Origin of the sequence: Acetobacter cerevisiae (genome assembly GCF_001580535.1) — a bacterium.
GTDB lineage: Bacteria > Pseudomonadota > Alphaproteobacteria > Acetobacterales > Acetobacteraceae > Acetobacter > Acetobacter cerevisiae.
Window position 1 is genome coordinate 57672 of the sequence record NZ_LHZA01000157.1, and the last position, 115343, is coordinate 173014.

The window sequence follows — 115343 nt, forward strand, 5'->3', positions numbered from 1 at the left end:
TGCTACTCGGCAGCAGGCAAAAAGGACGGGGGTTACGCATGGAAATAAGTGTAACGGAGGGAAGGTGGTGCTGTCGATCAGAAGCCGTAGGGGAAGCTAAAATAGCAGGCCGGGGCCTCCGGTCTGACGTGGCGTTCCGTCTGTTGTGTATAAAGACGGTTCCCGCGGCTGGCTCGGCAAACACGCTACCAGAGTAGCCCTCCGATTCGAGCTTTGAAGCCTGCTGGCAGATCAATCAGGAAGAGGTAAGAATGCCCGCTTTACGAGAACTGATGCTGACGGACAGGTTCTGGCGGTGGGCGTGGATGGCCAGCGGTGTGGTGGCTGTGCTTGTGGTCCTGTCAGTCAGTTTCTGGTGGCAGGATATTGTGCAGGTCTGGCCCGCGGCAGCCCGGCTGCATCAACCGGGCTGAGTTACCTTTTACATATTGCGCCCGGCCAGCGTGGCCAGTGTAGCTCCGGCAGCGGCCAGACCCATCAGCAGAATGCCATCCCAGATCATGCCGCTGGCTGTCAGCGTGTGGCCTGCCATGGTGAGCTGTTCCGGAATGGCAGAGGCCACGTTGGCAATGGCGTCACGCGCCTGCGGGTCAGCTGAGGCGCTGACGTGGGAGACGGCACCAATCAGCACAGGTAGAGCTTTCCACGCCACGCCGGCAATCAGCAGTAGCGGGGCAAACAGCTCTGCGAGTTGCTGGATAAAATAGAACACAAAATAGCAGATGGACCACAGGCCGGCACGGGCCAGCTTGAGCCCCAGCGGCGTAGAAGTCTGCGCGTTGGATAAAAAGGAAAGGGGCCGCTGAGCATCAGCGCGGTTGGGGGTGTGGTCCATAGATCTGGTGTGTCCTCAGCCAGTAAAAACAGGGTGCGGCGGCGGTCAGAAACCAACAGGCACGCACAGATTGGGCGGGATTATACACAAGTGCCGCCCAAGCACACACACGCTTGCCGCAAAAGGCGGATGCTGTGGCTTTGCTGCTATAGGACTTTGTTATAACAATCATGTGGGTGTTAGCTTTTCTTGCTCAGGTAACGCATTCGCGAACAGACGGGGGTGCCGGGATCGGGTTAGATGAATTCACGCTCATGAACGCGTAGCACCTGTGGTCGTGAGGCAGGGGCATGATGTAGAAGACGGCAGCAGAAGAAAGCAGGACACCTGAAAACGTGATGGACGCTCCGGGGCAACAGGTGTGGGATGCGGAATTGAGATGACGATCCGCTCGGATAATATTTTGCTGGTGGGACTGGAGCCTGAGCGGCGTGAGGCGTTTTCTGCGCTTTTGAACCAGCGCGGCTTTCAGGTGCGGTCTGCGCTCAATGGTCGTCAGGCGTTTGAAGGGTTTGAGGACCATTTGCCGGATTTGCTGGTGGTGCCTGCCGCGCTGCCGGATATGTCCGCCGCACAACTATGCCAGCGCCTGCGGCTGAACGTGGTGACGCGAGGCATTCCTGTTCTGGTGGTGGTGGAAACGCAGAACCCGGAGCAGGAACGCCTGATTCTGGAGCAGGGCGCGGATGCCTGCCTGAGCAGCCAGACCGAACCGGCTTTTCTGATGTTTCGGATCTGCACCCTGCTGCGGGAGCAGGAGGAAGATCCGCTCTCTCGCCCCGGGGGAACATTCCGTCAGCCCTGTGTGGCGATTGTCACGGCGCCGGGCGGTTTGCTGTGGTCATGGCGAGGGGAAGGGCGGGATACGCCACCTGTTCTGTCAGACCTGCTGCGGCGTAATGGCGCCAGCGTCGTGCTGATTGATGACCCCGACGATTTCAACCTGACAAACTGGCCCGTTGGGAAAGACCAGCCGGATTGTCTGGTGGTGGATCTGGAGTGCCCGTTATTTGATGGGCTGGCTTTTGCTCACACCGTTGTCGCCATGCGCCGCAGAACCCGCCAGTGCATGCGTGTGCTGGGGATGGTGGATGGCGGCCAGCTGTCTGGGCAGATGGCCAGCATGGCCTTTACCGCCGGGGTGGATGATCTGGTGGATGTGGATATCGCGCCCGATCTGCTGGTAGCCCGGATTGGCAGCCTTGTGCGCCGCAAGATGGTGCAGGATGAAACCCGGCGGGAAGAAGCGCATATTGAAAGTGCGCGTGCCCGCATGGCGCTTGCAGACGCTTTGCGGCGGGTGAATGCGGATCTGGCAGCCGCTAACCGCAAGTTGATTGAGGCGCAGGCCAAGCTGGTGCAGTCCGCCAAAATGGCCTCGCTGGGGGAACTGGCGGCCGGGATTGCGCATGAGTTCAATAACCCGCTTGCGTTTGTTCTGGCGCATGAAAACACGGTGAACCGCAGCATTGCCCGCGCGCTGAACGCCGTGCGCGAAGGCGATAGTCTGACGGCGGAGCAGGCGCTGGCTAAAAGCAGTGAGCGTCTGGCGGCGTCTCTCGTCGGGCTGTCACGCATGCGGGATCTGGTTGTCAGCCTGCGGCGGTTCTCCCGGTTGGAAGAAGGGGAGTTCAGCCGTCTGGATGTGCCGGATGCCATCAGCATGGTGCTGACCCTGCTGGCCCCTAAACTTGGGCAGAATATTCGGGTGATATGCGCTCTGGATGCGCCGCCGGATCTGTTCTGTCAGGCGGCTTTGGTCAATCAGGTTGTCATGAATATTGTCAGCAATGCCGCCGACGCCATTATGGAAAAGCAGCGTGAGCAAGAGGAAGTCGGCCTGCCTGCGGGTGAGGAAGACCGGATTGAAATCACCTCTACTCTGGAACCGGCCACCACGCATGCCGGACAGGATTACGTGATCAGGATTAGCGATACAGGACCGGGTGTGCCTCAGGATCTTCAGGAACGCGTTTTTGAACCGTTTTTTACAACAAAACCTGTAGGCTCAGGCACTGGGCTGGGACTGGCGACCGCGTATGGCGTTGTACAGGCGCATGACGGGAGTATTGTTGTGACCGATGCGCGTGAAAATGGCGGAGCCTGCTTTACATTGCGTGTGCCCTATCGGGCCGAAGAGGAGAGGCGCACTCATGCTGCCTGAACCTGACAAGCGGTCTGTTGTCCTGATTGTGGATGACGAGCCGGAGATTCTGGTCGCCCTGACGGATCTGCTGGAAGACACGTATGAGGTTCTCCCGGCGTCTTCGGGTGAGCGCGGGCTTGCGTTGCTGAAGGAACGCCCTGACGTTGCCGTCATTGTGTCCGACCAGCGGATGCCGGGCATGACGGGGGACGTGTTTCTGGCGCGCGCCAGACTGCTCTCCTCCGCCGGGGCCATTTTGCTAACGGGATATGCCGATATCACGGCAGTGGAAGCCGCTCTGAACCAGGGGCAGATTTCCTTTTTTGCGTACAAGCCGTGGGATGATGAAACCCTGCTCTCCATGGTTGGGCAGGCGGCGTCTCGCTATCGTTTGGAAAAAGAGCTGCAATGTGAACAGCTTTTGCTGCGTGGCCTGCTGGATAATCTGCCGTTTGGTCTGGCGTTCAAAGAGCAGTCCGGGCGTTTTATCCGCCTGAATAGCCAGATGGCGCAGCAGTTCGGGCGCAGTGTGGACGCATGCGTGGGCCATACGGAAGAAGAACTGGTAGACGCCACGCGTCTGGATAGCCTGAAGGGGGCGGAGAGAGTTCTGAACTCTTCAGGTCGGGACCAGCAGATTTTGCAACTGGCCGGGCCGGATGGTCAGGCGCGCTGGCATGATCTGACGCGCGTACGGCTGGATGGTGCGCCGGACGGTACACCGCCTGCCGGGGCCTCTGCTCTGGAAAACTATTCCATCCTGATTGATCGGGATGTGACCGATTTGCTGGCGATGGAGCAGCGCCTGCGTCAGGCCGAAAAAATGCAGGCCATTGGTACGCTGGCAGGCGGTATTGCGCACGATTTTAATAACCTGCTGACGGCTATTCTCGGCTCCCTTGAACTGGTGATGGATCTGGAGCCGCCCAAAGAGCCGGGTGTCTCCCGCCTGTTCCATAACGCGCTGGAAGCAGCCCGTCGTGGCGGTGCGCTGACGCAGAAACTTCTGGACTTCAGCCGGCCACGCCATCTGGTGTGCCAGCAGGTTGATTTGCGGAACTTGATGGCGTCCCTGCAAAGTTTCATGACGCAGGGCAAAGTGCCGGATGAAATTCAGGCCGTGCTGGGGGCCGCGGCACTCTCCTCCAGTAGCCGGATCAGCACCGTGCAGTTTGATATCCCAGCCACGCCGCTACCCGTGGTGTGGACGGATGCCACACAGCTGGAACTGGCGGTGTTCAATCTGTGCGTCAACGCACTGGATGCACAGCCCGAAGGCGGGGCGACCACGGTTTCCGTCCGGCAGGCAAACCGGCCTCTGGGTCTGACGGGTAGCGCCACCCACGGGGAAGCCTGGGTGGTGGTGCAGGTGATGGATCGCGGTGTGGGCATGACGGAAGAAATGCAGGCCCGCATTTTTGATCCGTTCTTTACCACCAAGGGGATCGGGCAGGGCACAGGGCTGGGCCTGTCCATGATCTACGGCTTTATCAGCCATTGCGGAGGGGAAGTGCGGGTGGAAAGCGTGCCCGGTGGCGGCACGTCCATTGAGCTCTGGCTGCCTGCCATGGTGGAAGAGCGTGCACCGGTCACGCCGGTTCGGTCTGTTCGCAGCGGGCAGGTCACACCACAGGCCTTGCCGCCGGTTCAGCACGGGGAAACCATTCTGGTGGTGGATGATGAGCCGGGTGTTCGGGCTGTTACGGCAGGCTTCCTGCGCCGGGCCGGGTATGACGTGCTGGAATCCGCCAGTGGTGCCGAGGCGCTGAGTGTAATTGGCGATAAGCCGGGGATTGCACTGGTGGTGATGGACGTCATGATGCCGGGCATGAACGGGGATGAAGTGGCTCGCCGCCTGCATGAGGTGCGGCCAGAACTGCCCGTCCTGTTTGTAACCGGCTATGCCGACCTCGCCTTGCTGCCGGAAGGCGTGACGGTTTTGCACAAACCCTACACGCGGGATGCCTTGCTGGGGGATGTCAGGGCCATGCTGGCCGCATAACGAGCGGTTTCCTGCCTGCTGGCCTCTTGTGCTGGCGGCAGGAAGGCTTATCTCCTTATACCATGCAAAGCTTTCAGACAGCCTCCTCCTCGCATGATCCCGTCGGATGGCACGGGACAACCATCCTCTGTGTCCGGCGTGGCCCGACTGTGGCTATGGCCGGGGACGGGCAGGTGACGCTCGGTCAGACCGTCATCAAGGGCAACGCCCGCAAGGTGCGGCGTATCGGGCCTTCTGGCTCCATTCTGGCCGGGTTTGCCGGGGCAACGGCGGATGCCTTCACCCTGCTGGAGCGGCTGGAAGGCAAGCTGGAACGCTACCCCAACCAGCTTGAACGCGCCTGTGTGGAACTGGCCAAAGACTGGCGGACAGACCGCTACCTCCGGCGGCTGGAAGCTATGATGGCCGTGGCGGATGCGGAGCATTCCTTCACGCTGACAGGGAACGGCGACGTGCTGGAACCGGAAGACGGCATTATCGCCATTGGCTCAGGCGGGAATTTTGCCCTCTCAGCAGCCCGTGCGCTGCTGACGGTCGAGGATCTGGACGCTGAGGAAATTGTGCGTCGTTCCATGAAAATTGCCGGGGATATCTGCGTTTATACCAACCACTCTGTGCGGGTTGAAACGCTGACAGCTTCTCCTTCAACCGATAAGGCTTCTTCCTGATGGATGCACCGACATTTTCTCCGAGGGAAATTGTCTCGGAGCTTGATCGCTTTATTATCGGGCAGGCTGACGCCAAGCGTGCCGTTGCCATCGCGTTGCGCAACCGCTGGCGGCGCGCGCAGTTGCCGGAAGCGCTGCGTGAAGAAGTGGTGCCCAAGAATATCCTGATGATTGGCCCGACCGGGTGCGGTAAAACCGAGATTGCCCGCAGGCTGGCCAAACTGGCGCAGGCCCCGTTCCTGAAAGTGGAAGCCACCAAGTTTACGGAAGTGGGCTATGTGGGGCGCGATGTGGAAAGCATTGTGCGCGACCTCGTCGAGGCCTCCATCACCATGCTGCGGGAGGTCAAACGCAAAGACGTTGCTGCCCGCGCCGCGCAGGCCGCGGAAGATCGGCTGGTCGATGCGCTGGTCGGTGCGAGTGCGTCGGCTGAGACCAAAAACAAGTTCCGCAGTATGCTGCGGGATGGCCAGCTGGAAGATAAAGAGGTTGAGGTGGCTGTTGTGGAAGCCGCCCCCGCGGGTGGCGGTGACATGCCGGGGATGATGCCCGGTCAGGTCATCAACTTCAGCGAGATGATGAAGAATTTCATAAACAAGGCCCCTCAGCAGCGCCGCCTGAAAGTGGCTGCTGCGCGGGAGTATCTTGAGCGTGAAGAAGCTGACAAGATGCTGGATAATGAAGCCCTGACGCGGGAAGCCGTGGCGCATGCGCAGGAGAACGGCATTGTTTTTCTGGATGAGATCGACAAGGTCTGCGGGCGCGCGGCTGATGGCGGCGGGCGCAGTGGCGATGTCTCGCGTGAAGGTGTGCAGCGTGACCTGCTGCCGCTGATTGAAGGCACAACCGTTTCTACCAAATATGGTGCGGTGAAAACGGACCATATTCTGTTTATCGCGTCTGGTGCCTTTCATCTGGCCAAACCGTCTGATCTGCTGCCGGAATTGCAGGGGCGTCTGCCGATCCGTGTTGAGCTTCAGCCGCTCTCCCGTGAGGATCTGCGTCGTATTTTGACGGACCCTGAGCATTCTTTGCTCAAGCAGTATATCGCGCTGCTCAGCACGGAAGATGTGACGCTGACTTTCTCGGATGGTGCAGTAGAAGCGCTGGCCGAGCTGGCCGCCGACATCAACGAGCGCGTGGAAAATATTGGTGCCCGGCGTCTTGCCACGGTGCTGGAAAAGCTGCTGGAGGAAATCTCCTTCACAGCGTCTGACCGGAAAGGCGAAGTCATTCACGTCGAAGCCTCTCTGGTTCAGGAAAAAGTTGCTCCTCTGGCCCGCAAGGGCGATCTCAGCCGGTTTATTCTGTAATGAACGCACCCTTTTTACTGCCCGAAGAAGACACCGCCGCTGAGGCGATTGACGCGATCCGCGATGAACTCGAAGTCTTTGATGACTGGATGGAACGCTACCAGTACATCATTGAGATGGGCCGCAAGCTGCCGCCATTCCCGCCGGAATGGTGCAATGACGAGCACCGGGTTCCGGGCTGCCAGAGCCAGGTGTGGCTGGAAGCACGGGAGGAGGGCGGCAAGCTCTACTTCGCCGGGTTGTCCGACGCCGCCATTGTCTGCGGTCTGGTAGCGCTGCTTCTGCGGGTTTATTCTGGGCGCACCTGTGAGGAAATCATGGCGACAGATCCGCACTTCCTGCGCGATCTCGGGCTGGTGCAGGCGCTTTCCACCAACCGTGGTAACGGGGTGGAAGCCATGGCGCGGGCGATCCGCTCCGCTGCGGCATCTTTGAAAGTCTAAGACAGCATTTCCAGTTTTTGGATTTTTTCTGGTTGATTGTGCCAGATAAATAGAAAGCCCTTCAGTCCTTAAACGGTCTGGAGGGCTTTTTTTATGGGCGCATCGTTGTCTTTCACAGGAGTCTTTTAAAGCGTTGCGCATAAAAAAACCGGCGGCTGAAAACAGCGCGCCGGTTTTTCGTAACCGTTTTATCCGTTCAGGAAAAAGCCTGCGTTAGGCTGACTTTTTCTCAGAAAGGCCTTTCAGAACATCCGCCGGGCGGATGGGCTGGTGGCGCAGGCGGACACCCACGGCATTAAACACGCCGTTGGCAATGGCTGCACCAATGGTGGTCACACCCGGTTCACCAAGGCCCATGGGCTTTTCGGTGCTGTCCACAAACTCGATATCCATTTCCGGGATGTCGGTAATGCGGAGCGGGGTGTAGGTGTTCAGGTTGCGGTCCCGCACGTTGCCGTTTTCGATTTCGGTGTTCTCAAACAGCGCCATGCTCAGGCCCCACAGAGCACCACCTTCCGTCTGGGCCATAGCGCCATCGGGATCAACAATCGTGCCGGCATCCAGAACCAGCCAGATTTTCTGGCAGGTTACAGCGCCGGTTTTGCGGTCCACATGCACCTGCACAGCGCCTGCGGTCCAGGTCGGCATGGCGCGTTCCTGACCGAAGGTGGTGGCAATGCCAATGGCCGTGTCTTTAGGCAGCTGAACTTTGCCATAACCGCATTTTTCAACCAGACGCTTGAGCACGTTGGCCTGACGGGTGGCACCACCGACAGAGTCCGGTGCCTTACCTGCATTGCGGCCTTTGGCCGTCAGCAGGGAGAGGCGGAACTCAACCGGGTCATGCCCGAGTTCGTGGGCCAGTTCATCCAGAAACGCTTCATGCGCCCATGGCGTCCAGCCGGAACTCACGGAACGCAGCCAGCCCGGACGGAAGGTGGCGTCTGCCAGATCGTTATCCAGCGCACGCACGCGCATCGGCCCAACGTCATACCAGTGGTCAGCGCCAGCAATGGCGAACTGATCGTACGGTTTGCCGTCTGCACCTTTTTCCATGAAGGCCGCAGCCATCACGCCAGTCGGCCAGCCTGCGGAAGCATGGTGCTGCCAGCCTTTGAGGGCTTTCTGGTCATCCATAGCCACGCGCACCGTCTGGATGGACGGGGAGCGGAAGGAGTCAAACTGCATATCGTCAGAGCGGGTCAGGATCAGCTTGACCGGCTTGCCGCCGAGTTCCTTGGAGATCAGCGCGGCAGGAACAGCATAATCGCCGTTCAGGCGGCGGCCAAAGCCACCACCCAGCAGGTAGCTGCGCATAACAACGTCGGACTCTTTAACCTGCAGCGCCTTGGCGATAACCGGCAGGAACAGAGACTGCCACTGATTACCACAATGGATTTCCCATTTGCCGTCCTGCAGGCGGGCCAGAGCATTCATGGGCTCAAGCTGATAATGCAGCACGGACGCACAGGTGTAGGTGCGTTCAAACACGTGTTTGGCAGAGGCGAAGGCTTCATCCACGCCGTCATCATTGAACACGCAGGAGCCGCCGGTTTTCTCGGCAATCTGCTTGCGGCCGTGTTCGATAATGTCTTTTTCCGAGACATTGGCCGTCTTGCCCGGCGTCCAGGTGACCTTCAGCGCATCGGTTGCGCGGATGGCGGCCGGATAGCTGGAGGCCAGAACGGCAACCCAACCGGGCACCGTGTCGGACGGGTCGTTCAGAACGATGTAGCGGATATAGCCTTTGATCTTTTTGGCTTCGCTATCATCAACCGAGACAACCCTGGAGCCGTAGCGCGTGGGCGGCAGTTTGGGCCGCGCATACACCATGCCTTCCAGCTTGGCGTCGATGCCGTAAATGGCGGTGCCGTCGGTTTTGGACGGAATGTCCAGCGCCTTGACTTCTTTCCCAATCAGGCGGCGTTCAGCTGCGGGCTTGAGCGGCAGCTTGGCCATCTCATCCGGGCTGAAGGAGCGCGTGGGGCGGGCATGGCTGACAATGTCCCCAAAGGAGACAGAGCGGTTGCCGGCAATCACGCGGCCATTGCGCGCAACGCAGTTAGCGGGGGAGGTGCCGAGCAGTTTGGCGCCTTCTTCCACCAGCACGGTGCGGGCTGCGGCACCGGCCTGACGGAAGACATCCCATGTCATCCACACAGACCATGACCCACCGGTGACCATCAGGCCCCATTTGGGGTCTGTATCCACATAGGTAATGCGGACCTTGTCCCAGTCGGCTTCCATTTCGTCCGCAATGATACGGGCGAGGGCGGTGCCGATATGCTGGCCCATTTCTGCGCGGATGATGTTGACGTTCACCACGCCATCCGTGCCGACAGAGCACCAGACAGTCGGTTCAAACGCGCCGTTGCCGGGCAGGCTGGCATTCTGCGGGTAGGTCTGCGCGGCAGAAGCCTCCCGCGCGAACCCGAACATGAACGCCGAGCCAAGGCCTGTCAGCAGCACACCACGGCGGGTCGGGCCACGCCCGGCCGCACGGTCCTGCCGGGCTGCAATGCGTTCCAGTTTACCCATTAGATTTCTCCTCACGCATGGCGGCCGCGGCTTTCTTGATAGCCTTGCGGATGCGGACATAGGTCATGCAGCGGCACAGGCTGCCGCCCATCACGCCGTCAATTTCCTCATCCGTCGGGTCCGGGTAGTCCTTCAGCAGGCTGACAGCCTGCATGATCTGACCGGACTGACAGTAACCGCACTGCGGAACCTGAATGTCCCGCCATGCCTGCTGCACAGGGTGTTCACCCTCAGGGTGCAGCCCTTCAATTGTGGTGATCTCAGCGCCTTCTACAGAGCTGATCGGCGTGATGCAGGAGCGGGTGGCGCGGCCACCCACATGCACGGTGCAGGCACCGCACTGGCCAACACCACAGCCAAATTTTGTGCCTGTCTGGTCCAGCTCGTCACGCAGGGCCCAGAGCAGGGGGGTATCTTCTGGCACATCGACGGAAACGTCACGGCCATTGAGTTTGAACTTAATCATGAGTGGCTCCGTGTGCCGCCTTAGTGAGAAGAGTTAACGGGAGGGGTTTTAACGGTCTTGCGAATTTCCGCGGCTTTCTTCTCAAGGTCTGTCCAGGGCGGCAGCGTGGTGCGTGTGCGGCGCAGATAGGCAGCAATGCGGGCCATGTCTGCATCGGACAGAGCGTTATAGAAGCTGGGCATGGCGACGCCGGACTGGCCTTCTTCAGCCGTCAGGCCGTGCAGCATGACCTGATAGAGGTTGGTCGGTTCATCCAGCCACAGCGCGTTGTTCAGAGCCAGATCCGGGCGGCCGAGGACGGGCATGGGGGCTGCATTGTAATGGCAGGCTCCACAGGCGCCCTGATACAGGCGTGCATCCGGGTCCAGCGTGTTCGGGCCGATCAGATCCTTCTTGGACTGTTCCATGGCGCGGGCAAGAGCGGCTTTGTCATGACCCTGACGTTCCGCAGCGTGGTCCACGTCCGCATAGTAATGCGCAATGGCATGCACATCATATTCCGGCACCTGAGAGAGGAAGCGGTGCGGAACGGGGGACATCGGGCCGCCAGCCGGGCCGTGCAGCGGGGCTACGCCAAAGCGCAGATACTGGTACAGCTCGTCTTCCGTCCACGTGGTCGGGGTCGGGTTCTTGTCGTTCAGCGGCGGTGCAATCCACGCATCCACAACAGCGCCGTCATACATGGAGCCCTTCTTTTCAGCGCCCATCAGGTTACGCGGCGTATGGCATGCGCCACAGTGAGCGTTGCCTTCGGCCAGATACGCGCCACGGTTCCACAGCGCATCATGGCTGGGATCGGGCTTGTAGACGCCGGGGGTGAAGAACAGCAGCTTCCATGCAGCCTGACCAATGCGGAGGCTGAGGGGGAAGGGGAGTTCATTCGGGCGGCGGGACATATGCACGGCAGGCCGTGTCATCAGATAGGCATAAAGATCAGAAATGTCCTGATCCGTCATTTTGGTGAAGTGATCGTACGGGAAAGCCGGGATCAGATGCATGCCCTTGCGGGACACGCCATAGTGCAGGGAGCGGCGCAGGGCCTCTTCCGACCATGCGCCAATGCCCATTTCCACATCGGGGGTAATGTTGGAGGAATAGATGGCCCCGAACGGGGTTTCCATCTTGTAGTCACCGGCAAGCTCAGGGCCGCCGCCGTTATCTGTGCGGGTATGGCACTCCGCGCAATAGCCTTCAGCCGCAACAATGCGCCCGCGCTCAATCTGCTCGGCAGAGAAGCTGCTGGCCGCAGGCCGCTCTATCGGGGCAATTGGCGGATACCATGCATAATACAGAAACCCGAGCCCACCCAGGACACCAGCCCCGACAGCTCCTGCTAAGAGACGTTTGATCACTCTACCCCCAATCCTGTGCATACGACAGCCAGCCGAAGCTGAAAGACTGAAAACATCCAGTCCCTCCTCTTCGGGAGGTCCGGGAACCTGCCGTCTGAAGGTCTGTTATTTAATAGTGGACAAAACTTATCTGGATTTGGCTTGCAAATAAACGCATAGGTTTCTGCGTGAAGCAGTGAAATCTGAATAAGATTTATTTGAAACACGAGAATGTTATGGAAATCAGCCAGTTTCTCTCTTGACTATATTTTCATGTATATGGACAGAGGCTCTTTTGCATGCAAGGCATGCGTCTGTCGCGTAATAAAAAGCCTGATTTCGTGGGTGTTCTTGCAGGTTTGCGCTGTGTCTTAAGTTACCAAAAGGGTTCCGCTCCCAAAAAAGCGAGCAGAACCCAGATGTTATAACAGATTTACAGGCCGAGTTGTTTAAGTGTCTGGCGTGCACCCTGTGTGCGGATGCTGCTACGCAGTTTGGTGACATCCTCAACAAACGCCGGATACTGATCCAGACCCCAGCCGGAGAAGACCGGCATGGTCAGGCCAGCAGCCAGATCGTCTTTCAGCGCCAGTTCTCTGGCTGCATCAGGCAGGCCGGGTTCAGAAATTTTGTAGGTTTTGTGGCTTTCTGTCTCGCCGCGTAGATATTCCAGGAAGCAGGCGACACCAAAGGCAACGCGCCGATGGTCCTTGCCGCCTTTCAGAACGCCCTTGACGGTGTCGGTCCAGAAAACCGGCAGCTTGGAGGCGCTGTCTGAGGCGATGCGCAGAAGCTGGTCACCCACAGCGGGATTGCGGAAACGGTGCAGAACCTGACGCGCATACTCGCTCAGGGACACACCTTTCGGCGGGGTGATGAGCGGACTGGCATCATTGGCCAGAAACTGCTCAAGCAGAGTGACAAGCCCGTCGTCAGCCATGGCGTGCGGCACGGTGTCGTAATTCATCAGCACGCCGGGCAGGGCGAGCATGGAGTGGGAGGCGTTGAGCATGCGCAGTTTGACCTGCTCATACGGGCCGACGTCATCCGTAAATTCCACGCCAACCGCTTCCAGTTCCGGGCGGCCTGCGCAGAATTTGTCCTCAATGACCCACTGGGTGAAGTCTTCCGCAAACAGCGGCATCTGGTCCGCGATGCCGCTCATGTCGTCCAGCCGGGTAATGTCGGCTTCGGAAACGGACGGGGTGATGCGGTCCACCATGGTGGAGGGGAAGGTCACGTTTTCTTTGATCCACGCGCCCAGAGCCGGGTCCCGCGCTTCTGCAAAGGAGCAGAAGGCCGTGCGGGCGACGGTGCCGTTGTCGCGCAGATTGTCGCACGTCATGACGGTGAAGGGGCCGACGCCACTATCACGCCGCAGGCGCAGGGCTTCCGTCACCAGCCCGAAAGCGGTTTCCGGCACGTCGCGCTTGAGGTCTGCTGCGATGGCGGGATCATCCAGCATGAATTTGCCACTGGCATCCACATAATAGCCGCCTTCTGTAATGGTCAGGCTGACAATTTTAATGGCAGGGTCGGCCAGCCGTTTGATGGCGGCGGCGCGATCCTTCGCGGCCTGCACATATTCGGTAATGGCGCCCAGAACGCGGATGGTGTGCGTGTTGTCCGGGGCAAATTCCGTCAGTGTATACAGGCCGTCCTGTTCCGCCATGATTGCGGCGCGGCGTGTTTCCCGCGCATTGTCACGCAGCCCGACGCCCACAATGGCCCAGTCCTGCTGGCCGGGGCGCGCCAATACCCGATCAACATACATCGCCTGATGCGCCCGGTGGAAGTTGCCGACGGCCAGATGGGCAATGCCCGGTGTGGTCTTCTGGCGGTCATAGGCGGGGGTGAGAACCTGCGGCGGAAGCTGTTTGAGGGTGGTATTGGAAAGGGCAATCATGAAATCGGCGTACCTCGTTCTGTTTTCAGACAGATCTGGCGCAGGCTAAAAATCTTTCAATCACAGCGCACTGGATGGCTGTGCTGCACAGGGTGCGGTGCCCGGTTTGCGGGCGGGAAAGGCCAGACCATGGGAGACTATACCATGGTTGCGCAGAAAAATCCCGGTGAGATGCCGCTTGAAACTCTCCGCACTTTCCGTTATGTCAGCGCCTTCGTTACACGCGTCCGGGCTTGTGGGGCATGCCCGGCCGTGTTTTGCCGCTCTGGCAACAGAGAGGCGCGGTTCGAGCTTTCAGGAGTAAAGAAATGCCCAAGATGAAGACCAAGTCGTCGGTCAAAAAGCGGTTCAAAATCACCGCAACCGGCAAGGTGCTCTCAGGTCCGTGCGGTAAACGTCACGGCATGATCAAGCGTCCGCAGAAAATGAAGCGCACCAACCGTGGCGCACAGGTGATGACACCGCAGGACGGTCGTACCGTCAAGCAGTGGGCACCCTACGGGCTGGTTTGAGGAGCATCTGAGATATGGCACGTGTAAAACGCGGTGTAACAACCCACGCTCGTCACAAAAAAGTCCTGGACATGTCCAAGGGCTTTCGTGGCCGGTCTTCTACAAACTATCGCATTGCTCTGGAACGGCTTGAAAAGTCTCTCCAGTATGCATACCGCGATCGCCGGAACAAGAAGCGCGAATTCCGCGCTCTGTGGATCCAGCGTATCAATGCTGCTGTGCGTGAGCACGGCCTGACCTACAGCCGTTTCATCAACGGTCTGGACAAGGCTGGCATTGAAATCGACCGTAAAGTTCTGGCCGCCATCGCTTTTGATGACGCCGCAACGTTTGCGGAAATCGTGAAGAAAGCTCAGGCCGCTCTGGCTGCCTGAGGCTTCTGGCCGATTTGTCCTGAAAAAGGCCGTCCGCAAGGGCGGCCTTTTTTGTTCCGGCGGCTGTTTTTCTGGCTAAGGGGTTTTCTCTGCGCGGCTGAGCGGCTATCCGCCTCCTAGCATTTTCCCCTCTCGTGTGAGGTTTCATGAGCGACGATCTTGAGATTCTCCGGCAGGACGTCCTGTCGGAACTGGCCGGTGCGGCCGATATGCGGGCATGGGATGCCGTGCGTGTTGGTACACTGGGTAAATCAGGCCGCCTGACGGCGTTGCTCAAGGCACTGGGGAAAATGGCCCCGGACGAGCGCAAGGCGCGTGGCGTGGCGCTGAACCGCCTGCGCGATGACCTGACGCGGGCCATTGAGGACCGTGGGCGTGAGCTGGAAGCCGCTGCGCTGGAAGCCCGTCTGGTTGCCGAGCGTGTGGATGTCAGCCTGCCGCCACCAGCAACGGCACAGGGGTCTATTCACCCCATCAGCCGCGCTGTGGAAGAAATGACCGCCATTTTCGGGGCCATGGGCTTCAGCGTGGCGGAAGGGCCGGATATCGAGACGGACTGGCATAACTTCTCCGCCCTGAACACGCCGGACCACCACCCAGCCCGGACTGACCATGATACGTTCTATCTGCCGCCCGTGCCGGGGTTGGATGTTGCGCGCGTGCTGCGCACCCAGACCTCTGGCGTGCAGATCCGCACCATGCTCAGCCAGAAGCCGCCGATCCGCGTGATCTGCCCCGGCCGGACCTATCGTGCTGACCATGACGCGACCCATTCCCCCATGTTCCACCAGTGCGAAGGTCTGGTGGTCGGGCAGGGCATTACGCTGGGGCACCTCAAGGGCTGCCTGATTGAGTTTCTGCGGGTGTTTTTTGACAAGCCGGATCTGCCGGTGCGTTTCCGCTCCTCCTACTTCCCGTTTACCGAACCCTCCATGGAGGTCGATATCGGCTGGTCTCGCCGCACGGGTGAGATTGGTGGCGGGGAAGACTGGCTGGAAGTGCTGGGCTCCGGCATGATTCATGCCCGCGTGCTGGCCAACTGTGGTCTGGACCCGCGTGAATGGCAGGGCTTTGCCTTCGGGATGGGCGTTGAACGCCTGACCATGCTGAAGAACGGTATTCCCGATCTGCGTTCGTTCTATGAGAGTGATATTCGCTGGCTGCGTCATTACGGGTCTGACCCGCTTGCGCCCGCAATGCTGCACGAAGGGGTGTAAGACATGAAATTTACGCTTTCATGGCTGTATGACCATCTTGAAACCTCAGCCACGGTTGAGGAAATCTGCGTCAAGCTGAACCAGATTGGCCTTGAGGTTGAAGGGGTGGAAAACCCCGGTGCGGCGCTGGAACCGTTCCTGACCGCCCGTATTCTTGAAGCCACCCAGCACCCGAATGCCGACCGTCTGCAGGTCTGCCGTGTGGATGCCGGGCCGGGCATGAATGATGTGCAGGTTGTGTGCGGTGCGCCGAACGCGCGCGCCGGTCTGGCGGTCATTTTTGCAAAGCCGGGTACGTATGTGCCGGGGCTGGATATCACCATTAAGGCGGGCAAGATCCGTGGTGAAGCCAGCGGCGGTATGCTGTGCTCCCTGCGTGAGCTGGGTATGGGTGAAGATACTGGCGGCATTGCGGAACTGCCTGAGGATACGCTCCCCGGTCAGTCCTATGCCGATTTTGCCGGTCTGGACGATGTGGTGATTGAAATTGCCATTACCCCCAACCGGGGTGATGCGCTGAGCGTGCGCGGGATTGCGCGTGATCTTGCTGCTGCTGGTCTGGGCACGCTGCGTCCGTGGATGGCCGAGGCTGTTGAAGGGACGTTTGAGTCCCCCATCACGTGGGAAAATTCCTATCCGGAAGCCTGCCCGTGGGTGCTGGGGCGCACCATTCGTGGTGTGAAGAATGGTCCCAGCCCGGAATGGCTGCGTCGCAAGCTGGAAACCATTGGTCTGCGGTCCATTTCCACGCTGGTGGATATTACCAATTACTTCTGTTTTGATCTTGGTCGCCCGCTGCATGTCTTTGATGTTAAAAAACTTTCAGGCAGCCGTCTGACACTGTGTCATGGTGCCGGAGAGACCTTCAAAGCGCTGGACGGGCAGGACTATACGGTCACGCCGGATGACTGCGTGATTACCGATGCCAACGGTGTGCAGTCCGTTGCAGGCATTATGGGCGGGGACGCCTCCGGTGCGGATGAAGGCACGACAGACGTGTTCGTGGAATGTGCACTGTTTGACCCCGTGCATATTGCGCTGAGCTGCCGCCGTCTGGGTCTGTCTTCTGATTCCAGCTATCGCTTTGAGCGCGGTGTAGACCCGGCTCTGCCTGTGGCGGCTATGGAAGCCGCAACCCGCATGATTATTGAGCTGTGCGGCGGTGAGGCCAGTGAGGTTGTCTCTGCTGGTGAGCAGCCCAAATGGCAACGGGACGCCACGCTGCGGTTTAATCGCGTGCGGGATCTGGGTGGGCTGGATGTGCCTGCCGAGGAAAGTGTCGCCCTGCTCGAAAAGCTGGGCTTTGAGGTTCAGGAAAAGACCGACACCCACGTTCGGGCCAGCGTGCCGTCCTGGCGCAATGATATTGCCCAGAAGCCGGTTCTGGCTCAGGGCCGTGATCTGCCGGCTGATCAGGCCGCGCGCGCTGCCGAAGGTGTGGAACTGATTGAAGCCGAGAGCGATCTGGTGGAAGAAGTGCTGCGCCTGAAAGGGCTGGACGCTGTGCCGCCGGTGCCGCTGCCGTCTGTCAGCGTGGTGCCGGCTGTTGCTCTCACACCTCGTCAGGTGCGGGCTGCGCGGGCTCGTCGGGTTCTGGCAGCTCGCGGGCTGGTGGAAACTGTCGGTTTCTCCTTTGTCTCGCATGAGGATGCGCTGCGCTTTGGTGGCGCGCCGGACACCCTGCGTCTGCTGAACCCCATTGCGTCTGATCTGGACCAGATGCGCCCCACGCCCATGGTCAACCTGGTTGCGGCCAGCCAGCGCAATGCCGCGCGGGGCTGGGCGGATATCGGCCTGTTTGAAATCGGGGCCGGGTTCTCGGAAGACGGGCAGCAGCAGATTGCCGCGGGCCTCCGCGCGGGCCATACGCCGCGCTATCCGGGGCAGGTCAGCACGGCTGTGTCTCTGTGGACCGCCAAGGCGGATGCGCTGGAACTGCTCACGCAGCTTGGTGTCTCGGTTGAAGGCTTGAGTGCGACGCCGGATGCGCCGTCCTGGTATCATCCGGGCCGGTCTGGCGTGCTGCGTCAGGGGCCGAAAATGGTGCTGGGCTACTTTGGTGAACTGCACCCGTCTCTGTTGCAGGCGGAAGGCATTGATGTGCCGGTGGTGGGTTTTGAAATCCTGCTGGATGCCGTGCCGGAGCCGAAGCGCCGCCGAAAGGCCGCGCCGAAACTCTCAGCCTTCCAGCCAGTGCGGCGTGACTTTGCCTTTGTGGTGGCGCGCGACGTGCCGGGTGAAAAACTGCTGAAAGCCGTGAAAGGTGCGGACCGCAATCTTGTGTCCGATGTCAGCCTGTTTGACCTGTATGAAGGCGAGCATGTGCCGGAAGGTCATCGTTCCATGGGGGTGGAAGTCACCTTGCAGCCCGTGGACAAAAGCCTGACGGATGCGGAACTGGAAGCTGTTTCCGAGCGTATTGTGGCAGCTGTCGCCAAAGCAACAGGGGCAACCCTGCGCTAAGCAGGGCAGCATGACAGAAACCGGAAGCGGAGAGCCGCAGGCATGACATACCGGACGACACTCCTGAAACATGGAGCAAAGCTGGCGCTGCTTTCTGCCACGGTGCTTCTGTGCGGCACGCAGAGCCTGCGGGCGGAAGAGATTACCGGGGCAGGGTCCAGCTTTGCGGCCCCGCTTTATCAGGCATGGTCTGCGGCTTCGTCTGAAAGCACCGGAGTGAGGGTCAATTACCAGACCATCGGCTCCGGGGCGGGGCAGAACATGGTGCTGGCTGGTACGGTGGATTTTGGGGCGTCTGATGCGCCGATGGCACCGGAAAAGCTGGAGACCGGGCATCTGATGCAATTTCCCACCGGTATTGGCGGCATTGTGGTGATTGTGAATGTGCCCGGCGTGCCTGATGGGGCATTACGCCTGACAGGCCCTGTGCTGGCTGGTCTGTATGATGGCAGTATCAGCACGTGGAATGATCCGCGCATTGTGGTACTGAACCCGAACCTCAAGCTGCCTGATCTGCCGGTGGCCCCGCTGCACCGGGCGGATGGGTCTGGCACGACCTTTGTGTTTACGGATTACCTTGGCCGGGTGTCTCCCGAATGGAGCACGTCTGTCGGGCGTGGGACATCGGTTGACTGGCCAGTCGGGTCTGGCACGCGTGGGAATGACGGCATTGCGTCCTACGTGGCCAATACGGAAGGCAGCATTGGCTACGTGGAGTATGCCTACGCTGAGCGCAATCACCTGCCGATGGTGCAGTTGCAAAACAAGGCGGGCGGCTTTGTGACAGCCTCGGCAGAGAGTTTTGCTAAAGCTGCAGACTCTGCTGTGTGGGACGATAAGACTCTCACGGCACCCTTGTCTGACACTCAGGGCGAGGGGGCGTGGCCCATTGTGACCACAACCTATGTTCTGGTACCGCAGCGTCTGGCCGGCACCGCGCATGGGCAGGCAGTCCAGACGTTCTTCCGCTGGGGACTGACACATGGTGAGGAGGCCAGCCGCAAGCTGGATTACGTGCCTATCCCGGAGCGGGTGAAAACCATGGCGCTCGGGCTGTTGGATCAGCTTGTGCATCCGGGAACGCCTGCGGAATAGCATCCCGAGGCTTTTGACGGCTTAAGTGTCGAGAGATTGGGATAGAAAAGGGCGGACACATCATGTGCCCGCCCTTTTTGTTGTATATCGGCCCGGCCCGGCAGGCCGGCGTCAGTGCGGTGTATTCAGGCGCAGGCTGTTGCCGGCGAAAGAGAGGCTGCCTCTTTGGCGTCCTCTGCCTTAGTGTCCAGCAGATAGGGGGCTGCGGCCAGAATTTCCACAGCGAGCAACCGGCTTGTGGAAGATGCTGCCGGAAGCAGCGGAAGCGTTGCGCACCCATTGGTCCAGCGGCCTGCTGCGTTCTCTGGTGCATGCCAGCCGGGGAGTGTGCTGTCGGTCAGGTACGTGGTCAGCGTGTGTGGGGTGCCTGCCTGCACACACGTCACGTTGCCGACCAGCACGCCGAGCGTCCGGCGGTCATCTACAAAGGGTCCGATGCTGTCAGAGGGACGGCTTGCGCGTGAAACCAGAGAAACCTCAGTCACGTTTGGTGGGAGAAGGAAAATGGAGCGGCTCTGTTCGGTGCGCAGAGGGCGGAGGTGTGTGCCGGTTGAGGTGCGCAGATGCAGGTTCGCATCCTGCGTGGTCTGGTGCGGGAGCGTGGAGGCCAACAGACCAAGGGTCTGAGCGCGGGCCCTGAAGGTGTTAAACAGCGGTTCGACATCCTGCCGGGCAACGGTCAGGGTGGCGACGCTATCCTGCGCCCATGTTTTGGGAGCAGAGGGGAAGCACGTCAGCGGCCCCGGCTGGGTGAAGCTGCGGCGGTTGCCTGTATCCAGATAGCTTTCCGTCAGGGCTCCGTTTGCACGGATGACGGCATGCTGCGCTGTTTCAATATGAAAGCAGTCATACTGGCTGATTGTGGTGTCGTAGAGAATGGACGCACCATTCACCAGCATACGCACGGGCACAAAACAGCCATCAAAATAGAAGCAATGTTCGGGGGTTACGAGCAGATCTTCAAACGGCACATTATCGGCAAAGGCGTTTTTCAGGATACGGACCGGGCAGCCCGCGTCATCCGGGGTCAGGCCGGGTTGCACCGTGACAGGGCGTTTGCCGACCCAGATGATCTCCCTCAGTTCGGCATGGCCTTTGTCATAGGTCATGACCTCATCCCCAATGCGGAGATCTTCCACGCGTTTCAGAGCGCCTTCGGCTTCTATCAGCGTGCCGGGCAGGAAGCAGACCACGGCTTCGAGCTGGACTGTGCCATCATCCGTTTTGTCCAGTGTGAGGTGGGCGAGGTCGGACGAACTGAAGGTCAGGGTGTAGCTGGTCTGGCCATCGGTCACTGTTGCGGTGTTGCCGAAAACACTGAGCGTGGCAGTCCCGTCATCGGTGAGGGATGACAGGTTCAGCGTGTTACCGATTGTGAAATTGGCAAGCGTGGCGGAAAACGTGGAGGGGGACTGAAGGGTCAGCTTGCCGGTGTTGTCACTGAAGGTGATGGTCTCTGTGGAGGGGGCGGCCCCGTCCAGCACCAGAGAGGCACCGCTTGTAATGGTGACGTTCTGGTAGGACTGGTTGCCGGAAAGCGTCCACGCGCCGGCGACTGTCATGGTCTGGAAATTTTGTGCGCCGTCAAACGTGCCGGAACCGGAGAGATTGACCGTATTCGTGCCGCCGCCACCATCCACCGTGCCCGTGATGACCGAGCTGGTCTGGATGTTCAGCGTGTCATTCCCATCCCCGAACAGAATGGCGTCTGTGGTGCCGGAAATGGTGCCGGAGTTGGTAATGGTGTCATCCTTATCGTCATTGATATGGATGCCGTAGCCGTCCAGTCCCTGAATGGTGCCATCATTGACCAGCGTTGTGGCGTAAGGGGCATAGCCCTGACTGCTGTTGTCAATCAGGATCCCGTTCTGTGCACCGCTGATGGTTGCACCCGCATGGTTGGTAATGCTGCCACCGCCCAGCGCCAGACCTTCGCTGGTGTTTGGGTAACCATCGCTCCCGTTGCCGCCAGCGCCGGTGCCCTGAATAGTGCCGTAATTGTCGATAACGGAGTAGCCGTCGATATCCACGCCATCACCATCACCCGTGCCGGACCCATCGTAAGCGCCGGTGATCGTGCCGTAATTGGTGACTGTGCCTGTGCCGTCCGAGCCAACGCCGGAGCCATCTCGTCCGGTAATTTCGCCGCCAGCTTCATTCACCACCACAACATCCGTGCTGCTGGTAATGCCGTGCCGCGCAGCGGAAATGGTGCCGGAATTGTTGACGGTTCCGGAATGGTCCTGAAAATCGATGCCGTCATTCTTGGTGGCGCCGTTTGCGCCATCTGCGTAAATCTCACCGGCGTTGTTGATAACGGCGTTTTCACCGGGGCGGACGGCATCTGCATCCGTCGATTTGAGCACGCCGGTTGCGGTGTTGGTGATGGTGATGCTGGAAGCAGTTGCCAGTGAGTCAAAGTCGATCGCCTGCCCATCGGTTGTGGACTCAATCGTGCCACTATTGGTCAGGGCAATGGTGGCGGAGGGCATATCCGCATCAATCCGCACGCCATCATCCGAGCCTTCGATGGTGCCGGTATTGTTGATGGTCAGGTTTGCCCCGGAGACGGTTGCTGCCGTGCCGCTGGCTGTCGCGTCAATCCCGCGTTTGCCGGTGGACTGAAGGGTGCCGCTGTTTTCAATATCGAGGGTTTCGACGGAATCCAGATCAACAGACACCGTGGTTTTGCTGGTGCTGAGGGTGTTTGCGTTGGAATAGGTCTGGTCAGAATTCAGGGTAACCGTGTTGCTGCTCACGTCAGGCGTCCTCACTGGCTGGAGAAGCGTCCTGTAGCAAGTCTGATTGTCCCGAATAGAGGCTCGGAAGGCGATGTGTTAATATTTAACAAAACCTTCACTGGCGCTGTATGGGGTGGGGTTTTGTCCTCCTGCAAGATGCGTCTTGCGGGGGATATATGCAGTCATCCAGTACTCATCCCATTGTTGTCCCGACTTTCATCCACAGATTCTGTGGATAAAGCGGGGTGGGAAGGGCTACTGGAGCCAGATCTGTGAGAAAAAGAGCTTATTGACCTGAGTGTAAAAGAAATTCTTCAGGCGCGGCGAGGTGATGATGACATCATCTTTCTCAATCGCCGGGGCGATGGGAGCCTGTTCCATGACCAGATGGTCTACTTCCCGCCAGAGCTCATCCGTCTGGTGCTGGGTGAGGGAGACATCCGTTTTGGCACGGTCCATGAGCGCCTGAATGCGTTTGTCACAAAAGCCGGGGATGTTGATGGAGCTGTCCGAATTGGGGTGGAAGTTCTCACACCCCAGCAGGTCATCCAGAAAGTTGGAGGGGGACGGATAGTCCGCTGACCAGTCCTTCAGGGCAATCTGCACATGATTGCCGGAGTTCTGCATGTAATTGAACGCCATGGAACTGCTGAGCGGGCGGAGCGTGGCCTGATAGCCAATGTTTTGCAGCATGTCGCGCAGCCATGTGCCCATGGCGTAATCGATGCTCGTATTGGCTGTTACCAGCGTGACGTGCTGCCCGGCGGTCCCGCTTTCCCGCACCAGAGCGCGAGCCTTTTCCAGATCCGGCGCAGACCATTGTGCGGCAGGCGCGGCGGGTGAGGCGCCGCGGGTGTAGAAGCACTGGTCCGACGCGACGGGGAAGGACGAGGGCAACATGCCGCACAGAGGCCGGGCAATGCCGGGGCCGCCATACAGAATGACCATCGCCTTGCGGTTGAGCGCGTAATTAACGGCCTGCCGTGCCTTAAGCTGGTTGAAGGGCGGCAAATTGACGTTCATCGGGATGAAATACATGGCCGGATGGGGTGCGACATGGGTTTGCGCCGTAAAGCGGCTGCCCAGTTCGCCCAGCCTGTCCATGGGGACTGTGTCAGCCAGCCAGTCATACTGACCATTTTCAACAGCAGTCACGGCGGCCTCATCCGGAATGCCGAAGCTATATTCTATGCGGTCCGGGTATCCTTCGGGCTGGGCTTGGGCATCCCACACCCGGAAATACGGGTTACGGTCCAGATGCAGGAATTTGTTCGGGTCATAGGTGGTGATCCGATATGGCCCTGTGCTGGGGGCGGCCACATTGCCCAGATCGTGGTCCGGGGTTTCGGCAGGCAGAATGACGGCATGCGTGAAGGCCAGCTTTTGCAGAAATTCCGTATCGGGCCGGGCAAGGTGGAAGGTGACGGTGCGGTGGGCCGGGTCTTCCGTAATGCCGTCCTTGAGTGTGCAGGTCGCGGGGCTGCGCAGGCAGGCATCGGCTCCGGCAATAGCGGAATAGAAGGAGCCTGCCGTTGGAGAGCCAACCCGGAAAATGCGCCGGAAGGAGGCTGCAACATCTGCCGTGGTCAGGGGCTGACCATTGGAAAAACGGATGTTCGGGCGGAGGGTGAAGACATAGGTCAGGCCGCCATCCTGCGGGGCAGGGAGCGTTTCGGCCAGATCGGCCACAACATCATTGCCACGGGGGCCTGTCACTTTGCGGAAGGTCGTCAGACCGTCATACACGACCGCATAGAGATTGATGTATTTGCTGGTGTAATTGATCTGCGGGTCCAGCGTGCCGCCGGACGCTGCGGCGACCAGCCTGAGCGTGCCACCCCGATGGGCCGCCAGCGTTTCAGGCGTTTGGTCAACGGCTGTTTGGGCTATGGCCGTTGCCATGCTGGCGGCTGTTGTCAGGCCAGCCAGCAGGACGGCGGAACAGGAACGGTGCACGCCCCGGTGCATGAGGGTGCGGAAGGCGCGCATTCCTGTTCCTCTTTTAAGGCTTGTCGGCCGGGGCTTCGTTAACCGCAGGCTGATCAGTCTGCCCCGGAGGCGGGTCCATAAGGTGAGAGAAGTTCCTGTAGAGGGAACTGACCAGAAAAATGCCCAGAATCAGCGTGGCGATGACAATGCCAAGCCGCACGAGTTTGCCTTGCATAAGCCTGCGGTTCCTTAGCGCTGTGTCGTGGGATTGGTGGGAGGGCGGTACCAGCTCGGCCCGCGTTCCCCATGATGCGTTCTGGGGTGGTAGTAGTGATGATCATGATCATCCGCGCAAGCGCCAAGCCCCAGCAAGCCCAGCAGGAACAGGCCGGGCATCATCAACCGTGCAGAAATAGGAAAACGTTTCATCAGGCAACCATACCGGGATTTGAAGTGGGACGAAAGGGATGTGTGTCAGGCCCCGGCCACGCCGTTGCCCACCATATCCAGCGGGTTAACCAGCCTGTCAAAGGCCTCGCCGTCCAGATAGCCTGACTGCACGGCAGCCTCCCGCAGGCTGAGGTTCTGCTCCATGGCCCGATGCGCAATGTCCGCCGCTTTATCATACCCGATAGCGGGGCTGAGAGCGGTGACGAGCATGACGGAGCCATTCACATACTGAGCAAGACGCGGCTCATTCAATTCCGTTCCTTCCACGGAGAAAACTCTGAAATTCCGGCAGCCATCCGCCAGAATACGGATGCTGTGCAGACAGTTGGCCAGAATGACCGGGCGCATCACATTCAGGTCCAGCTGGCCCTGGCTGGCGGCAAAGCCCACGGTGGCATCATTGCCCAGAACCTGTGAGGCGATCATCACCATGGCTTCACACTGGGTCGGGTTAACCTTGCCGGGCATGATGGAAGAGCCGGGTTCATTTTCCGGCAGATGCAGTTCTCCCAGTCCGCAGCGCGGGCCGGAGGCCAGCAGGCGCATATCATTGGCAATTTTCAGGAGGGGGACCGCCAGCCCGCGTAAGCCCGCAGAGGCCCGGACCATGGCGTCCAGCCCGCCCAGAGCGGCAAACTTGTTGGGCGCGGTGACAAACGGGCGGCCTGTCAACTCGGCGATCTTGCTGGCAATGGCCTTGCTGAAACCTGCCGGGGCGTTCAGGCCGGTGCCGACGGCCGTGCCACCGGCGGCAAGCTGAAACAGACCCTCGCGCGCGGTGCGGAGATTGCCCAGAGCATCTTCCAGCATACAGGCCCAACCGGACCATTCCTGCCCGACGGTGAGCGGCACGGCGTCCTGCAGATGGGTGCGGCCAATTTTGACAACATTCATCCACTGGTCCGCTTTGCTCTGGATACTGTCGCTCAGGGCTTCCACAGCGGGGATCAGTCGGTCTTCTATTTCCAGCAGCGTGACGACGTGCATGGCAGTGGGGAAGGAGTCATTGCTCGACTGCCCCATATTAACGTCATCATTCGGATGCACCGGCGTCTTGGAGCCGACTTCACCTCCCGCAAGCTGAATGGCGCGATTGGCGATGACTTCATTCAGATTCATGTTGGTCTGGGTGCCGGAGCCTGTCTGCCAGACATAGAGCGGGAAATGGGCGTCCAGCTTACCGGCACAGATTTCATCCGCCACGCGGGCAATCAGATCAGCCTTCCATTGTGGCATCCGCCCGTCTGCCGCGTTGACCAGAGCGGCTGCTTTTTTCACCACCGCATAGGCATGGCAGAGGGGCAGGGGCATGTGGTCTTCCCCAATGGAAAAATGCACGAGGCTGCGCTGCGTCTGTGCCCCCCAGTATTTGTCTGCGGGCACTTTGATTTCGCCCATAGAGTCCCGCTCCATGCGGAACCCCGTTGCAGTCAGGCCTACTGGGCAGTCTGTGGTTTTGGGTGATGAGTTCATGATACGCATCCCGATTGTTCATGCCGGCCTCATGCCGTGGTGCGGAGGTCTGGCGTCCTTTTTCCAATATGGGGTGTGGCATAGCTGCCGCATGTCAGAATAAAGTCACATTGCAGCGAGGCTTCCTTCGCGCCAGAGCCCTTCTGCAAGGCAGGAAACGCGCCGGGGGCGGTAGGTTTTCGTCAAAGGAGTGTGTTAAAAGACACTCACATTCTGGAACGTCTGCCTTTCTGGTGCCTTATCACCGTGTAACAGGAAGATCTGATTGCAGAATAATCTGGCTGGAGGAGCAAAGAGGGTATGGCGGTAACGGGTTTGGCTGCGGTACTGCTTGCCATTGCGCTTCTTCTTGTCATTGTCAGCACGGTGCAGCCTATTGCCCGCAGGCTGGAGCTGTCTGAAACCGTGCTGCTGGCTATTGTCGGCATTATTATCGGGAGTCTGGCGGACCTCGCCCTGCGCACCACGCATACGTCGGCGCTGAACGGCATTGCGGAAACGCTGCTCGATTTTCCCATCAATAGTGAAGCGTTCCTGCTGATCTTCCTGCCTGTGCTGGTCTTTCAGGGCGCGCTGGCCATTGATGTGCGGCGTCTGGCGCATGAGGCCGCGACGGTGCTGCTGCTGGCTGTGGTGGCCGTTGTGGTCTCCACGGGTGCGATCGGGCTGGCGCTGTATCCGTTTGCAGAAATGCCGCTGGTGGTCTGCCTGCTGCTGGGTTCCATTGTGGCGACGACCGATCCTTCCGCTGTGGCCGGGATTTTCCGTGACATCGGGGCCGCAACGCGGCTGACGCGTCTGGTGGAAGGCGAGGCGCTGCTGAATGACGCGGCGGCGATTTCCATCTTCTCCATCCTGCTGCCGTCCGTCACGTTGCACCACGCCATTCATCCGGGCGAGGCGGTGATCTCGTTCGTGATCTCCTTTGTTGGCGCACTGATTGTGGGTGTGGTGTTCGGGCAGCTGACCCTGATGATGATTACGGCCCTCGGTGGCTCGGCAGCGGCGGAAATTACGCTGACCGTGGCACTCCCTTATGTGGCCTATATTGTTTCTGACGAATTTCTGGGCGTATCCGGCGTGGTTGCCACGGCGGCTGCCGGGCTGACGCTGTCGGTCTACGGGCCATCCACGGTCCGACCGCAAACATGGCTTTTCCTCAACCAGCTCTGGCAACAGCTTGTGTTCTGGGCGGGGTCTCTGGTGTTTGTGCTGGCCTCCATGCTGGTGCCGCATCTGCTGGTGGGTATGACCCGCTGGGACTGCGTACTGATCCTGATTGCCAGCGTCGCCGGACTAGCCGCGCGTGGGGCGGTGGTGTTTGGTCTGCTGCCTTTCCTCGCCATGACCAAGCTGGCGCCCCCTGTGCCGACACCATTCAAGGTTACCATGGTCTGGGGCGGTCTGCGCGGGGCCATTACGCTGGCGCTGGCGCTGGCTGTGACGGAGAACGAGCGCGTCTCCACGCCAGTGGCCCATTTTATCGGTATTCTCGCAACCGGCTTCGTGCTGATTACGCTGCTGCTGAATGGCACGACGCTGCGGTCTCTGGTGCTGTTCCTCAAGCTCGACAAACTCTCACCCATTGATGAAGCCATGCGGCATCAGGTGCTGAGCATTGGTCTGGAAAATGTGAAGGACCGGGCTGAAAAGCTGGCGGACGGCCTTGGCTTTTCCACCGATGCGACCGGCACCGTCATTGAGCAGGTGGACCGCCGCGCGCATGAAGAGCAGGCGGCCAACTCCTTTGATACCGCGCTGGGGGACACGCAGCGCGTGAACCTGGCGTTGATCACCATTGCCAGTCAGGAACGGTCTGTTCTGCTGGATCTGTTCCGTATTCAGGGCCTGTCCCGCCGGGTGATGGAAACCTTGCTCCGGTCTTCCGAAGCCGCGATTGACGGCGCACGGCTGGAAGGGCGCTTGGGGTATGTGCGGGCGCTCCGTAAGCGGCTGAGCCCGTCTCTGCGCTTTAAGGCAGCGCAGTGGATTCATAAAAACCTGCGCATCGACCGGCCTCTGATGCTGTGCATGGCCGAGCGTTTTGAAATGCTGATGGTGGCGCATTTCGTCTCCATTTCGCTCACGCGCTTTATGAGTGAGCGGCTGGAGCCGACGCTGGGCAGCCGTATTGGTGAGGTTGTGGCGGAGGTGCTGCAACGGCAGCGGAAGCTGCTGGATGAGGCGCTGGAAACCCTGCGTCTGCATTATCATGGCTATTCGGAAGCACTGGAAAACCGGATTTTCCGGCAGATTGTCCTGCGGCTGGAAGGGGAGGAATATGACTCCCTGCTGGCGGAATCTCTGATTAGTGACGAACTGAACCGTGAGCTGTTGAAAGAGCTGGAACGCCGCCGCCACCGGCTGGACAAGCCGCTGAGCTTTGATCTGCGCAGCGGGATTGAAAGCCGCTTGAAACATGCTGCCGTGTTCCGGGGGCTGCCCAATGCGGAACTGCATGATCTGGCAACCACCACGTCTCTGCGTTTTGTGGCCCCGCAGGAGCTGATCTGCCGCCGTGGGCGCAAGATCCGCAATATCTACTTCATCAGCGCGGGGCTGGCGGAATCGCATGTGGCGGAACGAGATGTTCTCTACGGCGCGGGTGACCTGATTGGCGCGCTCTCCACCATCAATAACGAGCGGTGCCCGGCCAATATCCGTGCCGTGCAGTTTGGGCATTTCATGGTTATCAGTGCCTCTCGCTTCCGGCGGCTGGTCGAAGAATACCCGCTGGTGCTGGAAAATATTGAACGGCTGCGGCGCAAGCGTGAAGAGGGCGAACGGGCCATCAAGCTGGTGCCCGGGGCCGCTCCGGGCGAGAAGGGCAGTGAACGCCCCGGTGTGGCCGCCAAAGCGTTGCTGAGGCTGGATGGCAAGATGCCGCCGTCTGTCTCTGCGAAGCCTGCGGATGATGCGGCGACGGGTGATGAGAAGTCAGAGCCGCCGTCTTCCTCCTCCAACTGAGGCAAAGGCCAGAGCATTCAGGTGCTCTGGCCTTTTTTTAGTGCAGAATAAAGTTTGTGATGATGTCCGTGAGCTTTCCAAACGGAGGCTTGAGGAGTGTTGCGGCGTTGAACCGCCCCTGCTTATAAATCCCGCGTGGATGGGTGAGGGTGATGAACCCTTCCTTGCCGTGGTAGGCTCCCATGCCACTGTCTCCCACCCCGCCAAAGGGCAGATCATCCTGAGCGTAGTGCAGCAATGTCCCGTTGAGCGTGACGTTGCCTGACACTGTGCGCTTCAGCAGTTTGTTCCGTTCAGCGCGCTTGTCTCCAAAGTAATACAGGGCCAGCGGTCGGGGGCGGGCGTTGATGAAGGCAATCGCTTCATCAAGGTGGCGATAGGTCAGCACAGGCAGGACGGGGCCGAAAATTTCTTCCTGCATGACCGCCATGTCTGGCGTAACATTCAGCAGCAGAACAGGGGCAAGGAGATGCTCGGCAGGTGCGTCCTGCCCCAGCCGAATGACCTGTGCTCCTTGTGCCTCAGCATCATGGACCAGACCGCTGAGCCGCTCGTAATGATGCGTATTGAGGATGGCTGTGTAATCGGGTGAGCCGGCATATCCGTTGGGGTGGAGTGTGTGTGCGGCCTCCTGATAGGCTTGTGCAAAACTGTCCTGATCCTGTTCGTGCAGCAGGACATAATCCGGGGCGATGCAGGTTTGGCCGGCGTTGGTCAGTTTGCCGTAGGCTACCCGCTCTGCCGCCTGCGTCATGGAAAAACCGGGTTCAATCACAACGGGAGACTTGCCGCCCAGTTCGAGCGTGACCGGTGTCAGGTTGCGGGCAGCGGCGACAGCTACTTTCTTTCCGACCGCTGTGCCGCCTGTAAACAGCAGATGGTCGAACGGCAGGGCTGAGAAGGCCGCCCCGACGTCAGCATCTCCCAAAACAACGGAAACCTGCTCAGGCGGAAACACAGCCTGAACAATTTTTGCGATGACGGCCGAGGTCGCGGGCGTGAGTTCCGAGGGTTTGAGCATGGCGCGGTTGCCTGCCGCAATGGCTGTGGCCAGCGGAACAAGAGCAAGGGAGACCGGGTAATTCCACGGGGCGATAATGCCCACGACGCCGACCGGCTGACGGATAACCCATGCGCGCCCAAACTGGAAATATGCAGAAACGTGGCGACGTTCCGGCTGCATCCAATGCCCCACATGCCGGATGAGATAGGTGATGGACTGCACCAGCGGGATCAGTTCCACAATGGCGCTTTCCCGCTCCGAGCGTTGGCCGAAATCTGTGTTCAGGGCGCGGGTGATTTCTGTGCGTCGCCTTAGAATTTCAGCTTTCAGGCGGCGGAGGGTAGCCCGACGCTGAGCCAGTTCGGGTGGGCCATCCCGCAGGAAGGCGGCGCGCTGTTGGTCGAGAAGGCGGGACAATTCAGAAGAGTGTGTGGGGGCGGGAACAGTGTCGGACATTGCGTCCTCCATGTTTACAGGGAAAACTTTTCTGGACAGGCTATGGAGGAAAACAAGTCCGCGTCAATAAAGTTTCTCTTGTAAACATAGGCCTCACGAATGAGTGATACTAAACAGCGGCCCTATCATCATGGGGATCTGCATCGCGCTCTGATCGACACAGCTCTTGCCATGTTGGCTGCCGATCAGACCTGGGCTTTTACGCTGCGGGAAGTGGCACGGCGTACCGGCGTCAGTCACGCTGCGCCCTATAAGCACTTTCGGGATAAAGAGGCACTTTTGCGGGAGCTGGCTCGTATTGGCTTTGTCCGGCTTGGGCAGGCGATGGAGACAGCACTGTTTCCAGGTCTGCCTTCTTCTCGCGAGAAATTTGTCGCTGCAGCTCAGGCCTGTATTGCCTTTGCATGTCATAGCCCCGGCTTGTATCGGCTGATGTTTAGTGCTGATGCGGATAAGGCGGCGGACCCACGCTTACATGAGGCCGCTATGGCGACGTTCGGGGTCCTGTTGCGCCTTCTGCAAGAGGGGCAACAGGATGGCCGTTTCCGCGCTGTTTCCATCACGGCACAGGCGGCAGCCAGCTGGGCGCAGGTGCATGGTCTGGCTATGCTGGCGATGAACGGTCAGCTTCTTGAAGAAAAAGTCGGGCCAGATCCGGTCCGGGCCGCTCTGGATGTGCTGATGGATGGGCTGTCTCAGAGCTCCCGTAAGGGACACTGAAACCTTTATGGCCTCAATCTGGTGATCGGCTAGAGTCTGACATCCGACAGAAAAGCAGTTTAGGGCGGCGTTTGCCGGAATTGGGCGGATGGTCGGGCAGATTTAAACGACCTCTGCACGTATCGCATAAAAAAGGCGCTCTGCATGAAAGCAAAGCGCCTTTTCTGGCCATGGACGGCCGGTTGCTTTTACAGTCGGCTGATGGGCGGGCGAACGTCGCTCTGGCGTAGGGCCAGACCGAACTGGAGCCAGCCGATACCGCTGGTAATCAGTTCAACCCCAACGAAAGTGCCAATCAGCCACAGGCCGGACCAGGGCAGGGTGAAATACAGGGACAGGCCGACCAAAAGGCTGATCAGCCCGCCAGCCAGCACAATGCCCCAGCCGGGCAGGCTGCGATACTGGATGGCCATAAGGCTGCGCATCACACCCACTACAATAAAGCAGGCGGCGGCAAACAGGGTGATCATCACAGAGCCGGTGGCGGGTTCTTCAATAATCATGCCGCCAGCCACGATATAAAGCAGGCCGAACAGCGCGGAGAACAGGACGCCACCCCATTCCCGCACAGCAAAGGCATGGGCAACCTGAAATGCGCCGGCAATAATCAGCAGAATGCCAATAAAAATTGTACTGGCCAGCGTGACGGAAATGGCATCGACGCAGGCAATAAATCCCAGCGCAATCAGCACCGCGCCCAGAGCGACAAACATCGCCCATTTTTTAGCGAACGGCATGGTGGTTTTTCCTTATTCTTTAGAGGTGTTTCTGAAAATCATGGAACAATCTAAGGCACGCACGGCGGAAATACTATCTGTAAAGGCACGCTTTTCCGGCTCTGAGCGGGGTTGCATGCCGTTATCTGGTATGAGCAGGCAGAAGGCGATGAGTTGACAGAAAGCCCCGCTTTCCGTAATGGCTGCTCCCATTGCCGGGAATGTGGACAGGACGGCCGATGCAGGTGGACAGATGCTCCCACCCGCCGGTGATACGGACTGCGCCCGCTCTGATCCACGGGGGACGGAGACTACCGGCACCATGATGAGACACAGATAACAGTGTGACTCACGCAGACAGAGAAGAGAAGAGCGCCCTATGAGCAAGCGCCTCGAGAGCAAATATAAGATTAACCGTCGTCTTGGCGTTAACCTGTGGGGCCGTGCGAAGTCCCCGGTTAACCGTCGTGAATACGGCCCGGGTCAGCATGGTCAGCGCCGTAAAGGCAAGCCGTCTGACTACTCTGTCCAGCTGATGGCAAAGCAGAAGCTGAAGGGTTACTACGGTAACATCAGCGAAAAGCAGTTCCGTCGCTACTATCAGGAAGCCGTGCGTCGTAAGGGCGATACGTCTGAAAACCTGATCAACCTGCTCGAGCGTCGTCTGGATGCGGTCATCTACCGCATGAAATTCGCCATCACGCCGTTCGCTGCGCGTCAGTTCATCAGCCATGGCCACATCACGGTCAACGGCCGCAAGGTGAACATCCCCTCCTATCTGGTGCGGGACGGGGACGTGATCGAAATCCGTGAAAAGTCCAAGCAGCTGGCTATCGTGCTGGATGCCACCCAGACGGGTGAACGCGACGTTCCGGAATACATGGACGTTGATCACCGTCAGATGAAGGGCACGTTCGTCCGTGGTCCGAAGTTCGCTGATGTGCCGTATCCGGTGCAGATGGAACCGAACCTGGTGGTCGAATACTACTCTCGTTAATCGGCGCTTCGGCCCGATTTGTGCTGCGCCGGGTGGAGGGTTTTTCTCTCCATCCGGCGTTTGCCGTTTTACCCCGTATCTTTTCCAGCCGGATTGTCTGTCATGTCTGAAACGCTCGCACCTGACCTCAGCACGGAAATTGCCCGCCGCCGTACGTTTGCGATTATCTCGCACCCGGATGCTGGTAAAACCACGCTGACGGAACGCATTCTGCGGGCAGGTGGCGCTATTCAGCTGGCCGGGAACGTGCGGGCCAAGGGTGAGCGGCGGCGCACCCGGTCTGACTGGATGTCCATTGAGCGTGACCGCGGGATTTCCGTCGTCAGCTCTGTGATGACCTTTGAATATGGCGGGTGCATTTTCAACCTGCTGGATACACCGGGTCATGAAGACTTCTCGGAAGATACCTACCGCACGCTGACGGCGGTGGACTCTGCCGTGATGGTGATTGACGCCGCCAAAGGTATTGAGGACCGGACGCGCAAGCTGTTCGAAATCTGCCGTCTGCGTGATATTCCGATTGTCACCTTCATCAACAAGATGGACCGTGAAGCGCAGGACCCGTTTGCGCTGCTGGATGAAATTGCCTCTGCTCTTGCGCTGGATACGGCACCCGCCACATGGCCGATTGGCCGCGCCGCCGGGTTTGTTGGGACTTATGACCTGCGCACTAAAGAAGTGCATACGCAGGAAACGCTGGCCCAGTCCGACCCGCGCATGATGCAGCTTTCAGAAGAGCTGGAGCTGGCGGAAGCGGCTCTGCCTGAGTTTGACCGCGAGTCCTTTGACGCCGGGCATCTGACGCCGGTTTTCTTCGGGAGCGCCATGAAGGAAATTGGCGTGACGGACCTTTTGAATGCGCTGGTCGCGTTTGGGCCGTCCCCGCGAGATCAGGTTGCGGAAAGCCGGACGGTCAAGGCCGATGAAGAAGGCATGACCGCGCTGGTCTTTAAAATTCAGGCCAATATGGACCCCAACCACCGGGACCGTATTGCCTTCGCCCGGATTTGTTCCGGTAAGCTGACGCGCGGCATGCGCCTGCGCCACAGCCGCACCGGCAAGAATTTTGCCGTGCATACCCCGCAGTTCTTTTTTGCGCGGGACCGGCAGCTGGCGGAAGAAGCCTTTGCGGGCGATGTGGTGGGGATTCCCAACCACGGTACGCTGCGCATTGGCGATACGCTGACGGAGAGTGAAGACCTGAAATTTACCGGTGTGCCGCACTTTGCCCCGGAAATTCTGCGTCGCGTGCGGCTGGATGACGCCATGAAGGCGAAGAAGCTGAAGCAGGCGCTCACCCAGCTTGCGGAAGAAGGCGTGGTGCAGCTCTTCAAACCGCAGGATGGCGCACAGCCGATTGTGGGTGTGGTTGGCACACTTCAGTTCGACGTGCTTCAGGCGCGGTTGAGGGCGGAATATGGTGTGGCGATCGGGTTCGATAGCATCCCATTTTCTCTGGCCCGCTGGGTGACTGGCCCGCGCGAGAAGATTGAAGCCTTTGCCATGGCAAATCGGTCTTCCATGGCGGATGATCTGGATGATGATCCGGTGTTCCTGGCCACATCAGCCTTCATGATGCGTCGCACGCAGGAACAGAACCCGGATATCACCTTCCACGATATCAAGCAGATCGGGATTGAAATTAAATAATCCCGCCTAGCGCCGCTTTTCCGTCAGGCAGACGGCAAAAGCGAGCGCTGGCAAGGCGGCTCCCAGAGCAGAGGCCAGCGGCCAGCCGCCATAGGCGTAAGCCCAGCTGCCAAGGGCTGAGCCAGCCGCACCGCCCATGAAGAAAATCGCCATATAAAGCCCATTCAGGCGGGCGCGGTTTTCTGCGGGCAGCACAAACAAAGCGCGCTGCCCCAGCACCAGATTGGCGGTAACGCCGAAATCAATCACAATTCCCGCCAGTGCCAGCACACCGATAAAAATGGATTGCGGCATAACGACACTTGTCAGAAAGGCGAGGGAAACCAGCGCCATGGCGGCAAGCGTTGCAGGCCATGTCCAGCCTCTGTCGGCAATGCGTCCGGCAATAGGGGCTGCAATAGCCCCGGCAACACCCACAAAAGCAAAAAGAGCAATCTGCCCCTGAGAAAACAGGAATGGGGGAGCGGCCAGAAGCAGGGGCGTTACCGTCCAGAACAGGCTAAATGCGCCAAACAGACAGGCGTGATAAAACGCTCGCCGTTGCAGAATTCTTGTGGTGAGCAGGAGGGTGCCCATAGAGCGGAGCAGGGCCCCATAAGGGCTGCGGGTTGTAGGCCTGCGTTCCGGCAGGACGCGCTGGAGCAGGATGGACAGGGCCAGCATGATCCCGGCAGAGATCAGGAAAATGGTGTGCCAGGATGAAAATTCCGTCACAAAACTGGAGACGGGGCGCGCCAGCATAATGCCCAGCATCAGGCCGCTCATGACATTGCCCACCACGCGCCCGCGTATGGCTTCCGGCGCCAGACTGGCGGCAAACGGCACCAGAATTTGCACCGCGACAGACAGAATGCCGACCAGCCCAATGGCCAGCAGGAAGGGCAGCGGGTGGTGTGAAAAGGGCAACGCCAGCAGTGCGAGCATGACAAGCCGCGTCATCCACACAATCAGGCTGCGGTTTTCCAGCAAATCGGCCAGCGGGACAATCAGCAGCAGGCCGAGGCAGTAGCCAATCTGGGTGATAGTGACAATTAAGCCGGACTGGCTTTCCGGCATGGCAAGTGTTGCGCTGATAGGACCAGCCAGAGGCTGTGCATAATAAAGGTTGGCGACAATCAGACCGCACGCGGCCGCAATGACTCGGATCAGGTTCGGGCTGGGGCCAGCCTGTTGTGTGGGGTCTTGGGCTACAGGCGGAGGCTGATCGGTCATGAACGGGCGGCTGCCAGCAGCGCGCGGGAGGTCGGGAGCAGGTCAGGGCGGCTTAGCCAGGTATCAATGTCCGCATGCGGGACAAGGGCGAGCTGGTCATATTCCTGATTGGCCCCGTTTTTCCAGTGCGCCTCGACGGCGCTGAAAGACAACGGAGTGCGCATGGGAATGCCGATATCCAGAATGCGGGTGCCCGGATGGCGGGCGATAAGCTGGGGTGCGCCGATTGCCAGGTTTTCGCCTGTCAGCCCGAGCTCTTCCTCGGCTTCAGCCAGAAGCTGTTCGTCCAGATGGACGGCTGTGCTGTCTCCGCGTCGTTCAATGCTACCGGCTGGCGGACTTTGCCAGAAATTGCCCTGATACAGAGAAGATGGGTTGCGCCGACCCAGAACATAACCTTCCGGCGTTTCCAGCAGGCCGATGACGGCGAGCGGTTGCAGCCGAAGGTGAGTGAACAAAGCCGGGTTTTTCATTTGCGCGAGAACTGAACGATAGTCCGTCCAGTGGCCGGAAATTTCGGTGCGGGTCACGCGGTCTGCTGAGAAAACGCAGCCGTTAAAAAGAGCAGGAGTTTTGTGGCAGGCTTCTGCCCAGATGCGCGTAATTTCGGCCTCTGTTTCCGCCGTATGCCGGGGCACATGCGGGGTGACCGTAATGGTGCAGGAGGGGGAAAGCCGCAGGATGGGCCATTGACCGGGAAAGCTGGGTATCATGCGGTGATGATACGCATGACAGCGAAACACGTGTCAAAAAACTGTCGATGAACACTGAGAAATGTTCAGAAAAAACAGGAGGCGGACAAAGCCGCACTCCCGTTTTTCAGGGTGATCAGACGAGCTGCTGTTTAAGAGCGGCTGTGAGATCTTTCGTCGTCGCGTTACCGCCCAGATCCTTCGTGCGGACGGGGCCTTCCGTAATGACCTTCTTGATAGCGTGGTCAATACGGTCTGCCAGATCCTGACGGCCCACATGCTGGAGCATCATGACGGCAGCCAGCAGCAGAGCCAGCGGGTTGGCAATGCCCTGTCCGGCAATGTCAGGCGCAGAGCCGTGCACGGCTTCAAACACCGCAGCTTTTTCACCAATGTTTGCACCCGGAGCCATGCCCAGACCGCCAACAAGGCCCGCCGTCAGATCGGACAGGATGTCACCAAACAGGTTGGTGGTGACAATCACGTCGAACTGCCAGGGGTTGAGGACCAGCTGCATGGCGCAGGCATCCACAATCCGCTCGTTAAAGGCGATGCGGCCTTTATATTCCTCAGCAACCTTGCGGCCTTCTTCAAGGAACAGGCCGGTCAGCAGTTTGAGGATGTTGGCTTTGTGGACGAGGGTTACCGTCTTGCGGTTGTTTTTGAACGCATACTCAAAAGCAAATTTCACAATGCGGCGGCACTCAACACGGGAGTTGAAGCCGGTGCTCAGGGCAATGCCCTTCGGGTCGTCACCAACCGGAACGTAATGTTCCATGGCGGCGTAGTAGCCTTCAAGATTTTCACGGAACAGGACCAGATCAATCTTGTCGAACTTGCCACCGGGAACAATCGTCTTGGTCGGGCGCAGGTTGGCGAACAGCCCGAACTCCTGACGCAGTGTGACGTTGATGGATTTGAAGCCGCCCCCAACCGGCGTGGTCAGCGGGCCTTTCAGAGCAAGGCCGGTGCGGCGGATGCTCTCGATGGTCTGTTTGGGCAGCGGGTCATTGACCGCATCCACCCCGGCCATCCCGGCAAGCTGGCGGTCCCACACAAACGGGGCACCGACGGCGTCAAGAAGTTCGGTAACCGATTCAACAATCTCAGGGCCGATCCCATCACCGGCAATAAGAGTAGCGGGGATGGTTTTGCTGTCTGTCGTCATTCTGGAAGCTCCCTTCACTTCGCAGCTTTTCTGCTCTTCTTCGGTCCGGCAGGCGATTCCCAATTGCGTGACCAGTTGCGAAAAACCCGTTCTCTCACGCCCTCTTGAGGGGGGCGCAAGCCGTTTTCAGCCAGTTTTTGGCCTCATCTGGCAGGTGAGGGCCAATCTGGGTCATGATTTGCGCATGGTAGGCATCCAGAATCTGGCAGTCTTCTTCCCCTAAAAGCGCTGTGTCGATCAGGCGGCGGTCAAACGGCGCGAGGGTCAGCGTCTCAAACGCGTAGCCGGGGCGGTTCTCCCCGGCTTTCTCACGCACCAGCACCAGTGTTTCCAAGCGGATGCCGTAGGCGCCCGGCTCGTAATAACCGGGTTCGTTGGAGAGAATCATGCCCTCCTGCAGCGTGATGGGGGAGGGATTTTTGGAAATCCGTGCCGGACCTTCATGCACGGAGAGGAAGCTGCCCACGCCGTGGCCGGTGCCGTGGTCATAATCCAGACCGGCCTGCCACAGGTCATACCGCGCCAGTGCATCCAGCGCGTGGCCGGTGGTGCCTGCGGGGAAGCGGGCGCGGCCAAGGCGCAGATTGCCGCGCAGCACACGGGTAAAGGTTTCCATCAGGCGGGCAGGTGGGGCGTCCGGGCCAGTCCAGACTGTGCGGGTGACGTCCGTCGTGCCTTCCGGATACTGGCCGCCGCTATCAATCAGATAGACTTCATTCGCGTTCAGGGCGCGGTCACTCTCGGGCGTCACACGGTAATGGATGACGGCCCCGTTCGGCCCTGCGCCGGAAATGGCGGGAAAGGATTCGCCCCGGTAATCCGCGCCTTCTGCCCGGAAGGCATCCAGCTTGTTAGCGGCCTGAAGTTCCGTAGTGCCGCGGGCCTCTTCCGTATCCAGCCAGTGCAGGAAGCGGCACAGAGCGACGCCGTCTTTCAGATGCGCCTTGCGGGTACCGGCCTGTTCCGTCGCATTTTTTCGGGCTTTGGGCAGCACACACGGGTCCGGGCTTTCCTGCACGGTAACTCCGTGGCGTGTCAGTGTTTCTGCAAACCAGACGGCATTGCTGGCGGGGTCAACGCCCACGGTCTTGCCGCTGAGGGTGGCCAGAACGCTTTCCAGAGCCTCAGGCTCGTGCACGCGCACATCTGCGCCCAGCCATTCGTGCACATCTGCCGGGAGCTTGCTGGCCTGAAGGAACAGATCCACCGAGGCATCGGCGTGCAGCACCGCGAAGGCCAGAACAACCGGGGTGCAGGGGATGTCTGTGCCGCGGATATTCAGCAGCCACGCGATAGAGGCCGAATCGCTCAGCACAGCGGCGGCCTGTCCGGCTTCTGCCAGAGCCTTGCCAAGACGGGTGCGTTTGTCCTGAGAGGACTCGCCTGCATAAACCAGCGGATGGATGGTAGCGGGGGCTGCGGGGAAGGCCGGACGATCCGTCCACAGCGTATCGGTCAGATTGCCGTTGGTGGAAACCAGTGTGATGCCGGAAAGTGTTGTGAAGGGCCGCAGTTCCGCGCTGCTCATAATGCGGGCGTCATACCCGATGCGGGCATTCTTCGGGGCTTTCTGCGCCAGCCATGCGGGGGGCGGGGTCTGATAGATATGCTGGCGTTCCCAGCAGGAGCCATCCACCTGCTGGTCCATCTGGGTGATGTAGCGGCCATCCGAGAACACGGCGGCGGAGTCTGCCAGCACTAAAGCCATGCCAGCGCTGCCGCTAAAGCCTGTCAGCCATTCCAGACGTTCCGCGCAGGCGGGCGTGTATTCCCCGAGAAATTCGTCGCTGTGGGGGATAATCAGGCCATCAAGCTCATTCTGTTTCAGGAGGGTGCGCAGAGCGGCGAGGCGGGAGGCGGAAGCGGACGGCATGACAGACCTCAAAATGATGTCTCAAAAGAACGGACGAAATAAAAAAGCCTGCATGGGAGGGCCATGCAGGCGCGTTTTTCAGGCCTTGGGGCCGTAAGGGCGACGCAGGACCAGCGTGGCCCAGTCACCCTCTGTAAAGGTGTGTTCCAGCACCAGCCCAAGCCTGCGATGCGCAGCCAGCACCATGCGGATCTGGGTGCGGAGCAGGCCTGCCAGAATGACCGTGCCGCCGGGGGCCAGATTATGGGCCAGATCCTTGGCCATCAGGCACAGCGGGCGGGCGAGAATATTGGCGAACACCAGATCATACGGGGCGTTATGGCGGATTTCCGGGGTTTTCCAGCCATTGCCCAGACGGCAGGTGAGCGCGCGGCCCAGCCCGTTGCGTTCCGCATTCTGTGCCGCGACACGGACGGACCAGGGCTCGATATCAACGGCCAGAACCTTTTTGCGCAGCAGGGCCGCCGCTGCCATGGCCAGAATGCCGGACCCGCAGCCGAGATCCAGAATTTTGCGGGGCTTGCGGTAGGCAATGCGCTCCAGTGCCCGCAGGCAGCCACGGGTGGAACCATGCTCGCCAGAGCCAAAGGCCACACCGGCATCCAGCGTCAGGGCAATACGCGTCGGGTGCTTTACGTCTGGCAGATGGGTGCCACGGATGACAAAACGCTGCCCGACATCCTGCTCAGGGAAGGATTCATAGGTGCGGGCCAGCCAGCCTTCGGCCTCTGTGGCGTCGCGTTCCAGCGGGGCGTCCACACCGCTGGTCAGTTGGGCCAGCATGAGGGCGACTGTCAGTTCATCTTCCCGATGTCCGGCGTCTTTCACGCCTTCCACGCGCCAGAGCGTGCCTTCCGGGTTGGCTTCAAAAATACCAACCGTGGTGCAGACGCTGCCGATGGCGTTTTCATAAGCTTCGACAGCAGGTTCCGGAACGGTGACCGCAACCGTTTCCAGAGCGGTGGCGTGACGACGGGGAGCAACGGCCATTAAAGTTTCTCTAAAAAGGAGGAGAGGAGATGTTTGATGCCGACGCCTTCAAACGCGACATCAACATGGTGGTGATCGGCTGAGACAATAATGCCTTCCCCAAAGCGCGGGTGGCGAACATGCTCGCCCAGCTGGAAGGTGGGCGTATTCCCCGCCAGCGGGTCGCGCCGTCTGCGGGCGATGAGCGGTGCGCCACCTGCAAAAACGGAGTCTGTGGCGCGCAGGCCGCGAAGGTTGGCGTCACGTTCACCATGCCGGATAACATGCTCATCCGGCAGTTCATCCAGAAAGCGGCTGGGCATGGAATCCTGCCAGTTGGCGTAAATCCGCCGCCGGGCTGCATGAAAGATCATGGCGTGCTTACGGGCGCGGGTAATGCCCACATAGGCAAGGCGGCGTTCTTCCTCCAGCCCGGAGTTCCCGCCTTCATCCAGCGTGCGCTGGGAGGGGAAAACGCCTTCTTCCCAGCCCGGCAGGAAGACGACATCAAACTCCAGCCCCTTGGCCCCGTGCAGGGTCATGAGGGAGATGCGGGCTTCTCCTGCATTTTCGTCATGCTCCATGACGAGTGCGACATGTTCCAGAAACTCGCCCAGCGTGCCGAAGTCGGCCAGGGCGCGGACCAGTTCCTTCAGGTTTTCCAGCCGCCCGGGGGCTTCGGGCGAGTTATCGGCCTGCCACATGGCCAGATAGCCGCTTTCTTCCAGCAGATGCTCCACGGCCACCACATGGCCTTCACGCGCCAGAATGTCGCGCGTGGTGTCCAGTGCAGTCATCAGGGCGCCGACCTGATCGCCCACTTTCCCTTTCAGAATTTTTTCGGCCAGCAGGATCTGGGTGGCGGCGGTCAGCGGGACCTGATGGCTACGGGCTGCGGCGTGCAGCTTTTGTACCCCCGCAGGCCCCATGCCGCGTTTGGGGGTGTTGAGAATGCGCTCAAACGCCAGATCATCCGAGGGCTGGTTGAGCACGCGCATATAGGCCAGCGCATCGCGGATTTCGGCACGTTCATAGAACCGCACGCCGCCGACAATCCGGTAAGGCACGCCGCTTTGCACCAGCTTTTCTTCAAACGCGCGGGTCTGGAACCCGGCGCGGACGAGGATGGCCATTTCTCCCAGAGAATGCCCCTCACTCTGCATTTTCTCGACCATGCCGCAGACATCACGGGCTTCATGGTCGGAATCGCCAACGCCGACCACCAGCACTTTCTCGCCGTCAGAATCTTCGCGGCCAGAGCGCAGGGTTTTGCCCAGTCGTTCGTCATTGTGGGCAATCAGACCGGCAGCGGCCCCCAGAATATGGCGGGTGGAGCGGTAGTTGCGTTCCAGCCGGACAAGCTGTGCGCCGGGGAAATCCTTTTCAAACCGCAGAATGTTGCCCACCTGCGCACCGCGCCAGGAATAGATCGACTGATCATCATCCCCCACGCAGCAGATATTGGACGGTTCACCGGGACGAAGCGCCAGCAGGCGCAGCCAGAGATACTGGACTGTATTGGTGTCCTGATACTCATCCACCAGAATGTAGCGGAACAGGCGATGATACTGCGCGAGCACATCCGGCCGGGTGCGCAGGATTTCCGTGACATGGAGCATCAGGTCCCCAAAGTCACAGGCGTTCAGCTGGATCAGTCGTTCCTGATAGGCTTTGTAGATGGCGCGGCAATGGCCGTCAGCAAAGTCATTATCTTCCGCATCTGTCACGCGTTCCGGCGTCAGCCCACGATCTTTCCAGCGCTGGATAACGCCCAGAATACCGGGGGCGGGCCAGCGTTTGGTATCAATCTGCCAGGGTACAATAATTTGCTTGAGCAGGCGGAGCTGGTCGTCCGTATCCAGAATGGTGAAGCTGCTGGTCAGGCCCACATAGTCGGCATGGCGGCGCAGCATCCGGGCGCACAGGGCATGAAAGGTGCCCAGCCATAACCCTTCCGCCGGGCTGCCAAGCAGGAGAGAGACACGCTCCCGCATCTCCTTGGCGGCCTTGTTGGTGAAGGTGACAGCCAGAATCTGCCAGGGCTTGGCACGGTCTGTCAGCAGAATATGGGCAAAGCGGGTGGTCAGCACCCGTGTTTTGCCAGTGCCGGCTCCTGCCAGAACCAGCAGAGGGCCGTCCGTGGTTTCAATCGCGGCGCGTTGTTCGGGGTTCAGACGCGCGAGATAGGACTCGCCTTGGTCCGAGGATGATGAAAAAAGCGCGGAGGAAGGGTTTTCGGACATATTCACTTTACCCTTATATCGTCTTGAAAGCCTGAGGCCAATCGGAGCAGTGGCATGGTGTCCTCCGAAAATGGAGAAAAACAGAGCAGTTTTGGACGAAGGGAGGGGAGTGCCCCTTTTTCTTCCACAGGCCCGGCAGGGCACCGGCAGCGCATGCGCGCGCGGGTTTTAAGCGCGGGGGCTGCGTCTCTGGCGGATTATGAGCTGTTGGAAATGCTGCTTTTTCCGGGTGTGCCCCGGCGGGACACCAAGCCGTTGGCCAAGGCGTTGATCAACCAGTTCGGATCTTTGGCGGATGTGCTGGAAGCTGCGCCAGAAGCCCTGAAAGAAGCGGGAGCAACGCGTGGGAACGTGGCGTTGCTGGGACTGGTGCCGCTGGCGGCGGACCGGCTGGGCGCACCGGATGAGCCTGTGCGCGTTGACCTTGGGAGTTGGGACAAGCTGCTGGCGTATTGCGCAACGCATCTGGTGACGGCTGTGGCGGGGGCGCTCCATGTTTTGTTTCTGGATAGCCGCAATCAATTGCTGGCGGATGAAGTTGTGGAGACGCAGGAAAGGGCGACGCCGGGAGAAGAAGGCGTTCCCATTCCTGTGCCGCAGGTGGTCTCCGCCGTTATGCAGAGGGCACTGGCGCTGCACGCCTGTTCTCTGATTACGGTCAGGCTGGCGGCAGACGATGTGCAGCCGGACCGCCAGCTTTTGCATGATGGGCCACTGGTGCAGGCGCTTTTGCAGGCCGCCCCTTTGCTGGCGGTGACCATGCATGACCATGTGGTGCTGAAAGGGCGCCGCTGGCGCAGTTTTCGGCATCTGGAGCAGCAGGCATGGTGACGCGACTGCCAAAAGGCAAAGGCAGGCGCTCTAAATCGGAACTGGCGGATATTGCAGGGTTCAAGCTTCAGGCCGACGCGGTGCAAACCGGGCCGCCTCTGCCAGATTTGCCATTTTTGTCAGAATTGGCCGAAGCAAGGACTTTAGTTAAGGTTCCTGATGACCATAAGGTTCTGACTCAGCTGATTACGCTTATTACGCCCCGGCATCCTGCGCCGGACATGTGGGCGACGTCTCTGCTGAATCAGTTCGGGTCTCTGGCCGCTCTCCTGTCCGCTCCCGATCAGGTCATGCTGGGGATTTCCGGCCAGACCCCGGCGTTCCGGGTAACGTTGCGGCTGGTTCAGGAGGCGGCTGTGCGGTTGCATAAAGCGCGGTTGAAACGAGTGGGTGTTCTGGCGGACAGGGCGCAGCTCAAAGCCTATCTTAGCGCCATGCTGGCGCATGAGCGGGTAGAACAGGTGCGGGTGCTCTTTCTGGATAAGGGGCACCGTCTGCTTGCCGATGAAATGCTGGGGCGCGGCACTGTGGACCACACGCCCATTTACCCCAGAGAAGTAATGCGGCGCGCGCTGGAGCTTCAGGCCAGTATTCTGGTGGTGGTGCATAACCATCCCAGTGGAGACCCGTCTCCTTCGCAGGATGATATCTTCATGACCCAGCGGATTGCGCAGGCGGCCACGTTGCTGGGCATCACGGTCTGGGACCATGTGATTGTTGGCAGTGGTCGCCTGTTAAGCCTGAAAGAAGAAGGGGTCTTTTAGGCCTTTAGGCGTCGTCGTTCCCGGCGTCCGGCTTTTCCGCCAGCGGGCCAAGGGCATCCCGAATGCCCAGTGCGCCGGGCAGACTGCCATAGGGGAACAGGATGTTTACGTGGCCCATCTTGCGGCCCACGCGCGCTTCGGCTTTGCCATAAAGATGCGGGATATGTCCCGGCGTGGCGAGAATGTCAGGCCACAACGCCATATCATCCGGCCCGACGAGATTTTTCATCACAGCATCAGAATGGCGCAGCGTGGGAGGTAAAGGCAGGCCCGCGACGGCGCGGATATGCATATCGAACTGGTCCGCCGGGCAGGCGTCCATGGTCCAGTGGCCGGAATTATGCGGGCGCGGCGCGATTTCATTCACCAGCAGATTGCCGGTGCTGTCGATAAACATTTCCACGCCCAGAATACCGATAAGATCCAGTTTTTCTGCAATAACGACCGCCAGAGCCTGAGCGCGCTGTGCGGTTTCTTCCGGCACGGGGGCGGGGGCCAGTGTGAGGTCCAGAATACCATCCCGATGGTAATTGAGGCCGGGCGCAAAGCAGCGTGTTGTGCCGTCTGTGCCACGCACGACCATCACACTGATTTCACAGGCAAAATCCACCATCCCTTCCGCGACCAGCGGGTGGGGAGCGAGAGAGGCAAAGGCCTCTTCCAGTTGGGAGGCCTCATAAACGCGGGCCTGCCCCTTGCCGTCATACCCGTTGCGCGTGGTTTTCAGGATGAACGGGAAACCGAGCTTTTCCGCCGCAGCGTGCAGAGTGGGGTGATCGGTAACGGCCATCCAGGGGGCGAGGGGAATCTCCGCCTCTGAGAGAAAAATCTTTTCTGCCAGTCTGTCCTGACTGATGCGCAGGATCGCGCCGGAGGGGCGCACAGGACAGTGCTGAGCCAGACAATCCAGCGCGTCGGCACTGATATTTTCAAACTCAAAGGTGACGACATCCACGGCGCGGGCAAAGGCTTCCAGCGCCTTGTGATCATCATATGCGCCAAGCGTGACCTGATGGGCGACCTGTGCCGCCGGGCCATTGGCGTCCTGCGTGAGAATATGCGCGCGAAAGCCGAGCTTAGCGGCCGCGACAGCGGACATGCGGCCCAGCTGGCCGCCGCCCACAATGCCGATGACAGAATTGGGAGCAAGTGCGGGCGAAGAAGACCGGGAAGAAGAAGCTGACATTATTCGTTTTCAGAAATCGGAGCGTTAGCGACGGAGGCTGTTTGCAGGGCGCGCCATGCGTCCAGCTTTGCGGCGAGCTCCGGGTCTTGCAGGGCCAGAATGGAGGTTGCCAGAAGGGCGGCATTTTTGGCTCCGGAGGCTCCAATAGCGAGTGTGCCGACGGGCACACCACCGGGCATCTGAACGATGGAGAGCAGGCTGTCCATGCCTTTCAGGGCGCGGGATTCCACTGGCACCCCCAGCACGGGCAGGCGGGTCCATGCCGCACACATACCGGGCAGATGGGCTGCCCCGCCAGCACCGGCAATAATAACAGAGAGGCCACGATCCGCTGCGGTTTTGGCATACTCAGCAAGCCGGTCCGGCGTGCGGTGGGCCGAGACAATCAGCGTTTCATGGGCAATGCCCATGTCTGTCAGAATGGCATCTGCATGGCGCATGGTCTCCCAGTCCGACTGGCTACCCATGATAATGCCAACCTTAGGAGCAAGGTCGGCGTTCTGAGATGGGGCGGTGGGCAGGGGGGCAGTTTCGCTCACGATAAGGCACGATCCGGTTGGTGGGGAAATGGTCACGCAATATCGTCGGGGATCAGTTCGCTTTCAAGCCGTGTTATCCGGTCCCGGAGTAGTAATTTGCGTTTTTTCAGCCTTTGGAGCTGCAACTGGTCGGTCAGGATCGTCCCATCGGTCAGGCGACTGATGATGGTATCAAGATCACGATGTTCACTGCGGAGTTCATGGAGCTGGCCGAGGAGTGAATCGCGGTCTTTCAGCATTTTAGTCCCTCTCCTGCATGGCATGAGGACTCTGTGTGAACGGGATTTTTCAGAGTCTGCCAGAGTTTTCAGCGCCTAGTTTTGCGCAAGCATGCAGCGGAGACCAGCAGCAAAAGAAGAAAAAGTAGATATGCATTTTGCGCATACCTAAAATGCCTGAAATGTGAAAAAAACATGAAAAAACACGCAAAGACTGCGTTACCGTGAGGTGTCATCAACCGAATGGAGGCAGTCAATGTCCTACCAGTCCAGGATTGAGAGTCTTAAATCCCGCCACTCACGGATCGATAAACAGATCTCATCAGAAGGCGGCCGACCCAGACCGGATGAGCGTGTTTTGATGTGTCTCAAATTGCAGAAGCTGCGGCTCAAGGAAGAAATTGAGCGCCTGTCTGCGTGATGACAGCCCTTGGTCCCTCTGTATCCCGGCGATTGTGCGGGCAGATTGGACTAAAGCGTTTCTCTTAAGCAGAGAAATTATCTGAAAACTGCCAGAAACTGGCTGGAAAAGGCACTGGCGGGCGTAAAGCCCAGCCAGTGCCGCGGAGAAATTACTCTCCGCTCCCTTCGTGATCCACCATATCCATCGGCGGCGGCTGCGGAATTTCGTGCCCTTCGCGCTCAAGGCGCGTGGTGGCGGCATTCACAGCAGCATTCAGGTCCATCTGGCTGCACAGGCCAATGGTCACCGGGTCACGCGGTTTGATGTTGGGCGTGTTCCAGTGCTGCTTGTCACGCACTTTGGCAATGGTGTCCTTGGTGGTGCCCAGCAGTTTGACAATCTGCAGATCATTCAGCTGCGGGAAGTTACGCAGCAGGAAGGCAATACCATCCGGACGGTCATGGCGTTTGGCCACAGGCGTATAGCGTGCACCCTTGGAGCGGCGTTTGACCGGGTTGTTGGTAGCCAGAATTTTCAGCCGTGCATCAGGGTTTGCTTCGCAACGGTGAATTTCTTCCAGTTTGAGCTGGTGGTTGGCAACGGGGTCATACCCGACAATTCCCTGAGCAACCTCACCATCGGCAATAGCCTGCACTTCCAGCGGGTGCATGCCGCAGAACTCAGCAATCTGAGTAAAGCTCAGGGCGGTTTTTTCAATCAGCCACACTGCGGTGGCCTTGGGCATCAGCGGTAAGGTCGTCATTGCTTCCATCCTGTCGTCGGGCGGCGCTTGCGCAGGCACCGGAGAAACTGACGGTCCGGAAACCAATCCGAAGGCCCGCGGGCCTGCCGGCGCGCATCTGTGGCGACGATATGGGGGGAGCGTCCCTCACAGGTCAAGCGACAAATGCGCTCTGACAAAAAAGGAGGAACCTGAGTTCCTCCTTTTCCACACGCTTTGAGTGGTGTGCGCTTATGCTGCGGCGGCAGTGGGCTGAGGGTTTGCCTGTGCCTGCGGGGTGGTCTGGGCTGGCGCAGGGGCCTCGGTTTTCGTCACCAGTTCGGTCTGGTTACCCGACTGCACGGGAATACGGCGCGGCTTGAGGGCTTCAGGCACAATCTGGCGTACAGAAATACGTAACAGGCCGTTATTCATATCGGCACCGGTGACCTCCACATGGTCCGCCAGTGCAAAGCGACGCTCAAAAGCCCGGCGGGCAATGCCGCGATGCAGAATCTCGCCTTCATTCTGCGGGTCACTCACACGACCGGAGACAATCAGCGTGTTGTCCTGCACAACCAGTTCAATGTCGTCCGGGCCAAAGCCAGCGACTGCCATAGTCAGGGCGTAGCTGTCATTCCCGGTCTTGGCGATGTCATACGGGGGGTAGCTCGGGGTGGCAGCACTACGGGACGCGGTGTCCATCACCTGTGCCAGACGGTCAAAGCCAATGGCGGTGCGGAAAAGCGGTGCAAAATCGTAACTCATGGTTAAAAAACCTCCTCGTTCAGCAAGGTCTTGCCGTGCAACAGCCCCCAGTGTCTGGCGGGCTTGCTACGGCAGGTAACAATCAGAGAAGAACCCCGTCTTCGGGCATTCTTCCTGAAACTAAACGTGGAAAACCCCGCCTCCTGATTCAAGAGGCGGGGTTCCCGATTTTTTAACTGATCTGATAAAGGGGAGGCTGATCAGGCCTTGGAGCGCGTACCGATACCAGCAAAGCGCTTGTTGAACTTCGCAACCTGGCCCCCGGTGTCCATCATGCGCTGCACGCCGGTCCATGCCGGGTGAGACTTCGTGTCCACGTCCAGACGGAGCGTGTCACCAGCTTTACCTGCGCAGGAGCGGGTTTTGTATTCGGTGCCATCGGTCATGATGACGGTGATTTCGTGGTAGTCAGGGTGAATGCCGGATTTCATGTGTTGCGTCTTTCTGTTCAAAAGGCTGTCCCGATACCGACCGGGCTATGCGTGCGAGTGCGTATAGCCGTCTGTGCAGGGGGGATCAATAACTCATGCGGCCTTCCTGATTGGTTTTTACCGGGTAAGGGGCGGAAAAATGTGTCGGTGTTGCCGTAAAAGCCACGTCCGGAGAGGAAAGTCGGCGAATCGGGGTGGTTTAGACTTGTTAAAAAGGGTTCATACTGGATACAGACAGCAGGATATTCTGCCTTCAAAAGGATAAAGTGGCTTATGGCTGACATTAAATCTCATGTGCACACCCCGGGTTGGGTGGGCGAATTCCGCGCCTTTATTATGCGTGGCAATGTTATCGATCTGGCCGTTGGTGTCATCATCGGTGCGGCGTTCACCGCCATTGTGAACAGCCTGGTGAAAGACATTTTCAACCCGGTGCTGGGTCTGGTGATTGGTGGGATTGATTTCTCCAACCTCTTCATCACGCTGAAAGGCCCGCATCTGGCAACGCTGGCGGACGCACAGAAAGCGGGCGCGGTTACGCTGAATGTCGGCCTGTTCCTGAATGCTGTCATTCAGTTCCTGATCATGGCTCTGGTCATCTTCTGGTTTGTTAAAGTGCTGAGCCGCCTGCATGGGCAGGAAGCCGCTAAACCGGCGGCACCCCCGGCACCGACCAAAACGGAAGTTCTGCTTGAGCAGATCCGTGACGAACTGGCAGCCCGCAAGGTCTGAGGCTCATTCGTCTGATCTGAGGCGTCCTGCGGGGCGCTGAGGAGATTTACCGGAAAGACAGATATGGAGTAGGTTCGTCGCATGACGCGCTCCGTATCTGGATTTCCGGTTTTTTTTTGCCTGATGGCTGGCCTTGCAGGCCTTACGGTGCTGGCAGGCTGCCAGTCTTCCGCTGGTCGGGTGGCGATAAATCCCACACCCCGCACATTGATATATAGCTACGTGATTGCCAGCGGCATGGCCCGTGGGCAGGTGATGTCCGGCCTCGTCTCACCAGAACGCCTTGTGCAGATTGTGAATGCGGACCGGGCTGCGCTGGCTGCCATTCTCAACGCAGAATACAGCCCATCCGGCGCGGGCATCAAAAATGCCGGGCAGGCGATGGAGAATTTTCTGGCAGTGATTGAGCCGGCTGATCCCACGCCACCCTCTGTGGTGCGGCGTTAAGGGCGCGGATTTTTAAAGAATATGGGCAGGGGGGATGCCTGGCGCCCCTTATAAAAAAAGCGTTCCGACCGAAAGGAGCGGAACGCTTTTTGCGTTTTCAGGCGCTTTTGCGCGGGGCGGGAGGCTTGGCGTCCCGCTTCAGGCGACCCTCGCCCATAAAGAGGAGGAGCGGGGCGGCGATGAAGATGGAAGAGGACGTGCCGACCACAATCCCGAACAGCATGGTCCAGGCAAAGCCGGACAGCGTTGTGCCCCCAAACAGAGCCAGCGGCAGAGACGCCAGAAAGACGGTGGAGGAGGTGCCGAGTGTACGGTTCAGGGTCTCATTGATCGAGAGATCAATCAGTTCCCGTAGCGGCATGGTGCGATATTTGCGGAGATTTTCACGCACACGGTCATACACCACCACCTTATCGTTGGTGGAGTAGCCCAGAATGGTGAGAATGGCAGCGACCATCACCAGATCGAACTCAAAGCCGGTGATGACCAGAAAGCCCATGGTCTTGGTCAGATCCAGCACCAGCGTGATGACGGCGCTGAGGGCGAACTCCCATTCAAACCGGAACCAGATATAGCCCAGAATCATCGCAAGGCTGAGACCGAGGGCCAGCATGCCGTTGCGGAACAGTTCTGAGGACACAGACGCGCCGACAGCGTCAGCCCGCAGGACGGTCGTCCCCGGCTGTGCTTCCGCCACCGCGTGGCGCACGGTGTCTACAATGGCGTTGGTCTGCTGCTCATCGCCAGCATCCAGACGGATCAGCACGTCATCCGGCGCGCCGAAAGCCTGAATGGAGGCATGCGTGACATTATGCGCAGCCAGAGCATTGCGCAGCTTGGCAAAGTCAGCCGGGCCAGAGGTTTTGGCCTCCACCACAATGCCGCCCCGGAAATCCAGCCCCAGTGTCAGGCCCGGATGCATGAACAGCACGATGGAGAGCAGAGACAGCGCAGCCGAGACAATCAGGCCCGCATAGCGCCCGCGCATGAAGTTGATGTGGGTATCCTTGCGCACAAAACGCAGGAGAGGACGTCCAAACATAAGCGCCTCGTCTCAGACCGGCAGGCTGGTCGGGCGCGTGAGCGCATACCAGCGGACCATAAGCAGTCGGGAAAGCAGGAGGGTCGTGAACAGGGTGGTCACGATACCGATGGTGATGGTCAGCGCGAAGCCACGCACAGGGCCTGTGCCAAACACAAACAGCATGACGTGGGCCAGCAGGGCCGTGGCGTTACTATCCACAATGGTGGAGGTGGCGCGTTCAAAACCGGCCTGCATGGCTGCGAGCGGGGTGCGGCCCCGAGCGACTTCTTCCCGGATGCGTTCATTGATCAGGATGTTGGCATCCACCGCCATCCCGAGCGTCAGCAACATCCCGGCCATACCCGGCAGGGTCAGGGTGGCTTCAAACAGGGAAAGAATGGCGACCATCAGCACAAGGTTGGCCAGCAGGGCGACGTTCGCATACCAGCCAAAGCGGCCATAAAACAGCGCCATAAACAGGATAACGAACACAAAGCCCGCCGCCAGACTGAGCATGCCTGCCCGGATGGAATCGGCACCAAGAGACGGGCCGATGGTGCGCTGTTCCATGACGCTCAGCGGGGCCGGGAGGGCACCAGCACGGAGCATCAGAGCCAGATCAGTTGCTTTCTGAGCATCAAAACCGCCAGTGATCTGGCCGCTGCCGCCCGTAATGGGGGAGCGGATGACCGGGGCTTCAATCACCTTGTTATCCAGCACAATGGCAAAGCGACGGCCGACATTGGCCTGCGTGACCGTGGAGAACGCGTGCGTGCCGACAGAATCGAACGTGAAGGTCACCGCCCATTCGCCGCTCTGGGAATCAATCACAGCGCCGGCGTTGGTCAGGTCCGTGCCGTCCACGTCCACGTGGTCATAAACCGGCAGCGGCGGGCCTTCACCTTCAGTGGACATCGGCAGCAGGCTTACGCCGGGAGGCGCTGCCGTTGCGTGCATGGGGTTGGGGTCCACCAGACGGAACGTCATTTTTGCGGTGGTGCCCAGCAGCGCCTTGATGCGTTCCGGGTCACTCACACCGGGCAGTTCGACCACAATGCGGTCATCGCCCTGACGGGTGATTTCCGGGTCAACCGCGCCGGTGGCGTCAATACGGCGGCGAACAATCTCGATGGACTGCGTCACAGCTTCCCGCGCACGGGCTTTCAGTGCTTCCGGAGAGAGGGTGAGGACAATGCTGCCATTATCCTGCTTCTTCACGCTGAATTCGTTGGGGACGACGCGCGGCAGCTTGTTGAGGGCTGCGAGGTCAGCTTCCGTTTCCGATGCATCACGCGGCATGAAGGTCACCGTGCTGGCGTCCGCATTGGTGGTGATGTTGCGGTAGCCGAGCTGGGACTTCAGCAGCGTCTCACGCGTGCTGTCCGCCAGGGTTTGCAGCCTGTCATGCGTCAGGCTTTTGAGGTCCACCTGCATGAGCAGATAGGACCCGCCGCGCAGATCCAGCCCCAGATGAATCTGGCGCCAGGGCATGGAAGGGAAGGGATTGCGCAGACCATTGGGCAGGCAGAGCAGCAGCCCTAAAAGGCACACACCCAGTACCGAGGCCAACTTGAGGCGGCTGTAATACATTCTCACCTGATCAATCGATTTTTGTCGCCCGGAACATGCCGCTCCCTTGCGTGCGATGCAACACTCCACAGACATTTGCAGACCTGTGTGGCGGGATTCGGCGGGCGGCAGTGGCGGGGTTGCATCACATTTCCGAGGCACACCCGGCTTTGAAGCGGGGCGGAAGAGCCACAAATCACTAACTGTCTCCGAAACGACCGGATTCGGTCGGGGCGGAAAAATTTATGGTTTTTTTACGGACTGCCGGACATCCGGGGCTTTTGGGGGCGGTGTGCTTTTTGCAGGACGCACGTGATTTTGGGATTTTGGTCGGAGGCTGCTACCGCTGACGGCAACGCCATGAGGCACAGGGTCGGGAAGGTCAGGAAAGATGGACAAAACGCTGCGGGTTGGGGTGATTGGGGCCGGGCATTTTGGACGGTACCATACCCTGAAGGTCAAAGAGGTGCCCCGCGAGACGCTTGTCGGTCTGTTTGACCCGGATGCAAAGCGGGCGGCCGTGGTTGCGAAGGAAGCCGGTTGCCCCGTCATGGGGTCAGTCGAAGAGCTGCTGGCCGCGTGTGATGCCGTGGTGGTGGCGGCTCCTGCGGAATATCATTTTGACCTGGCGACCGAGGCCTTGCGGGCCGGCAAGCATGTTCTGGTGGAAAAGCCGGTGGCGGCGACGCTGGAGCAGGCGGACTTCCTCATCACGCTCGCCGAGCAGAGCGGGCTGGTGTGTCAGGTCGGGCATCTGCTGCGCTATTCCGCCGAGCATGAGGCCATTACCAAACGAATCACCCGGCCTCTCTATATTGAGGCGACGCGCATTGCGCCCTTCAAGCCACGTGGCACGGATGTGTCCGTTATTCTGGACCTGATGATTCATGATCTGGATCTGGTTCTGGCGATTGTGGACAGCCCCATTGAGCAGGTGGATGCGCTGGGGGCGGCGGTCAGTTCGGAATACGAAGACATCGCCAATGCCCGCGTGCGCTTTGAAAATGGCTGTGTGGCGACCATTACCGCCAGTCGTATTTCCCTCAAGACAGAGCGCCGGATGCGGCTGTTTTCTGAGGAAGGCTATCTGTCGGCAGATTTCGGGAAGCGTGAGCTGACCATGATTGGCCGGGAGAAAGGTCTGCCGCTGCCCGGCACGGGCGGATTCCGTCGGGAAGCGATTTCATGGAAAGATCATGATTCGCTGTTTGCGGAGCATGAGGCTTTTGTGGCCTCTTGTCTTGACGGCGCGCCCGTTAAGGTGGATGCCCGGGCCGGACGACGCGCTCTGGCTGCAGCTCTGGCTGTGGCAGACGGGATTACAGAGTCACGACGCCGGATGGAGATGTCGGGGCTGATCAACGCGGGCTAAAAAAACTTTGGCCGGCTGAAATAATTTATGATCAGCCAGAAACTGCCATCTTTTCAAACACAAGCCTTTTTTGGGTCTGTGAGCGTAAAAAAATCACTAGATATAGGGGCGCATATGTCGCATGAACGCGACATATGGTGAGGCACGAGAGCGCGGGGCATGACTCCTGTGTGTCTTAGCGCCTCTCAAGCCAGATCACGCAAATGCAAAAAACCGGAGCACGCCACCATGAGTCTGATCGACGTTCAGGAAAATGAAAGCCGTCGTTCCATGTCCGGCTCCGGGGAAGAAGCAGACCTGTTTGAACCCGGTAAGCTGGAAGACATGGTGCAGCTGCCCGGCCACCATCAGGTGCGCGTGGATCGCTCTCGCGATGCCCTGCTGACGCCGTTTGGCAAGGCAACGCTGGATAACCGCTATCTGCTGCCGGATGAGGGCTATCAGGATCTCTTTGGGCGTGTTGCGTCCTATTACGGGGCCGACGCAGGGCACGCACAGCGTATCTATGACTATATGAGCCAGCATTGGTTCATGCCTGCAACGCCGGTTCTGTCCAATGGCGGCACCACCCGTGGTCTGCCGATTTCCTGCTTCCTGAATGAAGCTAGTGACAGCCTCGACGGTATCGTCGGCCTGTGGAACGAGAATGTCTGGTTGGCCAGCAAGGGCGGCGGCATTGGGTCCTATTGGGGCAACCTGCGCTCTATTGGTGAAAATGTTGGCCGCAACGGCAAGACGTCCGGTGTGATTCCGTTCATCCGCGTGATGGACAGCCTGACGCTGGCCATTAGTCAGGGGTCTCTGCGTCGCGGGTCTGCTGCCGTGTATCTGCCGGTCTGGCACCCTGAAATTGAAGAATTTGTAGAAATCCGCCGCCCGACCGGGGGTGACCCCAACCGTAAGGCGCTGAACCTGCACCATGGCGTGCTGGTGTCTGACGCCTTTATGCGGGCTGTGGAAGCGGACGAGGAATGGGGCCTGCTTTCCCCGCGCGATAATTCCGTGATCCGTAAGGTTTCGGCCCGCGCGCTGTGGATTCGTATCCTGACGGCCCGCATGGAGCAGGGCGAGCCGTACATCGTCTATTCCGACCATGTGAACAACGCCCGGCCTGAGCACCACAAGCTGGCAGGGCTTGAGGTCAAGACCTCCAATCTATGCTCGGAAATTACGCTGCCGACCGGGATTGATCACCACGGCAAACAGCGGACGGCTGTGTGCTGCCTGTCCTCCCTGAACCTGGAAACATGGGATCAGTGGAACGAAAATCCGCAGTTCATTGAAGACGTCATGCTGTTCCTGGATAACGTGCTGCAGGACTTTATTGACCGCGCCCCCCCGGAAATGAAGAAGGCCGCCTATGCGGCCTCGCGTGAGCGGTCAGTCGGGCTTGGCGTTATGGGTTTCCATTCCTTCCTGCAGGCCAAGAATGTGCCGTTTGAAGGCGTTGTGGCCAAAGTCTGGAACCGTAAGGTGTTCAAGCACATTCGTGAGCAGGCTGACGCGGCTTCCCGCAAGCTGGCGGACCTGCGCGGGGCCTGCCCGGATGCAGCGGAGTATGGCATTCAGGAACGCTTCTCCAACAAGATGGCCATTGCCCCGACGGCCTCCATCTCCATCATTGCTGGCAATGCCAGCCCGGGGATCGAGCCGATTGCGGCAAACGTCTTCCTGCAGAAAACGCTCTCCGGCTCCTTCACGGTGCGCAACCGCCACCTGCAGAAACTGTTGAAAGAGAAGGGGAAGGATACGGAGGAAATCTGGTCCTTCATCACCCTGAACAAAGGCAGCGTGCAGGAGCTGGACTTCCTGACCCAGCAGGAAAAGGATGTCTTCAAGACCGCCTTTGAACTGGATCAGCGCTGGATTGTGGAACATGCGGCAGACCGCCAGCCGTATGTGTGTCAGGCGCAGTCAGTAAACCTGTTCCTGCCCGCCAACGTGCATAAGCGTGACCTGCACCAGATCCACCACATGGCCTGGAAGAAGGGCCTGAAGTCTCTGTATTACTGCCGGTCCCTGTCTATCCAGCGGGCAGACACGGTGAGTAACGTGCTGACCAAGGAAGGCGTTCTGGCGGCCGAGGCCGCCCAGCGTGCAGGTGTCGCACCCGAAGCCCCGACGTCTAACGGGAGCAACTATGATGAATGTCTGGCCTGTCAGTAAATCTTCATAACCTCTTGTAACCAGATGATTTTAAAACTTTCCGTTGTAAGGATAGTCTCATGAGCGAAAAACCTGCCGGAACGGGCGAACAGGAACAGCATTTCGACCTGCTGACCGCAAACCCCGTCTACAAGCCCTTTCGCTATCCGTGGGCTTATGATGCCTGGCTGACGCAGCAGCGCGTGCACTGGCTGCCGGAAGAAGTGCCGCTGGCTGATGACGTGAAAGACTGGCACCGCGTGCTGAATGACAGCGAGCGGAACCTTGTGACGCAGATTTTCCGGTTCTTCACCCAGTCTGACGTCGAGGTGAACAACTGCTACATGAAGCATTACAGCCGGGTGTTCAAACCGACTGAAGTGCTGATGATGCTCTCAGCGTTCTCCAACATTGAGACCATCCATATCGCGGCCTACAGCTATCTGCTTGATACGCTGGGGATGCCGGAGACGGAATATTCTGCATTCCTTAAGTATAAGGAAATGAAGGATAAATATGATTACATGCAGGCGTTCTCTGTGGACAGCAAGCATGAAATCGCCAAGACGCTGGCAGCGTTCGGGGCCTTTACCGAAGGGCTTCAGCTGTTCGCCTCCTTCGCCATTCTGCTGAACTTCCCCCGCTTCAACAAGCTGAAGGGGATGGGGCAGATTGTCTCCTGGTCCGTGCGTGATGAAACGCTGCACTGCCTGTCCGTGATCCGCCTGTTCCGTGAGTTTATCCATGAAAACCCGGAAATCTGGACGGATGCATTTCAGCAGGAACTGCGTGAAATCTGCGCCACCATTGTTGAGCATGAAGAGGCCTTTATTGACCTCGCGTTTGAAATGGGTGCGGTCGAGGGGCTGAATGCGGAGCAGGTGAAAACCTACATCCACTTCATTGCTGATCGCCGTCTGATCCAGCTCGGTCTGGACCCGCTCTACAACACGACGACCAATCCGCTGCCCTGGCTGGATGACATGCTGAACGCGGTGGAACACACCAACTTCTTTGAAAACCGGGCTACGGAATATAGCCGTGCCTCTACCACGGGGACGTGGGAAGAAGCCTTTGAGGCGTCTGTTTTCGAATAAGTCGACCGGGTTCTGAAAATCGGGTTCTGAATTTTTGTCTGGCGTAGTCCCCTAAAGGCTACGCCAGACGTGTTTGGAAGCCTCAGAGAGAGCCGTTTACGTTGCGTTGCGCCCTCGGCGTGGCTCCAGAGGGACTCGTGCCTCTTGCAGACCGGGCAGTGCTGCTCCGTCTTCCAGCACAGCACGTGCCTGCGCTGTGAAGCTGCCATCCTCTTCATGCAAAATCATACCCGGCAGCAGGCGGGCGGGGCTGCGCACGCCGTAACGGGCTTGCAGCAGGAGAATGCGCGCCTCTCGTCCGGCCTTGGGCCAGAAGGGGTAGGTGGTCACGCCGCCAAAGCCGCTTTCCGTCAGTTGGGCAATGGCGGCGGCCATCAGGCTCACGGGGAGTGCCAGCGTCAGGCTGCCTTTATGCCGGAGCAGGCGTGCGCTGCCGCGTATCCAGAGTTTCAGGGTGTCCCGTTGGGCTCTGCGGGCGAGGTCGCGCCGTTCAATGACGGAGGCCGTACCGTCCGGGTCATGCCAGGGTGGATTCGCAAAACAATGATCGAACAGCCCGTCCGGCAGCATCTCCGGAAAGCGGGCATTGAGAATAGTGAGTCCCTCTCGCGCATTCGCGCTGAGGTTCTGGCGGGCGAGGGTGGCTGTCTCCGCGTTCTGCTCCACGCCTGTGCCTGTCAGCCCTGCTATGCGCTGGCTCAGGCAAAGAAGGCCAGCGCCCGCGCCACAGCCGATTTCCGCCACGCGCTGCGGGGCGCGGGCAGGAACGGCAGCAGCCATAAGCACTGGTTCCAGGCCGGTTCTGTAACCAATGCGGAACTGGGAGTAGGCAATCCGGCCCCCCAGTAAGGTGTCATGAGAAAGGTCTGAAGGATGGGCCATAAACGGGTCTTAACTAAAAGTGTCTGGCAGTCTTGAAGCGGTTGGAGCTTGACCGTTTTTCTGGTGCCCCGCATATGGTTGGGCGTCAACTCATCCCATGGCTGGGGGATATAGCGTTTGGGTGTTGCAGTTAGTCTGCCAGAATCTGGTAGGGCCACAAGCCAGGATGGATCTAGTGTTTCTGTGAGTAAGCCAGGAGAAGCGGGCTTAAAAGCCCTGGCCGATTACCTCGCGCAGGATATGCGCGCCTGTAATCAGGTTATTGTTGCGCGAATGCAAAGCCCGGTTGCGCTTATCCCGCAGCTCGCCGCGCATCTTGTTGCCGCTGGGGGCAAGCGCCTGCGTCCGTTGCTGACGCTGGCTGCGGCCCGGCTCTGCGGGTACGATAATCAGGACGGCAAGCTGCGGCATGTCGAAATTGCGGCCTGCGTCGAGTTTATTCATACCGCCACGCTGCTGCATGATGATGTGGTGGATGAAAGCCAGCTCCGCCGTGGGCTCGCCAGCGCCAATGCCATTTTTGGCAATAAGGCGTCCGTGCTGGTGGGTGATTTCCTGTTCGCCCGGGCGTTCCAGATTCTCACAGCCGATGCCTCGCTGGATGTGATGGCGATTCTCTCTGCGGCCTCCGCCACGCTGGCGGAAGGCGAGGTCATGCAGATGACCACGCAGAATGATCTCTCCACCTCAGTCGATCAGTATTTGCAGGTGATCTATGGCAAAACCGCGGCACTGTTTGCTGCCGCGTGTGAAGCCGGGGCCGTGATTGGCGAGGCCACACCGGAACAGCGCGAGGCCCTGCGGGTCTATGGCGCTAATCTGGGCATGGCCTTCCAGCTGGTGGACGATGCGCTGGATTACGCTGCGGATCAGGCTGTGCTGGGCAAGGAAGTGGGTGATGATTTCCGTGAAGGAAAAGTCACCCTGCCGGTTCTGGCAGCCTATGAAGCGGGCAGCGAGGAAGACCGGGTTTTCTGGCGTCGCGTGATTGAAGACTCCGAGCAGAAGCCGGAAGATCTGGACGCAGCGTTGGCGCTGATTGCCCGAACCGATGCCATTGGTGCAACACTGCGCAAAGCGGAAGAATATGCAGCTAAGGCCCGTGAAGCACTGGCGCTGTTCCCGGAATGTGAAATTCATTCTCTGCTGATTGAAACCGCCAGCTATTCAGCGAGCCGGGAACGCTAAACCGCGTTTTGACAGCAGCTGTATGAAATTGGAAAGGGTGGCCGGATGGGCCACCCTTTTTTTATGGACAGAGTGGGTGTCCCTATTTTTCGCTATCAAGGACGGCCATTTGTTTTGAGTTGTAGCGCTCTCCAGCCGCGGCATCTCTGGGAACGGCCTGTTCAATCAGAGCTAAATCGTCGGGTGTCAGGTTGAAATCAAGCGCACCAACAGCTTCAGAAAGCCTGTCACGCCTGCGAGCGCCCACAAGCGGTATGATGTCATCACCCTGAGTTGCGACCCATGCAATGGCGAGCTGGGCTACTGTTGTCCCTTTGCGGTGTGCAATGTCTCGCAACGCTTCGACAAGGGCGAGATTTCTCTCGACATTTCCTTCCTGAAAGCGGGGGCTATGGACACGGAAATCTCCCGGCCCCGTGGCACCCTGCCAATGTCCGCTAATCAAACCGCGTGCAAGCACCCCGTATGCGGTAATACCGATCCCAAGCTCTCGGCAGACTGGAAGAATTGCGTCCTCAATGCCACGCGAGATGAGCGAATACTCAATTTGAAGATCGCTGATCGGGTGGACGGAAGCAGCGCGTCGAATGGTTTCCGGACCGACTTCTGAGAGGCCGATATGCCGAACATAGCCAGCCTGAACCATGTCTGCGATGGCACCGATTGTCTCTTCAATAGGGACAGCCGGGTCTAATCTGGCTGGCCGGTAGATATCGATATGGTCAAGCCCCAGCCGTTGCAGAGTGTAGGCCAGGAAGTTCTTTACGGCTGCGGGGCGTGCGTCGTACGAGCCCCAGTTGCCGGCCGGATCCCTCATCGCACCAAACTTGACGCTGACAAGAAAGCGGTCGCGCGGGATCTCTTTGAGGGCTTCACCAATCAGCATTTCATTATGGCCCATGCCATAGAAATCACCAGTATCGAGAAGCGTGATGCCGGCTTCGAGCGCGGCATGGATGGTGGCGATACTCTCATGGCGGTCTGTCGGCCCATACATACCGGACATGCTCATGCAGCCAAGGCCAAGTTCCGAGACATACGGGCCGTTCACACCAAGTTTTCGCAAATGCATAATCGGAAAAATTCCTCTGTTTAAAGGCGCGTCATACAGAAGTGGTTCATTTCTGTGGGCGCTGAGTTTGTAATGGGGTGTGTGCTGCTCGTTTCAAGCACTGGTGGTCGATTCTGTGTGGTAGTGCGCTATTGCCGTGACTTGTAGCTGTCGGGACGGGCAGCGTCGGGAGGAAGGTGTTCCCCGTGCTCAGAGAGCCTTCCACAAAGCAATATTATCAAAGCCGTAAGCGGGCAGGGCTTTGATGAGGGCCGCGCTGTCTGGTGGTTCGGCCGTGAACCATGCGCGGGTGGCTTCCGGTAGGGGCGTGCAGTCAGGCAGGGGGCTGAGAATGGTTGCAGTGTGGCGGGCGACTGCCTCTGCCGGGTCCAGCCATGTAATGCCGGGGGGGGAAACGGCCCGGAGTTGGTCCAGCACGAAGGTATAATGCGTGCAGCCGAGACCGACCGTATCAAGCTCAGCGGAGCAGTCACGGGTGAACAGGCCGTTGATTTCGGCTCTGATGTCGTCATCCGGCACAGCATAGCCTCGAAAAACCCGCTCCGCGCAGGCAGCAAGCCCCGGCGCGGCATGGGCAATCAGCGTGCAGTCAGGCGCGTAGAGCGCCTGCAACGTGCTCAGGTATGGGCGCTTGGTGGTGGCACGTGTGGCCAGCAGGCCGATGACGTGGGTTTTTGTTGTGCGGGCGGCCCAGCGAATGGGGGGCACGCAGCCGATAAACGGCACATCGGGACAGGCGATGCGCAGCGCATCCAGCGCCAGTGTGCTGGCGGTGTTGCAGGCCACAACAACAGCTTGCGGGCGCAGGCGTTGAATGGCGTCGGAAAGCAGGGAGACGATGCGGTTCGTCAGGAAGGCATCATCCTGCTCGCCGTACGGAAAAACCGCCGTATCTGCCAGATAGCTGACGGAGACGGCGGGGCAGAGTGTGCGAATCGCCCTGACAATCCCCAGCCCCCCAATTCCGGAATCAAATGCCAGAATATGCCGGGGGCTGGAAAAAGCAGGGGTGGTCATGGAACGCTGAACTCAGGCAGGCTTGTCTTTGTTCGCCTTGAAGGCTGCGGCTTCTTCCAGACTGCCCACGCCACCGTGGCGAGCAGACCATGCAGCCGGGTTTTCAAGAAAGCGCCGCACTTCTGCCGCAGCTTCTTCCGAGAAGTAAGGACGCGTTGAACAGGCTTCCAGCACATCCCACCATGTGCACAGGGCGTGCAGGGAGATGTTCATGTTCGTCAGAGACTGATGAGCCCCCGGGAAGACCCCGTAATAGAAGATGACAAAAGCATGATTGATCAGCGCACCAGCATTCCGCAGCGCATTGGCAAAAGCAACCTTGGAGGCGCCATCCGTGGTGAGATCTTCCACCAGCAGGGTGCGCATGTTTTCCGGCACATCGCCTTCAATCTGGGCGTTGCGGCCAAAGCCTTTGGGCTTTTTGCGGACATAGGCCATGGGCAGCATCATGCGGTCAGCCATCCATGCCGCGAAGGGAATGCCTGCGGTTTCCCCGCCCACAACGGCGTCGATGCTTTCATACCCCACATGACGGCCGATTTTTTCCACACCCAGTTCCATGATCTTGGCGCGGGCGCGGGGGAAGAAGATGATGCGGCGGCAGTCGATATAAACAGGGGACTTCCAGCCTGAGGTCAGCGTGTAAGGCTCTTCCGGGCGAAAGTTGATGGCTTTGATTTCCAGCAGCAGACGTGCCGTGCACAGGGCCGCATCGCGATCCCAGTCGCTGGTCTCGCCAGAATGAGGGGCGACCAGGTTTGCGGGTGACGTCATGAAGCGCTTCCTTGATTATGGCGGTTGGAATTTGCTTTGGCATAGCCCCCGGCGCTGTGAAAATCTATGCTTCATCTCAGTCTTGCGTGCCGGAATGAGAAAATGACCTTCTCTGTAACAAAGTTGGCGCCTGTCTGGGTGGTAGAGACTACCGTTGGGTCCGAGCCGGGACCGGCCTATGTGCTGGCCTCCCGCTTGGGCTGCCTGTTCCGGCGGGTGCGGATGGAAATGCTCGCACTCGATTCGTTTCTGGAAGGACGGCGAGAGCCGGGGCTGATCCTCACGTCCGGCTGGCGCTCGGGCTATGCGGCCCTCAAAGCCGCGCGTCGGGCCGGGTGCCCCGTGGTGTGGTGTGTGCGGCATGAAGGCCGGTCTGCGCCCATGCTGCGCTCCATGCCGTTTGATCTGGTGGTTGCGCCATCTCCCGCCGCCCCCACGGCCAAATTCTGCCCAACGCTCGGGCCAATGACGATTGTCTCACCCGCTCTGCTGGCCCGTGCAGGCAAGGCCTGGCAGGAGCGGCTGGAGCATCTGCCGCATCCGCGCATGACGGTTCTTGTGGGGGCACAGGCCTACCGCACGCAGGAAGAGGCTTTGTTGCATGGCAAAAAGCTGGCGGGGCTGGTTAACCGACAAGGGGGCTCTGTGCTGCTGGTGGTGCGCGATGACAGCAAACCGGACCTGACGGACGCTTTTATCACCGGGCTGTCCGACACCTTCCTGCTCGTCTGGCGGCAGGGGGAGCCGGATGAAGATCCGCTTCTTGGCTTTATGGCCTGCTCAGACTGTGTGGTGGTGGGCGGTGGCGATGTGGCCATGCTGGCGGAAGTCTGTGTGGCGGATCGGCCGGTTTTCCTGATGGAGCGTGAGCAGGATTTGCGCGGTGTGCGCGGACGTGTGGCGCGCCGTTTAATAGAAGACGGGCATGTGCGCGTTTTGACCGACAGTCTTTCACCCTGGCCCCGGCAGGTGCTGGATGAAGCAGGCCGTGTGGCGGCTATTTTAAGAAGTCGATGGGCCTTATAGCAGCGCGAAGGCTGTATTATGAGGCATGTAAAAACTTGTGATCAGAATAAGGGCTCTGGAGACGCATTGTGCCTTGCATATTGAGTGGAATTGGCGTCTAATCTGAGTTGTTGAGAGTGATTATTAATTAAGGATAGTGCTGTGGCTGTTGAACTAAGTCGGATCGCGCGTAAATGCGAGCGAGCTGTCGTCACGGCGTATCAGGAGTTACGCGAAGTCGGCACTGAGGATGTGACCGCTTTCCATGCCTGCACAACTCTGTATCGCATTCATCATCCTGAAGCGTCTTTGAATGAAGCCCGTCGTCTGGTCTCTGAATGGATTGATCATCACGTCGTGCGTGAGTCGAAGGCCCCCACCAAAGGGTGTGACTGCGACTAATCCACTCAGCCGATAAGGCAGAGTGTTGCGCGTTTAGGAGAGGTCAGATCGGGGTGCCCGGTCTGGCTTTTTTTATTGGCGCATGACTAAAGGGTTTCAGACTATTTCTGAAAAATGCTCTTTAGATTTTTGTTTTTAAATAAAAAATTGAGAAATGACAGGGGGCTAATGCTGAGGGACGTCTCCCTTTGGTAGAGAGGTGCGCTCAGGCTTTGGCTGCTGGTGCTGTCTGGAAAGATGCGCGTGGGAAGCCGTTTGAGCCTGTCGGCGTGCATCTCACTCAGGCATGGCTATGGAGCCGCCATGCTCTTTACTTGGGTGTTCCTGAAGTGTGAGAAACCACTGGCACGCAGTGCGCTCGGATTGGTCTTAGGGACTTTAAAGGCATTTTGCGCCTGAATGCTTTCGCATTGCAGGCGCAAAATCCGTCGATCGTTTTAAACGGTGAGGCTCGGAAGAGCCTTAGCGTTTGTCGAGTGCTACAAAGTCTCTCTGGGGTGAGCCGGTATAGAGCTGGCGGGGGCGGCAGATGCGCTGGCCCGGCTCTTCGATCATTTCCTTCCACTGGCTGACCCAGCCGGTGGTACGAGCCACGGCAAACAGTACGGTGAACATGCTGGTGGGAATGCCCATGGCTTTCAGGATAATGCCTGAATAGAAATCGACATTCGGATAGAGTTTCCGCTGGACGAAATAGTCGTCATTGATCGCAATTTTCTCAAGCTCGATCGCCAGATCCAGCAGCGGGTCATCCTTAATGCCGAGTTCACCCAGCACTTCGTGACAGGTCTGCTGCATGATCTTCGCGCGCGGGTCGAAGTTCTTGTATACGCGGTGGCCAAAGCCCATCAGCTTCACGCCGCTGGATTTGTCTTTCACCTTGGCGATGAAGTCGGGGATGTTTTCCTTGCTGCCAATGCTGGCCAGCATTTTCAGAACAGCCTCGTTCGCGCCGCCATGCGCAGGCCCCCACAGGGCGGCAATGCCTGCGGAAATACAGGCAAACGGGTTAGCGCCGGTGGAGCCGGCCATCCGCACGGTGGATGTGGAAGCATTCTGCTCATGGTCTGCATGCAGGATCAGGATCCGGTTCATGGCGCGGGCCAGAACGGGGTTGATCTTGTAGGGTTCGGACACGCGCGCGAACATCATGGAGAGGAAATTCTCCGCGTAGTTCAGATCATTACGCGGATAAATGAAGGCCTCACCCTGCGTGTATTTATAAGCCCATGCCGCGATGGTCGGGATTTTGGCGATCAGCCGCATGGCCGCGAGGTCACGGTTGGACTTGATCGCAATATCACTGGCGTCTGGGTAGAACGCGGAGAGCGCGCCAACCGTGCCACACAGGATGGCCATGGGGTGGGCATCGCGCCGGAAACCGTTGAAGAAATTCCGGATCTGCTCATGCAGCAGAGTGTGATTGGTCAGGGTTTTGGAGAATTTCTGGAAGTCGCCTTCGTTCGGCAGTTCACCATTCAGAAGCAGGTAGATGACTTCCTCATAGGAGGCATTTTCCGCAAGCTGGGCAATGGGATAGCCGCGATGCAGGAGAACGCCCTTGTCCCCGTCGATAAACGTGATTTTGCTGGAACAGGATGCTGTTTCGCCATAGCCGGGGTCGTAGGTGAAAACGCCCATCTCGGCCGGGAGCTTGCGGATATCGACAACATCCGGTCCGATTGTGCCGGAAAGGACCGGGAGTTCAGCCGTCCGCCCACCGAGTGACAGGGTTGCGTTAGACCGCTGACCTTCATTCTGCGATGCGCTCATGATCTTTCCTTCTGCATTGTAGAGCCGCTGCCAGACTGGCGGCCTGCTGTCTGATTCTTGTCCCCGATCCAGAAAGAAACAGGAAGCAGGTGGGCGATAAACCGCGCGTTATCAAAAAGGATCATGCTCAGAAAACTGCGCTTTCTGCGCCTTAGGGTCGCGCGAATGTGTCCAAAGTCAGGCTTTTCTCATCGCACTGATCCCAGCGCGACGCGTCGTCTGCAATTTCAGAGCCCCACATATGGAAGACGGCCAGTGAGGCTGTTGCGAATCCCTGATCCAGCACGTCCGCCTGATCATCCAGCCAGCGGGCGAGGGCGGAAATGCCGGGGTTATGCCCAATCAGCAGCACAGTGCGGGCTTCAGCCGGCGCTTGCCGGATGCGCTCCAGCAGAGCGGACGGTGGGGCTTCATAAATATCGGGGCAGAACTGGGTGGGCAGTGCGGGCGGCGGCTGGAAAGGCTCCAGCCCGGCCAGTGTCTCCCGCGTGCGGCGGGCGGGGCTGCACAGAATAAGGTCCGGGGCCAGAGCGTTCGCCCGGAGCCATGCGCCGCATCGGCTGGCGGCAAGCCGTCCTTCGGCTGTCAGCGGGCGGGCCAGATCGGCCTGTTCGCTAAAATCGCCCCCGGGAGGGCTGGCAGCTTCCGCATGCCGCAGCAGAAGGAGGCGGCGCGTCACTTTGTAGTCGATTCGGAAGACTGTTTTGCAATCGCCTCGTGATGGCGAATGACTTCATGGATAATGAAGTTCAGAAACTTCTCGGCAAAATCGGGGTCCAGATGGGCCTCTTCCGCCAGCGTGCGCAGGCGGGTGATCTGGCGGGATTCTCTGGCCGGGTCGGCCGGCGGCATCCCATAGCGGGCTTTGAGCGCGCCGACGGCTTTGGTGCAGCGGAAGCGTTCTGCCAGCATGGCAACAAGGGCAGCGTCGATATTGTCGATGCTGCGACGGAGGTCCAGCAGGGCATCAGTCGGGGTGGGCTGGTCGGTCACGGTTTGCACGGTTCTTCGTTTCTGTTTCTATTTCGTAATATACAAGACTGGTTCGCGCAAGACTATTACACTGCGGAGCCAGAATCTTCCATAAAGTTAGCTGGTACATCCAGCCAGGCGAGGTGGCCGCCTTTTCCCGCACCCGTATCCGTAAAGATAGCCTGCCCCCCGGCACGGCCGGGGATAGTCAGCGGGCAGCCGTTGGTGGAGCGTTGGTCATGCCCGCAATATACGGTGTAGCCGGTGGGGATGTGGTTGACCCAGTTCAGGCAACGTTCGGGAAAGCCGTCTTTCTGCACTCTGCTGGTAGTTTCCCCAAACAAGGCGCGGGAGAGCAGAAAGGTCACGCGGCCTAATGCGGGGGGAGGCGGTTCCATCAGCATGCGCACATCAAAGGCCCCATGCACAAACAGCATCCGGCCCAGAACCAGCCAGGCCGGGGCTGGTTCCAGCATATCCAGCGCGAACTCCAGCACATCCGCGTTTTCTGGCTGGTGGAGCTGCGCCATTGTGGCTTCCAGCGGCGGGTCGGGCCGCAGCTTTTTGCCCAGCAGCGCGCGGCCCAGCTTGCGGTCATGGTTGCCTATCAGAAACAGGCCGCGTCCTTCGCGCATCACGTCATGCATCAGGCGCAGTACGCCGGCACTGTCCGGCCCGTAATCTACAAGATCACCAAGCTGGATAATAAAGCGGTCCGTGGCAACGGCGTGGCGGAAGGCCTGTAAATCTCCATGCACGTCTCCCACAATGCGGAGTCCTTTCCGCATTGCCGCTTTCACGTTTTCGTCAAGGAAGAGGCTCGTGTGCATCTGCTGTTATCCATCTTTCTCCTTCCCATGTAGGCGCCACAGGCGGACGCAGGGAAGGGAGGAGAAAGAATTTTTTGTGAGCCAGCGTTTTGTGCACAAGCATGTGACGCGCCATGCCTGAAATTTTCTGCCTACGTTACGCGCATCATCCGGCCCCACAGGTGTGCCGGTGGGAAGGAGTGGAGCAATGGGATATACAGCGCTTCGTGCCCGTTTGGTCCGCTTCGTGTCGGAACAGGAATAATAAAGAACAGGAAGGCCTCTCATGAAAGAGCGCATTCGTAACGTCGCCCTGCGCAGCAAAGTCTGTTCGGCAGAAACAGCCGCTGAACTCATCCGCCCTGGTGCCGTGGTTGGTGCCAGTGGTTTTACAGGGGCGGGCTACCCGAAGGCTGTGCCGGAAGCTCTGGCTGGCATCATGGAGCAGGCGCACGCACGGGGTGAAGACTACCGCATCAGCCTGATTACCGGGGCATCCACGGGCCCGCAGCTGGATGGTGTGCTGGCAAAAGCCAACGGTGTGGCGTTCCGCTCACCCTTTAATACCGATGCGAACATGCGCAACCGGATTAATGAGGGTGAGACGGAATATTTCGATAACCATCTTGGTCAGGTTGCCGGGCGCGCCGTGCAGGGCAATTACGGCAAGTTTGATATTGCCCTGATTGAAGCTGTCGCCATTACGGAAGATGGCGGCATTGTTCCGACCTCATCCGTCGGGAACTCCCAGACCTTTCTGGATATTGCCGAGAAGGTGATTATCGAGGTCAATGACTGGCAGAACCCGGGTCTGGAAGGCATTCACGATATCTGGGACGGGAATGTCAGCGGGATCCCGCCGCGCGACATTATTCCGCTCCGCACGGCGGATGGCCGCATTGGTGGGCCAGCTCTGCGCGTAAACCCGGACAAGATTGTCGCGGTGGTTAAGGCGCATGACAGAGACCGTAACGCTCCCTTTGCCGCCCCCGATGAAAATGCCCGGGCGATTGCGGGGCATCTGCTCGATTTCTTCAGCCATGAAGTCAAACAGAATCGTCTGCCGCCGTCTTTGCTCCCCTTGCAGTCTGGCGTGGGTAATGTGGCGAATGCCGTGCTGGAAGGGCTGAATGAAGGCCCGTTTGAAAATCTGGTTGGCTATAGTGAAGTGATTCAGGACGGCATGCTGGCCATGCTGGATTCTGGCCGGATGCGGGTGGCCTCTGCCACATCGTTCTCTCTCAGCCCGGATGCGGCGGAAGAGATCAACAACCGCATGGACTTCTTCCGTACCAAGATCATTCTGCGCCAGCAGGATGTGAGCAACAGCCCCGGTGTCATCCGTCGCTTAGGCTGTATTGCCATGAACGGTATGATTGAAGCCGACATCTACGGCAACGTGAACTCCACCCGTGTGATGGGGTCCAAGATGATGAACGGGATTGGCGGCTCCGGCGATTTTGCCCGCAGTTCCTACCTGTCCATCTTCCTGTCCCCCTCCACAGCCAAGGGCGGCAAGATTTCCGCCATTGTGCCGATGGCAGCGCATGTGGACCACATCATGCAGGACACCCAGATTTTTGTGACGGAACGCGGTCTGGCAGATCTGCGTGGGCTTTCACCCGTGCAGCGGGCGCAGCAGATTATTACGCACTGCGCGCACCCGGATTATCAGCCGATGTTGCAGGATTATTTTGACCGGGCGCGTAAAGAGTCGTTCGGCAAGCATACGCCGCATCTGTTGAACGAAGCGTTGTCCTGGCATCAGCGTTTTGTAGAGACGGGAAGCATGTTACCGGCCTGAAAAGGCCGGGAGACGGTAGCCTGAATTAGCTGTCCCGGGCGAGCGTCTGGGACAGCTGCGTGGGCTGCGGCGTGACGACAATATCTACCGGACGCTCGGCCAGAAATTCTTCTGCCGAGAAAGTTGTCGTGATCGGGTTTTCTGTAATCACGGCTTCTGCGTCCCGGTGCACCAGCGTGAACAGGTCTGGTGCTGCGGTGGGGGAGAGATACGCCGCGTAAGGATGATGCCCCGCCATACGGTGAGCCGCATAGGCCTCCCGCGTGGAATGAACGGGAATGGCCACCAGCATGGACGGGTCTGCCTGCAGGGCGACTTGCGTGGTTTCCTTGCTGGACGGCACCAGCACTACACGGTCCCGCATTCTGGCTTTGCGCACCAGCATGGCAACATCAGCCGGATTGGTGTCGTTCAGATCCAGCATCAGCAGTGTATGCGCACGGCGGGATGAGGCCAGAACCTCGTTCAGCGGGTTCGAGCCGGGCACTACCACCACCCGTCCATCTTCCTGAGAGGCCAGTTCCAGCCGCAGCATGCCGGGGCTGTCCTGATGTGGCAGGCCTGCGGAGGCTGACGTCATGCTCAGGCCGGTGCCGGGTGTGCAGATAATCAGACCATGATGGATGCGGGCAAGAAGCCCATAGGCTTTTGAGTGATGGAGAACCACGCCGGCACAGGCCAGCATGCACACGCCAACAGCGACAATGCCTTTGCCAAGGCAGCGCTTGAGGGGACTCCCTGTGGATTTGCAGGGTTTGTCTGATGTCGTATCAGGATGCGGCATCTGTCTTTTATCCCTATTCCTGTTGCCCAGCCATAGCGGCGGCGCGAGCAAGGTCAACTGACAGAACACGGCTGACGCCGCGCTCCTGCATGGTTACGCCAAAAAGATGGTCCATATGTGCCATTGTCAGCTGATGGTGAGTAACAACCAGAAAACGGGTTCCTGCTTCTGTAACCATGTCCCCTAACAGGGAACTGAAACGTCCAACGTTGGCATCATCAAGCGGTGCGTCAACCTCGTCGAGCACACAAACGGGGGCCGGATTACAGCGAAACACTGCAAAAATCAATGAAAGAGCGGTTAAAGCCTGTTCACCTCCCGAAAGCAGAGAGAGGGTCGCCAGCTTTTTGCCCGGTGGCTGAGCATAGATTTCCAGCCCGGCTTCCAGCGGGTCATCACTGCCCACAAGGCCCAGATGGGCCCGGCCGCCGCCAAACATGCGGGAGAAGAGAGACTGGAAATGCTGGTCTACCTGCGTGAACACCGCCATCAGGCGTTCCCGCCCTTCCTTGTTCAGGGAACCGATGGAGCCGCGCAGGCGCGCAATGGCGGCTTCAAGATCAGCAATTTCCGCAGCCAGCGTGTTGGCCTGACCAGAGGCTTCTTCGGCTTCAATTTCTGCGCGCAGATTGACCGGGCCCATCTCTTCGCGCTCCCGCGTCAGGCGGGAGATCTTGCGGCGGAGGGCGCTTTCTGCGGCTTCTGTCAGGTCCCCGGTGGGTGGGCGCGGCGGGGCCGGGGTTTCTACCAGAAGCTGGTCCAGAATGGCCTGTGCCTGCTCACTGCGGGCTTCGGCTTTCAGCAGGTTTTCCCGCGCGGCGGTAAGCTCTGCTTCCGTTTTGCGACGCTGCTCATTGGCATTGGCCAGAGCGGCTTCGGCCTCGGCGCGGGCTTTGTCGGCTTCGGCGTAGGTTGTTTCTGCCTCGGTCAAAGCCTGAAGCGTGTTCTTTTTTAGCCGTTCGGCTTCCGCAGGCAGTTCCGAGACGGTCTGATGTTCCGTGCGGGCGGCCTCCAGCCGGGCCTGAGCGTGGGTCAGGTCCATCCCGGCGGCTTCTGCGCGGGCTGTCCAGTCCTGCACGGCCACGTTCAGAGAGGCCTGTTTGCTGGCTAGCGTGGCTTTTTCTGCCTGAAGGGCGGCCCGGAGTTCGCGCACCTGCTCCAGTTCTGTTGTTAAGGCGCTGCGCTGTTCTCGCAGGCTGGCCAGATCATCTTCCCCGGTTTCCGGTAGAGCCGCAGAGGCTTCTTCCAGCGCGGTAGTGGCATAGGTTTTGCGGGCTTCGGCTTCGGCCTGTTCCGCCTGAAGCGTTTCCAGACGCGGGGAGAGGGCCGCCAGACGGGAGCGGAGTTCGAGCGAGAGTTCCTGCAGTTTCTGGTGTTGCTGCGCAGCCGTTTGTGCGGCGCTTTCCGCACTGACGGCAGCCTGTTCTGCCGTGCGGCAGGCGGCCTCAGATTCTGTCTGCCGGGTTTGGGCGGCTTGCAGAACCTCTTCAATCTGCTTGTCCGCCTGTCCGGCAGCCAGACGGCTTTCCAAATCCGTGAGGGCGCTTTCTTCCGCAGAAACGTCCTGCCGCAGACGGTCGCGTTCTGGCAGGAGGGTTTCCAGCCGGGCGCTGGCGGTGGCCTGCTGGTTTTCTGCGCGGGTGAGGGCATCCTGCGCGGAGCGGAGCTGCTGTTCCGCCATTTTCAGAGCTGTGCGCGCCTGTTGTTCCGCCTGCTGGGCGGCGGTGTCTTTCTGGCGCGCCTGATCGAGGGCCGTTTTCAGAGCTTCCGTCTGGGGCAGGGCATCCCGCGCTGCTGTGGCGGCCGTCAGGGCGGCGTCTGCGTCCTTTCGGGCCGCAACGGCACGTTCCTGCTGCGGACGCAGGCCATCCAGCCGGGCGCGAGAGGCGGCATGACGGCGCTCAAGGTCCGCTTCCTGCGTGCGGGCCTGTTGCAGGGCCTGTTCCAGCTTTGCGCGCTGGGTCCGCTGGTCTGTCGCCTGCTGTTCCATCTCCCGCAGAGCGGTGGTGGCGGTGGTGACGGCCTGTTCGGCTTCCGGCGCATCTTCCTGAAGCGTTGCAATGCGCTGTTCTGTTTCTTTCAGAATCCGGCGCTGGCCGAGGCGGCGGGTGGCGGCGTCCGGTTCCCCCGCACGGGTATAAAACCCATCCCAGCGCCAGAGGTCGCCCCTGCGGGAAACGAGGCTTTGGCCCGGTTTGAGTGCGGCCTGCAAGGGGCGACCGTCCACACCGTCGGGTAGCAGACCGATGTAGGTGAGCGCACGGTCCAGCGCTTCCGGGGCCTTGATGTGTGCCTTGAGGGGCACCGCGCTGCCGGGCAGGGCAGGCAGATCACCAGATGCGGGGAGAGCGTGCCAACCACGTGCAGCGTTCTCTGCCACCGGGGCGTCCAGCCCTTCCGAGAGAGCAGCGGCCAGAGCCGCCTCATACCCTTCCGGGATTTCCATGCGGGCGGAGACGGGTTCATCCGAGCCTGTGGCGTCTGTGCCCAGTGCCTGCGCCAGACCTTCCGCCTGAGCCTGTAACCGGGTGAGTTCCGTGCGCAGGGTGTTCTGGCGGGTCAGGGCGTCGTTATGGCGGGTTTTGAGGTCTGTCAGGGCGGTTTCAGCCTGACTGAGCGCATCCGTGACGGTACGGAGCTTGTCTTCCTGCGTGGTGCGGGCGGTCTGGGCTGCTTTAAGCGTGTCGTCGGGAAGGGCATCCGCCTGCGCCTGTTGCAGCCCTTTTGTGAGCGTTTCTTCTTCCTGACGGGCGCGATGCAGGGCGGTCTGAGCGGCAGAGCAGGCGGCTTCTACCGTCTTGCGGTGGCTTTCATGTTCCTGAAAATTGCGGCTGGCCTGTGTGAGGGCGGCTGATGTCTCGCGCCGGGTGGCCTCGGCCTCTTCCAGCGTGCGCGCTGCGGTCTGGTGGGTGGTGGTGGCCTGCGCGGCCTTGTCTCTCAGAGCCTGAAGAGCCGTATCTTCCAGCAAGGCGCCCTGTGTGTCGGCGTGGCGTTTTTCCAGCTGCGCGAGGTCGGCCCGCAGGGTGTTGAGTTTGGCACGGCTGCGTTCCAGCGCCTTGCGGGTTTCAGCCTGCGTCTGGCGGGCATTTTCTGCGTCGTTTCGGGCGATGGAAAGAGCCACGCTGGATTCGGAACGCGCACGGTCAGCCTCTTCAAAAGCGGTGCGGGCGGCAGCCTGAGCAGCACGGGCGTCCTGCACGGCTTTGACGGCGGCTTCCATGCTGTCATCAGACGGCAGGCGCTCCTGCAGGGCGGACAGTTCGGCCTGCAAAGTGGAGACGGCATCGGACGCGCGAGCCAGCAAGGTTGTGGCAGCGTCCAGATCTTCCGTTGCGCGCTGTTTGCGGGCACGGGCGGCGGCCAGTGTTTCGGTCTGCTGGGCGAGGGTGCGTTCGCTTTCTGCCAGCGTTTCGGTCAGCTCTGTCTGGCGGGTTTCTGCGTCTGCCGTCCGTTGCGGGAGTGAGGCTTCAGCTTCTTCAGCCTCGGCTTTCTCCGCATTCAGGCGCTCCAGCGTGCTGGTGGCATCCTCCACGCGGGTCTGGGCGGCGGTGGTGTCGGCCTCATGCTGATGGAGGCGGTCTGTGGCACTTTTAGCCTGTGCGGCGGCGCGTTCTTCTTCCCGCGTTACACCTTCCGCCGTTACGCGGCAGCGTTCCAGCACGGTCCGGGCTTCATCCGCACGGGCGCGGATGGCGGGGAGTTTCTGGTTGGCTTCAAACTCTGCAACAACCGCGCTTTCTGCGGCCTCTTCATGCTCTGTCAGAGCATGGCGGGCACGGGCGGCAGTCTCGATAGCGCGTTCAACCGCCTGCCGGGCGCGGGCATGCAGCACGGCCAGCAATTCGGTTTCGGTCTCGCGCAGGGCGGAGGAGAGTTCCCGGTAGCGACTGGCCTCACGGGACTGTTCGGCCAGACCACCCAGCCGGGCTTCCAACTGCTGGCGAAGGTCTTCCGCGCGGGTCAGATTGTTTTCGGTCGCGCGGAGCTTGAGTTCCGCCTCGTGCCTGCGGGCATGCAGGCCGGTAATGCCTGCCGCTTCTTCCAGAATGGAGCGGCGCTCTTCCGGCCGTGCGCCCACCAGCATGGCCACGCGGCCCTGACTGACCATGGCGGAAGAGCGGGCACCGGACGCCAGATCGGCAAACAGGGTCTGCACATCACGCGCGCGGGCGGGTTTGCCGTTAATGCGGTATTCACTGCCGGAGCCGCGTTCAGCCCGGCGGGTAATCTGGAGTTCGTCCTGATCGGCAAAGGCAGCGGGGCCACGGCCCTGCGTGCCTTCCAGCGTGACGGTGACTTCCGCCAGAGAGCGGGCCGGGCGGCCAGCTGTGCCGGCAAAAATCAGATCATCCATTTCTCCGCCGCGCAGGGAGCGGGCGGAGGATTCCCCCATCACCCAGCGCAGGGCTTCCACCACGTTGGATTTGCCGCAACCGTTAGGCCCCACAATGCCGGTCAGACCGGGGAGGATTTCCACGGTGACGGGTTCAGCAAAGCTTTTGAACCCGACAATCCGCAAACGGACAAAACGGACGGTCATGCAGAAACGGACTTACTGCAGGATAAAGGGGGAAGAGCGCGTCAGCTGGCGTCTGCCACGTTTTTGGCGAAGGCTTCGTAAGTCATGTCATTCGACATCTGAATTTTGTTGTTGAAGCGGAAGGTCGGCGTGGAATCGAAATGATATTTGTTCTGCGCTTCTGTCTGCTGAGACAGGATGAACTGCATCAGCTGCTGGTCCGCGACCGTCTTGTCGAACACATCACCCGGCATGCCGGCAAAGGCAGCCATTTTCTTCAGGGCTTCCAGCGGGCTGCTGTCCCGGATGTAGGCCCAGCGGTCCAGACTGGCGAGCAGGGACGCGGTGAAGGGCTCATAGCGTTCCGGCGGCAGGGTGCGGGCGACCATGGCGGCCACGGTTGCCAGCTGGTCGGTCGGGAAGTCATGGAAAACGTAGCGGATTTTCCCGGTGTCGATCAGGTTCTTCTTCACCAGCGGGAAGGTGTTCTCGGAAAAATGGGCGCAATGAATGCAGGTGAGGGAGAACCATTCTTCCACAACAATTTTCGCGTTCGGGTCACCCAGTTCACGCGTCGCCATGCGCCGGTCTGTTGCGGGAGCCGTATCGGCAAAAGCCAGGCCATGCGTTGCCGTTGCGGCCAGAGCCGTGCCAGCGGTGACAAGGAGTGAGCGGCGGGAAAAGGACATCGGAAATCCTGGCTTCATTACTGGTTGAACAGATCAGAGTTTTAGGGATGACGGCAGAACGGTCTTTCCGTCAACCCGTACGCGGGGTCTCGTCGCCGCGCTCGCCTTCGCTGGGTGTGGGTTCTGCGGCATTTGGAAGTTTGCGGACCCGTACCCTGCGGATATGCCGGGCATCGGCATCAAGCACCCGGAAAACATAGCCGTTTTCGTGCGTCAGCACTTCCCCGCGGGCTGGCACATGGCCCGCCATCCGGAACACCAGACCGCCGATGGTCTCGATTTCCGCTTCCTTTTCAGAGGCTGTGAGAATCGCGCCAATCCGCTGCTCAAATTCCTGCACGGGGCAGCGGGCATCCACGTCATACGTGCCGTCGGGGCGTTCCGTAATCATGGTCACGGCGGGTTCATCATGCTCGTCGGAAATATCGCCGACGATGGTTTCAATCAGATCCTCAATGGTGACCAGACCGTCCACGCCGCCATATTCATCAATCACCAGCGCCAGATGCGTCTGCCGCAGGCGCATTTGCAGCATCAGGTCCATCACCGGGATCTGCGGGGCAATCATCAGCGGCTGGCGGAGCAGGGGTTCGATATTGAACGCTTCACTGGTGCCAACATAGGCGATGAGATCCTTCACATGGATCATGCCCACAATATCATCCAGCTGGTTGCGATAGACCGGCATGCGGGAGTGGTTTTCCCGCCGCATCATCGCCAGTGCGTCATCCAGACTGATGGAGACCGGCATGGCGACAATATCCGGGCGCGGGATCATCACGTCATCCGCCGAGATGTTCCGCAGGCGCAGGATGTTGGCAATCAGCACGCGCTCCTGCCGGTCCAGCTCCGGTTTTTCGCCTTCCGGCGTCTCCGATTCGTTGGCGGCCTGCTGGACAAGGGCGGCAATGGAGCTGCGCAGGCCGGGAGCCTGCTTCTTACGGCTGAAAAAGGAGAACAGACCGCCGCGACCAGGCGTGTCCTGTCCCTCAGACCGTGTGGACTCGTGCTCGCTCATGCCCGTGGCTTCCATGGATTGGGAATATGCAGCCGGGAGAGCAGGCGCGCTTCCAGCATTTCCATTTCGCGGGCTTCTCCCGCCTGATGATGATCATACCCAGCCAGATGCAGGCTGCCATGAACGATCAGATGCGCCAGATGATGGCTGACGGACTTGCCTGACTGACGGGCCTCCCGCAGCACGGTTTCCAGCGCGAGAATAACGTCTCCGCCGGGAATGCCGGGGGGCGGGTCAAAGGTCAGGACATTGGTGGGGCGGTGCTTGCCGCGGTGCTGCCCGTTGAGGACACGCACGACGCGGTCTGTTGAGAGCACAACGCTGCCGGGCTGCCGGCCATAGCCTTCACAGGCGGCCAGTGCGCGCCGTATCAGGTGTTCCGGGCGGGGCACATGGCAGTGCCACCGCCGGTCCTCTATCAGAATTTCAGGCGTTTCTTCAAACGCGCATGATGGGAAAAACCCTGCAGCGGCAAGACTTTCCGGGCCAGCCACATTCCTTTCGTGAACGTGGCTTGTGCTACTTGGCGGTTCCATTGTTCTCCTGACGGCGATTGTTACGGGGCGATCCCCTGAGAGCCGTCGTCCTTGCATCATACGCTTCCACAATGCGCGCGACCAGTCTGTGACGTACGACATCTGCCGCGTCAAACTGTGTGATGCTGATACCGCGCACATTTTCCAGCGTTTCCAGAGCATCCTTCAGCCCGGATGTCGTGCCCGGAGGCAGATCAATCTGGGTGAGGTCTCCGGTAACAACCATGCGTGACCCCGGCCCGAGGCGGGTCAGGAACATCTTCATCTGCGCGATGGTGGTGTTTTGGGCTTCGTCCAGAATGACGAACGCGTGGGAGAGGGTGCGCCCGCGCATAAAGGCCAGCGGGGCGACCTCAATATCGCCTGCTGCCATCCGCCGTACCACCTGATCCCCCGGCAGCATATCGTGCAGGGCGTCATAAAGCGGGCGGAGGTACGGGTCGATCTTGTCCTTCATGTCGCCGGGCAGGAAGCCGAGACGCTCGCCTGCTTCCACTGCCGGGCGGGAGAGGATGATCCGGTCCACCGAGCCCGCCTGCAACATGGCGACTGCCTGCGCCACGGCCAGATAGGTTTTGCCCGTGCCTGCTGGGCCAATACCGAACACCATTTCCTTTTTGGCCAGCGCCTGCATATAGGCCGCCTGACCGGGGGAGCGGGGTTCAATCACGCCGTGGCGCATTTTCAGGGCAGGGAGAGTCGGTGTGGCCTCAGAGCGTGGTGCGGGGGCTGTTGTCTCGGTCTCAGAGCCTGAACGCTGCATATCGGTGTGCCTTGTGCTTTCGCGCAGTTGGGTCATGCGGATGACAGCTTCAATCATGCTGACATCCACCACGCCCCCGGCGGCCAGTTTCTGGTAAAGTGTGCTGAGCGTTGTGCGGGCCAGAGCGACATGCTCCGGCGAGCCCTTGATGGAGATGCGGTTTCCGCGATGGGCGACCTGTACATCCAGCCCTTCCTCCAGATGTCGCAGATTGCGATCATGGTCTCCCACCAGTCGGGCCAGCAGCGTGTTGTCTTCAAACAGCAGGGTCACCGGTTTTTCCGGAGCCGTGCCGCCAGAGAGGGAGAGAGCGGAGGAAAGGGGCTGGACTATGGTGCTCAAGCGTAAACTTTCTCCTCTTCCAGAATACCGTTCAGAGAGTTGGTCAGGCGTTCGGTAATGCGTACGGGCACTTCCCGGCCAATCAGATCAGGCGATCCGGTGACGTGCACAGGCTGGAGCCAGGGGGAGCGACCGGAAATCTGCCCCGGCTTACGCCCTTCTGACGTGAACAGGACCGGCACCGTCTGCCCGACCAGAGACTGATTGAAAGCATCCTGCTGTTCCCGCAGCAAGGCCTGCAAGGCTTGCAGGCGTGCGTCTTTTACATCCTCTGGTACCTGCAACGGGGCACCGGCTGCCGGAGTTCCGGGGCGCTGGGAGTATTTGAAGGAATAGGCCTGCGCAAAGGTGACATCCCGCACCAGCTGCATGGTGGCCTCAAAATCCTCATCCGTTTCACCCGGATGGCCGACAATGAAGTCAGACGACAGGGCGAGGTCCGGCCGCGCGGCATGCAGTTTACGGACAATCTCCCGATACTCATCCGCCGTGTGGCCACGGTTCATGGCGCGCAGAATTTTGTCGGACCCGGACTGCACCGGCAGGTGCAGGTAGGGCATGAGTTCCGGCAGATCCCGATGAGCGGCAATCAGGGCGTCATCCATATCGCGCGGGTGGGATGTGGCGTAGCGAATGCGGTTCAGGCCGGGGATGGCGGCCAGTGCGTACGCCAGCCGTGCCAGATCCCAGACCTCTCCGTCCGGACCGGTGCCGTGATAGGCGTTTACATTCTGGCCCAGCAGGCTGATGTCCTGCACGCCGCTTTCCACCATCCGGCGTGCTTCCGCCAGAACGGAGGTGACAGACCGGCTGACTTCCGCGCCGCGTGTGTAGGGCACCACGCAGAAGGAGCAGAATTTGTCACACCCTTCCTGAATGGTGAGGAAGGCGGTGAGGTTGCCGGGGGTCTGCGGCGCTGCGGTGTCTGGCAGGAAGTCAAACTTCTGCTCTGCGGGGAAGTCCGTCTCAATCACCGCGCCACCGGCACGGGCGGCGCGGGCCACCATTTCCGGCAGGCGATGATAGGTCTGCGGGCCGAGCACGATATCCACATACGGCGCGCGGGCCAGAATTTCCTGCCCCTCCGCCTGCGCCACGCAGCCTGCGACGGCAATAATGGTCGGCTGGCCTGCGGTTTCACGCGCTTCCTTGATCTTCCTCAGGCGCCCGAGTTCGGAGAACACCTTTTCCGCCGCTCGGTCCCGAATATGGCAGGTGTTGAGGATGATCATGTCGGCGGCGTCAGGGGTGTCTACCGGCTGGTAGCCGAGCGGACGCAGCACGTCGCTCATCCGTGCGCTGTCATATACGTTCATCTGGCAGCCCCATGTGATGACATGCAGGCCGCGCGGGGCGGTGGAAGAAGAAGGAAGTCCAGTCATGACAGCAGGGGCTCCGGCACGCCGCAGGCCCATTCCATACGGCAGGGGGAGGAAATCGGGCCAGTGAGGCCAGAGGTCAAGAGTCTTTTCCGCAAACGGAGGGGTGGTGTGCCATGAAAAGGGATCCTCACCGGATCTTCAGGTATGAAGCAAAACGTGGGAGCAGTCTGTCAAGCAGACGTTTCATGACACGCGGTTTGTTGTAGGGAATTTCCGACGGCTCGCACCGGCCGGGCTGCGGAACCGGGTTCTGGTTCTGGTTCTGGCGCAAATCGGCCGCGCCGCGCGCGACGGCATTCCATGCGGCCTGCGCCAGAGCTTTTCGGCTGGGGAAGAGTTCCGGGTCCAGAGGCTCATGCAGAACAACGGTGGCGCGGGACTTGTGCCACTGCACCAGCTGCCAGAGGTGCGGGCCGAGATCCATATCGCCATACCACGCAAAAACCGGGCGGCGCAGGCGGGAGACGGGCAGGCCTTCCAGCTCATCATACACCACGGAAACCGGTTGGATGATGGGGGACATGCCGGGGGCGTAGGTAATAGGCAGCAGGCTTTTCTCACCATTGCGCAGCCGGGGCAGCTTGGCGATGGCGAAGAAGGCGGACATGAATGGCAGCACGCGGGAGCCGTCGGACGATGTGCCTTCCGGGAAGAGAATGAGATTATCCCCGTCCACCATGCGGCGGATCATCAGGTCACGCTCACGTCCGGTGGTGCTGCGCTGGCGGCTGACAAAAATGGTCCGGCCAATTTTGGAGACCAGCCCCATGATGGGCCATTTCTCAATATCGCCTTTTGCCACAAAAACAGATGGCAGCAGCGTGCCCAGCACCAGCACATCCAGCCACGAGGAATGGTTGGAAATATAAATAACCGGACGTTCCCCTCGCGCACGGGCGCGCGCGCCACCCACGGTGCCGGCCCGCTTGCCGATAACCCGGATACGCAGGCCCAGCAGCTTGCACAGCACGCCCCAGATCACCCGCGTCCAGCGGATTTTGACGGTGCCCGGCACCAGCAGCAGGCAGGCTTCAAACCCGACGGAGAGCGGAACCCATAGGGTAATAGCCCCCAGCCGCAGGCCGCCCTGGACCTGGCTGCTGACCTGACACCACTTTTCGACCCATGACGGCAGGGGCGACAGCATGTCACGGCCCGGCGGGGCTGATGTCTCGGAAAACCGCGTCTGAGCGGGGGAGGCACGCTTCATGATCTTGGGCCTGCCTTGCACGGGCAGGGGCTGGGTTTGCGGCGGGAATGGCAAATCATAGGCTCTCATAACGCGAACTGATGCCCTCGGACAATCGTGCTTCGCAAGATGCCTGCAAGATGGCACAAGGGACTATGGGGCGGAGAAATCCATAACGCCTGAAAATGATCTCATTTTTGTCATGGTGATGCGCCATGACGCAGGCCGTGATCATGAAAAGGCAGGATGCACGAGGCGTGAGGCAAGGGAGTGAGACAGGCTGTGAGAGCAGAGGTGCGTGCAGGTGAGCAGTAAAGGCGTTCTGGATGGCCTCGTGCTGACAGCGAATCGTGTGATGACGGGTGTGACGCTGTGGGGTGCGGCAGCAGGCTGCGCCTGGGCGGCGGACCCGCAGCCTTATGTTACCCAGCTTGCAGGCACCGGGCAGGCCGATCTTGATGCTGCCCTGAAATCCTCCTCCGATCTGCTGAGCCTGCAGGCGACGCATGCCGTCGGGCCGTTTGCGCTGGCCGGGCGGGTGCGGAATGAATATGACCGCATGCGCTCTGCGCTGGAGAGTTACGGCTATTACGAAGGCACGGTGCAGATTTCCCTGCATCGGGCGAAGGAAAAAGATTCCGTCACGGTCGATGGGATGTCTCCGGCTCTGTCCGACTGGCTGTCGGGCGTTCCTGCAGGGGAAAAGGTAACCGCTGAGATCAAGGTGCAGAAGGGGCCGCTTTATCACCTTGGGTCGGTGAGGGTTGTGGACCCGAAAACCAATACTCCCGTTACGCTGACACAGTCTGAGCAGACGGCTTTCGGTCTGAAATCCGGGCAGGATGCTGTAGCGCAGGATGTGCTGGGCAGTGGCGGCAACCTGCTGGATGCCTGGCGGGAAGAAGGCCATGCGCTCGCACAGGTGGACAAGCCGCGCGCCTATCTCCAGCCGCAAACGCATACGCTGGATATTGTCTATCCTGCCTCAGCAGGGCCGGTGCTGAATATTGGCAAGATTGATGTAGACGGGTTGCAGCGTGTGCATGAACCGTTTGTGCGCCGCAGGCTGACTGTGCAGGAAGGGGAGCTGTATCAGCCTTCCAAAATTGAGGCGGCCCGGCAGGATCTGAGCTCGCTGGGTGTGTTTTCCAACGTGGGGGTCAAGGACGGTTCCACCAAGCCGGTCAATGGCACCATGCCGCTGGACTTTACACTCAAGGAAGCCAAACGGCGGTCTGTGGGGGCGGAAGCCGGGTATTCAACAGACCTTGGGGCCCGTGTGGGTGCGACGTGGACGCATTACAACATTCTGGGCAATGCCGAGCGTCTGAAGCTGACGGCTCTGATTACCGGTCTTGGCGGTTCTGCCCAGCAGGGGCTGGGTTATGATGTGTATGCGGATTTCATGAAGCCAGATTTTTACAGCCGCAACCAGAACCTGAGTGTGCGGGTTGAAGCGCTGCGCCAGCTGTTCTGGTCTTATCGCCAGACGGCGTTTCTGGTGAATGCCGGGATTACCCGCAAAATTGATAAAAACTGGAACATTAATTTCGGGCTGGCAGCCGAACAGGAAAATATCGAACAGTTCAATGTGAGCCGGGATTACACCATTGTCTCTGCCCCGCTGGGCGCGACGTTTGACAATACGGGTGTGGGCAACCCCATTGAACCGGCTCTGCGTGGCGTCCGTGCCAGCATTAACGCCACGCCGTCTGTCTCGCTGGGGGATAAGGGGAGCGGGACGTCCTTTTTCGCCATTCTGAATGCGTCGGCCTCGACCTATTTTGACCTCCATCATCTGGGTATCAGCAAACCGGGCCGCAGTATTATTGCGCTGCGCGGGATGATTGGCAGTATTCAGGGCGCATCGACTTACGATATCCCGCCTGACCAGCGCATGTATGCCGGTGGTAGCGCCACGGTGCGAGGCTATCGCTGGCAGGGTGTGGGGCCGCAATATGGGCGCACGCGCTACGCCATTGGTGGGACATCGCTGGATGCCGGGTCTATCGAATATCGCCAGAGGTTGTTCAAAAGCTTCGGCATGGCCGGGTTTGTGGATGCCGGGCAGGTGGGCAGCAGTAGCATGCCCTTTACCGGCACGCTGCGCGTGGGTGCCGGTGGTGGCGTGCGTTATTATACCCCCATCGGGCCGGTACGTGTGGACGTCGCCGTGCCGCTGAATCGCGCCTATCGCGGCGACAAATGGGATTTGTATATCGGTCTTGGAGAAACGTTCTGATGGCTGAGTCTAACGAGGCAAATCCTGCCCCGCGTCGCTCGGTCCTTCGTCGCGCCGGGCGAGTTATTGGTCTGTCCGCCGGTGTTCTGACGGGTGTTGCCGTTCTGGCTGTGGGTGCCATTCTGGTGGGTGCCAATACCGGGCCGGGCCGTGGGTTGCTGATCAAGCAGACAACGGCGCTGACGGGCGGCACCGTGACGCTTGCCGGGATGTCTGGCCGGTTCCCGGATAATTTCCATCTGGATTCCATCGCCTTGCATGACAAGGACGGAGTCTGGCTCTCTCTGCGGAATGTTGACCTGAACTGGTCCCCGCTGAGCATGGTGTGGCGCACGGCCCGCATTTACACCCTGAAGGCGGATGAACTGAACATTCCGCGCCTGCCGGTATCAGACCCCAATGCAGCGCCTGCGGCTCCGGCCTCGACATCAAAGTCTAAACTGGGGCTGAGTGTTGATATCCGCACGCTGGCTGTGCAGCGGATTAACGTAGGTGCGCCGCTGGCGGGTGTGCCTGCCAGTTTCTCTCTGGCTGGGCATGGGAGCCTGTCCTCTATTGACCCGGTGATTGACGGGCTCAGTCTGCCCACACTGCCGAAATCCGACATTGCTCTGCACGTCAAACGGCTGGATGCCAGCGGGCAGATTGATCTGACGACCACCACCGGTGGCGGCAAACTTGGGCTGCATCTGGATGCGCAGGAAGGTCAGGATGGTTTTGCTGCGGCTAAGCTGAAAATGCCGCAGCTCACACCGTTGTCTCTGGCGCTAGACATTAAAGGCCCGACGAACGCAGCTGTGCTGGGTTTTTCTGCCTCTGCCGGGCCGGTGAAGACCAAAGCGGACGGCGAGCTGAATTTGCTGGCCGGAAACATGGCGCGGTTGTCTGCGCAGTTTGATTCGCCGCAACTCGCTCTGACTCCGGATATTGGCTGGGATGCGATTCATCTGGTTGCCCAGCTTAAAGGGAAGATGACTGAGCCAGACGGCACGGCGCAGTTGCAGGTGGACAGACTGGCGGCCGCCGGAGCCGCTGTGGGGACGCTGAAAGCGACGTTCACAGGTCAGACCGGGCAGGCCGGTGTAACGGACCTGCTGCATCTGGTCATGACGGCGGATGGTGTGCGTCTGCCGGGCAAAACGCCCAATCTGCTGGCGTCTGCGCCGGTGCAGCTGGATGCTAAGCTCTCACCGCAACCCGCCGGTAAACCGCTGGAACTGGATATCTCACATCCGTTGCTGCACTTGACGGGCTCTGTCATGACGGCAGCGCCCCAGCGTGGCACCGTGACGCTGAGCCTGCCAGATCTTGCTCCCATCGGGCAGGCGGCAGGGACGCCGCTCAAGGGGAATGCCGGGGTTACAGCGCAGTTTGACCTGCCGGCAAAAGCGGAGGGCGATACGCACCTGAAAGCGGACGGCACGCTGGCTATTACCGGTGGCCAGCCGCAAGCCGCAGGGCTGATTGGCCCGAAAGGCACCTTTGCGCTGGCGGCCACGATGCGTCCGCATCCGGCTCCGGCTCCGGCTCCGGCTCCGGGGGCAACTGTGCCGACATCAACGCACGCGCCTTCTGTCACGCCCAAACAAACGGGTTCTTCGACACCAGATACGTCTGCTCCCACACCTCATCCGGCTGGTTCTGCCGTTGAGGCTGAGCAGAAAACCCAGACTACTCAGCCTGCGGCGCAGTCTGCAGGGCAGCAGATTGATCTGGCATCCCTGACTGTGGACGGGCAGGCACTGCACCTGAAGGCGCAGGGCCGGGTAAATACCGGGCAGGACATGGATGTCACGTCCACGCTGGCGCTGCCTGATCTGGCCAAGGCGCTGCCGTCTTTGCGCGGTGGGGTCACGCTGGCGCTGTCAGCCAAAGGGCTGATGCAGGATTTTGCAGCCAACCTGCAGCTTGAGGGCGACCCGGGCACGGCCACCATGCCGCGTGGTCCGGTGGTGCTGGATGCGGCTCTGCAACATCTGCCGTCCGCCCCTGCGGGCACAGTGGAGGCCCACGGTTCCATCAATAAAGCCCCTTTGCTGCTGAATGCTGTTTTTGCGCAGGATGAGAAGGGCAGCAGGCAGCTGGATCTCAAAAAGCTGTCCTGGAACAGCGTGCAGGGGCAGGGGATGCTCTCTCTTGCATCGGGCGAGGTCGTGCCACTGGGCACACTGGACCTGAAAGTGGGCCGCCTTGCGGACCTGAAAGACGTTATCGGGCAACCCATTTCCGGCGCGCTGGCCGCTTCCGTCAAAACCACGCAGGTTAATGAGAAGCCGCTGGTGGCATTGAAGCTGGATGGTAATGTGGCCATGCCGCAGGCCAAAATTGGGTCACTTGCTCTGGCTGGCACGGTGAAGGACCCGGCTGCGCACCCGGATGCGGATCTGAGCCTGAAACTGGGTGGACTGGCTGCTGCGGGTATGACCGGGCAGGCGCGGGTGACGGCTAAAGGGCCAGAAAATGCCATGGCGCTCACAGCGCAGATTGGTCCGGCAACATGGTCAGGCAGCCCGCTTGCTCTGGATACGGCAGCTTTGCTCAATCTGCCTGCTAAAGAAGTCAAACTGCAAAAGCTAACGGCGACGGCCAAACAGGAAAATCTCCGTCTGCAGGCTCCGGCTTTGATCTCCTTTGGCGAGACAATGGGTGTTGACCGTCTGCGCGCTACATTGGGCACGCAGGGGGCTGAACCGGCAACAGCGGATATCGCTGGCCGCATCAAGCCGACGCTGGCGGCCACGGTGGATGTGCGAAACCTGACACCCGGACTGGCTCGTCCGTTCATGCCGGACCTGCATGCTCAGGGCACGTTGGCTGTGCAGGCCAAAGTCAGCGGCACCATGGAGCGCCCGCAGGGGCAGGTGCATCTGATGGGCAATGGCCTGCGGATGCAGGGTGTTTCGGCTGCGGCGTCTTTGCCGCCGTTGCATCTGGACGCCACGGCCGATTTGGCCGGAACCTCTGCCAAGGTGAAGATGCAGGCGGATGCCGGGTCTAAACTCGCGCTTGGTCTGGCTGGCACCGCACCGCTTACCAGCACCGGGCCGGTCAATCTGCGCACCAACGGGCATCTGGATCTGGCGATTGCCAATGGCTATCTGGGCGCACAGGCGCGGCAGGCTCTGGGGCAGGTTCTGCTGGCCCTGCAGGTGGATGGCACAATGGCCGCTCCGCACATTACGGGCACGGTGGACCTGCAGAATGCTGACATTCAGGACTTTGCGCAGGGTGTGCATCTGTCTGCCATCAATGGGCGCATTGTCGGGCAGGGCAACAGCATTGTCATTCAGAACCTGACCGCAAAAGCAGGCGATGGGACGATGGGCGTGACCGGCTCCGTTGGTGTTCTGGCACCGGGGCTGCCGGTGGATATCCATTTTGTGTCTCGTGATGCCCGCCCCATCTCCAGCGACCTGATTACAGCTGTGATGAATTCAGACATGACCATTAAAGGGCAGGCCGCAGGCCGGCTGGATGTGGCGGGGAATGTTGATCTGCGGAAAGTGGAAATCAATATTCCCAACTCGCTTCCATCCTCTGTGGCCCGGCTGGATGTTGTGCGGCCGGGGGACAAGCCGCAGACCGATACTGCGACGACGAATGCCAGCGCAAGTGTGATCGGTCTTGATCTGAGCCTGACATCACCGGGCAAGTTCTTTGTACGCGGGCACGGTCTGGATGCCGAAATGGCGGGTAAGCTGAAGGTTAAGGGCACAAGCTCTGCGCCGCTGGTCAGCGGTGGGTTTGACCTCAAGCGCGGGAACTTCGATCTGGCGGGGATTTCCCTCAACTTCACCAAAGGCCGTGTCGCCTTTAACGGCAGCAGCGTGGACCACAAGCTGGACCCCACACTGGACTTTGAGGCCGACCGTGCTGTGAACGGGGAAACCGCGATGCTTAAAGTCGGTGGATATGCCAGCGCGCCGAAAATCAGCTTTGAATCCATTCCGTCTTTGCCGCAGGATCAGGTTCTGGCCATGCTGCTGTTCGGCACGGATGCGCATTCCCTGTCGTCTACTCAGATGGTGGAACTCGGCACGGCGCTGGCTACGCTGACGGGTGTCACCTCTTTCGACCCGATGGGTACCATACGCAAAACACTGGGTCTGGACCGTCTGGCCGTTGGCGGTGGTTCAGGCGTCGGCAATGGCGGCACGACGGTGGAAGCCGGGAAGTATGTAATGCGCGGCGTGTATGTGGGGGCCAAACAGGCCACATCCGGTTCAGGCACGCAGGCGCAGGTGCAGGTTGATCTGACCAAGCACCTCAAGCTGAACACCACAGTGGGCACCGGCGGTAACGTGACCGGCTTTACCACGCCGGAAAATGACCCCGGCAGTAGCGTGGGCCTGCTCTGGCAGTATCGTTACTGAGGCACGGGCGCTGGCTGGCTCACAGAGAACTGGTCAGCATTTGCTCGGGTGCCGGGAAAGGAGCAGACGGATCTGCCCCTTTCCCCGACACTCTTAAAACTTGAAATCGACTACAACGGGCACATGGTCCGAGGGGCTGGTCCAGTTACGGGCTTCCCGCACGACGGTCATGCCGGTGAGGCTCGGGACCAAATCCGGCGTTACCCACACATGGTCCAGACGGCGGCCGCGGTTGGATTTCTGCCAGTCCCGGTTGCGGTAGGACCACCATGTATAAAGCTTTTCCTGAGGCGGGATAAAATGCCGCATGGCGTCCACAAAGCCTGTTTCCAGCCAGCGGTTGAGCCGCTCGGTCTCCGGCGGTGTGTGGCTGACGATTTTAAGCAGTTGCTTGTGGCTCCACACATCATGCTCAAGAGGCGCGATGTTGAGGTCTCCCACCAGAATGGCGCGAGCCGGTTTGCGCTCTTCAAACCACTCGGTCACTTCCTCAACAAAGGCCAGTTTGTGCGCAAATTTGGGGTTGGCGTCCGGGTCTGGAATGTCACCGCCCGCAGGCACATAAAAATCATGCAACTCAACGGGGCCGGAAGGTGTGGTGATAACCGCGCCGACATGGCGGCAATCTTCCTTGCCATGCCAGTCCGGCAGATTGTCCAGGGGGGTTATGGGATGGCGGGAGAGGATGGCCACGCCATTATAGCTCTTCATGCCTTTGTAATGCAGATGCTCAAAGCCCAGAGCGCGCACGGCGTCTTCCGGGAAGAGGGGATCTGGCACCTTGGTTTCCTGCAGGCAGATAATGTCGGGGGCCAGTTCGGTGACGAGATCTTCAAGCCGGGGCAGGCGCAGGCGGAGGGAATTGATATTCCAGGTTACAAGTCGCATGGGCTGAGGCATTGCGCATCCGGGTTTGCGGAGCAAGAAAAAACAGTCACATAAGAGAAGGCACAGCAGGGCATGCGCCTTGCAATCTTGACTGACAGGACCATTTTTCTCTCATGACGTCTTCCTCACAGGCTCAGCCGGGCCAGACCGCCGTTCCTTCCGCCGAGGCACAAGCGCTGCATCGCGCTCTGTTCACGCTGGACAGCCATATTGATATCCCCTGGCCGGATCGGGGGGATGCGTTTGAAGACACGGAAACCCGTCGGGTTGATCTGCCCAAGATGCAAAAGGGCGGCATGTCTGCCGGCTGCTTTGTGGCCTATATCGCTCAGGCGATGGTGAATGCAGAAGGGCAGGCGCAGGCGCAGGCTCAGTGTCTGGCCATGCTGGACGTCATCAACGGCATGCAGGCCACGCACAACGGTGTGACGGCGCGCGTCTGTTCTACCGTGGCGGAAATCAGGGCAGCGTATGAAGCCGGGATTCTGGCGGTCATTCCGGCGGTCGAAAACGGCTACGCCATGGGGGATAATCCGGCGGTGCTGGCGCAGTTCCGCGCCAAGGGGGCCCGTTATGTGACGCTGACCCACAATGGCCATAACGCGTTGGCGGATGCGGCCGTGCATCGACCCAGTCTGGGCGATAAGCCGGAAAATCATGGCGGCCTCTCAGCGCTGGGGCGTGAGGCGGTGCGGGAAATGAACCGTCTGGGTCTGCTGATCGACGTTTCTCATGCGTCCAAAAAGACCATGTTGCAGGCTGTTGCGGCCTCTGCCGTGCCGGTTGTGGCCAGCCATTCCTGCGTGCGGACGCTGTGTGACCATCCACGCAATCTGGATGATGAACAGCTGGATGCGCTGAAGGAAAGCGGTGGGGTGATCCAGATTACCGCCATGCCAGCTTTCCTGAAGCCGAAAGACGAGAACGGCGCGCGCTCTGCTGGCGTATCGGATTTTGTTGACCATATTGATTATGTGGTGCGGCGGATTGGCGCAGAGCATGTCGGGATTTCCTCCGACTTTGATGGCGGCGGTGCGCTGGCAGACTGGCAGAACGCCACGCAGGGTGTGAACCTGACAGCGGAACTCCTGCGGCGCGGGTATGACAAAAGTGAGATTGCCGCTTTCTGGGGCGGAAACTTCATGCGTCTGCTGGCCAGAGCCGAAGCGGTGGCGGCGGAACAAACCGGGACTATTGGCTGAAAACTGCAGCCAGATTTTTGTGGCATTTGTCCACTTCCGCTCTTGACAGACTTTATTTTCAATAAAGTCTTCAGGTGTGGTCTGGCTGTTACGTAACGTCATATATAAAATCGTTTCAAATCAATGAGTTGCTCTGTTTGGCTAAAAAATATGCAATGCGTCAGGACCACGGGAAATCTGCGGATTTCGGGGTGTCAAGCCCGGCTCTTCCACAGACTTATCCACAAAATCGGTGGATGAAATTGTTTTCTCGAAAGAGCGCCTGATGACAGCTGAAAATTCTCCAAACAATTCCCAGCCGGATGCAGCAAAAGACGCGCCTTCTGCCCCGCTGAAAGGCGTGGAGGTCATCCGGCACGCGCTTAAAACCATGCCGCTTTCACCAGGCGTGTATCGCATGCTGGGTGAGAAAGGGGATGTGCTGTACGTCGGCAAGGCGCTGGCGCTGAAGAAGCGGGTGACGTCCTACACCCATGTGAATCGCCTGCCGGAACGTCTGCGCCGGATGGTGTCCGAGACAGCATCCATGGAGATTGTCACCACCCATACCGAGGCCGAGGCGCTGCTGCTTGAGGCCAACTACATCAAGCGCATGAAGCCGCGCTTCAACATCCTGCTGCGGGATGACAAGAGCTACCCCTGGCTGATGCTAACGGACGCGCATCCGTTCCCGCAGATTGCCAAACATCGCGGCAAGCCGGTGAAAGGGGCCAGCTTGTGGGGGCCATTTGCTTCCGCATGGGCGGTCAATCAGACTCTCAATCTGCTCCAGCGGGTTTTCCTGCTGCGCTCCTGTGCGGATTCTGTGTTCAACAGCCGCTCTCGCCCATGCCTGCTGTATCAAATCAAACGCTGCTCCGGCCCATGCGTGGACCGGATTGATCAGGACTCCTACGCGAAGCTCGTAGAGCAGGCGCGGGAGTTTCTCTCCGGCAAGGATCACGCCTTGCGGGAGGAGATGAGTGCCGAGATGCACCGGGCGGCCGAAGCGCTGGATTTTGAGCGCGCTGCGACCATGCGGGACCGTATCCGCGCTCTGGCGCAGATGCAGGAGTCCAGTGTGATCAATCCGGCCTCTCTGCAGAACGCCGATGTGTTCGGGATCTGGCAGGAAGCCGGCCAGGCCTGCATTCAGGTGTTTTTCATCCGGGGTGGGCGCAATAACGGCAATAGATCGTTCTTCCCGGCCCATACGCAGGATCAGGAAGCCGGTGAGATTCTGGCGTCCTTCATCGCCCAGTTTTATGACGACAAGCCCTGTCCCGCACAGGTGCTGGTGAACCATGAACTCCCGGAAGAAGCCTTGCTGGCGGAAGCGCTGACGTTACGGCGCGAGCGCAAAGTGGAAATTCTTCACCCGCTACGGGGTGAGAAAAAGCAGGTGCTGGACCATGCCGTGGCGAATGCGCGGGATGCCCTGCATCGCAAACTGGCCGAGAGTGCCGGGCAGGCCAAACTGCTGGAGGGCGTGGCCCGTGTTCTGGGGCTGGATGCACCGCCGGAGCGGATTGAGGTTTATGATAACAGTCACATCATGGGTTCCCATGCCTATGGCGTGATGATTGTGGGCGGCCCGGAAGGGTTTGACCGCCGCGCGTATCGCAAGTTCCTGATCAAAGGCCCCGTCACGCCGGGGGATGACTTTGGTATGATGCGGGAAGTGCTGGAGCGGCGCTTTGGTCGTGCTTTGAAGGAGGCTGCCGAGGGCGATATGTCCAACTGGCCGGATGTCCTGCTGATTGACGGCGGGGCAGGGCAGTATTCCGCCGTGCGCAGTGTGCTGGATGACCTCGGCGTGACGGGTGTCAAACTGGTGGGGATTGCCAAGGGACCGGACCGTGATGCCGGTCGGGAATGGTTCCATACGGGGGATGCCCCACCATTCCAGCTCGAACCAAGGGACCCGGTTCTCTATTACCTGCAACGGCTGCGTGATGAGGCGCATCGCTTTGCCATTACCACCCATCGGGCCGGGCGCTCCAAGACGCTGGTGACATCCGAACTGGATGAAATTCCGGGGGTTGGTCCTGCGCGGAAAAAGATGCTGCTCAATACGTTCGGGTCAGCCCGGGCGGTCAAGCAGGCGGGGCTCTCGGAGCTCGAATCGGCGCCGGGGATTAACCGTGAGACAGCGCGGGCCGTGTATGGTCACTTTCATCCGGACTGGACTCCGGCATAGTCCCGGTTTTCAGCCCTGCACTGAACTTCTGGGTGAGTGGTGAAAAGTGGCAGTCAGAAACCATTTCAGCTCTGCCGGAAATAGGCTAGCATTCCGCCAATGCTGACAGACCTGCCGAATGTTCTGACTATCTCGCGTATCGTGGCGATCCCGATCGTGGTGCTTTTTGCCGCATGGGGTTCTCCGCAAACGGATGCGCTGGCCTGTCTTCTGTTCATCCTTGCCGGGGTGACGGACTATTTTGATGGTAAGCTGGCCCGCTCCCGCCACCAGATGTCTGACTTTGGCCGGATGTTTGACTCCATTGCGGATAAGCTGCTGGTCGGTGCGTGCCTGATGGTGCTGGCCGGGCTGGGGCGCATGGCCTATTTCAGCCTATGGCCCGCCATTATCATCCTCTGCCGGGAAATTCTGGTGTCCGGCATGCGGGAATATCTGGCTGAGCGTCGCGCCAGTCTGCCGGTTACACGGCTGGCTAAGTGGAAAACCGGCTTCCAGATGACTGCCATCGGGTTTCTGCTGGCAGGGGATGGTACGGGGATGCTGCTGGGTATGCCCTGGCTGCATGTCGCGCTGATCGGCGCTATCCTTCTCTGGATTGCTGCCGTTCTTACGCTGATCACCGGCTGGGATTACCTTACAACCGGCTTGCGGCATGTTAATCTCTCGTGAACGATCGTTTTAAACGCACATAAGGTGTGTCTCATTAGCCTCAAATAGCTTTCATCGGCTTGTATCCCCTCCGCAAACCGTTATTTAAGCTTTGGACGGCATGTTCTTGCCGGTAGCAGGTCTCTCTGATTTGCCTGCATGGTGTCATGGTTAGCGGAGTCAGGTGATGCGGAAAGCCGCTCTTGTAGGGTTGTGTCTGGTTTTGAGCGGATGTTCCGGCTTCGGGAAATTTGTGTCCGATACCGCGACCCTGCCGGGAGAAAACCCGAATGCGCCCTCCGGGGACAATCTCAATATGCGGCGTGTGCATGGATATTCCACGGCAGAAACGCCGCTGTTGCCTGCTGGCGGGGATATCTGGCCGGGGCCGCCTGCGCCGTTGCCCACGCTTGAAGACGTTGAGAAAGATCGCGCTGGCACCATTCTTGGTGGCGTGCCCAATTCCGGTGGCAAGCAGTTGCAGGACGGCGGGGAAATGAGTGTTGGGGAGCCGGACGGCATGCCCGATACATCTCAGTCCATCACAGGTAAACTGCCGGATGCGGAGCCTGATGCCGCAGCCAAATACGGCGCGCAGCGTGGCTCTGCCTCGACGATTGAAATCCCCAATGGCGACGGCACAGTCACACTGATCCATCCGGATGGGTCGGTAAGCACAACGCAGGCTAAAAAGAGCGAAGCCCCCGCGACACCCCGGCACTAACGGGAGAAGGGGGCGGCCCCGCGCAGGCCGCTGTCGCGTGAATAAATCAAGTAAGGAATCAGGTATGGCGCAGGACGTCACAATTTTCTATTTCGCCGCATTGCGTGAGCAGATGGGGCGGGAAAAGGAGACTGTCTCCCTGCCTGCGCAGTCCGTAACAGTGGAAGCGCTGGTGATGGAGCTGCGCCAGAAGGATGTGGGCATGGATGAGGTCTTTGCGGCCTCGCCCCGTATCCGGGTTGCCATCAACCAGACCCTTGCGACGTTTCAGGATACCGTCAAACCCGGTGATGAACTGGCCTTTTTCCCGCCAATGACGGGGGGATAAGCCCGTGCTGCGCGTTCTTGTCCAAAACGAGTTGTTTGATATGGGGGCGGAGATGGATCGCCTCTCTGCGGACTCATGGGGGATTGGCGGCATCAGCGTTTTTATGGGGCAGGTGCGGGATGGACCGGATGGGCTGGAAAGCCTCACTCTGGAACATTATCCCGGCATGACCGAAAAAGTGCTGACGGAACTGGCCGCTGAGGCTGTCAAACGGTTCAGGCTTATTGGCTGCACGCTCATTCATCGTGTGGGCACTCTTGTGGTGGGCGCACCGATTGTCTTTGTCGGCACGTCGTCCGCGCATCGGGCGGAAGCTCTGGCGGGCACGAATTTCCTGATTGATCGGCTCAAGACCGGCGCGCCTTTCTGGAAGTGCGAACGCTATCAGGATGGACGTCAGGTATGGGTGGATGCGCGGGAAGCAGACGATAAGGCTGCTGCGTCCTGGGATTAAGAATATCCCTTAGTGGTCTGATTTTAAAATTCTTTGAAGTTGCTTTTTAGGCGCACGCATGGGTTTTTCTTCACGAAAAACCGTGCCTGCAAAGCCGGATGGCACAACAGGCTTTTCCCTGCTGTGCCAGTGGGGCGTTCAGTTGTCCGTCGATAAGACGCGATAGATTGCGTCCGTCAGGGCAGTCAGGTCTTCCGGCGGAATGGTGAAGGCCGGGGTCAGATAGACAATCGAGCGGAACGGACGGATCCACACATTTTCCGCAATAAAGCGCTGCCTCAAAGCGTCCGGGTTGGCGATTTTCTCCAGTTCCACCACACCAATCGCGCCCAGAACACGGACATCCTTCACGCCCGGCAGGGTGCGGCAGCGTTCCAGTTCTCTGGTCAGGTGCGCGTTGATGGCGGCAACCTGTTCAAGCCGGGGTTCAGTTTCAAACAGATCCAGCGAGGCATTGGCGCAGGCGCAGGCCAGAGCGTTGGCCATAAAAGTCGGCCCGTGCATCAGGGCGTGTTCCGGGTTGTCGGACAGGAACGCTTCAAACACATGCGGGCGTGCAATGGTGGCCGCAAGCGCCATGGTGCCGCCTGTCAGGGCTTTGGAGAGCGTTACGATATCCGGTACAATTCCTGCCTGTTCGCACGCAAACATCGTGCCGGTGCGGCCAAACCCGGTAAAAATTTCATCCAGAATGAGTAGCAGGCCATAGCGATCCGCCGCAGCGCGCAACGTGCGCAGCACATCGGGGGAATGGAAGAGCATGCCGCCCGCACCCTGCACCAGAGGCTCGGTGATGATGGCGGTCAGTTCATGCGCGTGGGTCTCCAGCAGCGTGAAAAATTCGGCCTCGCTGGCGTCGTCCTGCGGGAGAGGGGCGATGATGTGATTGGCCAGCACGTCTCCATAGAGATGGTGCATGCCTTCTTCCGGGTCGCAGACCGACATGGTGGCGAGGGTGTCTCCATGATACCCGCCCTTGAAGGCCAGCATCTTGGTGCGTTTCGGCTCACCTTTATTCAGACGATACTGAATGGCCATTTTCATGGCGACTTCCACCGCAACAGAGCCGGAATCTGTAAAGAAAACCCGGTCCAGATCCCCCGGCAGCAGGGCGCACAGGCGGCTGGCCAGCTTTAGCGCGGGCTCATGCACCATCCCACCAAACATGACGTGCGGCATGGTGGCCAGTTGCGCCTCAATGGCTGCGCGGATATGGGGGTGGTTGTAGCCGTGGCAGGCTGTCCACCATGCGGCCACGCCATCCACCAGTTCCCGGCCGTCCGTCAGCTGAATGCGCGCATTATGCGTGCTGCGGGCCGCCAGAGGGGCAGGGGCGGTTTTCATCTGGCTGTAGGGCAGCCAGATATGCGGCAGGCCTTGTGTGTACCACTCCGGTGTGGCGGCTGTAGCGGCCTGCTCTGAGTGGTGAGAAGAGGCTATGCGGGAGGCCGCAAGGGGATTCTGGGGGGCGGACATTGCGCGAGAACTCCTGCTTAGGTGATTGACCGGCGGTCCCGGCTCCGGCACCACTCGCTTCATGACGCGGTTTGATTATCTTTTCCAGCATGGGCTGGAGGAACTGGCCGAACAGGGGCGTCTTCGCACGCCGCGCAGTCTTCAACCCAGAGCCGATGGGCTGCTGGAGAGAGAAGACGGCACCGTTCTGGTTGATTTTTCCTCCAATGACTATCTCGGCCTGCGGGCGCACCCGCTTTTACGTGAGCGCGCGCTTGCCTGGGCGGAGCGCTATGGGGCAGGCTCCGGGGCCTCACGACTGGTGACAGGCACAGCCCCTGGTATGGTCGCGCTGGAAGCTAGGCTGGCGGCCCTGAAGGGGATGGAGGCAGCCTGCATTTTCTCCTCCGGCTGGCAGGCGAATGCGACTCTGGTGCCCGCTCTCGCTCAGCTCTCGCTGGCGGCGACGGGTGCGGCCCCTACACTGATTGTCGATAAATTCATTCATGCCAGCCTGTATCATGGCTGTGCTGCGGCTGGCGTGCGGCCTGTGCGGTTCCGGCATAATGACAGGGAGTATCTTGAAAGCCTCCTGCAGAAAGCCGATGGCCCCGGCCTGAAAATCATTCTGACAGAAAGCGTCTTCAGTATGGATGGAGACCGGGCCGATATGGCGGCGCTTGGTGCATTGGCTCGCCAGTATGGCGCGTTTTTGTGCGTGGATGAGGCACATGCCACCGGCATTCTGGGGCCGGACGGAAAAGGTCTGGCTGACGGGCAGGCGGACCTGATTATCGGCACGTTCAGTAAGGCTCTGGGCGGGATGGGCGCATTTATCGCTTCCTCATCCGCCGTATGCCGCTGGCTGGTGAATAAAGGCTCCGGCTATATCTACTCCACAGCGCCATCTCCTCTGGTGTTGGGTGCGGTGGACGCAGCACTGGATCTGCTGCCAGATTTGGACGCAACGCGAGACCGTGTTGCGGGACTGGCGGAGCGGTTCCGGCAGCATATGTGGCGGGCCGGGTTGGAAACGGGGCCGTCTTCTACTCAGATTGTGCCGGTTGTTGTGGGGGGCGAACGCACGGCTCTCACCCTTTCTCGCATGGTGGAAGACGCTGGTTTTCTGGCGATTGCTATTCGTCCGCCTACGGTGCCACCGGGTGGCTGCCGCCTGCGGGTGGTGCTGCACGGAAACCATACAGAGGCGCAGGTGGACCAGCTGGCGCAGGTGCTCAAGGATGCTGTGTCGCAGTGCGCAGCAATGGGATTTGCATGATCGGGCCGCGGCTTGTTTTTGTGCATGGCTGGGGTTGCGGGCCGGATATCTGGGAGCCGGTGCTGGAGGCACTGGATCAGCGTTCAGCCTGTGTGCTGGATCTGGGCTATTTCGGAGCCTCGCAGAGCGACACACAGCAGCGGCTGGACGCTGTGCTGCGTGGGTCCCAGCCCGTGCTCGCCGTTGGTCATTCTCTGGGCTTTCTCTGGCTTCTCTCTCGTGGAGGCTGGCCAAAAAGGACACGCTTTCTGGGCATCAACGCGTTCGGGCGCTTTGCTGCCGAAGACGGTTTTTCGCAGGGCGTGCCTCAGCGTATGCTGACTCGCATGCAGACAGGCCTGCAGCGCGATGCAGTTCAGGTGGTCAATAATTTTCGCGCCCGCTGTGGCGTGGGGCCGGTTAGGCCGGATGCTGTTTGTGTGCCAGCGCTGCAAGAGGGGCTGACAGAGTTGATGACGCTGGACGCACGGCCTGCGCTGGCCCGTCTCGCTGAGGTGCCCGGGACCGTAAAGGTTCTGGCCGGGGAGCACGATCCGATTGTCAGCCCGGAGATGACGCAGGCCTCTTTCCCGCGGGGTGTGCCGGTTGAATGGGAATCTGAGGGCGGGCACATGCTCCCGCTGACACATCCACATGTCTGTGCCGAGGCTGTTCGGTGCATGATGTCACAAAATCTGGAAAACTCATGACCGACCGTTCTGCCCAGGCCCGACAGGCTCGCATTCAGCAAAGTTTTGATGCTGCGGAGGGGTATGATGCCGCCGCTGTGCTGCAACGTGTGGCGGCGCGGCGTCTGTTTGATGGTCTCCGGGCTCGGCTGGCTGGCCGAACGCCCCGGCGTATTCTGGAAGTTGGGTGCGGTACGGGCTTTCTCACGCACATGCTGCATGAGGCCTGGCCTGAGGCGGAACTGGTCGCAACAGATGTTGCCCCCCGTATGCTGGAACGCGCCCGCAAGCGAGTCGGGGAAGGCGTGCAGTTTTGTGTGATGGATGCGGCCCGACCCGATGTGGCGGGGGCGTTTGACCTGATTTGCGGCAATCTGGTTTTCCAGTGGCTGGCCGAGCCCGCAGTAGCCTTGCAAACGCTGGCGGACCAGCTGGCCCCCGGTGGTGTGATTGCGGTCTCCACCTTGCTGGATGGCACCTTTGAAGAATGGCGACAGGCCTGCAGCGCAGAAGGGCTTGTGGCCGCAACGCCGGATTATCCGGCCGCCCGGACTGTGCAGGGCTGGCTGCCCGGCCTGTGCGCCGGGAAATGGACAACAGAACGGTGCGTTCAGCCGTTTGGGAATGGACTGGCCTTTGTAAAGCATCTGAAGGACACGGGGGCTGCCGTGCCGCGTGAAGACGGGAAGGCTTTCTCTCCCGCCGAACTGCGTCGTACTCTGGCGCGTTTTGATCAGGCCGGAGCTATGGTGACATGGCATCTGGCTTATGGCTGTTTTCAAAAGCCTCAACGCGCCGGAGTGTTTATCACCGGAACAGATACCGGCGTGGGCAAGACGCTGACATCTGCCTGCCTCGTCCATGCGTGGAAAGCAGCCTACTGGAAGCCGTTGCAAAGTGGGCTTGCGGATGAAGAAGGCGATACCAGCACGGTTATAAAGCTGAGCGGTTGCCTGCCGGAGGACTGCTTTCCGTCAGCCGGGGCGTATCAGGCCTCTCTGTCTCCTCTGGCGGCTGCCAGGGCCGAAGGTGCGGAGATTGACCCCGCACGTCTGGTTCTGCCTTTGGAGGATCCGCAGCGCCCGCTCGTGGTGGAAGGGGCAGGAGGCCTGATGGTGCCTGCGACCGATACGCTGATGATGGTTGATCTGGCTGAACGCTGGGGTTTGCCGGTGGTGCTTGTCGCCCGAAGCGGACTGGGGACGCTGAACCATACGCTGCTTAGTCTGGAAGCGTTGCGTGCCCGTGGTCTGGCTATTGCCGGGGTGGTGCTGAGCGGCCCGCTCAACCCGGAGAACAGCAAGACCATTCAGGAAAAAGGGCAGGTGCGCATTCTGGCAGAACTGCCACAGCAGAAGACCGTGACTGCGGAGATCGTTACAGCATTGAGCTGCCTGATCCCCTCATGGGACGATGTGTCTGAAGCAATGCAAGGAGTGCAGGCAGGCGTCTCAGAAAAGGTCTGACGTTTCACCCGGCCTGAGGGATGGAGCTTCTGCGCCTGAATGGAGAAGCCTCAACCGGGCGGACGCGTGACCTTTCAAAATCACGCTCCGTCTTTCCTCTGGCGTCAATGGTAGCGGCGGATCAGTCCGGCCAGTCGACCCTGAATATGCAGGCGTTCAGCCGGCACAATGCGCGTTTCATAGCGCGGGTTGGCGGGTTCCAGCGCAATGGTGTTGCCCTTGCGGCGCAGGCGTTTGAGCGTGACTTCGCTATTATCAATGAGTGCGACAACAATCTGTCCGTTCTCGGCATCTTCTGTGCGACGGATGATGACGTGATCGCCGTCCAGAATCCCGGCCTCAATCATGGAATCCCCGGTGACTTCCAGCGCGTAATAGTCGCCTGAGCTCACCATATCTTTCGGGATGTCCAGAAAGGTATCCGTTTCGGCCATGGCTTCAATCGGCAGACCAGCGGCAATGCGCCCATAAAGCGGGATTTTCAGCGCGGCGGGCTGCTGGCGGGAGAAATCACCACGCACGACATTCGTGGGCAGCGTTTCGGAGGTAGGCGCCATTTCCGGGAGATGGATGACTTCCAGTGCGCGGGCCCGATGGTGATGGCGGCGCAGAAATCCGCGTTCTTCCAGGCCGGAAATCAGGCGATGAATGCCGGATTTGGAGCGCAGGCCCATGGCCTCTTTCATCTCGTCGAAAGAAGGAGAGAAGCCCGTCTGCTTGAGGTGAGAATCAATAAAAAGCAGCAGTTTGTGCTGTTTGCGCGTCAGCATTGCGGCACCCCGGAGCAGATGAGTGTTTTTGTATTTATAGTGCTTTGTTCTATATAAGTTCTCTTTTTTAGTCAAGGGGTTATTCACCCCAGCCAAAAGCACTTCTGTATTTTTTGTGGTGTCTGTAAAGGTTCCTGCAGAAGGCCCGTTGGGGCCTGTGCTTTCAGTCTGGCTATTTAAGCGGGGCCGGTGATCATCGGTCCGAAATCTCTGATGCCGCCTTTGTATGCGGTTCTATAACATATTGAAAAGGTTCGGTGTTTAGGAAAATTATCACGGTTCCGGCAGCGTTTTGTGCCTGTTTCAGCCTGAGTGTGTCTCAGGCTGCGGCGCAGGCGACTGCTCCCGATGCGAATGCGTTCAGCTTTGCAGACCGCCTGACGCGGGACTGGGGCGGTGTGCGTCGCACTTTGGCGGAACATGGCGTGGATTTTCAGCTAACGGACCAGAATGAACTGTGGGCTGTTCCCGTGTCGGCGGCAGCCAGCCGTCCAATAACTACATTGGCGTGACCACCGGCCAGCTTTCTGTGGATCTTGGGCGCCTGACGCATCTGCCGCTCGGCACCATTGGCATCAGCGGGGTGGATATTCGTGGTCATCCCTTCAGCAACCAGCCGCTTTATGTATTCAATCAGGTTTCCGGGATTGAGGCGGACATTAATCTGCGTCTCTATGAGGTCTGGTATGGCCAGACTTTTGACCATGACCGGCTGGATATGCGGATTGGGAAGCTTGATCTCAGTCATGACTTCATGGGGAGTGACGGCGCGATGCAGTTCATGAACGCCTCATTCTCCTGGCCCATGGTGCCGGATAACAACCTGTACGATCAGGGGCCGGCGTCACCGCTGGGCACGCCTGCCGTGCGGGTCAAATACAAGCTTTCCAAAAGCTGGACGGTTCTGGCCGCAGTTGCGGATGATAACCCGATTGGCGCTGGTTTTCTGAACGATGCCGACCCGTGGAACCAGAATCAGGACCCCAGCGGCACCCGATTCCATTTTGGCACCGGGGCGCTGATGTTTCTGGAAGCGCAGTATCACACGCAGCTCTGGGGGAAGGACGGAACCTATAAGCTGGGCGGTTACGGAGATACCGGCCGCTTTCCGGATCAGGCTGACCCAACTGTTCGCCATAAAGGCAACTGGACATTTTACGCCGTGGCCGATCAGGTTCTGGCTAATCTTGCAGGCAAGCAGACGATTGCGGGCTTTGTGCGCGCCACCTGGGCACCGCCCGCCAACCGCAACCAGATTGTGAATGCGGTGGATGCGGGGCTTTTGCTGAACGCGCCATTCCAGCGCGAAAACGATGTTCTGGGGCTTGGTTTCGGCTATGGCGAGGCCAGCCCGGTTTTGCGGCGGTCAGAACGGCGTGCGGGCACGCTGGCGCAGCACGCCGAATGTCATCTGGAACTGACTTATCAGTTTCAGGCGACACCCTGGCTCCTCATCCAGCCTGATCTTCAGGGGATGCTCTCACCCAGCGGCGGCGTGCTGGATACCGCAGGCCGCAGGGTGAAAGACGAAGCCATTTTTGGCCTGCATTCCAGCATGTCGTTCTGAAGCTCTCAGGGCAGGCGAAGAATACGGCAGGGCGCGCCGGCTTTCTCGGCTGGTGCGAAGGGCGCGCGAATCAGGAGCGCCTGACTTTGGGCGAAAATATTCAGCTGAGCCGAATCCTGCGAACTAAATGGTGTTGCCAGTGGAAGTTGTCCATCAGCCTGCGGCGTGAGGCGGCACCGCACAAAATCCTGCCGCTGGTCATTCTCGCCAATATCCGCGCCCAGCACGGCGGCTTCCGTTTCCATCTTGTCCGGCACGGGCTGGCCGAGCAGCTTGCGCAGGGCAGGGGCCACAAACACCAGACTGCACACCAGCGCCGCGACCGGATTGCCCGGCAGGCCGATAACGGGGGTGTGGCCCAACTGGCCGAACATCAGCGGTCTGCCCGGGCGCATGGCGATTTTCCAGAAATCCAGCGCCAGACCGTGAGCCTCCAGCGTGCTGCGCACCACGTCATACGTGCCTATGCTGGCCCCGCCGATGGTCACCAGCAGATCCAGCGTATGCGCCTGCCCGATGGCGGCAGAGAGAGACTCGGCATTATCCCGTGCAACAGGGAGCAGGATCGCGTCCGCCCCCAGAGATTTGAGCAGGGCGGTAATCATGAACGCGCCGGAATTAACGATGGAGTCTGGAGAAGCCGGGTCTCCGGGCAGCACAATTTCATCACCCGTGGCCAGAACGCCAATGCGCGGACGGCGCGAGACGGGGAGCCAGATATGCCCGCCAGCCGCTGCCAGCCCGATATCGCGCGGCCCGATTTTTTTGCCTGCCGGAACCAGAATGTCGCCTTTGCGGAAATCCTGTCCCTCTTTGCGGATGAACTGGCCCACGCGCCCGGCGCTGAGCAGCGTTGCATGGTCGCCCTCACGCCGCACATTTTCCTGAATCATGACCATATCGGCGCCTGCGGGGATCTGGCTGCCGGTAAACAGCCGCAGGCAGGTGCCTTTCTCCACGGTCAGACTGGATGGGTGTCCTGCGGGGGCTTCGCCCACAATGCGCAGTGTGGCGCCATCCTGCGCGTCCTCAGCCTTGAGAGCATAGCCATCCATTGAGGAGATGGAGACAGGCGGATTGGAGAGGCGCGCTGTGAGCGGGGATGCCAGCACCCGGCCACATCCATCGGCCAGAGAGACGGTTTCCGAGCCCCCGGCTGAGAATTTTTCAAGGATTCGGGCGCGCGCAACAGCCACATCCAGCATGTTTTTTTACTCCTTTCGGCTATTCCCACGCCTGAATGATGCAAGAATGCTTGACGTTTGGCTCTTGTATGCGCATTTTGCCGGCACTTGAACACCACCCGACCACGTTTCTGGCGTGGTGCCGGGTTTAACGATGCTCTGCTGAGGAAGCTATGGCCAAGACCAATGTTATCAAAATCCGTCTCGTTTCCACGGCGGACACCGGTTACTTCTACGTCACCAAGAAGAACGCCCGTGCCCACACCGGCAAGATGGAACTGAAGAAGTACGATCCCGTTGCACGCAAGCACGTCGTGTTCCGCGAAGCGAAAATCAAATAATCTCGCCCTTCTGGGGGAAGAGATTATAAAAAAGCGGCTCCATCCGGGGCCGCTTTTTTTTATGGCTGTTGTGCCGCGTGCATAAAGAAAAACCCCGCCAGACGGATCTGCGGGGTTCGAGCGTAACGGGTCATACTGCCGGGGCTATCGCGCGTTGCGGTTTGCCCGATAGCCGGTCGTTAGCGTTTACGGCGTTTAGTAAAGCGGATCATGCCGGTCATACGGCACGACAATATCGTTCTTGTCAGCCAGATTGAGCATCGCGCGGGCGCGTTCATCCAGCGTGTCATTATCCAGAGACTGTTCCCGCAGGCCGTTCACGCGCCGCCGCCAGGCTGTCTGCTCTGCAGAAGCATCCTGCTGCGCCTGTTTGGCCTGATCAAGCAGAACAAGCTGGGTCTGATAGGCCTTCATGCCGTGGTCACCCTGCGTGGCGTTCCAGCCAAAATAGACCGCAATGCCCAGAAAAACGGTGGGCGGAACAATGGCGCGCACTGCACGTCTGATAAAGCGGCCGATTTGCACGATTTTAACGTCCCTCTGTCCCGGAAAATGACATTTTGATCAGATCTTTATGTCTAAACCATGAATATCTGCACAGGAAGAGACCTCGGTGGGGAAGGGCATAAAAAAAGCCGTGCTCCGAAAAACACGGCTCTAATAGGCCAAGGGGCAGGCCTGTTGCTCAGGACTTCAGAATGGAGCGGCCTGCATACTGTGCTGCTGTAGCCAGTTCCTGCTCAATGCGAATGAGCTGGTTGTATTTTGCAGTTCTGTCGGACCGGGACAGTGATCCGGTCTTGATCTGCCCGCAGTTTGTGGCAACAGCCAGATCCGCAATGGTGGAATCTTCTGTCTCACCGGAGCGATGGCTCATGACCGCCGTGTAGCCTGCCTTGTGCGCGACTTCGATCGCTTCCAGCGTTTCCGTCAGAGTGCCGATCTGGTTGACCTTCACCAGAATGGAATTGCCCACACCGGCTTTAATGCCCCGACGCAGGCGCTCGGGATTGGTGACGAACAGATCATCGCCAACCAGCTGAATTTTCTTACCGAGCGTTTCCGTCAGCAGAGCCCAGCCTTCCCAGTCATCTTCCGCCAGACCATCTTCAATGGAGGCAATGGGGTAACGGTTCGTCAGGTCTGCCAGCCAGCTGACCATCTCGCCCGAATCAAACGTCTTGCCTTCACCCTTCATGATGTATTTGCCATCACGGAAGAACTCGGTGGAGGCGCAATCCAGCGCAAAGGTCACGTCTTCGCCGGGACGGTAGCCTGCGGATTCCACGGCGCGGGTAATAAAGCCCAGCGCTTCATCAGCCGATTTCAGAGCCGGAGCAAAGCCACCTTCATCGCCGACGTTGGTATTGTGGCCAGCAGCCTGAAGGTCTTTCTTGAGGTGAGCGAAAATTTCCGCACCCCAGCGAATGGCATCGGATTCTGTCGGCGCACCCACCGGCTGGATCATGAATTCCTGAATATCAATCGGGTTGTCGGCATGTTCGCCGCCATTGACGATATTCATCATCGGCACGGGCAGAGTGTGGGCAAACACACCCCCAATGTAGCGATACAGCGGCACATGCAGCTCGGCAGCCGTGGCTTTGGCGATGGCCAGAGACACGCCTAGAATCGCGTTAGCCCCCATGCGGCTCTTGTTGGGGGTGCCGTCCAGATCAATCATCGCATTGTCGATATCAATCTGGTCGGACGATTCGGCACCCTGAAGTGTCGGCAGGATTTCATTTTCGATATTTTCGATGGTCTGCAGAACGCCCTTGCCACCAAAGCGCTTGGGGTCCTTGTCGCGCAGTTCAACGGCTTCATGAGCCCCTGTGGAAGCACCAGACGGCACGGCAGCCCGCCCTTTAGCGCCTGAGGCCAGTTCAACATCCACTTCAACTGTCGGGTTTCCGCGGCTGTCCAGAATTTCACGCGCGATGATATCGACAATGGCACTCATAATTTTTCATTCCCGTTTCAGGCTCAGGCGATTTGGGCTGGCCGAGATGCGTTGTTTTTCTTTTTGCTTCAACGAAACACGGCTGCGCGCGTTTCCTTGCAGTTGCTAGTGGCAGCCTGTTGGGCTTTTCTGTCAACCAGTTCAAGGCCTGAAAGCGTGCAGAGGAGGCACACCAAAAGCTCATGAAGAGACTTCCATTTGTCGCTGTGGTGCTGGCAATCGCGGGGCTTCTGCCCCTGATTCTCTGTGCGTGTGGGATTGTGTTTTTTGCCTCCGGTGTGCCCACCCCCAATCTGATGATGGCGTTTGTGTCTTACTGCGCGGTGTCTCTCGCCTTTTTCGGGGCGGTGCACTGGGGGCTGGCGCTTGAGCCTGCACCCGCGATTGTGACCAGCGGGGCAGACCGGACGGATATCATCCGGCTTGTGCTGGGGGTGGTGCCCGCTTTTGTCGGCTGGGTAGCGGCCTATACGGCGTTTGCGTGGATGCCCGTGGCAGGTGTTGCGATTCTGGCCGTCGCGGTTCCGGTCCTCGCCTTGCTGGAGCGGCAGGGGTGGCGCACGGGCGCTTTACCGAGCGGCTATATGGGCCTGCGGTGGATTGTGACCGCTGTTACAGAATGCTGCCTGCTGGTGGTGCTTATCGCGCGCCTCTTCTAGCGCTTCGGGCTACTCTGTTGTTATAACATGGAAATCCGGCGGGAGTGGCCGGGTGGACGTGGAAGGATTTGAAGACCATGCACAGCACTCCGCGCATTCTGGTCAAAGGAGCCGGTGTTGCCGGTATGACAGCCTCTGTCACGCTGGCTGAGCGTGGTGGGCAGGTTACGCTTTATGATGCCGGAGGGCGTGTTGGTGCCGGGGCGTCATGGATGGCCGGTGGCATGCTGGCCCCGTGGTGTGAGGCGGAATCGGCTCCCGCAGAGGTGACGGCGCAGTCTGTTGATTCGGTGGAGTGGTGGGCAGCTCATGTGCCTGACGTGGTGCGGGCTGGCAGTCTGGTTCTGGCCCCACCGCGGGATGTGGGGGAGATCGCCCGGTTCGGGCGGCGTACTTCACATTTTCACACACTCGGTACGGAAGACATTGCTCTGCTGGAGCCAGATCTGGCGGGCCGTTTCCATAAAGCCCTCTTTTTTGCCGATGAAGGGCATGTGGACCCTCGCAAGGCTCTGGTCGCTCTGCGGAAAAGTCTGGAAGCCAAAGGCGGCACAGTGCTGCTGGAAGGCATGCAGAAGCTGGACGAGGCTGAATTTGACTGGGTGGTGGACTGCACTGGTCTGAATGCCCGTACCAAACTCACGACGCTCCGTGGCGTACGGGGGGAGATGATCTTGCTCCGCTGCCCGGATGTTGCACTGCATCGCCCGGTGCGGATGCTGCACCCTCGTATTCCCATTTACATCGTGCCGCGGGCTGACCATGTCTTCATGGTCGGGGCCACCATGATTGAAAGCGAAAACGCTGGCGGGATGACGGTGCGTTCCATGACCGAGTTGCTGAATGCCGTGTGGACGCTGCATCCAGGTTTTGCCGAAGCGGAAATTCTGGAAATGGGCACCGGGCTCCGACCGTCCTACCCGGACAACATGCCCACCGTCGTGCAGGATGGGCAGCATATTTATGTGAATGGCATGTATCGCCACGGTTTCCTGCTTTCTCCCGCGCGGGCGCAGGAAGCGGCGAACATGATTTTTGGAGCGCCGGACAAGACCGCCTGAACGCGATTGCCCCGAAGGGAAATCGTGCTTAAGTCCGACAGCAGAGGTTTAAGGGGAGAACGCCCACATGCAGATCGTGGTCAATGACGAGGTTCATGAGGTGTCAGCCAGGACGCTGGCAGCCCTGATTGATGAGCTCGGCTACGGCGGTGCGCGGATTGCTACAGCCATGGATGGCAGCTTTGTGCCGGTGCCTTACCGTGCCCGGACCGTCTTGCGGGATGGTGCGCGGATTGAAATTGTTGCTCCCATGCAGGGAGGCTGAGACCTCATGACAAAATCTTTTTACGGCACAGTTCTGTCTTCGCCGCTCATGCTGGGTACAGCCCAGTATCCATCCCCTGATATTCTGCGTGATGCGGTCAAGGCGGCTCAGCCGGGTGTTGTGACGGTTTCTCTGCGGCGTGAATCTGCCGGAGAACGGGCCGGGCAGGCGTTTTGGGATCTTATTCAGGAACTCGGTGTGCCCGTTCTGCCGAACACGGCCGGGTGCCACACCGTTAAGGAAGCCGTCACCACCGCGCATATGGCGCGCGAAGTGTTCGGCACGGACTGGGTCAAGCTGGAAGTGATCGGGGAACTGGATACGCTCCAGCCGGACGTGTTCGGGCTGGTCGAAGCCGCGCGCATTCTGACGGACGATGGCTTCAAGGTTTTCCCATACACTACAGAAGATCTGGTGGTCGCCGAGCGCCTGCTGGCTGTGGGATGTGAAGTGCTGATGCCCTGGGGCGCGCCTATTGGCTCTGGCAAAGGGTTGAACAATGTCTTCGGTCTGCGCGCCTTGCGGGCACATTTTCCGGATGTGCCGCTGGTGGTGGATGCGGGCATTGGTGTGCCCTCTCATGCCGCACAGGCGCTTGAGCTGGGGTATGATGCGGTGCTGATTAACACCGCGGTAGCCAAAGCCGGAGAGCCTGCTGTGATGGCTGAAGCGTTCCGGTTTGCCGTGCAGGCCGGCCTGCTGGCCCGTCAGGCTGACCCTATGGAAGAGCGCGATATGGCTGTTCCTTCAACCCCCGTCGTCGGAAAGGCCATGCTGGCATGACATCCCTCCCGCAGAAAATTTATCCTGTTGTTGATACCGCGCGCTGGGTGGACCGGCTTGGGAGTGCGGGCGCGCGCTTTATCCAGTTGCGCATCAAGGACCTCCCGGAAGACGAACTGCTGGCGGAAATTCGGGCTGCCCACGCGTTTGCAAAGAAGCATGGCGTCTGTCTGGTGCTGAATGATTACTGGCAGATCGCTGTGGCGGAGGGGATTGATTACCTTCATCTCGGGCAGGAAGATCTGGATACGGCGGACCTTGAGGCTATTCGTAAGGCCGGTATCCGGCTTGGGATCAGTACGCATAGCCATGAAGAATTGACGAGAGCGCTGGCCTGCAAGCCGGACTATGTCGCTCTTGGCCCCATCTGGCCGACCCGCCTGAAGAAAATGCCGTTCGGCCCGCAGGGCACAGAGCGCCTGACAGAGAGGAAAAGCCTGATTGGCGATCTGCCTCTGGTCGCCATTGGCGGGATTACGCTGGAACGCCTGCGGCCGTGTCTGGATGCCGGCGCGGACAGTGTAGCCGCTGTGTCCGACTTCACGCAGCATGCCGACCCGGAAGGGCAGGTGAAGGCATGGCTGGCGGAGGCCGGGGAGGCTGTGCCTTAAGAAAACGCTAAGTTTTCAGCATATATCTTCTAAGTAAATATCTGTTATAACATTGAGATTTCCTTATTCGTTCCTATCTTTGGAAGAAGTAGACGAATTAAGGAAATCATCATGTCTCACGATAAAGCACCGCATACTTCCAGCTCTCTGCATGATCTGGCTCGTAAAGCGACACATTCTCCCAAACTCCTTACAAAAGCAGAAATCATTCAGCTCGCAGACCATGTGCTGAAGGGTGGAGAACACGCTTCCGAGTTTGAAAAGGAAGTCGCCAAGAAGGCCCGCCATAATCCGGAAGGGCTGGAAGAGAATGAAATTATTGCTCTGGGGAAGAAGACACTCTCTGCCTGAGAGCCGTCTGATCTGATGAGCACCGCCTGCCAGCAGGCGCACTATTTTTACAAGGGGATTACCGCACATGACGGTTAAAAAGCAGCTTAGCGACGCCATTAAACAGAAAAAAGCAGTGAGCTTTTCTTTTCAGGGCAAACCCGCATTTGGCTCGCCTCACGCTCTGGGTAAAGGAGATGGAGAAGAACGCGTTCTGATCTATCGCGGGGAAGATTCCCACGAGAAAGAGGTCAAGCCCACAGGCAAGTGGGCCTGCCTGCGGCTTGCGGACCTGAGCAACGTGATGCTGACGGATGAGCCTTTCCATGAGGGCCATCCGGGTGAGCATGACAAAGCCTGCCTGCACGATGTTGAGCTTTCAGTGAAATAAAGCTTCGCGCGTTTTGCACCGGTGGGTGCCGGAGCAAAGTCGTGTTCACTGGAGGGAGCCGAGAGTTTTATCCTCACTGTTCCCTTCAAGAACATGCGTGAGTTCGTCGACCAGCGCGATGCGTCCTTCCCTGAGTTGAAAGAACGCAATCACCCTTATTGTGCTGATATGGCCAGAAGGGCGTATCGCACGGGCGACATGCACCGTCACCGCCATATCCTCCTCACAGACGATCCGTTCAATCGTAATCTCAAGTGACTGAAGGGCCGCCCGTAAGGCCTGGGCGTGTGTGAGAAAATCCTCCAGCGTCAGTGTGCGACCATCCACAATCTGCTGGTAGTCAGGTGTCAGGAAAGCTTTCAGCTGATCCACACTGGTGCTAAAATCCGTAAAGGTGGCAAACATCTGGCGGATGATCTGTTCGGAAGCGGGGGCGGCCATTTGGGTCTCCTGCTGGTGTGAGGGAGATCCTGTCTTGCCATATGCAGGTTGTGGCCTGTTAATGGGATTACGCCAATCAATACGGGTTAGCCGCCATTTCCGATGCATTTCTCCCTTTAGATGTCCTGAGCAGGGATCAGCCTCTTCTTATCGCGCAGTCTGCGCAGGGGCGGCGTGCGCGGGAGACGGCGGCGCACCAGCATGCACGGGGTCAGCTGATTGGCACGATGACCGGCCTTTCAATGCTCAGCACGTCAGCAGGACGCTGGGCCGTGCCGCCGGCCAGTGCTGTGTGGGTGCCCCCATATCTGGCCCATGAGTTTCGGTCCTATGGGCCATTTCATGGGTGGAGCGTCTATATTGCGCAGCCCGCATGCCGGGTCTTACCGGATAGACCGCAACTCCTCTCAACTTCCTCATTACTGCGGGAAGCTGTTCTGCGGGCTGCTCTCTGGCCGGTGGTAGAGCATTTGACAGCGCAGCAGGCGCATATTGCGCAGGTCATCCTTGATGAGATTGCCAACAGCCCACGTGAAGAATTTTGTCTGCCTATGCCGTCTGATCCCCGCTTGCTGGCCGTGGCAGAAGCTATTTTGAAAAATCCTTCAGCCCGCGAGAGCATGAGCGCCTATGCGGAGCAGGTGTCTCTTTCAGAACGGACGTTCAGCCGGTGGTATAAAGCGCAAACCGGATTTTCCTTCCGGGGCTGGCAAGCACGCGCTCGTGTGCTGCAGGCCATTGAATGGCTCACGGAGGGGCAACCCGTGACGACCGTTGCGTTTGACCTTGGCTATGAGACGGTGAGCAGCTTCATAGAGGTCTTCAAAACGCATGTGGGTATGACGCCCGGTCGTTTTGCTGCCGTTGTTGGAGGCGGTCAGCCGTAATCCCAGCCGTTTAGCCCCCGGCAAAAATGCGGGCTGCGTCAGTTTTGTTAAACAAAAGCAGCAGAATTTTCGCTGCCAGCGGAAGGGGCGGTGCGGCGGTCAGCGGTGCGGTGTCGGGCAGGAGTTTTTCCGCCTCCGCATGGGCGGTTTCCAGCAGCATATCCACCAGAATTTCCGGGGCCATCCGGTATTCCGGCAGGCCAGACTGGCGGCGGCCCGTCATGTCGCCTCCCCCACGCAGGCGGAAATCTTCATCTGCAATCAGGAAGCCATCTTCCGTCTCGCGCAGGCAGGTCAGCCGGCGGCGGGCAGTCAGGCCCAACCCTTCATCATGCAGCATCAGGCAATAGGACGCCGCCGAGCCTCGGCCCACACGTCCGCGGAGCTGATGGAGCTGGGCCAGTCCGAAGCGCTCGGCATGTTCTATCACCATGATGGTCGCTGTTGGGACGTCCACGCCCACCTCAATTACGGTGGTGGCAACCAGTATGCGGGTTTTGCCCTGAGCGAATTCCTGAAGGGCTTCCTCACGCACATTGGCGTCTTGCCGCCCATGCGCCAGTCCGACCACCTCGCCAAACCGTTCCAGCAGCGCCGCCTGCCGGGCTTCCGCTGCGGCAATATCCAGCGCCTCACTTTCCGAGACGAGCGGGCAAACCCAGAAGATCTGTGCGCCTTTAGTCAGAGCGCGGGCCAAGCCCTCAATAACTTCATCCATCACGCTGATAGTGTGCAGAGAGGTCCGCACGGGCTTGCGGCCAGCAGGTTTCCCGTCCAGACGGCTGATCTGCATATCCCCAAAGCGGGTAATCAGCAGGGTGCGGGGAATGGGGGTCGCCGTCATGACCAGCATGTCCGTGGCTGGACCTTTTTCCACCAGCGTCAGGCGCTGCTCCACCCCAAACCGATGCTGTTCATCAATCACCGCCAGCCCGAGGTCTGCAAACTTCACGGTCTTCTGCACTAATGCGTGCGTGCCGATCACCAGCCGTGCTGTACCGTCTTCTATCTCCTGCAAAGCTTTCTTGCGGGCTTTGCCTTTGACGGAACTGGAGAGGAACGCAACGGGCACGGGAGAAAGGCGTGCAAAGGTGGCGGCATGCTGGCGGGCAAGAATTTCTGTGGGGGCCATCAGTGCCCCTTGGGTGCCAGCTTCTACGGCACGCAGCATGGCGAGTAAGGCGACCAGTGTTTTCCCTGCGCCCACATCGCCCTGCAGCAAGCGACTCATGCGGTAGGGGGCGGCCATGTCGGCTTCAATTTCAGCCAGAGCCTTTTTCTGGCCGGGGGTTGGTGCATGGCCAAAGGCTGCCAGTGCCTGCCGTTGCAAGTGCCCGTCACCCCGCAGACTACGGCCCGGGCGGCTACGGGAGGCGTGCAGGGCAATGCGGGTGGCAAGCTGGTCAGCCAGTAATTCGTCACAGGCCAGCCGGGCCTGAGCGCGCGTCTGCTGGGCTCGCCATGCGTCTCCGGTCTCACTGCCGGGAATGCGGTCGGGGAAATGCATCCATGTCAGCGCGGTGATGAAATCTGGCCAGCCTTTCTTTTCGATGAGGACGGCCTCATGCCATTCCGGCAGCGTGGCGGGCAGGCGGGTGAGGGCTGCTGTCATGGCCGAACGGACATTGCCGGCAAACAGCCCTGCCGTGAGCGGCCAGACCGGGTCCAGACCGGGGATGCGGTCTGCCGAGCGTGCGGGGAGCAGATAGTCTGGCGATGTCATGCACAGGCGTTCACCAAACCGTTCGACCTTGCCAGAGGCTGCAATGGATTCGCCCAACACGACCTTTTCGGCCTGCCATTTGGAGAAAAAAGCGAGTTCGAGCTGGCCGGTGCCATCTGCCAGTGTCACCCGCCACGGCTGACGGGTGCGTGGTGCAGGGGCGCGGATATCCTGCACGGTGCCAGAAATGGTTGCGATTGTGTCTGGCCTGAGTTGCGCCAGAGTGGGGCGCAGGCGGCGGTCCACCACGCTTTCCGGCAGGCAGAACAGGAGGTCCAGAACCCGTGAGCCACCCGCAATACGGCTTAGCAGCTTTGCCCGTGCCGTGCTGACACCCGGCAGTGTCTCCAGCGGCGCCAGTATGGCGGACAGGCTGGCGCGGTCAAACGGACCGGGTGCCGAAGCGGATGTGATAGGTGGGGGGCTGGACACTGGCGCGACAGAGGCCTCTGTTTGGCAGGCTGACAGAAGAGAACGCCAAGGCTATAGGACACCAGCGCCATGCAACACAATTCAACGACCACTCTTCCGCCCGAACAGGATTCTGAAGAGGCTCTGGCCTCTCGGCGTCGTCGCTTGCGTTTTCGCGCCTCGCATCGCGGCACGTTTGAGACGGACGCCCTGATTGGCGGCTTTGTGGAAGAGAACGTCGATACCATGAACGCGGCGGAGTTGACGGACATGGAAGCCATTCTGGAAATCCCGGACCCGGACCTGACGGACTGGCTGTTTGGCCGTCTGCCATTGCCGCCAGAGCGGGAGACCCCCATGTTACGCCGGATGGTTGATGCGTGCCGCGCAAAAGGAGTTGGGATAGCCGGATGACGGAAGAGACGAGCGCTGAGGGCCGTATTGCGCCCATCTGGGGCGTGCCTGAAGGGTATGATGCGCTTTTGCTGGCCAAAAGGGCCAGAGAACATAAAGGGCCTGTTCTGCATATTGCGCGGGATGATGCCTCCACAGCCCGGCTGACAGACATGCTGGCCTATGTGGCGGAGGATGTGGAAACCCTGCGTTTCCCGGCGTGGGACTGCCTGCCGTATGACCGCGTTTCTCCCAACCCTGCGATTGTAGCGGAACGCGTTGCAACCCTGACGCGCCTGCTGGAACCGTCAGACGGTCGACCACGTCTGGTGCTGACAACTGTTTCCGCTGCCGTGCAGCGCGTTTCCCCACGTTCCACGTTTGAAGGCCAGTCTCTTACGGTCAAGCAGGGGGAGAGCCTCGATCAGGCTTTTCTGATCGAACTGCTGATTGCCAATGGCTACACCCGCACCGATACGGTGATGGAAGCGGGCGAGTTTGCTTCGCGGGGTGGCATCTTTGACCTTTTCCCCGCAGGGGCGGCTGAACCAGTCCGGCTGGATCTGTTTGGTGATGAAGTCGAGAATATCCGCGCTTTTGATCCCGGCTCCCAGCGCTCCACCACCAAACAGGATGCGCTAACGCTGCGGCCTGTCTCTGAATTTTCGTTGGATGCCGCCAGTATCTCCCGCTTCCGCACGGGCTGGCGTGATGTTTTTGGCCCCGCTGCAGCCTCTGACCCGCTCTATGAGCATATTTCCGATGGTCGTCGTTATCCGGGCATTGAGCACTGGCTGCCGCTGTTCCATGAGCGGCTGGAAACGCTGTTCGACTATCTGCCGAATGTCTCCGTCTCGCTCGATTATCAGGTCGAGGACGTGCTTAGAAACCGTCTGGAAATGATCGCTGATCATTATCAGGCCCGCCGTCAGCCTGCGCGGGAAGGGGAAACGCCCTACCGCGCTCTGCCGCCGCATCTGCTGTATCTGGATTCCAAAGGCTGGGAGGCGATTCTCAGCCGTCTGCCTGTTGTCGCCTTCAGCCCCTACGCCAAGCCTGATGGTGCTGCGGGGATGGATGTTGGTGGCCGCCCCGGCAAGATGTTTGCTAAGATTGTGCCCGGTGCCCAGCGCGAGCAGGTTTTCACACTGCTTGGTGAGCAGGTGCGGGACTGGGGGCAGGTTAAGCGCAAGACATATGTCACCGCATGGACCAAAGGCTCGCGTGAGCGCATTGGCACGTTGCTGCGTGAACATGGCGTGGCCACCCAGAGCTATGATGACTGGGCTTCCGCCCGCAAAGCCAAGCCGGGTTCTGTTGGTCTGCTGACACTGGGGCTGGAACGCGGCTTTGTTGCGGATGATCTGGCGTTTGTGTCTGAGCAGGATTTGCTGGGCGAACGGATTGGTCGCCCGCCACGCCGTCGCCGCCGTGCAGATGAACTGATTGCCGAAGCCGGGGAAATTTCCGCTGGCGATCTGGTGGTTCATCAGGATTACGGGATTGGCCGGTATGACGGGCTGGAGACGGTCAGCGTTGGCGTGGCCCCGCATGACTGCCTGCGTCTGCTCTATGATGGCGGCGAGAAGCTCTATCTTCCGGTTGAAAATATCGAACTGCTGAGCCGTTTTGGCTCGGATCAGGCTGGTGTGCCGCTGGACAAGCTGGGCGGCGTTGCCTGGCAGGGCCGTAAGGCCAAGATGAAGCAGCGCATCCGCGATATGGCCGGAGAACTGATTCGCACTGCTGCCGCGCGTGCCCTGAAGGAAGCGCCGGTTCTGGCTCCGGCGGAAGGGATGTGGGACGAGTTCTGTGCCCGTTTCCCGTTTGTAGAAACGGATGACCAGTCCCGCGCCATTGCCGATGTACTGGATGATATGGGCTCAGGCCAGCCGATGGATCGGCTTGTGTGTGGCGATGTGGGCTTTGGGAAGACGGAGGTTGCGCTGCGTGCGGCCTTTGTTGCTGCCATGTCCGGCGGACAGGTGGCGGTTGTGGTGCCGACCACGCTGCTGGCGCGCCAGCACTACCGCACCTTTGCCGCGCGCTTTGAAGGCTTCCCCATTAAGGTCGCTCAGTTGTCCCGCATGGTGACGGGTAAGGAAGCAACGGCCGTGCGCAAAGGTCTTGCGGACGGTTCCGTTAATATCGTGATCGGTACGCACGCTCTGCTGGCTAAAACGGTGCAGTTTGCCTCGCTTGATCTGCTGATTATTGATGAGGAACAGCATTTTGGTGTGGGGCATAAGGAAAAGCTGAAAGCCCTGCGCGAAGACGTGCATGTGCTCACACTGTCCGCAACACCTCTGCCGCGCACCCTGCAACTCTCGCTCTCCGGCGTGCGCGAGATGAGCCTGATTGCAACACCGCCGACCGACCGTCTGGCGGTGCGCACCTTTATCATGCCGTTTGATAGTGTCGTGATTCGGGAGGCTATTCAGCGCGAACGCTTCCGCGGTGGTCAGATTTTCTGCGTGGCCCCGCGTATTGAGGATCTGGACCGTCTGGCGGAGCGGCTGAGTTCCATCGTGCCGGACGCCAAGGTGGTGCAGGCGCATGGCCGCCTGACGCCGACTGAACTTGAACGGGTGATGACCGAGTTCTCGGACGGGAAATATGACATCCTGCTCTCCACCAACATCGTGGAAAGCGGGCTGGATATGCCCGCTGTGAATACGCTGATTATCCACCGGGCCGATATGTTTGGCCTCGGGCAGCTCTATCAGCTGCGTGGGCGTGTGGGGCGCGGTAAGCAGCGCGGTTATGCTTATCTCACCTGGCCGCAAACGCACGCTCTCTCCACCTCCGCTGAAAAGCGGCTGGAAGTCATGCAGACGCTGGATACGCTGGGGGCAGGCTTTACGCTGGCCTCGCACGATCTGGACCTGCGTGGGGCAGGCAATCTGCTGGGGGATCAGCAATCCGGGCATGTGCGGGAAGTAGGGATCGAACTCTATCAGCAGATGCTGGAAGATGCGGTGGCCGACCTCCGTAATGAAACGAGCCGTCGCCGTGCGGAAGATCGGGACTGGACGCCGAATATCATTGTCGGCCTGCCTGTTCTGATCCCGGATGCCTATGTGCCGGATCTGCCTGTGCGCCTTGGTTTGTATCGTCGCATCAGTGGTCTGGCGTCAGATGCCGAGCTGGAAGCGATGGAAGCCGAACTGGTGGACCGCTTTGGCACGCTGCCGCCGGAGGTAAAAAATCTTCTGGATATTGTCGATCTGAAAAGACTGTGCCGTGCCGCAGGGGTGGAACGTCTGGAAGCCGGACCAAAAGGCATGGTGCTCCAGTTCCGCAATAACAGCTTCAAAAATCCCGCTGGGTTGGTGCAGTGGATGGGCCGCTGGAAAGATGGCGCTGTCCGTCTGCGTCCCGACCACAAAATGGCGGTGGTGCGGGAGTTGACCAATGCTCAGCGTATTGATCTGGCGCGTCGTGTGCTGCGGGATCTGGTTAAGATGACAAAGAAGGTCCCGGCAGAAGTCGCCTGATCCTTTCAGGCGGAGGGGTACTTGCGCTGCGTCCGGGACGGTGGTTTCGGACAGGACACCACGTCCAACAGGCCATACAAAAAAGCGGACTGCTCAGGCAGCCCGCTTTTTTTTCGGTGTATATCTTAAGAAATTAGTGAAGCGGGAGAGGGAAGCCGTTCACCGTCAGCACACCCCCTTGCCAGACGGTATTCCACACATTCACATCGTTCTGGCTGTGGCTGACCAGCCGGGCCAGCACGAGGCCTGCGGCCAGCTTCATCTGTTTGGCGGTCCGGGCCTTTTCAATCAGGGCTTCCAGATTGCTGACTTCCAGATGACCGGAGGCCGTTGTGGCATCGACATTCCCGGTGAGGGTGGCTGTGCCATTGCCTTTCAGCTGCACGGTGTCGCGCGTCGCATTAAAGCTGGAAATGGTGACA

Annotated in this window: 102 protein-coding genes (1 of these 102 only partly in view); 51 read left to right on the forward strand and 51 right to left on the reverse strand. The window is 59.6% G+C overall.

Annotated features, from left to right (window positions below; all coding sequences use genetic code 11):
- The first annotated feature begins 251 nt into the window (after positions 1-251).
- Entirely contained in the window at positions 252-413 is a 162-nt protein-coding gene (locus tag AD928_RS14845; protein WP_156102590.1) for a hypothetical protein, read from the forward strand.
- A gap of 8 nt (positions 414-421) precedes the next feature.
- On the opposite strand, the gene AD928_RS13155 is transcribed toward AD928_RS14845, so the two are convergent.
- Positions 422-835: a hypothetical protein gene (locus AD928_RS13155; protein WP_062251020.1), complete on the reverse strand. Its 414-nt coding sequence runs from the start codon at positions 833-835 to the stop codon at positions 422-424.
- A 379-nt stretch (positions 836-1214) separates the two neighbouring features.
- On the opposite strand from AD928_RS13155, the gene AD928_RS13160 reads away from it, so the two are divergent.
- From AD928_RS13160 to AD928_RS13180, 5 genes are all read left to right on the forward strand, one after another.
- Entirely contained in the window at positions 1215-2999 is a 1785-nt protein-coding gene (locus tag AD928_RS13160) for an ATP-binding protein (RefSeq protein WP_062251021.1), read from the forward strand.
- On the forward strand, positions 2989-4983 hold the full coding sequence (locus tag AD928_RS13165) for a response regulator (protein WP_062142088.1): 1995 nt from the start codon (positions 2989-2991) through the stop codon (positions 4981-4983). The genes AD928_RS13160 and AD928_RS13165 overlap by 11 nt, the downstream gene beginning before the upstream one ends.
- A gap of 62 nt (positions 4984-5045) precedes the next feature.
- Complete coding sequence (gene hslV, locus AD928_RS13170; RefSeq protein WP_043552367.1) at positions 5046-5651, forward strand: ATP-dependent protease subunit HslV; 606 nt, start codon at positions 5046-5048, stop codon at positions 5649-5651.
- Positions 5651-6964: an ATP-dependent protease ATPase subunit HslU gene (hslU, locus tag AD928_RS13175; RefSeq protein ID WP_062251022.1), complete on the forward strand. Its 1314-nt coding sequence runs from the start codon at positions 5651-5653 to the stop codon at positions 6962-6964. The genes hslV and hslU overlap by 1 nt, the downstream gene beginning before the upstream one ends.
- Complete coding sequence (locus AD928_RS13180; protein ID WP_062251023.1) at positions 6964-7407, forward strand: SufE family protein; 444 nt, start codon at positions 6964-6966, stop codon at positions 7405-7407. Before hslU ends, AD928_RS13180 begins: the two co-directional genes overlap by 1 nt.
- A 213-nt stretch (positions 7408-7620) precedes the next feature.
- On the opposite strand, the gene AD928_RS13185 is transcribed toward AD928_RS13180, so the two are convergent.
- The 4 genes from AD928_RS13185 to AD928_RS13200 all read right to left on the reverse strand — a co-directional run bounded on the left by AD928_RS13185 (position 7621) and on the right by AD928_RS13200 (position 13648).
- A complete protein-coding gene (locus AD928_RS13185; RefSeq protein WP_062251024.1) occupies positions 7621-9945 on the reverse strand; it encodes a xanthine dehydrogenase family protein molybdopterin-binding subunit in 2325 nt (774 codons plus the stop codon).
- Entirely contained in the window at positions 9938-10411 is a 474-nt protein-coding gene (locus AD928_RS13190) for a (2Fe-2S)-binding protein (RefSeq protein ID WP_062142092.1), read from the reverse strand. Before AD928_RS13190 ends, AD928_RS13185 begins: the two co-directional genes overlap by 8 nt.
- 20 nt (positions 10412-10431) lie before the next feature.
- Entirely contained in the window at positions 10432-11763 is a 1332-nt protein-coding gene (locus AD928_RS13195) for a cytochrome c (protein WP_062251025.1), read from the reverse strand.
- Between the two features lie 412 nt (positions 11764-12175).
- Positions 12176-13648 carry a mannitol dehydrogenase family protein gene (locus tag AD928_RS13200; protein WP_062251026.1) on the reverse strand — a complete coding sequence of 491 codons (1473 nt, stop codon included), beginning with the start codon at positions 13646-13648 and terminating at the stop codon, positions 12176-12178.
- A gap of 308 nt (positions 13649-13956) precedes the next feature.
- Between AD928_RS13200 and rpmI the strand changes: the two genes are divergently transcribed.
- The 5 genes from rpmI to pstS all read left to right on the forward strand — a co-directional run bounded on the left by rpmI (position 13957) and on the right by pstS (position 19309).
- Positions 13957-14160, forward strand: a complete 204-nt coding sequence (gene rpmI / locus AD928_RS13205; RefSeq protein ID WP_006557067.1) for a 50S ribosomal protein L35 — start codon at positions 13957-13959, stop codon at positions 14158-14160.
- 14 nt (positions 14161-14174) lie between these two features.
- Entirely contained in the window at positions 14175-14534 is a 360-nt protein-coding gene (gene rplT, locus AD928_RS13210; RefSeq protein ID WP_025825489.1) for a 50S ribosomal protein L20, read from the forward strand.
- 146 nt (positions 14535-14680) lie between these two features.
- Positions 14681-15751, forward strand: a complete 1071-nt coding sequence (gene pheS / locus AD928_RS13215; protein ID WP_062251027.1) for a phenylalanine--tRNA ligase subunit alpha — start codon at positions 14681-14683, stop codon at positions 15749-15751.
- 3 nt (positions 15752-15754) lie between these two features.
- Positions 15755-18214, forward strand: coding sequence for a phenylalanine--tRNA ligase subunit beta (gene pheT / locus AD928_RS13220; protein WP_062251028.1), 2460 nt, complete (start codon positions 15755-15757; stop codon positions 18212-18214).
- A 42-nt stretch (positions 18215-18256) separates the two neighbouring features.
- On the forward strand, positions 18257-19309 hold the full coding sequence (pstS, locus tag AD928_RS13225; RefSeq protein WP_062251029.1) for a phosphate ABC transporter substrate-binding protein PstS: 1053 nt from the start codon (positions 18257-18259) through the stop codon (positions 19307-19309).
- Positions 19310-19434: 125 nt separating this feature from the next.
- On the opposite strand, the gene AD928_RS13230 is transcribed toward pstS, so the two are convergent.
- The 5 genes from AD928_RS13230 to fumC all read right to left on the reverse strand — a co-directional run bounded on the left by AD928_RS13230 (position 19435) and on the right by fumC (position 25902).
- Positions 19435-22068, reverse strand: coding sequence for a Hint domain-containing protein (locus AD928_RS13230; protein WP_233420074.1), 2634 nt, complete (start codon positions 22066-22068; stop codon positions 19435-19437).
- 237 nt (positions 22069-22305) lie between these two features.
- Positions 22306-24039, reverse strand: coding sequence for an ABC transporter substrate-binding protein (locus tag AD928_RS13235; protein ID WP_233420075.1), 1734 nt, complete (start codon positions 24037-24039; stop codon positions 22306-22308).
- 13 nt (positions 24040-24052) lie between these two features.
- On the reverse strand, positions 24053-24214 hold the full coding sequence (locus AD928_RS14850) for a hypothetical protein (protein ID WP_156470204.1): 162 nt from the start codon (positions 24212-24214) through the stop codon (positions 24053-24055).
- A gap of 14 nt (positions 24215-24228) precedes the next feature.
- Positions 24229-24408, reverse strand: coding sequence for a hypothetical protein (locus AD928_RS14855; RefSeq protein WP_156470205.1), 180 nt, complete (start codon positions 24406-24408; stop codon positions 24229-24231).
- Positions 24409-24453: 45 nt separating this feature from the next.
- Positions 24454-25902 carry a class II fumarate hydratase gene (fumC, locus tag AD928_RS13240; RefSeq protein ID WP_062251157.1) on the reverse strand — a complete coding sequence of 483 codons (1449 nt, stop codon included), beginning with the start codon at positions 25900-25902 and terminating at the stop codon, positions 24454-24456.
- A gap of 300 nt (positions 25903-26202) precedes the next feature.
- Between fumC and AD928_RS13245 the strand changes: the two genes are divergently transcribed.
- A complete protein-coding gene (locus AD928_RS13245; RefSeq protein WP_156470206.1) occupies positions 26203-28869 on the forward strand; it encodes a cation:proton antiporter in 2667 nt (888 codons plus the stop codon).
- A 37-nt stretch (positions 28870-28906) separates the two neighbouring features.
- Here AD928_RS13245 and AD928_RS13250 read toward each other — a convergent pair whose 3' ends face one another.
- Positions 28907-30328, reverse strand: coding sequence for a coniferyl aldehyde dehydrogenase (locus AD928_RS13250; protein ID WP_062251031.1), 1422 nt, complete (start codon positions 30326-30328; stop codon positions 28907-28909).
- A gap of 99 nt (positions 30329-30427) precedes the next feature.
- On the opposite strand from AD928_RS13250, the gene AD928_RS13255 reads away from it, so the two are divergent.
- Positions 30428-31048: a TetR/AcrR family transcriptional regulator gene (locus AD928_RS13255; protein ID WP_062251032.1), complete on the forward strand. Its 621-nt coding sequence runs from the start codon at positions 30428-30430 to the stop codon at positions 31046-31048.
- Between the two features lie 188 nt (positions 31049-31236).
- Here AD928_RS13255 and AD928_RS13260 read toward each other — a convergent pair whose 3' ends face one another.
- A complete protein-coding gene (locus AD928_RS13260) occupies positions 31237-31785 on the reverse strand; it encodes an HdeD family acid-resistance protein (protein ID WP_062251033.1) in 549 nt (182 codons plus the stop codon).
- A 358-nt stretch (positions 31786-32143) separates the two neighbouring features.
- Here AD928_RS13260 and rpsD point away from each other — a divergent pair, with 358 nt between their 5' ends.
- Both rpsD and AD928_RS13270 read left to right on the forward strand, forming a co-directional pair.
- Positions 32144-32761, forward strand: a complete 618-nt coding sequence (gene rpsD / locus AD928_RS13265; RefSeq protein ID WP_043552390.1) for a 30S ribosomal protein S4 — start codon at positions 32144-32146, stop codon at positions 32759-32761.
- Between the two features lie 102 nt (positions 32762-32863).
- Positions 32864-34411: a peptide chain release factor 3 gene (locus tag AD928_RS13270; RefSeq protein ID WP_062251034.1), complete on the forward strand. Its 1548-nt coding sequence runs from the start codon at positions 32864-32866 to the stop codon at positions 34409-34411.
- 6 nt (positions 34412-34417) lie between these two features.
- Here AD928_RS13270 and AD928_RS13275 read toward each other — a convergent pair whose 3' ends face one another.
- The 6 genes from AD928_RS13275 to AD928_RS13300 form a co-directional block, all read right to left on the reverse strand.
- On the reverse strand, positions 34418-35623 hold the full coding sequence (locus tag AD928_RS13275; RefSeq protein ID WP_062251035.1) for an MFS transporter: 1206 nt from the start codon (positions 35621-35623) through the stop codon (positions 34418-34420).
- Complete coding sequence (locus AD928_RS13280; RefSeq protein ID WP_062251036.1) at positions 35620-36336, reverse strand: hypothetical protein; 717 nt, start codon at positions 36334-36336, stop codon at positions 35620-35622. Before AD928_RS13280 ends, AD928_RS13275 begins: the two co-directional genes overlap by 4 nt.
- A gap of 115 nt (positions 36337-36451) precedes the next feature.
- Positions 36452-37483, reverse strand: coding sequence for an isocitrate/isopropylmalate dehydrogenase family protein (locus AD928_RS13285; protein ID WP_062251037.1), 1032 nt, complete (start codon positions 37481-37483; stop codon positions 36452-36454).
- Positions 37484-37577: 94 nt separating this feature from the next.
- A complete protein-coding gene (locus AD928_RS13290; RefSeq protein WP_062251038.1) occupies positions 37578-39356 on the reverse strand; it encodes an aminopeptidase P family protein in 1779 nt (592 codons plus the stop codon).
- Positions 39357-39434: 78 nt separating this feature from the next.
- The gene (locus tag AD928_RS13295) at positions 39435-40346 is read right to left on the reverse strand and encodes a 50S ribosomal protein L11 methyltransferase (protein WP_062251039.1); all 912 of its coding nucleotides are present in this window, start codon (positions 40344-40346) and stop codon (positions 39435-39437) included.
- Positions 40346-42568, reverse strand: coding sequence for an ATP-dependent helicase (locus AD928_RS13300; RefSeq protein WP_062251040.1), 2223 nt, complete (start codon positions 42566-42568; stop codon positions 40346-40348). Before AD928_RS13300 ends, AD928_RS13295 begins: the two co-directional genes overlap by 1 nt.
- Positions 42569-42721: 153 nt before the next feature.
- Here AD928_RS13300 and AD928_RS13305 point away from each other — a divergent pair, with 153 nt between their 5' ends.
- Positions 42722-43399: a JAB domain-containing protein gene (locus tag AD928_RS13305; RefSeq protein ID WP_167347374.1), complete on the forward strand. Its 678-nt coding sequence runs from the start codon at positions 42722-42724 to the stop codon at positions 43397-43399.
- Complete coding sequence (locus AD928_RS13310; RefSeq protein ID WP_062251042.1) at positions 43393-44163, forward strand: JAB domain-containing protein; 771 nt, start codon at positions 43393-43395, stop codon at positions 44161-44163. Before AD928_RS13305 ends, AD928_RS13310 begins: the two co-directional genes overlap by 7 nt.
- Positions 44164-44167: 4 nt before the next feature.
- Here the strand turns inward: AD928_RS13310 and AD928_RS13315 are convergent, their stop codons facing one another.
- Genes AD928_RS13315 through AD928_RS13325 form a run of 3 tightly spaced genes read right to left on the reverse strand, consistent with a single transcriptional unit; the run spans position 44168 to position 46127 of the window.
- Positions 44168-45349, reverse strand: a complete 1182-nt coding sequence (locus AD928_RS13315) for a 5-(carboxyamino)imidazole ribonucleotide synthase (RefSeq protein ID WP_062251043.1) — start codon at positions 45347-45349, stop codon at positions 44168-44170.
- On the reverse strand, positions 45349-45888 hold the full coding sequence (purE, locus tag AD928_RS13320) for a 5-(carboxyamino)imidazole ribonucleotide mutase (RefSeq protein WP_082779899.1): 540 nt from the start codon (positions 45886-45888) through the stop codon (positions 45349-45351). The genes AD928_RS13315 and purE overlap by 1 nt, the downstream gene beginning before the upstream one ends.
- Before the next feature lie 32 nt (positions 45889-45920).
- A complete protein-coding gene (locus tag AD928_RS13325; RefSeq protein WP_043552417.1) occupies positions 45921-46127 on the reverse strand; it encodes a DUF465 domain-containing protein in 207 nt (68 codons plus the stop codon).
- 235 nt (positions 46128-46362) lie between these two features.
- Here AD928_RS13325 and AD928_RS14515 point away from each other — a divergent pair, with 235 nt between their 5' ends.
- Positions 46363-46527 carry a YdcH family protein gene (locus AD928_RS14515; RefSeq protein ID WP_082779900.1) on the forward strand — a complete coding sequence of 55 codons (165 nt, stop codon included), beginning with the start codon at positions 46363-46365 and terminating at the stop codon, positions 46525-46527.
- Positions 46528-46678: 151 nt separating this feature from the next.
- Here the strand turns inward: AD928_RS14515 and AD928_RS13330 are convergent, their stop codons facing one another.
- From AD928_RS13330 to rpmE, 3 genes are all read right to left on the reverse strand, one after another.
- A complete protein-coding gene (locus tag AD928_RS13330; protein WP_043552418.1) occupies positions 46679-47272 on the reverse strand; it encodes a DUF1013 domain-containing protein in 594 nt (197 codons plus the stop codon).
- A gap of 210 nt (positions 47273-47482) precedes the next feature.
- A complete protein-coding gene (locus AD928_RS13335) occupies positions 47483-47998 on the reverse strand; it encodes an Hsp20 family protein (RefSeq protein ID WP_082779901.1) in 516 nt (171 codons plus the stop codon).
- 200 nt (positions 47999-48198) lie between these two features.
- The gene (rpmE, locus tag AD928_RS13340) at positions 48199-48429 is read right to left on the reverse strand and encodes a 50S ribosomal protein L31 (RefSeq protein WP_043552419.1); all 231 of its coding nucleotides are present in this window, start codon (positions 48427-48429) and stop codon (positions 48199-48201) included.
- Between the two features lie 273 nt (positions 48430-48702).
- On the opposite strand from rpmE, the gene mscL reads away from it, so the two are divergent.
- Both mscL and AD928_RS13350 read left to right on the forward strand, forming a co-directional pair.
- Complete coding sequence (mscL, locus tag AD928_RS13345; RefSeq protein WP_062140014.1) at positions 48703-49161, forward strand: large conductance mechanosensitive channel protein MscL; 459 nt, start codon at positions 48703-48705, stop codon at positions 49159-49161.
- 123 nt (positions 49162-49284) lie between these two features.
- On the forward strand, positions 49285-49608 hold the full coding sequence (locus AD928_RS13350) for a hypothetical protein (RefSeq protein WP_156470207.1): 324 nt from the start codon (positions 49285-49287) through the stop codon (positions 49606-49608).
- Between the two features lie 97 nt (positions 49609-49705).
- Here the strand turns inward: AD928_RS13350 and secF are convergent, their stop codons facing one another.
- Both secF and secD read right to left on the reverse strand, forming a co-directional pair.
- Complete coding sequence (secF, locus tag AD928_RS13355) at positions 49706-50650, reverse strand: protein translocase subunit SecF (RefSeq protein WP_062140018.1); 945 nt, start codon at positions 50648-50650, stop codon at positions 49706-49708.
- A gap of 12 nt (positions 50651-50662) precedes the next feature.
- On the reverse strand, positions 50663-52228 hold the full coding sequence (gene secD / locus AD928_RS13360; protein ID WP_197463969.1) for a protein translocase subunit SecD: 1566 nt from the start codon (positions 52226-52228) through the stop codon (positions 50663-50665).
- A gap of 364 nt (positions 52229-52592) precedes the next feature.
- Between secD and AD928_RS13365 the strand changes: the two genes are divergently transcribed.
- The 3 genes from AD928_RS13365 (at position 52593) to AD928_RS13375 (ending at position 56815) form a co-directional block, all read left to right on the forward strand.
- On the forward strand, positions 52593-53573 hold the full coding sequence (locus AD928_RS13365; RefSeq protein ID WP_062140022.1) for a Gfo/Idh/MocA family protein: 981 nt from the start codon (positions 52593-52595) through the stop codon (positions 53571-53573).
- A 228-nt stretch (positions 53574-53801) separates the two neighbouring features.
- A complete protein-coding gene (locus AD928_RS13370) occupies positions 53802-55739 on the forward strand; it encodes a ribonucleoside-diphosphate reductase subunit alpha (protein WP_062140024.1) in 1938 nt (645 codons plus the stop codon).
- A gap of 59 nt (positions 55740-55798) precedes the next feature.
- Positions 55799-56815 carry a ribonucleotide-diphosphate reductase subunit beta gene (locus AD928_RS13375; RefSeq protein ID WP_062140026.1) on the forward strand — a complete coding sequence of 339 codons (1017 nt, stop codon included), beginning with the start codon at positions 55799-55801 and terminating at the stop codon, positions 56813-56815.
- 96 nt (positions 56816-56911) lie between these two features.
- Here AD928_RS13375 and AD928_RS13380 read toward each other — a convergent pair whose 3' ends face one another.
- Positions 56912-57697: a tRNA1(Val) (adenine(37)-N6)-methyltransferase gene (locus tag AD928_RS13380; protein ID WP_062251045.1), complete on the reverse strand. Its 786-nt coding sequence runs from the start codon at positions 57695-57697 to the stop codon at positions 56912-56914.
- A gap of 117 nt (positions 57698-57814) precedes the next feature.
- On the opposite strand from AD928_RS13380, the gene AD928_RS13385 reads away from it, so the two are divergent.
- A complete protein-coding gene (locus AD928_RS13385) occupies positions 57815-58885 on the forward strand; it encodes a polyprenyl synthetase family protein (protein WP_062251046.1) in 1071 nt (356 codons plus the stop codon).
- Positions 58886-58967: 82 nt separating this feature from the next.
- Here AD928_RS13385 and AD928_RS13390 read toward each other — a convergent pair whose 3' ends face one another.
- The 3 genes from AD928_RS13390 to AD928_RS13400 all read right to left on the reverse strand — a co-directional run bounded on the left by AD928_RS13390 (position 58968) and on the right by AD928_RS13400 (position 61748).
- On the reverse strand, positions 58968-59957 hold the full coding sequence (locus AD928_RS13390; RefSeq protein ID WP_062251047.1) for an aldo/keto reductase: 990 nt from the start codon (positions 59955-59957) through the stop codon (positions 58968-58970).
- Between the two features lie 189 nt (positions 59958-60146).
- Positions 60147-60974 carry a glutamate racemase gene (locus AD928_RS13395; protein WP_062251048.1) on the reverse strand — a complete coding sequence of 276 codons (828 nt, stop codon included), beginning with the start codon at positions 60972-60974 and terminating at the stop codon, positions 60147-60149.
- 12 nt (positions 60975-60986) lie between these two features.
- Positions 60987-61748 carry an orotate phosphoribosyltransferase gene (locus AD928_RS13400; RefSeq protein WP_025828154.1) on the reverse strand — a complete coding sequence of 254 codons (762 nt, stop codon included), beginning with the start codon at positions 61746-61748 and terminating at the stop codon, positions 60987-60989.
- A gap of 102 nt (positions 61749-61850) precedes the next feature.
- On the opposite strand from AD928_RS13400, the gene AD928_RS13405 reads away from it, so the two are divergent.
- Both AD928_RS13405 and AD928_RS14520 read left to right on the forward strand, forming a co-directional pair.
- Entirely contained in the window at positions 61851-62774 is a 924-nt protein-coding gene (locus tag AD928_RS13405) for an ELM1/GtrOC1 family putative glycosyltransferase (protein WP_062251049.1), read from the forward strand.
- Between the two features lie 141 nt (positions 62775-62915).
- Positions 62916-63155: a hypothetical protein gene (locus AD928_RS14520; RefSeq protein ID WP_063908160.1), complete on the forward strand. Its 240-nt coding sequence runs from the start codon at positions 62916-62918 to the stop codon at positions 63153-63155.
- A 462-nt stretch (positions 63156-63617) separates the two neighbouring features.
- Here the strand turns inward: AD928_RS14520 and gltA are convergent, their stop codons facing one another.
- From gltA to AD928_RS13425, 4 genes are all read right to left on the reverse strand, one after another.
- Positions 63618-64928 (reverse strand): citrate synthase, encoded by a 1311-nt coding sequence (gltA, locus tag AD928_RS13410; protein WP_062251050.1) that lies wholly within the window; start codon positions 64926-64928, stop codon positions 63618-63620.
- A gap of 151 nt (positions 64929-65079) precedes the next feature.
- A complete protein-coding gene (locus tag AD928_RS13415) occupies positions 65080-65607 on the reverse strand; it encodes a SixA phosphatase family protein (protein WP_062251051.1) in 528 nt (175 codons plus the stop codon).
- Entirely contained in the window at positions 65604-65921 is a 318-nt protein-coding gene (locus tag AD928_RS13420; protein WP_209436699.1) for a chorismate mutase, read from the reverse strand. Before AD928_RS13420 ends, AD928_RS13415 begins: the two co-directional genes overlap by 4 nt.
- 65 nt (positions 65922-65986) lie before the next feature.
- Positions 65987-66730, reverse strand: coding sequence for a metallophosphoesterase (locus AD928_RS13425; protein WP_062251053.1), 744 nt, complete (start codon positions 66728-66730; stop codon positions 65987-65989).
- A gap of 265 nt (positions 66731-66995) precedes the next feature.
- Between AD928_RS13425 and AD928_RS13430 the strand changes: the two genes are divergently transcribed.
- Complete coding sequence (locus AD928_RS13430; RefSeq protein ID WP_062140057.1) at positions 66996-68513, forward strand: acetyl-CoA hydrolase/transferase family protein; 1518 nt, start codon at positions 66996-66998, stop codon at positions 68511-68513.
- Between the two features lie 25 nt (positions 68514-68538).
- Here AD928_RS13430 and AD928_RS13435 read toward each other — a convergent pair whose 3' ends face one another.
- The 8 genes from AD928_RS13435 to AD928_RS13470 all read right to left on the reverse strand — a co-directional run bounded on the left by AD928_RS13435 (position 68539) and on the right by AD928_RS13470 (position 79756).
- Positions 68539-69297: a hypothetical protein gene (locus tag AD928_RS13435; protein ID WP_062140059.1), complete on the reverse strand. Its 759-nt coding sequence runs from the start codon at positions 69295-69297 to the stop codon at positions 68539-68541.
- A gap of 13 nt (positions 69298-69310) precedes the next feature.
- A complete protein-coding gene (locus tag AD928_RS13440) occupies positions 69311-73837 on the reverse strand; it encodes an AAA family ATPase (protein WP_062251054.1) in 4527 nt (1508 codons plus the stop codon).
- A 41-nt stretch (positions 73838-73878) separates the two neighbouring features.
- Positions 73879-74505 (reverse strand): thioredoxin domain-containing protein, encoded by a 627-nt coding sequence (locus AD928_RS13445; protein ID WP_062251055.1) that lies wholly within the window; start codon positions 74503-74505, stop codon positions 73879-73881.
- 70 nt (positions 74506-74575) lie between these two features.
- Complete coding sequence (locus AD928_RS13450; RefSeq protein WP_062140422.1) at positions 74576-75523, reverse strand: hemolysin family protein; 948 nt, start codon at positions 75521-75523, stop codon at positions 74576-74578.
- Positions 75520-76059 carry an rRNA maturation RNase YbeY gene (gene ybeY / locus AD928_RS13455; protein ID WP_062251056.1) on the reverse strand — a complete coding sequence of 180 codons (540 nt, stop codon included), beginning with the start codon at positions 76057-76059 and terminating at the stop codon, positions 75520-75522. The genes AD928_RS13450 and ybeY overlap by 4 nt, the downstream gene beginning before the upstream one ends.
- Complete coding sequence (locus AD928_RS13460) at positions 76043-77164, reverse strand: PhoH family protein (RefSeq protein WP_082779903.1); 1122 nt, start codon at positions 77162-77164, stop codon at positions 76043-76045. The genes ybeY and AD928_RS13460 overlap by 17 nt, the downstream gene beginning before the upstream one ends.
- Positions 77161-78579 carry a tRNA (N6-isopentenyl adenosine(37)-C2)-methylthiotransferase MiaB gene (gene miaB, locus AD928_RS13465; protein ID WP_082779904.1) on the reverse strand — a complete coding sequence of 473 codons (1419 nt, stop codon included), beginning with the start codon at positions 78577-78579 and terminating at the stop codon, positions 77161-77163. Before miaB ends, AD928_RS13460 begins: the two co-directional genes overlap by 4 nt.
- 94 nt (positions 78580-78673) lie before the next feature.
- Complete coding sequence (locus AD928_RS13470; protein ID WP_062251058.1) at positions 78674-79756, reverse strand: lysophospholipid acyltransferase family protein; 1083 nt, start codon at positions 79754-79756, stop codon at positions 78674-78676.
- A gap of 334 nt (positions 79757-80090) precedes the next feature.
- Between AD928_RS13470 and AD928_RS13475 the strand changes: the two genes are divergently transcribed.
- Both AD928_RS13475 and AD928_RS13480 read left to right on the forward strand, forming a co-directional pair.
- Positions 80091-81977 carry an autotransporter assembly complex protein TamA gene (locus AD928_RS13475; protein WP_062251160.1) on the forward strand — a complete coding sequence of 629 codons (1887 nt, stop codon included), beginning with the start codon at positions 80091-80093 and terminating at the stop codon, positions 81975-81977.
- Positions 81977-86350: a translocation/assembly module TamB domain-containing protein gene (locus tag AD928_RS13480; protein ID WP_062251059.1), complete on the forward strand. Its 4374-nt coding sequence runs from the start codon at positions 81977-81979 to the stop codon at positions 86348-86350. Before AD928_RS13475 ends, AD928_RS13480 begins: the two co-directional genes overlap by 1 nt.
- 93 nt (positions 86351-86443) lie before the next feature.
- On the opposite strand, the gene AD928_RS13485 is transcribed toward AD928_RS13480, so the two are convergent.
- The gene (locus AD928_RS13485) at positions 86444-87250 is read right to left on the reverse strand and encodes an exodeoxyribonuclease III (RefSeq protein WP_062251060.1); all 807 of its coding nucleotides are present in this window, start codon (positions 87248-87250) and stop codon (positions 86444-86446) included.
- A 101-nt stretch (positions 87251-87351) separates the two neighbouring features.
- Here AD928_RS13485 and AD928_RS13490 point away from each other — a divergent pair, with 101 nt between their 5' ends.
- The 6 genes from AD928_RS13490 to AD928_RS13515 all read left to right on the forward strand — a co-directional run bounded on the left by AD928_RS13490 (position 87352) and on the right by AD928_RS13515 (position 92776).
- Positions 87352-88440: a dipeptidase gene (locus AD928_RS13490; protein ID WP_062251061.1), complete on the forward strand. Its 1089-nt coding sequence runs from the start codon at positions 87352-87354 to the stop codon at positions 88438-88440.
- A gap of 262 nt (positions 88441-88702) precedes the next feature.
- Positions 88703-90619 carry an excinuclease ABC subunit UvrC gene (gene uvrC / locus AD928_RS13495; protein WP_082779484.1) on the forward strand — a complete coding sequence of 639 codons (1917 nt, stop codon included), beginning with the start codon at positions 88703-88705 and terminating at the stop codon, positions 90617-90619.
- 99 nt (positions 90620-90718) lie between these two features.
- Positions 90719-91291 (forward strand): CDP-diacylglycerol--glycerol-3-phosphate 3-phosphatidyltransferase, encoded by a 573-nt coding sequence (pgsA, locus tag AD928_RS13500; protein WP_062140071.1) that lies wholly within the window; start codon positions 90719-90721, stop codon positions 91289-91291.
- A gap of 166 nt (positions 91292-91457) precedes the next feature.
- Positions 91458-91994 carry a hypothetical protein gene (locus tag AD928_RS13505; RefSeq protein ID WP_062140073.1) on the forward strand — a complete coding sequence of 179 codons (537 nt, stop codon included), beginning with the start codon at positions 91458-91460 and terminating at the stop codon, positions 91992-91994.
- 64 nt (positions 91995-92058) lie between these two features.
- A complete protein-coding gene (gene moaD / locus AD928_RS13510; protein WP_062251062.1) occupies positions 92059-92322 on the forward strand; it encodes a molybdopterin converting factor subunit 1 in 264 nt (87 codons plus the stop codon).
- 4 nt (positions 92323-92326) lie between these two features.
- On the forward strand, positions 92327-92776 hold the full coding sequence (locus AD928_RS13515) for a molybdenum cofactor biosynthesis protein MoaE (RefSeq protein ID WP_324609194.1): 450 nt from the start codon (positions 92327-92329) through the stop codon (positions 92774-92776).
- Positions 92777-92914: 138 nt separating this feature from the next.
- Here the strand turns inward: AD928_RS13515 and AD928_RS13520 are convergent, their stop codons facing one another.
- On the reverse strand, positions 92915-94120 hold the full coding sequence (locus AD928_RS13520; RefSeq protein ID WP_062251162.1) for an adenosylmethionine--8-amino-7-oxononanoate transaminase: 1206 nt from the start codon (positions 94118-94120) through the stop codon (positions 92915-92917).
- A 193-nt stretch (positions 94121-94313) separates the two neighbouring features.
- On the opposite strand from AD928_RS13520, the gene AD928_RS13525 reads away from it, so the two are divergent.
- Genes AD928_RS13525 through bioD form a run of 3 tightly spaced genes read left to right on the forward strand, consistent with a single transcriptional unit; the run spans position 94314 to position 97644 of the window.
- Complete coding sequence (locus tag AD928_RS13525) at positions 94314-95510, forward strand: aminotransferase class I/II-fold pyridoxal phosphate-dependent enzyme (RefSeq protein ID WP_062251063.1); 1197 nt, start codon at positions 94314-94316, stop codon at positions 95508-95510.
- A complete protein-coding gene (locus AD928_RS13530; RefSeq protein WP_062251064.1) occupies positions 95507-96199 on the forward strand; it encodes an alpha/beta fold hydrolase in 693 nt (230 codons plus the stop codon). Before AD928_RS13525 ends, AD928_RS13530 begins: the two co-directional genes overlap by 4 nt.
- Positions 96196-97644 (forward strand): dethiobiotin synthase, encoded by a 1449-nt coding sequence (bioD, locus tag AD928_RS13535; RefSeq protein WP_062251065.1) that lies wholly within the window; start codon positions 96196-96198, stop codon positions 97642-97644. The genes AD928_RS13530 and bioD overlap by 4 nt, the downstream gene beginning before the upstream one ends.
- A gap of 104 nt (positions 97645-97748) precedes the next feature.
- Here bioD and lexA read toward each other — a convergent pair whose 3' ends face one another.
- Positions 97749-98414, reverse strand: a complete 666-nt coding sequence (gene lexA, locus AD928_RS13540; RefSeq protein ID WP_062251066.1) for a transcriptional repressor LexA — start codon at positions 98412-98414, stop codon at positions 97749-97751.
- Positions 98415-98671: 257 nt separating this feature from the next.
- Here lexA and AD928_RS15250 point away from each other — a divergent pair, with 257 nt between their 5' ends.
- Both AD928_RS15250 and AD928_RS13545 read left to right on the forward strand, forming a co-directional pair.
- Complete coding sequence (locus AD928_RS15250; RefSeq protein ID WP_233420077.1) at positions 98672-98926, forward strand: hypothetical protein; 255 nt, start codon at positions 98672-98674, stop codon at positions 98924-98926.
- Positions 98872-99981, forward strand: coding sequence for a carbohydrate porin (locus AD928_RS13545; protein WP_233420078.1), 1110 nt, complete (start codon positions 98872-98874; stop codon positions 99979-99981). The genes AD928_RS15250 and AD928_RS13545 overlap by 55 nt, the downstream gene beginning before the upstream one ends.
- A 5-nt stretch (positions 99982-99986) precedes the next feature.
- On the opposite strand, the gene AD928_RS13550 is transcribed toward AD928_RS13545, so the two are convergent.
- Positions 99987-101186: a molybdopterin molybdotransferase MoeA gene (locus AD928_RS13550; protein ID WP_062251067.1), complete on the reverse strand. Its 1200-nt coding sequence runs from the start codon at positions 101184-101186 to the stop codon at positions 99987-99989.
- 152 nt (positions 101187-101338) lie between these two features.
- Here AD928_RS13550 and rpmG point away from each other — a divergent pair, with 152 nt between their 5' ends.
- Positions 101339-101506: a 50S ribosomal protein L33 gene (gene rpmG / locus AD928_RS13555; RefSeq protein WP_003623017.1), complete on the forward strand. Its 168-nt coding sequence runs from the start codon at positions 101339-101341 to the stop codon at positions 101504-101506.
- 195 nt (positions 101507-101701) lie between these two features.
- Here the strand turns inward: rpmG and AD928_RS13560 are convergent, their stop codons facing one another.
- Positions 101702-102031, reverse strand: coding sequence for an FtsB family cell division protein (locus tag AD928_RS13560; RefSeq protein WP_062251068.1), 330 nt, complete (start codon positions 102029-102031; stop codon positions 101702-101704).
- Between the two features lie 160 nt (positions 102032-102191).
- Positions 102192-103469, reverse strand: coding sequence for a phosphopyruvate hydratase (gene eno / locus AD928_RS13565; protein ID WP_062251069.1), 1278 nt, complete (start codon positions 103467-103469; stop codon positions 102192-102194).
- A gap of 182 nt (positions 103470-103651) precedes the next feature.
- Between eno and AD928_RS13570 the strand changes: the two genes are divergently transcribed.
- From AD928_RS13570 to AD928_RS13600, 7 genes are all read left to right on the forward strand, one after another.
- Positions 103652-104128 carry a DUF3429 domain-containing protein gene (locus AD928_RS13570; protein ID WP_062140091.1) on the forward strand — a complete coding sequence of 159 codons (477 nt, stop codon included), beginning with the start codon at positions 103652-103654 and terminating at the stop codon, positions 104126-104128.
- 77 nt (positions 104129-104205) lie between these two features.
- Positions 104206-105189 (forward strand): FAD-dependent oxidoreductase, encoded by a 984-nt coding sequence (locus AD928_RS13575; protein ID WP_062251070.1) that lies wholly within the window; start codon positions 104206-104208, stop codon positions 105187-105189.
- Positions 105190-105256: 67 nt separating this feature from the next.
- Positions 105257-105454, forward strand: a complete 198-nt coding sequence (gene thiS / locus AD928_RS13580; RefSeq protein WP_062140095.1) for a sulfur carrier protein ThiS — start codon at positions 105257-105259, stop codon at positions 105452-105454.
- A 6-nt stretch (positions 105455-105460) separates the two neighbouring features.
- Complete coding sequence (locus AD928_RS13585) at positions 105461-106237, forward strand: thiazole synthase (protein ID WP_062251071.1); 777 nt, start codon at positions 105461-105463, stop codon at positions 106235-106237.
- Positions 106234-106848 (forward strand): thiamine phosphate synthase, encoded by a 615-nt coding sequence (locus AD928_RS13590; protein ID WP_062251072.1) that lies wholly within the window; start codon positions 106234-106236, stop codon positions 106846-106848. The genes AD928_RS13585 and AD928_RS13590 overlap by 4 nt, the downstream gene beginning before the upstream one ends.
- A gap of 111 nt (positions 106849-106959) precedes the next feature.
- Positions 106960-107199 carry a hypothetical protein gene (locus AD928_RS13595; protein WP_043552486.1) on the forward strand — a complete coding sequence of 80 codons (240 nt, stop codon included), beginning with the start codon at positions 106960-106962 and terminating at the stop codon, positions 107197-107199.
- A 67-nt stretch (positions 107200-107266) separates the two neighbouring features.
- Positions 107267-107569: a hypothetical protein gene (locus AD928_RS13600; RefSeq protein WP_062140106.1), complete on the forward strand. Its 303-nt coding sequence runs from the start codon at positions 107267-107269 to the stop codon at positions 107567-107569.
- A 45-nt stretch (positions 107570-107614) separates the two neighbouring features.
- On the opposite strand, the gene AD928_RS13605 is transcribed toward AD928_RS13600, so the two are convergent.
- Positions 107615-108010, reverse strand: a complete 396-nt coding sequence (locus tag AD928_RS13605) for a nuclear transport factor 2 family protein (RefSeq protein ID WP_062251073.1) — start codon at positions 108008-108010, stop codon at positions 107615-107617.
- Positions 108011-108237: 227 nt separating this feature from the next.
- Between AD928_RS13605 and AD928_RS13610 the strand changes: the two genes are divergently transcribed.
- On the forward strand, positions 108238-108897 hold the full coding sequence (locus tag AD928_RS13610; RefSeq protein ID WP_082779907.1) for a helix-turn-helix domain-containing protein: 660 nt from the start codon (positions 108238-108240) through the stop codon (positions 108895-108897).
- Between the two features lie 10 nt (positions 108898-108907).
- Here AD928_RS13610 and recG read toward each other — a convergent pair whose 3' ends face one another.
- Positions 108908-111052, reverse strand: a complete 2145-nt coding sequence (gene recG / locus AD928_RS13615; RefSeq protein WP_082779908.1) for an ATP-dependent DNA helicase RecG — start codon at positions 111050-111052, stop codon at positions 108908-108910.
- A 69-nt stretch (positions 111053-111121) separates the two neighbouring features.
- On the opposite strand from recG, the gene AD928_RS13620 reads away from it, so the two are divergent.
- A complete protein-coding gene (locus AD928_RS13620) occupies positions 111122-111445 on the forward strand; it encodes an FAD assembly factor SdhE (RefSeq protein WP_062251075.1) in 324 nt (107 codons plus the stop codon).
- Positions 111442-114921, forward strand: coding sequence for a transcription-repair coupling factor (gene mfd / locus AD928_RS13625; RefSeq protein ID WP_062251076.1), 3480 nt, complete (start codon positions 111442-111444; stop codon positions 114919-114921). The genes AD928_RS13620 and mfd overlap by 4 nt, the downstream gene beginning before the upstream one ends.
- A 133-nt stretch (positions 114922-115054) precedes the next feature.
- On the opposite strand, the gene AD928_RS13630 is transcribed toward mfd, so the two are convergent.
- A protein-coding gene (locus tag AD928_RS13630) for a hypothetical protein (RefSeq protein ID WP_062251164.1) crosses the window boundary here: on the reverse strand, positions 115055-115343 show its final stretch. The gene runs 602 nt beyond the window's last position; 289 of the gene's 891 nt are visible here — the last part of the coding sequence; the start codon falls outside the window, past its right edge; it ends in the stop codon at positions 115055-115057.

Coding starts and splice junctions, on each gene's coding strand:
- AD928_RS14845 (WP_156102590.1), top strand. CDS start 252: ATGCCCGCTTTACGAGAACTGATGCTGACGGACAGGTTCTGGCGGTGG.
- AD928_RS13155 (WP_062251020.1), bottom strand. CDS start 835: ATGGACCACACCCCCAACCGCGCTGATGCTCAGCGGCCCCTTTCCTTT.
- AD928_RS13160 (WP_062251021.1), top strand. CDS start 1,215: ATGACGATCCGCTCGGATAATATTTTGCTGGTGGGACTGGAGCCTGAG.
- AD928_RS13165 (WP_062142088.1), top strand. CDS start 2,989: ATGCTGCCTGAACCTGACAAGCGGTCTGTTGTCCTGATTGTGGATGAC.
- hslV (WP_043552367.1), top strand. CDS start 5,046: ATGCAAAGCTTTCAGACAGCCTCCTCCTCGCATGATCCCGTCGGATGG.
- hslU (WP_062251022.1), top strand. CDS start 5,651: ATGGATGCACCGACATTTTCTCCGAGGGAAATTGTCTCGGAGCTTGAT.
- AD928_RS13180 (WP_062251023.1), top strand. CDS start 6,964: ATGAACGCACCCTTTTTACTGCCCGAAGAAGACACCGCCGCTGAGGCG.
- AD928_RS13185 (WP_062251024.1), bottom strand. CDS start 9,945: ATGGGTAAACTGGAACGCATTGCAGCCCGGCAGGACCGTGCGGCCGGG.
- AD928_RS13190 (WP_062142092.1), bottom strand. CDS start 10,411: ATGATTAAGTTCAAACTCAATGGCCGTGACGTTTCCGTCGATGTGCCA.
- AD928_RS13200 (WP_062251026.1), bottom strand. CDS start 13,648: ATGATTGCCCTTTCCAATACCACCCTCAAACAGCTTCCGCCGCAGGTT.
- rpmI (WP_006557067.1), top strand. CDS start 13,957: ATGCCCAAGATGAAGACCAAGTCGTCGGTCAAAAAGCGGTTCAAAATC.
- rplT (WP_025825489.1), top strand. CDS start 14,175: ATGGCACGTGTAAAACGCGGTGTAACAACCCACGCTCGTCACAAAAAA.
- pheS (WP_062251027.1), top strand. CDS start 14,681: ATGAGCGACGATCTTGAGATTCTCCGGCAGGACGTCCTGTCGGAACTG.
- pheT (WP_062251028.1), top strand. CDS start 15,755: ATGAAATTTACGCTTTCATGGCTGTATGACCATCTTGAAACCTCAGCC.
- pstS (WP_062251029.1), top strand. CDS start 18,257: ATGACATACCGGACGACACTCCTGAAACATGGAGCAAAGCTGGCGCTG.
- AD928_RS13235 (WP_233420075.1), bottom strand. CDS start 24,039: ATGCGCGCCTTCCGCACCCTCATGCACCGGGGCGTGCACCGTTCCTGT.
- AD928_RS14850 (WP_156470204.1), bottom strand. CDS start 24,214: ATGCAAGGCAAACTCGTGCGGCTTGGCATTGTCATCGCCACGCTGATT.
- AD928_RS14855 (WP_156470205.1), bottom strand. CDS start 24,408: ATGAAACGTTTTCCTATTTCTGCACGGTTGATGATGCCCGGCCTGTTC.
- fumC (WP_062251157.1), bottom strand. CDS start 25,902: ATGAACTCATCACCCAAAACCACAGACTGCCCAGTAGGCCTGACTGCA.
- AD928_RS13245 (WP_156470206.1), top strand. CDS start 26,203: ATGGCGGTAACGGGTTTGGCTGCGGTACTGCTTGCCATTGCGCTTCTT.
- AD928_RS13250 (WP_062251031.1), bottom strand. CDS start 30,328: ATGTCCGACACTGTTCCCGCCCCCACACACTCTTCTGAATTGTCCCGC.
- AD928_RS13255 (WP_062251032.1), top strand. CDS start 30,428: ATGAGTGATACTAAACAGCGGCCCTATCATCATGGGGATCTGCATCGC.
- AD928_RS13260 (WP_062251033.1), bottom strand. CDS start 31,785: ATGCCGTTCGCTAAAAAATGGGCGATGTTTGTCGCTCTGGGCGCGGTG.
- rpsD (WP_043552390.1), top strand. CDS start 32,144: ATGAGCAAGCGCCTCGAGAGCAAATATAAGATTAACCGTCGTCTTGGC.
- AD928_RS13270 (WP_062251034.1), top strand. CDS start 32,864: ATGTCTGAAACGCTCGCACCTGACCTCAGCACGGAAATTGCCCGCCGC.
- AD928_RS13275 (WP_062251035.1), bottom strand. CDS start 35,623: ATGACCGATCAGCCTCCGCCTGTAGCCCAAGACCCCACACAACAGGCT.
- AD928_RS13280 (WP_062251036.1), bottom strand. CDS start 36,336: ATGATACCCAGCTTTCCCGGTCAATGGCCCATCCTGCGGCTTTCCCCC.
- AD928_RS13285 (WP_062251037.1), bottom strand. CDS start 37,483: ATGACGACAGACAGCAAAACCATCCCCGCTACTCTTATTGCCGGTGAT.
- AD928_RS13290 (WP_062251038.1), bottom strand. CDS start 39,356: ATGCCGTCCGCTTCCGCCTCCCGCCTCGCCGCTCTGCGCACCCTCCTG.
- AD928_RS13295 (WP_062251039.1), bottom strand. CDS start 40,346: ATGGCCGTTGCTCCCCGTCGTCACGCCACCGCTCTGGAAACGGTTGCG.
- AD928_RS13300 (WP_062251040.1), bottom strand. CDS start 42,568: ATGTCCGAAAACCCTTCCTCCGCGCTTTTTTCATCATCCTCGGACCAA.
- AD928_RS13305 (WP_167347374.1), top strand. CDS start 42,722: ATGCGCGCGCGGGTTTTAAGCGCGGGGGCTGCGTCTCTGGCGGATTAT.
- AD928_RS13310 (WP_062251042.1), top strand. CDS start 43,393: ATGGTGACGCGACTGCCAAAAGGCAAAGGCAGGCGCTCTAAATCGGAA.
- AD928_RS13315 (WP_062251043.1), bottom strand. CDS start 45,349: ATGTCAGCTTCTTCTTCCCGGTCTTCTTCGCCCGCACTTGCTCCCAAT.
- AD928_RS13325 (WP_043552417.1), bottom strand. CDS start 46,127: ATGCTGAAAGACCGCGATTCACTCCTCGGCCAGCTCCATGAACTCCGC.
- AD928_RS14515 (WP_082779900.1), top strand. CDS start 46,363: ATGTCCTACCAGTCCAGGATTGAGAGTCTTAAATCCCGCCACTCACGG.
- AD928_RS13330 (WP_043552418.1), bottom strand. CDS start 47,272: ATGACGACCTTACCGCTGATGCCCAAGGCCACCGCAGTGTGGCTGATT.
- AD928_RS13335 (WP_082779901.1), bottom strand. CDS start 47,998: ATGAGTTACGATTTTGCACCGCTTTTCCGCACCGCCATTGGCTTTGAC.
- rpmE (WP_043552419.1), bottom strand. CDS start 48,429: ATGAAATCCGGCATTCACCCTGACTACCACGAAATCACCGTCATCATG.
- mscL (WP_062140014.1), top strand. CDS start 48,703: ATGGCTGACATTAAATCTCATGTGCACACCCCGGGTTGGGTGGGCGAA.
- AD928_RS13350 (WP_156470207.1), top strand. CDS start 49,285: ATGGCTGGCCTTGCAGGCCTTACGGTGCTGGCAGGCTGCCAGTCTTCC.
- secF (WP_062140018.1), bottom strand. CDS start 50,650: ATGTTTGGACGTCCTCTCCTGCGTTTTGTGCGCAAGGATACCCACATC.
- AD928_RS13365 (WP_062140022.1), top strand. CDS start 52,593: ATGGACAAAACGCTGCGGGTTGGGGTGATTGGGGCCGGGCATTTTGGA.
- AD928_RS13370 (WP_062140024.1), top strand. CDS start 53,802: ATGAGTCTGATCGACGTTCAGGAAAATGAAAGCCGTCGTTCCATGTCC.
- AD928_RS13375 (WP_062140026.1), top strand. CDS start 55,799: ATGAGCGAAAAACCTGCCGGAACGGGCGAACAGGAACAGCATTTCGAC.
- AD928_RS13380 (WP_062251045.1), bottom strand. CDS start 57,697: ATGGCCCATCCTTCAGACCTTTCTCATGACACCTTACTGGGGGGCCGG.
- AD928_RS13390 (WP_062251047.1), bottom strand. CDS start 59,957: ATGCATTTGCGAAAACTTGGTGTGAACGGCCCGTATGTCTCGGAACTT.
- AD928_RS13395 (WP_062251048.1), bottom strand. CDS start 60,974: ATGACCACCCCTGCTTTTTCCAGCCCCCGGCATATTCTGGCATTTGAT.
- AD928_RS13400 (WP_025828154.1), bottom strand. CDS start 61,748: ATGACGTCACCCGCAAACCTGGTCGCCCCTCATTCTGGCGAGACCAGC.
- AD928_RS13405 (WP_062251049.1), top strand. CDS start 61,851: ATGACCTTCTCTGTAACAAAGTTGGCGCCTGTCTGGGTGGTAGAGACT.
- gltA (WP_062251050.1), bottom strand. CDS start 64,928: ATGAGCGCATCGCAGAATGAAGGTCAGCGGTCTAACGCAACCCTGTCA.
- AD928_RS13425 (WP_062251053.1), bottom strand. CDS start 66,730: ATGCACACGAGCCTCTTCCTTGACGAAAACGTGAAAGCGGCAATGCGG.
- AD928_RS13430 (WP_062140057.1), top strand. CDS start 66,996: ATGAAAGAGCGCATTCGTAACGTCGCCCTGCGCAGCAAAGTCTGTTCG.
- AD928_RS13435 (WP_062140059.1), bottom strand. CDS start 69,297: ATGCCGCATCCTGATACGACATCAGACAAACCCTGCAAATCCACAGGG.
- AD928_RS13440 (WP_062251054.1), bottom strand. CDS start 73,837: ATGACCGTCCGTTTTGTCCGTTTGCGGATTGTCGGGTTCAAAAGCTTT.
- AD928_RS13445 (WP_062251055.1), bottom strand. CDS start 74,505: ATGTCCTTTTCCCGCCGCTCACTCCTTGTCACCGCTGGCACGGCTCTG.
- AD928_RS13450 (WP_062140422.1), bottom strand. CDS start 75,523: ATGAGCGAGCACGAGTCCACACGGTCTGAGGGACAGGACACGCCTGGT.
- ybeY (WP_062251056.1), bottom strand. CDS start 76,059: ATGGAACCGCCAAGTAGCACAAGCCACGTTCACGAAAGGAATGTGGCT.
- miaB (WP_082779904.1), bottom strand. CDS start 78,579: ATGGGCCTGCGGCGTGCCGGAGCCCCTGCTGTCATGACTGGACTTCCT.
- AD928_RS13470 (WP_062251058.1), bottom strand. CDS start 79,756: ATGAAGCGTGCCTCCCCCGCTCAGACGCGGTTTTCCGAGACATCAGCC.
- AD928_RS13475 (WP_062251160.1), top strand. CDS start 80,091: ATGACGGGTGTGACGCTGTGGGGTGCGGCAGCAGGCTGCGCCTGGGCG.
- AD928_RS13480 (WP_062251059.1), top strand. CDS start 81,977: ATGGCTGAGTCTAACGAGGCAAATCCTGCCCCGCGTCGCTCGGTCCTT.
- AD928_RS13485 (WP_062251060.1), bottom strand. CDS start 87,250: ATGCCTCAGCCCATGCGACTTGTAACCTGGAATATCAATTCCCTCCGC.
- AD928_RS13490 (WP_062251061.1), top strand. CDS start 87,352: ATGACGTCTTCCTCACAGGCTCAGCCGGGCCAGACCGCCGTTCCTTCC.
- pgsA (WP_062140071.1), top strand. CDS start 90,719: ATGCTGACAGACCTGCCGAATGTTCTGACTATCTCGCGTATCGTGGCG.
- AD928_RS13505 (WP_062140073.1), top strand. CDS start 91,458: ATGCGGAAAGCCGCTCTTGTAGGGTTGTGTCTGGTTTTGAGCGGATGT.
- moaD (WP_062251062.1), top strand. CDS start 92,059: ATGGCGCAGGACGTCACAATTTTCTATTTCGCCGCATTGCGTGAGCAG.
- AD928_RS13520 (WP_062251162.1), bottom strand. CDS start 94,120: ATGAAAACCGCCCCTGCCCCTCTGGCGGCCCGCAGCACGCATAATGCG.
- AD928_RS13525 (WP_062251063.1), top strand. CDS start 94,314: ATGACGCGGTTTGATTATCTTTTCCAGCATGGGCTGGAGGAACTGGCC.
- AD928_RS13530 (WP_062251064.1), top strand. CDS start 95,507: ATGATCGGGCCGCGGCTTGTTTTTGTGCATGGCTGGGGTTGCGGGCCG.
- bioD (WP_062251065.1), top strand. CDS start 96,196: ATGACCGACCGTTCTGCCCAGGCCCGACAGGCTCGCATTCAGCAAAGT.
- lexA (WP_062251066.1), bottom strand. CDS start 98,414: ATGCTGACGCGCAAACAGCACAAACTGCTGCTTTTTATTGATTCTCAC.
- AD928_RS13550 (WP_062251067.1), bottom strand. CDS start 101,186: ATGCTGGATGTGGCTGTTGCGCGCGCCCGAATCCTTGAAAAATTCTCA.
- rpmG (WP_003623017.1), top strand. CDS start 101,339: ATGGCCAAGACCAATGTTATCAAAATCCGTCTCGTTTCCACGGCGGAC.
- eno (WP_062251069.1), bottom strand. CDS start 103,469: ATGAGTGCCATTGTCGATATCATCGCGCGTGAAATTCTGGACAGCCGC.
- AD928_RS13570 (WP_062140091.1), top strand. CDS start 103,652: ATGAAGAGACTTCCATTTGTCGCTGTGGTGCTGGCAATCGCGGGGCTT.
- AD928_RS13575 (WP_062251070.1), top strand. CDS start 104,206: ATGCACAGCACTCCGCGCATTCTGGTCAAAGGAGCCGGTGTTGCCGGT.
- thiS (WP_062140095.1), top strand. CDS start 105,257: ATGCAGATCGTGGTCAATGACGAGGTTCATGAGGTGTCAGCCAGGACG.
- AD928_RS13585 (WP_062251071.1), top strand. CDS start 105,461: ATGACAAAATCTTTTTACGGCACAGTTCTGTCTTCGCCGCTCATGCTG.
- AD928_RS13590 (WP_062251072.1), top strand. CDS start 106,234: ATGACATCCCTCCCGCAGAAAATTTATCCTGTTGTTGATACCGCGCGC.
- AD928_RS13595 (WP_043552486.1), top strand. CDS start 106,960: ATGTCTCACGATAAAGCACCGCATACTTCCAGCTCTCTGCATGATCTG.
- AD928_RS13600 (WP_062140106.1), top strand. CDS start 107,267: ATGACGGTTAAAAAGCAGCTTAGCGACGCCATTAAACAGAAAAAAGCA.
- AD928_RS13605 (WP_062251073.1), bottom strand. CDS start 108,010: ATGGCCGCCCCCGCTTCCGAACAGATCATCCGCCAGATGTTTGCCACC.
- AD928_RS13610 (WP_082779907.1), top strand. CDS start 108,238: ATGACCGGCCTTTCAATGCTCAGCACGTCAGCAGGACGCTGGGCCGTG.
- AD928_RS13620 (WP_062251075.1), top strand. CDS start 111,122: ATGCAACACAATTCAACGACCACTCTTCCGCCCGAACAGGATTCTGAA.
- mfd (WP_062251076.1), top strand. CDS start 111,442: ATGACGGAAGAGACGAGCGCTGAGGGCCGTATTGCGCCCATCTGGGGC.